At 70.0% G+C, this 112,442-nt stretch carries 104 protein-coding genes, 1 tRNA gene and 2 riboswitches (2 of these 107 only partly in view); of the genes, 43 read left to right on the top strand and 62 right to left on the bottom strand.

The genetic code is table 11. The features are described from left to right. Together J2S35_RS06700 and J2S35_RS06695 are read left to right on the top strand one after the other, a co-directional pair. Window positions 1-991, top strand: the 3' portion of a protein-coding gene (locus J2S35_RS06700; protein ID WP_309851296.1) for an AMP-binding protein. It extends 170 nt beyond the left edge of the window; 991 of the gene's 1,161 nt are visible here — the last part of the coding sequence; its start codon lies off the left edge, out of view; its stop codon occupies window positions 989-991. A gap of 95 nt (window positions 992-1,086) precedes the next feature. After that, on the top strand, window positions 1,087-2,013 hold the full coding sequence (locus J2S35_RS06695; protein WP_309851294.1) for a 1,4-dihydroxy-2-naphthoate polyprenyltransferase: 927 nt from the start codon (window positions 1,087-1,089) through the stop codon (window positions 2,011-2,013). 301 nt (window positions 2,014-2,314) lie between these two features. Here the strand turns inward: J2S35_RS06695 and J2S35_RS06690 are convergent, their stop codons facing one another. The 10 genes from J2S35_RS06690 to J2S35_RS06645 all read right to left on the bottom strand — a co-directional run bounded on the left by J2S35_RS06690 (window position 2,315) and on the right by J2S35_RS06645 (window position 10,337). Further along, window positions 2,315-2,566, bottom strand: a complete 252-nt coding sequence (locus J2S35_RS06690; protein WP_309851292.1) for a DUF4229 domain-containing protein — start codon at window positions 2,564-2,566, stop codon at window positions 2,315-2,317. 9 nt (window positions 2,567-2,575) lie between these two features. Beyond that, window positions 2,576-3,682 carry a c-type cytochrome biogenesis protein CcsB gene (ccsB, locus tag J2S35_RS06685; RefSeq protein WP_309851290.1) on the bottom strand — a complete coding sequence of 369 codons (1,107 nt, stop codon included), beginning with the start codon at window positions 3,680-3,682 and terminating at the stop codon, window positions 2,576-2,578. Further along, window positions 3,679-5,265, bottom strand: a complete 1,587-nt coding sequence (gene resB / locus J2S35_RS06680) for a cytochrome c biogenesis protein ResB (RefSeq protein WP_309851288.1) — start codon at window positions 5,263-5,265, stop codon at window positions 3,679-3,681. Before resB ends, ccsB begins: the two co-directional genes overlap by 4 nt. 12 nt (window positions 5,266-5,277) lie before the next feature. Further along, window positions 5,278-6,066, bottom strand: coding sequence for a cytochrome c biogenesis CcdA family protein (locus J2S35_RS06675; RefSeq protein ID WP_309851286.1), 789 nt, complete (start codon window positions 6,064-6,066; stop codon window positions 5,278-5,280). Window positions 6,067-6,072: 6 nt separating this feature from the next. Further along, window positions 6,073-6,681 carry a TlpA family protein disulfide reductase gene (locus J2S35_RS06670; protein ID WP_309851284.1) on the bottom strand — a complete coding sequence of 203 codons (609 nt, stop codon included), beginning with the start codon at window positions 6,679-6,681 and terminating at the stop codon, window positions 6,073-6,075. Window positions 6,682-6,831: 150 nt separating this feature from the next. Then, the gene (locus J2S35_RS06665) at window positions 6,832-7,518 is read right to left on the bottom strand and encodes a histidine phosphatase family protein (RefSeq protein WP_309851281.1); all 687 of its coding nucleotides are present in this window, start codon (window positions 7,516-7,518) and stop codon (window positions 6,832-6,834) included. A gap of 94 nt (window positions 7,519-7,612) precedes the next feature. Then, entirely contained in the window at window positions 7,613-7,906 is a 294-nt protein-coding gene (locus J2S35_RS06660; protein WP_309851278.1) for a glutaredoxin family protein, read from the bottom strand. An 87-nt stretch (window positions 7,907-7,993) separates the two neighbouring features. After that, window positions 7,994-8,092: a 30S ribosomal protein bS22 gene (locus J2S35_RS06655; RefSeq protein WP_003792170.1), complete on the bottom strand. Its 99-nt coding sequence runs from the start codon at window positions 8,090-8,092 to the stop codon at window positions 7,994-7,996. A gap of 281 nt (window positions 8,093-8,373) precedes the next feature. Further along, complete coding sequence (locus J2S35_RS06650) at window positions 8,374-9,111, bottom strand: ArsR/SmtB family transcription factor (protein ID WP_309851276.1); 738 nt, start codon at window positions 9,109-9,111, stop codon at window positions 8,374-8,376. Window positions 9,112-9,125: 14 nt separating this feature from the next. Further along, entirely contained in the window at window positions 9,126-10,337 is a 1,212-nt protein-coding gene (locus J2S35_RS06645) for an acetoin utilization protein AcuC (protein ID WP_309851273.1), read from the bottom strand. A gap of 209 nt (window positions 10,338-10,546) precedes the next feature. Here J2S35_RS06645 and J2S35_RS06640 point away from each other — a divergent pair, with 209 nt between their 5' ends. Both J2S35_RS06640 and J2S35_RS06635 read left to right on the top strand, forming a co-directional pair. After that, window positions 10,547-11,953 (top strand): TrkH family potassium uptake protein, encoded by a 1,407-nt coding sequence (locus tag J2S35_RS06640; RefSeq protein WP_380083854.1) that lies wholly within the window; start codon window positions 10,547-10,549, stop codon window positions 11,951-11,953. Beyond that, on the top strand, window positions 11,946-12,629 hold the full coding sequence (locus J2S35_RS06635) for a potassium channel family protein (RefSeq protein WP_309851268.1): 684 nt from the start codon (window positions 11,946-11,948) through the stop codon (window positions 12,627-12,629). The genes J2S35_RS06640 and J2S35_RS06635 overlap by 8 nt, the downstream gene beginning before the upstream one ends. Window positions 12,630-12,781: 152 nt before the next feature. Here the strand turns inward: J2S35_RS06635 and proC are convergent, their stop codons facing one another. The 7 genes from proC to trhO form a co-directional block, all read right to left on the bottom strand. Continuing rightward, window positions 12,782-13,624: a pyrroline-5-carboxylate reductase gene (gene proC, locus J2S35_RS06630; protein WP_309851265.1), complete on the bottom strand. Its 843-nt coding sequence runs from the start codon at window positions 13,622-13,624 to the stop codon at window positions 12,782-12,784. 497 nt (window positions 13,625-14,121) lie between these two features. After that, complete coding sequence (locus J2S35_RS06625; RefSeq protein WP_309851263.1) at window positions 14,122-14,904, bottom strand: sugar phosphate isomerase/epimerase family protein; 783 nt, start codon at window positions 14,902-14,904, stop codon at window positions 14,122-14,124. 97 nt (window positions 14,905-15,001) lie between these two features. Further along, window positions 15,002-15,979: a Ppx/GppA phosphatase family protein gene (locus J2S35_RS06620; protein WP_309851261.1), complete on the bottom strand. Its 978-nt coding sequence runs from the start codon at window positions 15,977-15,979 to the stop codon at window positions 15,002-15,004. Between the two features lie 84 nt (window positions 15,980-16,063). Then, window positions 16,064-18,907: a type I DNA topoisomerase gene (gene topA, locus J2S35_RS06615; RefSeq protein ID WP_309851258.1), complete on the bottom strand. Its 2,844-nt coding sequence runs from the start codon at window positions 18,905-18,907 to the stop codon at window positions 16,064-16,066. Between the two features lie 94 nt (window positions 18,908-19,001). After that, the gene (locus J2S35_RS06610) at window positions 19,002-19,820 is read right to left on the bottom strand and encodes a helix-turn-helix domain-containing protein (protein WP_309851255.1); all 819 of its coding nucleotides are present in this window, start codon (window positions 19,818-19,820) and stop codon (window positions 19,002-19,004) included. Between the two features lie 27 nt (window positions 19,821-19,847). Next, the gene (locus J2S35_RS06605; RefSeq protein WP_309851252.1) at window positions 19,848-21,641 is read right to left on the bottom strand and encodes a DUF7059 domain-containing protein; all 1,794 of its coding nucleotides are present in this window, start codon (window positions 21,639-21,641) and stop codon (window positions 19,848-19,850) included. Further along, entirely contained in the window at window positions 21,638-22,540 is a 903-nt protein-coding gene (gene trhO, locus J2S35_RS06600) for an oxygen-dependent tRNA uridine(34) hydroxylase TrhO (protein ID WP_309851249.1), read from the bottom strand. The genes J2S35_RS06605 and trhO overlap by 4 nt, the downstream gene beginning before the upstream one ends. Window positions 22,541-22,660: 120 nt before the next feature. Here trhO and J2S35_RS06595 point away from each other — a divergent pair, with 120 nt between their 5' ends. Next, window positions 22,661-23,317 carry a GNAT family N-acetyltransferase gene (locus J2S35_RS06595; RefSeq protein WP_309851246.1) on the top strand — a complete coding sequence of 219 codons (657 nt, stop codon included), beginning with the start codon at window positions 22,661-22,663 and terminating at the stop codon, window positions 23,315-23,317. 8 nt (window positions 23,318-23,325) lie between these two features. Continuing rightward, window positions 23,326-25,710 (top strand): DEAD/DEAH box helicase, encoded by a 2,385-nt coding sequence (locus J2S35_RS06590; protein WP_309851243.1) that lies wholly within the window; start codon window positions 23,326-23,328, stop codon window positions 25,708-25,710. On the opposite strand, the gene J2S35_RS06585 is transcribed toward J2S35_RS06590, so the two are convergent. From J2S35_RS06585 to J2S35_RS06555, 7 genes are all read right to left on the bottom strand, one after another. Further along, a complete protein-coding gene (locus tag J2S35_RS06585) occupies window positions 25,634-26,176 on the bottom strand; it encodes an Rv3654c family TadE-like protein (protein ID WP_309851240.1) in 543 nt (180 codons plus the stop codon). The two genes, J2S35_RS06590 and J2S35_RS06585, sit on opposite strands and share 77 nt — an antisense overlap. Next, on the bottom strand, window positions 26,145-26,594 hold the full coding sequence (locus J2S35_RS06580) for a TadE family type IV pilus minor pilin (protein ID WP_309851237.1): 450 nt from the start codon (window positions 26,592-26,594) through the stop codon (window positions 26,145-26,147). Before J2S35_RS06580 ends, J2S35_RS06585 begins: the two co-directional genes overlap by 32 nt. Beyond that, window positions 26,591-26,929, bottom strand: coding sequence for a DUF4244 domain-containing protein (locus J2S35_RS06575; protein WP_309851234.1), 339 nt, complete (start codon window positions 26,927-26,929; stop codon window positions 26,591-26,593). The genes J2S35_RS06580 and J2S35_RS06575 overlap by 4 nt, the downstream gene beginning before the upstream one ends. Window positions 26,930-27,004: 75 nt before the next feature. Then, window positions 27,005-27,469, bottom strand: a complete 465-nt coding sequence (locus tag J2S35_RS06570) for a type II secretion system F family protein (RefSeq protein ID WP_309851232.1) — start codon at window positions 27,467-27,469, stop codon at window positions 27,005-27,007. Next, window positions 27,466-28,194, bottom strand: a complete 729-nt coding sequence (locus J2S35_RS06565) for a type II secretion system F family protein (protein ID WP_309851230.1) — start codon at window positions 28,192-28,194, stop codon at window positions 27,466-27,468. Before J2S35_RS06565 ends, J2S35_RS06570 begins: the two co-directional genes overlap by 4 nt. After that, a complete protein-coding gene (locus J2S35_RS06560) occupies window positions 28,191-29,366 on the bottom strand; it encodes a TadA family conjugal transfer-associated ATPase (protein ID WP_309851227.1) in 1,176 nt (391 codons plus the stop codon). Before J2S35_RS06560 ends, J2S35_RS06565 begins: the two co-directional genes overlap by 4 nt. Further along, entirely contained in the window at window positions 29,350-30,456 is a 1,107-nt protein-coding gene (locus tag J2S35_RS06555) for a hypothetical protein (RefSeq protein WP_309851223.1), read from the bottom strand. Before J2S35_RS06555 ends, J2S35_RS06560 begins: the two co-directional genes overlap by 17 nt. 184 nt (window positions 30,457-30,640) lie before the next feature. Here J2S35_RS06555 and J2S35_RS06550 point away from each other — a divergent pair, with 184 nt between their 5' ends. Continuing rightward, window positions 30,641-32,395, top strand: a complete 1,755-nt coding sequence (locus J2S35_RS06550) for a bifunctional 3'-5' exonuclease/DNA polymerase (protein WP_309851221.1) — start codon at window positions 30,641-30,643, stop codon at window positions 32,393-32,395. An 879-nt stretch (window positions 32,396-33,274) separates the two neighbouring features. On the opposite strand, the gene J2S35_RS06545 is transcribed toward J2S35_RS06550, so the two are convergent. Both J2S35_RS06545 and nth read right to left on the bottom strand, forming a co-directional pair. Continuing rightward, window positions 33,275-34,090, bottom strand: a complete 816-nt coding sequence (locus J2S35_RS06545) for an NUDIX hydrolase (RefSeq protein ID WP_309851218.1) — start codon at window positions 34,088-34,090, stop codon at window positions 33,275-33,277. Continuing rightward, entirely contained in the window at window positions 34,083-34,868 is a 786-nt protein-coding gene (nth, locus tag J2S35_RS06540; RefSeq protein ID WP_309851216.1) for an endonuclease III, read from the bottom strand. Before nth ends, J2S35_RS06545 begins: the two co-directional genes overlap by 8 nt. Before the next feature lie 217 nt (window positions 34,869-35,085). On the opposite strand from nth, the gene acs reads away from it, so the two are divergent. Continuing rightward, window positions 35,086-37,035 (top strand): acetate--CoA ligase, encoded by a 1,950-nt coding sequence (acs, locus tag J2S35_RS06535; RefSeq protein ID WP_309851214.1) that lies wholly within the window; start codon window positions 35,086-35,088, stop codon window positions 37,033-37,035. 59 nt (window positions 37,036-37,094) lie between these two features. After that, the gene (gene aroQ, locus J2S35_RS06530) at window positions 37,095-37,529 is read left to right on the top strand and encodes a type II 3-dehydroquinate dehydratase (RefSeq protein WP_309851211.1); all 435 of its coding nucleotides are present in this window, start codon (window positions 37,095-37,097) and stop codon (window positions 37,527-37,529) included. On the opposite strand, the gene J2S35_RS06525 is transcribed toward aroQ, so the two are convergent. Beyond that, entirely contained in the window at window positions 37,526-38,710 is a 1,185-nt protein-coding gene (locus tag J2S35_RS06525; RefSeq protein WP_309851209.1) for a MarP family serine protease, read from the bottom strand. The two genes, aroQ and J2S35_RS06525, sit on opposite strands and share 4 nt — an antisense overlap. A gap of 252 nt (window positions 38,711-38,962) precedes the next feature. Between J2S35_RS06525 and J2S35_RS06520 the strand changes: the two genes are divergently transcribed. Continuing rightward, window positions 38,963-39,640: a Crp/Fnr family transcriptional regulator gene (locus J2S35_RS06520; protein ID WP_309851205.1), complete on the top strand. Its 678-nt coding sequence runs from the start codon at window positions 38,963-38,965 to the stop codon at window positions 39,638-39,640. Window positions 39,641-39,781: 141 nt separating this feature from the next. On the opposite strand, the gene J2S35_RS06515 is transcribed toward J2S35_RS06520, so the two are convergent. Beyond that, a complete protein-coding gene (locus J2S35_RS06515) occupies window positions 39,782-40,255 on the bottom strand; it encodes a RidA family protein (RefSeq protein WP_309851202.1) in 474 nt (157 codons plus the stop codon). Window positions 40,256-40,290: 35 nt separating this feature from the next. Then, a complete protein-coding gene (locus J2S35_RS06510) occupies window positions 40,291-40,446 on the bottom strand; it encodes a hypothetical protein (protein WP_309851198.1) in 156 nt (51 codons plus the stop codon). A 73-nt stretch (window positions 40,447-40,519) separates the two neighbouring features. On the opposite strand from J2S35_RS06510, the gene J2S35_RS06505 reads away from it, so the two are divergent. The 5 genes from J2S35_RS06505 to J2S35_RS06485 all read left to right on the top strand — a co-directional run bounded on the left by J2S35_RS06505 (window position 40,520) and on the right by J2S35_RS06485 (window position 48,012). Next, window positions 40,520-42,673 (top strand): transglycosylase domain-containing protein, encoded by a 2,154-nt coding sequence (locus J2S35_RS06505; protein WP_309851196.1) that lies wholly within the window; start codon window positions 40,520-40,522, stop codon window positions 42,671-42,673. Next, window positions 42,670-43,581, top strand: coding sequence for a metallophosphoesterase (locus J2S35_RS06500; RefSeq protein WP_309851193.1), 912 nt, complete (start codon window positions 42,670-42,672; stop codon window positions 43,579-43,581). Before J2S35_RS06505 ends, J2S35_RS06500 begins: the two co-directional genes overlap by 4 nt. Window positions 43,582-44,276: 695 nt before the next feature. Further along, window positions 44,277-46,070 (top strand): ABC transporter ATP-binding protein, encoded by a 1,794-nt coding sequence (locus tag J2S35_RS06495; protein ID WP_309851191.1) that lies wholly within the window; start codon window positions 44,277-44,279, stop codon window positions 46,068-46,070. Then, window positions 46,067-47,860, top strand: coding sequence for an ABC transporter ATP-binding protein (locus J2S35_RS06490; RefSeq protein ID WP_309851189.1), 1,794 nt, complete (start codon window positions 46,067-46,069; stop codon window positions 47,858-47,860). Before J2S35_RS06495 ends, J2S35_RS06490 begins: the two co-directional genes overlap by 4 nt. 75 nt (window positions 47,861-47,935) lie before the next feature. Continuing rightward, window positions 47,936-48,012 (top strand) — tRNA-Pro (locus J2S35_RS06485). A 199-nt stretch (window positions 48,013-48,211) separates the two neighbouring features. Here J2S35_RS06485 and J2S35_RS06480 read toward each other — a convergent pair. Together J2S35_RS06480 and J2S35_RS06475 are read right to left on the bottom strand one after the other, a co-directional pair. Further along, window positions 48,212-49,600: a 6-pyruvoyl tetrahydrobiopterin synthase gene (locus J2S35_RS06480; RefSeq protein WP_309851187.1), complete on the bottom strand. Its 1,389-nt coding sequence runs from the start codon at window positions 49,598-49,600 to the stop codon at window positions 48,212-48,214. Between the two features lie 12 nt (window positions 49,601-49,612). Then, on the bottom strand, window positions 49,613-50,611 hold the full coding sequence (locus J2S35_RS06475) for a hypothetical protein (RefSeq protein WP_309851185.1): 999 nt from the start codon (window positions 50,609-50,611) through the stop codon (window positions 49,613-49,615). Window positions 50,612-50,965: 354 nt separating this feature from the next. Here J2S35_RS06475 and J2S35_RS06470 point away from each other — a divergent pair, with 354 nt between their 5' ends. Continuing rightward, window positions 50,966-51,976: a DUF805 domain-containing protein gene (locus J2S35_RS06470; RefSeq protein ID WP_309851181.1), complete on the top strand. Its 1,011-nt coding sequence runs from the start codon at window positions 50,966-50,968 to the stop codon at window positions 51,974-51,976. A 77-nt stretch (window positions 51,977-52,053) separates the two neighbouring features. Here J2S35_RS06470 and J2S35_RS06465 read toward each other — a convergent pair whose 3' ends face one another. The 6 genes from J2S35_RS06465 to J2S35_RS06440 form a co-directional block, all read right to left on the bottom strand. Continuing rightward, entirely contained in the window at window positions 52,054-52,776 is a 723-nt protein-coding gene (locus J2S35_RS06465; protein WP_309851178.1) for a hypothetical protein, read from the bottom strand. Between the two features lie 35 nt (window positions 52,777-52,811). Further along, window positions 52,812-54,173 carry a 6-pyruvoyl tetrahydrobiopterin synthase gene (locus J2S35_RS06460; RefSeq protein WP_309851176.1) on the bottom strand — a complete coding sequence of 454 codons (1,362 nt, stop codon included), beginning with the start codon at window positions 54,171-54,173 and terminating at the stop codon, window positions 52,812-52,814. Window positions 54,174-54,381: 208 nt separating this feature from the next. Then, window positions 54,382-55,323 carry a phosphoribosylaminoimidazolesuccinocarboxamide synthase gene (locus J2S35_RS06455; protein ID WP_309851174.1) on the bottom strand — a complete coding sequence of 314 codons (942 nt, stop codon included), beginning with the start codon at window positions 55,321-55,323 and terminating at the stop codon, window positions 54,382-54,384. Continuing rightward, the gene (gene purD / locus J2S35_RS06450; RefSeq protein WP_309851171.1) at window positions 55,320-56,690 is read right to left on the bottom strand and encodes a phosphoribosylamine--glycine ligase; all 1,371 of its coding nucleotides are present in this window, start codon (window positions 56,688-56,690) and stop codon (window positions 55,320-55,322) included. Before purD ends, J2S35_RS06455 begins: the two co-directional genes overlap by 4 nt. 46 nt (window positions 56,691-56,736) lie before the next feature. Beyond that, window positions 56,737-57,273, bottom strand: a complete 537-nt coding sequence (locus tag J2S35_RS06445; RefSeq protein ID WP_309851169.1) for a hypothetical protein — start codon at window positions 57,271-57,273, stop codon at window positions 56,737-56,739. A 149-nt stretch (window positions 57,274-57,422) separates the two neighbouring features. Continuing rightward, window positions 57,423-58,637 (bottom strand): AAA family ATPase, encoded by a 1,215-nt coding sequence (locus tag J2S35_RS06440; RefSeq protein WP_309851166.1) that lies wholly within the window; start codon window positions 58,635-58,637, stop codon window positions 57,423-57,425. 209 nt (window positions 58,638-58,846) lie between these two features. Between J2S35_RS06440 and J2S35_RS06435 the strand changes: the two genes are divergently transcribed. The 5 genes from J2S35_RS06435 to purM are packed head-to-tail and all read left to right on the top strand — an operon-like array spanning window position 58,847 to window position 63,342. After that, window positions 58,847-59,851, top strand: a complete 1,005-nt coding sequence (locus tag J2S35_RS06435) for an asparaginase (RefSeq protein WP_309851160.1) — start codon at window positions 58,847-58,849, stop codon at window positions 59,849-59,851. A gap of 8 nt (window positions 59,852-59,859) precedes the next feature. After that, window positions 59,860-60,222: a sterol carrier family protein gene (locus J2S35_RS06430; protein WP_309851158.1), complete on the top strand. Its 363-nt coding sequence runs from the start codon at window positions 59,860-59,862 to the stop codon at window positions 60,220-60,222. Window positions 60,223-60,251: 29 nt separating this feature from the next. Beyond that, window positions 60,252-60,638, top strand: a complete 387-nt coding sequence (locus tag J2S35_RS06425; RefSeq protein WP_309851155.1) for a hypothetical protein — start codon at window positions 60,252-60,254, stop codon at window positions 60,636-60,638. A gap of 12 nt (window positions 60,639-60,650) precedes the next feature. Further along, window positions 60,651-62,231 (top strand): amidophosphoribosyltransferase, encoded by a 1,581-nt coding sequence (gene purF / locus J2S35_RS06420; RefSeq protein WP_309851152.1) that lies wholly within the window; start codon window positions 60,651-60,653, stop codon window positions 62,229-62,231. After that, window positions 62,224-63,342 (top strand): phosphoribosylformylglycinamidine cyclo-ligase, encoded by a 1,119-nt coding sequence (purM, locus tag J2S35_RS06415; protein ID WP_309851150.1) that lies wholly within the window; start codon window positions 62,224-62,226, stop codon window positions 63,340-63,342. The genes purF and purM overlap by 8 nt, the downstream gene beginning before the upstream one ends. Before the next feature lie 204 nt (window positions 63,343-63,546). Here the strand turns inward: purM and J2S35_RS06410 are convergent, their stop codons facing one another. Together J2S35_RS06410 and clpB are read right to left on the bottom strand one after the other, a co-directional pair. Then, window positions 63,547-63,771: a DUF3073 family protein gene (locus J2S35_RS06410; protein WP_309851147.1), complete on the bottom strand. Its 225-nt coding sequence runs from the start codon at window positions 63,769-63,771 to the stop codon at window positions 63,547-63,549. Window positions 63,772-63,961: 190 nt separating this feature from the next. Next, complete coding sequence (clpB, locus tag J2S35_RS06405) at window positions 63,962-66,553, bottom strand: ATP-dependent chaperone ClpB (RefSeq protein WP_309851144.1); 2,592 nt, start codon at window positions 66,551-66,553, stop codon at window positions 63,962-63,964. 334 nt (window positions 66,554-66,887) lie between these two features. Here clpB and J2S35_RS06400 point away from each other — a divergent pair, with 334 nt between their 5' ends. The 3 genes from J2S35_RS06400 to J2S35_RS06390 all read left to right on the top strand — a co-directional run bounded on the left by J2S35_RS06400 (window position 66,888) and on the right by J2S35_RS06390 (window position 69,994). Then, entirely contained in the window at window positions 66,888-68,402 is a 1,515-nt protein-coding gene (locus J2S35_RS06400; RefSeq protein ID WP_309851141.1) for a GMC oxidoreductase, read from the top strand. A gap of 14 nt (window positions 68,403-68,416) precedes the next feature. Continuing rightward, a complete protein-coding gene (locus J2S35_RS06395) occupies window positions 68,417-69,046 on the top strand; it encodes a hypothetical protein (protein WP_309851139.1) in 630 nt (209 codons plus the stop codon). Window positions 69,047-69,280: 234 nt separating this feature from the next. Beyond that, the gene (locus tag J2S35_RS06390; RefSeq protein ID WP_309851136.1) at window positions 69,281-69,994 is read left to right on the top strand and encodes a hypothetical protein; all 714 of its coding nucleotides are present in this window, start codon (window positions 69,281-69,283) and stop codon (window positions 69,992-69,994) included. Between the two features lie 179 nt (window positions 69,995-70,173). Here J2S35_RS06390 and J2S35_RS06385 read toward each other — a convergent pair whose 3' ends face one another. Beyond that, the gene (locus tag J2S35_RS06385) at window positions 70,174-70,497 is read right to left on the bottom strand and encodes a hypothetical protein (RefSeq protein ID WP_309851133.1); all 324 of its coding nucleotides are present in this window, start codon (window positions 70,495-70,497) and stop codon (window positions 70,174-70,176) included. Window positions 70,498-70,795: 298 nt separating this feature from the next. On the opposite strand from J2S35_RS06385, the gene J2S35_RS06380 reads away from it, so the two are divergent. From J2S35_RS06380 to J2S35_RS06365, 4 genes are all read left to right on the top strand, one after another. Beyond that, window positions 70,796-71,110, top strand: coding sequence for a HipA N-terminal domain-containing protein (locus J2S35_RS06380; RefSeq protein ID WP_309851130.1), 315 nt, complete (start codon window positions 70,796-70,798; stop codon window positions 71,108-71,110). Continuing rightward, window positions 71,091-71,318, top strand: a complete 228-nt coding sequence (locus tag J2S35_RS06375) for a hypothetical protein (protein WP_309851128.1) — start codon at window positions 71,091-71,093, stop codon at window positions 71,316-71,318. Before J2S35_RS06380 ends, J2S35_RS06375 begins: the two co-directional genes overlap by 20 nt. Window positions 71,319-71,635: 317 nt before the next feature. Further along, window positions 71,636-72,295 (top strand): DedA family protein, encoded by a 660-nt coding sequence (locus J2S35_RS06370; protein WP_309851125.1) that lies wholly within the window; start codon window positions 71,636-71,638, stop codon window positions 72,293-72,295. A 146-nt stretch (window positions 72,296-72,441) separates the two neighbouring features. After that, window positions 72,442-72,670: riboswitch (cyclic di-AMP (ydaO/yuaA leader) on the top strand. Next, window positions 72,670-75,165 (top strand): M23 family metallopeptidase, encoded by a 2,496-nt coding sequence (locus J2S35_RS06365; RefSeq protein WP_309851122.1) that lies wholly within the window; start codon window positions 72,670-72,672, stop codon window positions 75,163-75,165. It overlaps the preceding riboswitch by 1 nt. Before the next feature lie 173 nt (window positions 75,166-75,338). Here the strand turns inward: J2S35_RS06365 and J2S35_RS06360 are convergent, their stop codons facing one another. Then, on the bottom strand, window positions 75,339-75,731 hold the full coding sequence (locus J2S35_RS06360) for a YccF domain-containing protein (RefSeq protein WP_309851118.1): 393 nt from the start codon (window positions 75,729-75,731) through the stop codon (window positions 75,339-75,341). A 643-nt stretch (window positions 75,732-76,374) separates the two neighbouring features. Here J2S35_RS06360 and trmB point away from each other — a divergent pair. Beyond that, window positions 76,375-77,247 carry a tRNA (guanosine(46)-N7)-methyltransferase TrmB gene (gene trmB / locus J2S35_RS06355; protein WP_309853071.1) on the top strand — a complete coding sequence of 291 codons (873 nt, stop codon included), beginning with the start codon at window positions 76,375-76,377 and terminating at the stop codon, window positions 77,245-77,247. A 21-nt stretch (window positions 77,248-77,268) separates the two neighbouring features. Here the strand turns inward: trmB and J2S35_RS06350 are convergent, their stop codons facing one another. Then, window positions 77,269-78,294 (bottom strand): DMP19 family protein, encoded by a 1,026-nt coding sequence (locus tag J2S35_RS06350; protein ID WP_309851116.1) that lies wholly within the window; start codon window positions 78,292-78,294, stop codon window positions 77,269-77,271. A 278-nt stretch (window positions 78,295-78,572) separates the two neighbouring features. Here J2S35_RS06350 and J2S35_RS06345 point away from each other — a divergent pair, with 278 nt between their 5' ends. From J2S35_RS06345 to J2S35_RS06335, 3 genes are all read left to right on the top strand, one after another. After that, window positions 78,573-78,983, top strand: coding sequence for a hypothetical protein (locus J2S35_RS06345; RefSeq protein WP_309851112.1), 411 nt, complete (start codon window positions 78,573-78,575; stop codon window positions 78,981-78,983). A 193-nt stretch (window positions 78,984-79,176) separates the two neighbouring features. Next, window positions 79,177-80,136 (top strand): SDR family oxidoreductase, encoded by a 960-nt coding sequence (locus J2S35_RS06340; protein ID WP_309851109.1) that lies wholly within the window; start codon window positions 79,177-79,179, stop codon window positions 80,134-80,136. Next, window positions 80,133-80,753 carry a GNAT family N-acetyltransferase gene (locus J2S35_RS06335; protein ID WP_309851106.1) on the top strand — a complete coding sequence of 207 codons (621 nt, stop codon included), beginning with the start codon at window positions 80,133-80,135 and terminating at the stop codon, window positions 80,751-80,753. The genes J2S35_RS06340 and J2S35_RS06335 overlap by 4 nt, the downstream gene beginning before the upstream one ends. Window positions 80,754-80,821: 68 nt before the next feature. Here J2S35_RS06335 and J2S35_RS06330 read toward each other — a convergent pair whose 3' ends face one another. From J2S35_RS06330 to dnaK, 4 genes are all read right to left on the bottom strand, one after another. Next, window positions 80,822-81,247, bottom strand: a complete 426-nt coding sequence (locus J2S35_RS06330) for a heat shock protein transcriptional repressor HspR (protein ID WP_309851104.1) — start codon at window positions 81,245-81,247, stop codon at window positions 80,822-80,824. 51 nt (window positions 81,248-81,298) lie between these two features. Beyond that, complete coding sequence (locus J2S35_RS06325) at window positions 81,299-82,327, bottom strand: DnaJ C-terminal domain-containing protein (protein WP_309851101.1); 1,029 nt, start codon at window positions 82,325-82,327, stop codon at window positions 81,299-81,301. 92 nt (window positions 82,328-82,419) lie between these two features. Then, the gene (locus J2S35_RS06320; protein WP_309851098.1) at window positions 82,420-83,049 is read right to left on the bottom strand and encodes a nucleotide exchange factor GrpE; all 630 of its coding nucleotides are present in this window, start codon (window positions 83,047-83,049) and stop codon (window positions 82,420-82,422) included. 9 nt (window positions 83,050-83,058) lie between these two features. Next, complete coding sequence (gene dnaK / locus J2S35_RS06315) at window positions 83,059-84,909, bottom strand: molecular chaperone DnaK (RefSeq protein WP_309851095.1); 1,851 nt, start codon at window positions 84,907-84,909, stop codon at window positions 83,059-83,061. A 227-nt stretch (window positions 84,910-85,136) separates the two neighbouring features. Here dnaK and J2S35_RS06310 point away from each other — a divergent pair, with 227 nt between their 5' ends. The 3 genes from J2S35_RS06310 to J2S35_RS06300 are packed head-to-tail and all read left to right on the top strand — an operon-like array spanning window position 85,137 to window position 88,791. Beyond that, entirely contained in the window at window positions 85,137-85,766 is a 630-nt protein-coding gene (locus J2S35_RS06310) for a LysE family translocator (protein ID WP_309851092.1), read from the top strand. 59 nt (window positions 85,767-85,825) lie between these two features. Next, a complete protein-coding gene (locus J2S35_RS06305) occupies window positions 85,826-86,365 on the top strand; it encodes a low molecular weight protein-tyrosine-phosphatase (protein ID WP_309851090.1) in 540 nt (179 codons plus the stop codon). Further along, complete coding sequence (locus J2S35_RS06300) at window positions 86,362-88,791, top strand: chorismate-binding protein (RefSeq protein ID WP_309851088.1); 2,430 nt, start codon at window positions 86,362-86,364, stop codon at window positions 88,789-88,791. Before J2S35_RS06305 ends, J2S35_RS06300 begins: the two co-directional genes overlap by 4 nt. On the opposite strand, the gene J2S35_RS06295 is transcribed toward J2S35_RS06300, so the two are convergent. Continuing rightward, window positions 88,760-89,338 (bottom strand): TetR/AcrR family transcriptional regulator, encoded by a 579-nt coding sequence (locus J2S35_RS06295; RefSeq protein ID WP_309851085.1) that lies wholly within the window; start codon window positions 89,336-89,338, stop codon window positions 88,760-88,762. The two genes, J2S35_RS06300 and J2S35_RS06295, sit on opposite strands and share 32 nt — an antisense overlap. A 66-nt stretch (window positions 89,339-89,404) precedes the next feature. Between J2S35_RS06295 and J2S35_RS06290 the strand changes: the two genes are divergently transcribed. After that, entirely contained in the window at window positions 89,405-89,872 is a 468-nt protein-coding gene (locus tag J2S35_RS06290; protein WP_309851082.1) for a DUF4188 domain-containing protein, read from the top strand. Between the two features lie 15 nt (window positions 89,873-89,887). Here J2S35_RS06290 and J2S35_RS06285 read toward each other — a convergent pair whose 3' ends face one another. Then, window positions 89,888-90,832 carry a cation diffusion facilitator family transporter gene (locus tag J2S35_RS06285; protein WP_309851078.1) on the bottom strand — a complete coding sequence of 315 codons (945 nt, stop codon included), beginning with the start codon at window positions 90,830-90,832 and terminating at the stop codon, window positions 89,888-89,890. Beyond that, on the bottom strand, window positions 90,829-91,743 hold the full coding sequence (locus J2S35_RS06280; protein WP_309851075.1) for an aminodeoxychorismate lyase: 915 nt from the start codon (window positions 91,741-91,743) through the stop codon (window positions 90,829-90,831). The genes J2S35_RS06285 and J2S35_RS06280 overlap by 4 nt, the downstream gene beginning before the upstream one ends. A 144-nt stretch (window positions 91,744-91,887) precedes the next feature. Between J2S35_RS06280 and cls the strand changes: the two genes are divergently transcribed. Next, window positions 91,888-93,366, top strand: a complete 1,479-nt coding sequence (cls, locus tag J2S35_RS06275; protein ID WP_309851073.1) for a cardiolipin synthase — start codon at window positions 91,888-91,890, stop codon at window positions 93,364-93,366. A gap of 99 nt (window positions 93,367-93,465) precedes the next feature. Here the strand turns inward: cls and J2S35_RS06270 are convergent, their stop codons facing one another. From J2S35_RS06270 to J2S35_RS06260, 3 genes are read right to left on the bottom strand one after another with little or no spacing between them, the layout of a single operon-like run. Beyond that, window positions 93,466-94,293 (bottom strand): energy-coupling factor transporter transmembrane component T family protein, encoded by an 828-nt coding sequence (locus tag J2S35_RS06270; RefSeq protein ID WP_309851070.1) that lies wholly within the window; start codon window positions 94,291-94,293, stop codon window positions 93,466-93,468. After that, window positions 94,290-95,960: an ABC transporter ATP-binding protein gene (locus J2S35_RS06265; RefSeq protein WP_309851067.1), complete on the bottom strand. Its 1,671-nt coding sequence runs from the start codon at window positions 95,958-95,960 to the stop codon at window positions 94,290-94,292. Before J2S35_RS06265 ends, J2S35_RS06270 begins: the two co-directional genes overlap by 4 nt. A 1-nt stretch (window position 95,961) precedes the next feature. Beyond that, window positions 95,962-96,588 carry an ECF transporter S component gene (locus J2S35_RS06260; protein WP_309851066.1) on the bottom strand — a complete coding sequence of 209 codons (627 nt, stop codon included), beginning with the start codon at window positions 96,586-96,588 and terminating at the stop codon, window positions 95,962-95,964. Window positions 96,589-96,635: 47 nt separating this feature from the next. Next, a riboswitch (TPP riboswitch) is annotated at window positions 96,636-96,758 on the bottom strand. A 132-nt stretch (window positions 96,759-96,890) separates the two neighbouring features. On the opposite strand from J2S35_RS06260, the gene J2S35_RS06255 reads away from it, so the two are divergent. Beyond that, a complete protein-coding gene (locus J2S35_RS06255) occupies window positions 96,891-97,154 on the top strand; it encodes a DUF4235 domain-containing protein (RefSeq protein WP_309851063.1) in 264 nt (87 codons plus the stop codon). A gap of 75 nt (window positions 97,155-97,229) precedes the next feature. Here J2S35_RS06255 and mnhG read toward each other — a convergent pair whose 3' ends face one another. Genes mnhG through J2S35_RS06225 form a run of 6 tightly spaced genes read right to left on the bottom strand, consistent with a single transcriptional unit; the run spans window position 97,230 to window position 103,617 of the window. Beyond that, window positions 97,230-97,568 carry a monovalent cation/H(+) antiporter subunit G gene (mnhG, locus tag J2S35_RS06250; protein WP_309851060.1) on the bottom strand — a complete coding sequence of 113 codons (339 nt, stop codon included), beginning with the start codon at window positions 97,566-97,568 and terminating at the stop codon, window positions 97,230-97,232. After that, on the bottom strand, window positions 97,565-97,846 hold the full coding sequence (locus J2S35_RS06245; RefSeq protein WP_309851055.1) for a monovalent cation/H+ antiporter complex subunit F: 282 nt from the start codon (window positions 97,844-97,846) through the stop codon (window positions 97,565-97,567). Before J2S35_RS06245 ends, mnhG begins: the two co-directional genes overlap by 4 nt. Then, complete coding sequence (locus tag J2S35_RS06240; RefSeq protein ID WP_309851052.1) at window positions 97,843-98,589, bottom strand: Na+/H+ antiporter subunit E; 747 nt, start codon at window positions 98,587-98,589, stop codon at window positions 97,843-97,845. The genes J2S35_RS06245 and J2S35_RS06240 overlap by 4 nt, the downstream gene beginning before the upstream one ends. Next, window positions 98,589-100,190 (bottom strand): Na+/H+ antiporter subunit D, encoded by a 1,602-nt coding sequence (locus J2S35_RS06235; RefSeq protein ID WP_380083852.1) that lies wholly within the window; start codon window positions 100,188-100,190, stop codon window positions 98,589-98,591. Before J2S35_RS06235 ends, J2S35_RS06240 begins: the two co-directional genes overlap by 1 nt. Continuing rightward, window positions 100,190-100,618 carry an NADH-quinone oxidoreductase subunit K gene (locus J2S35_RS06230; RefSeq protein ID WP_309851047.1) on the bottom strand — a complete coding sequence of 143 codons (429 nt, stop codon included), beginning with the start codon at window positions 100,616-100,618 and terminating at the stop codon, window positions 100,190-100,192. Before J2S35_RS06230 ends, J2S35_RS06235 begins: the two co-directional genes overlap by 1 nt. Continuing rightward, the gene (locus J2S35_RS06225; RefSeq protein ID WP_309851044.1) at window positions 100,615-103,617 is read right to left on the bottom strand and encodes a Na+/H+ antiporter subunit A; all 3,003 of its coding nucleotides are present in this window, start codon (window positions 103,615-103,617) and stop codon (window positions 100,615-100,617) included. The genes J2S35_RS06230 and J2S35_RS06225 overlap by 4 nt, the downstream gene beginning before the upstream one ends. Window positions 103,618-103,870: 253 nt before the next feature. Here J2S35_RS06225 and J2S35_RS06220 point away from each other — a divergent pair, with 253 nt between their 5' ends. After that, window positions 103,871-105,226, top strand: coding sequence for an MFS transporter (locus tag J2S35_RS06220; RefSeq protein ID WP_309851040.1), 1,356 nt, complete (start codon window positions 103,871-103,873; stop codon window positions 105,224-105,226). 65 nt (window positions 105,227-105,291) lie between these two features. Here the strand turns inward: J2S35_RS06220 and dcd are convergent, their stop codons facing one another. Further along, complete coding sequence (gene dcd, locus J2S35_RS06215; RefSeq protein WP_309851037.1) at window positions 105,292-105,885, bottom strand: dCTP deaminase; 594 nt, start codon at window positions 105,883-105,885, stop codon at window positions 105,292-105,294. Between the two features lie 84 nt (window positions 105,886-105,969). Between dcd and J2S35_RS06210 the strand changes: the two genes are divergently transcribed. Both J2S35_RS06210 and J2S35_RS06205 read left to right on the top strand, forming a co-directional pair. Continuing rightward, the gene (locus J2S35_RS06210; RefSeq protein WP_309851035.1) at window positions 105,970-106,521 is read left to right on the top strand and encodes an SseB family protein; all 552 of its coding nucleotides are present in this window, start codon (window positions 105,970-105,972) and stop codon (window positions 106,519-106,521) included. Continuing rightward, window positions 106,521-106,922 (top strand): SseB family protein, encoded by a 402-nt coding sequence (locus tag J2S35_RS06205; RefSeq protein WP_309851032.1) that lies wholly within the window; start codon window positions 106,521-106,523, stop codon window positions 106,920-106,922. Before J2S35_RS06210 ends, J2S35_RS06205 begins: the two co-directional genes overlap by 1 nt. A 107-nt stretch (window positions 106,923-107,029) precedes the next feature. Here the strand turns inward: J2S35_RS06205 and J2S35_RS06200 are convergent, their stop codons facing one another. The 3 genes from J2S35_RS06200 to J2S35_RS06190 are packed head-to-tail and all read right to left on the bottom strand — an operon-like array spanning window position 107,030 to window position 110,033. After that, window positions 107,030-107,653, bottom strand: a complete 624-nt coding sequence (locus J2S35_RS06200) for a LutC/YkgG family protein (protein WP_309851029.1) — start codon at window positions 107,651-107,653, stop codon at window positions 107,030-107,032. Beyond that, window positions 107,650-109,254 carry a lactate utilization protein B gene (locus J2S35_RS06195; protein WP_380083781.1) on the bottom strand — a complete coding sequence of 535 codons (1,605 nt, stop codon included), beginning with the start codon at window positions 109,252-109,254 and terminating at the stop codon, window positions 107,650-107,652. Before J2S35_RS06195 ends, J2S35_RS06200 begins: the two co-directional genes overlap by 4 nt. After that, window positions 109,251-110,033: a (Fe-S)-binding protein gene (locus tag J2S35_RS06190; RefSeq protein ID WP_309853065.1), complete on the bottom strand. Its 783-nt coding sequence runs from the start codon at window positions 110,031-110,033 to the stop codon at window positions 109,251-109,253. Before J2S35_RS06190 ends, J2S35_RS06195 begins: the two co-directional genes overlap by 4 nt. A gap of 220 nt (window positions 110,034-110,253) precedes the next feature. Here J2S35_RS06190 and J2S35_RS06185 point away from each other — a divergent pair, with 220 nt between their 5' ends. Together J2S35_RS06185 and J2S35_RS06180 are read left to right on the top strand one after the other, a co-directional pair. Then, a complete protein-coding gene (locus J2S35_RS06185; protein WP_309851027.1) occupies window positions 110,254-111,942 on the top strand; it encodes an L-lactate permease in 1,689 nt (562 codons plus the stop codon). Between the two features lie 95 nt (window positions 111,943-112,037). Continuing rightward, window positions 112,038-112,442: the 5' portion of a FadR/GntR family transcriptional regulator gene (locus J2S35_RS06180; protein WP_309851025.1), read on the top strand. It continues 357 nt past the right edge of the window; only the first 405 of its 762 coding nucleotides appear in the window; its start codon is at window positions 112,038-112,040; the stop codon falls past the right edge of the window.

The following is a 112,442-nucleotide window of genomic DNA, read 5'->3' as shown; positions in this document are numbered from 1 at the left end:
GTCCGGCTCCACCGGAACGCCGAAGCAGACCATGCTGACCACGGAGGCACTCGGTGCCTCCTCCGCCGCCACGGCGGAGCGGCTCGGGTTCGAGGGGCAGTGGCTCCTCGCGCTGCCGGTCCATTTTGTGGCAGGCCTTCAGGTGCTCGTGCGCTCCCTCTACTCAGGGTTGCCGCCGGCCATTGACCCATCCCTGACGTCGGGGGGCTTCACCCCGCAGGGCTTCGCGGATGCGGCGAGCGAGCTGACTGACAGGCGACGGCTGACCTCTCTCGTTCCCACGCAGCTGGCCCGCCTCCTCGACGACCCCAAGCAGACCGCGCTGCCCGCCCTGCGCCGCTTCGACGCGATCCTCCTCGGCGGCGCCGCCACCCCGGCTCGCCTCCGGGCCCAGGCGGCGCGCGAGGGCCTCAACGTCATTCAGACGTACGGCTCCGCAGAGACGGCCGGCGGCTGCGTCTATGACGGGACCCCGCTGCCCGGGGTGGAGTTGGACTTCCACGAGGGGCGCATCATCCTCGGCGGCCCCACCATCGCAAGCGGCTACCTCGGGGATCCGGAGCTGACGGACCGCGCCTTCCGCTCGGACGGCACCACGCGCTGGTTCCGCACCGCAGACAACGGCTCTGTGGACGACGACGGCCGCTTGCGCGTCACGGGACGCATCGACGACGTGATCATCACCGGCGGGGTCAAAGTCTCCGCACTGGCGGTGCGCGAGGTCCTCGAGGAGATTCCGGGCGTCCACTCTGCCTTCGTGACGAGCCTGCCGGACCCGGAATGGGGCCAAGCCGTCGCGGCGTTCGTCGCGAGCCCCAGGCCCACCGCCGAGGTGCTCGCGGCGGCGCGCGAGAGGCTGAGCGGGGCCATGCGTCCCAAACTCGTCCTCACGGCGCCACACCTGCCGCTGCTGCCCAATGGCAAGGAGGACCGGGTCTCGATGATCCGGGCCCTCCACCTCGCCTCCGGGATCTCGGCGGAGACGGCGTAAAGTCTTCAGGGTCCAATCACGCCCGCTCCAGCCGACCCTCCGCGGCGGCTCCGGGTGCTGCACGCCCCACCTGAAGAACAAGGATCACCGCATTCATGGCCACTGCCGCCCAATGGCTCGAAGGGGCCAGGCCCCGCACTCTCCCCATGGCTGTCGCCCCCGTCGTCGCCGGCACGGCCGCCGCGTTTGAGGCGGACCAGGGCGCTTGGCTTGCTGCGGGCCCCGTCCCGGCGTGGGCCCGTGCGCTCCTCGCGCTCATTGTCTCGGTTCTGCTGCAGGTGGGCGTCAACTACGCCAATGACTATTCGGACGGGATCCGTGGGACCGACGACGTCCGCGTGGGCCCGCTCCGGCTGACCGGCTCCGGCGCTGCCGAGCCCGCGGCGGTCAAGCGCGCGGCGTTCGCGTGCTTCGGGGTCGCCGGCCTCGCGGGCACGGTGCTGGCTTTGAGCTCGGGCCTGTGGTGGCTGATTCTTGTGGGGATCGTCTGCGTGCTCGCGGCGTGGGGGTACACGGGCGGGTCGCGGCCTTATGGGTACATGGGCCTTGGCGACGTCATGGTGTTCGTGTTCTTCGGCCTCGTGGCCACGCTGGGAACGGCCGTGACCCAGGTGGGCTCGCTGTCGGGCCCCGCGTGGGTGGCAGCCGTGTCGATCGGCCTCTTCGCGATGGCGCTGCTCATGGCCAACAACGTCCGGGACATCCCGACGGACCGGGAGGTCGGCAAGAGGACCCTTGCCGTCCGCCTCGGCGACTCGCGGGCCCGCGCGGCCTTCGCCGCTCAGTGCGCCGTGGGCTGCCTGCTGCCGGTGCTGCTCGTGGGCCGTCTTGGGCTGTGGGCGCTGCTCCCCGTTCTGGCGGGCGCCCTGGCGGTGGGCCCCGTTCGGTCCATGCTGCGGGCCGGCACGTTGGAGCGGGCCCAGCTCATCCCCGTCCTCAAGACCACGGGCATCCTGACGCTCGTGTTCAGCCTGCTCTTCGCGGCCGCCGTCGTGGGCTCGGCCCTGACGCGCGCCTCCTAGCCCGGCCAGGGACCCCGCGCCCGCCCTCCATGCGGCCGCTCGCCCCCTGAACTGGCGTTCACCCCTCTCCCACCGCCCACGCCCACGCTCGCCCCCTGAACTGGCGTTCACCCCCCGCAATGTCAGTGGCAAACACCAAACACGGGGGCGAACGAGCTCCAGGTGCCAAACACGGGGGCGAACGAGCTCCAGGTGCCAAACACGGGGGCGAACCTGGTCGGGGCCACTGACGCAGGAGCGCCCCCTCCCCGCTGGTGCGGATGAGGGGGCGCCTGGAGAAGAAGCCGTGGCCGGGGTCTGCCTAGAGGCGGTCCTCCGCCGCGGCGTCCTCTTCCTCGGACTTCATGCGGTGCGGGGCCGAGGGAGAGTAGCGGCGCTGGAGGTAGCCGGCGGCCTGCTCGCGCAGCGCCGGGAAGAACAGGTACCCCACGGCCCAGGACACAATGAGTCCAACGATCGCGGCCATGACCAAACCCACGCGGAGGTAGGCGCACAGGGCGAACACCGCGAGGGCCACGCCGAAGCGCAAGAGGGTGAACTTGATGAACGGCACGACTGCCCCTTACTTGAGTCCGGAGTACGAGTGGATGCTGTTGAACACCACGTTGACCACGGCGAAGTTGAAGATGACACAGGCGTAGCCCGCGATGGACAGCCAGGCGGCGCGCGTGCCGGTCCAGCCTCGCGTGGCACGGGCGTGCAGGTAGGCCGCGTAGACCACCCAGATGATGAACGTCCAGACTTCCTTGGGGTCCCAGCCCCAGTAGCGGCCCCACGCCTCATTCGCCCAGATGGCCCCGGCGATGAGAGTGAAGGTCCAGAAGATGAACGCGATGATGTTGATCCGGTACGCGAAGTTCTCGAGGCTCGCGGCGGAGGGCACACGGCTCAGGACGGGCATGGGGTCCACCCCGGTGGCCTCGATGCGGGCCGTGCGCCGTGCCTGGAACAGCTGGAGGACGGCCATGGCGAACGTCAGCGTGAAGAGTGCGGAGGAGAGCACGGCGATGGAGACGTGGATGACGATCCAGTAGCTCTGGAGAGCCGGGACGAGGTTGCCCACGGGCGTGGGGAAGCCGATCGCGGCGGCGCAGAGCATGAGCGTCACGAGGCCCGTGACGAAGGCTCCGAGGAAGCGGAGGTCCCGCCGGACGAGGACGAGCAGGAACACGGCGGCGACGATGAACGCGCCCGTGGTGCAGAACTCATACATATTGCCCCACGGCACGCGGTGTGCGGCGACACCGCGCATGACCACGGCCGTGCCGTGGATGAGCGCGGCGATGACCATGATGGCCACCGCGGCGCGGCCCTGGGGGCGGACCCGCGAGGAGTCGTACTCCATCTCGGCGTCGGCGAAGAGCTCGTCATCGGCCCGGCCGCTGGCGCGCGCACCCGGGGTGGATGCCGCGTTCTCCCGGGCCTCGCCGTCCTCGAACCAGTCCTCGGACGAGCCCCCGGCGCCAGCCGAGGCCATCGCGGGGCGGCGGGCCCCGGAGACCGTCCGCTCCGACGCCGTGCCTGCCGCCTTGGCGGCTGCGGGCTTGGCCGCGGCCGCACGGGCGAAATCGAGCGTGAAAAGGATGAACGCCACCGCGTAGGTGGCAGCCGCGAAGTAGACGAGGTCGCCGGCCAACTGGCCGAGCTGCTCGTTAACCGGTGCGATCATGAGCGGTTCTCCGAATCTGAGGTGAGGTGCTTCTCGAGGAGCTCGCGGACGGCCTGCGCCTCCCGGGAGAGGCGCAGGTCCTCACCGCGGGCCAAGAGGCCATATCCAATGACAGTCCGTCCATTGTCGCCTGGCTCAAACGTGAGCCAAAGACGACGGCGAGCGATGAGCAGCGAGGCAATGAGCGAGAAGAAGGCGAGCCCGGCGAAGAGCGCCGCGAGGCCCTCTCCCGGGTCGTGGTGGACGTCCACGGCGATGTACCGCTTGAGCCCGCTGAAGGTGATGGAGCCGAGTCCGTTCGGCAGCTCGGCCGTCTGGTTCGGGGCGAGCACGATGCCGTTGCCCTTGGCCCGGCTGTTGAGCTCCGTGAGTGGCTTCGTGTCCAGAACGTACACGTTCTGCGGCTTGCCCGCGTCGAGGCCGAGGTCTCCCGTGTAGGAGTTCAGGGTCAGCGTGGGTGCGAACGGATCCGGGTCCGCGGAGTACGACACGTTCTGGGCGTTCCTCATCGTCGTCGGCAGAAGGAAGCCGGAGAAGGCGAGCTGACCGGGCTTGGCGTCCGGCACCTTGAGGACGAACAGGGACGTGTACATGCCGTCCTGCGGGACGGCCACCGCGGGACCCTGGTAGGCGACCTTGCCTTGGCCGTCGCGCACCGTGATGACGGGCGCGTAGCCGTTGCCGATGAGGTAGACCTTGTCCCCGCCGAGCGAGAGCGGGCTGTTGACCTGAAGGACCTGCTTCTGGGGTCCCTCGCCGGTGTCGGTGGTGACGTCCGCGTGGAAGGCGAGCGGCTGGCCGTAGTGGGACTTGGAGTCGCGGTCGAACTGGACCGAGAACTTGTCGAGCTTGACCGCGTAGGGCGTCAGCGAGTCCTCGGAGAAGCGGCTTCCCGGGTTGAACGTGTCGTAGGAGGCGAGGGTGTTGACGAAGGTCTCCCCCTCCACGATGATCCGCTGCCCCTTGTACCCGTAGAGCCCGCCGATGGCCACGGCGATGAGGACGCCGATGAGGCTCGCGTGGAAGACGAGGTTTCCGAGCTCCTTGACGAGGCCCCGCTCGGCGCCGATGGAGGGACCGCGCCCACCTGCCGCAGGCCGGACGTCCACACGGTAACCGCGCTTGCGCAGCAGGGCTGCGGCCGCGTCAGCCGCCCCGGCGGGCGTCCACCCGTCGCCGGCCTCGAGGGAGCCGTGCTCCGGCAGCCGCTCGAGGCGGGCCGGGGTCTTCGGCGGGGCGGAGCGCCAGTGCCGGTAGTGGACGCGGGCGCGCGGGATGACGCAGCCGATGAGCGAGATGAAGAGGAGGAGGTAGATCGCGGAGAACCACGCGCTGGAGAAGACGTCGAAGAACTGGAGCGCGTCGAGGACCGGGAAGAGGTCCGGGTGGTCCTTCTTGTATTGGGCCACCTTGACGGCGTCCACGGAGCGCTGCGGGAAGATTGAGCCGGGAACCGCGCCGACGGCGAGGAGCAGGAGCAAGAACAGCGCCGTCGACATGGACGTGAGCTGGGTCCAGACGAACCTGAGCCAGCCGAGCGGACCGAGCTTCGGCTGTGCGATGTCGTCAGATGCGTGGGCCATGAGTGAGGTGCCTTAGATCGGGGCCGAGTATTCGGTGCTGAACCAGTTCTGGAACGCGCTCATCCACTCGGTCCAGAGCCCGAGGGCCATGAGGAGGCCGAGGAGGACGAGCAGCGCGCCGCCCGCGAGGGAGATGGCGCGCCGGTGCTTGCGCAGGGCCGCGAGGCGTCCGAGCCCGCGCCGCACGCCGAAGGCGATGAGGACGAACGGGATGCCGAGCCCGAGGCAGTACACGAACGCGAGGAACGCGCCTCGCCAGGGATCGGGGCTCAGGGCGCTGGACATTGCGAGGACCGCGGCCAGCGTGGGCCCGATGCACGGCGCCCACCCGAGCGCGAAGACCGCGCCGAGCAGCGGCGCGCCCACGAGACCGCGCGGCGGCTGCCAGGCCAGCTTGGCCTGGCCCTGGAGCCAGGGGATGAGCCCCATGAAGCCCAGCCCCAGGACCATGACGACGACGCCCAGGACCCGGGTCAGCCACCGCCCGTCACCGTTGATCCAGTAGAACAGCTGGGCGGAGACCGCGCCGGCCAGGACGAACACCACGGAGAAGCCGAGGACGAAGAGGACGACGGCGGGGACCACGCGGGACTTGCGCCCGTTCTCCAGCTCCTCGCCGGACAGGCCGGTGACGTACCCCAAGTACCCGGGGACGAGCGGCAGGACGCACGGCGAGAGGAACGACACGAGCCCCGCAAGGGCCGCCACGGGGATGGCAAGCAGGAGGGGGCCGTCGGCGACCGTCTCAGCGAACGGGTTGGCGGCGGCCAGGGGGGCGAGGGCGCTCAGGGGTTCAGACATGGAGGCTCAGGCGATGTTGTCCTTGATGAGCGTGTCCAGCGTGGACTTGTCTGCGGCGCCGAGGATGCGGGCGGCCACGCGGCCCTCCGGGTCCACGACGACGGTCACGGGCACGGACTTGAGCGGCACGTACTTGGACAGCGCGAGGAGGACCTTGCCTTCGATGTCCCGCACGGACGGGTAGGCGATGCCGAACGCGCGCTCGAACGCCTCCGCCGTCTCCTTCTCGTCCCGAACGTTGGCGCCGAGGAACGCGGCGCCTTTGCCCTTGTACTTGGCGGAGAGCTCCTTGAGCACGGGGGCCTCGGTGCGGCACGGGGCACAGGAGGCGTACCAGAAGTTGATGACGAGGACCTGGCCTCGGTAGTCCTCCGCCTTGACCGTCTTGCCGCTGAAGAGCGGTGCCTCGAAGGAGATGGGCTCGCCGCGCTTGTCCTTGGCGAACTCCTCCACGGAGCCGTCCCCGGCGATGTAGTTCTTTCCGTCCCCGTCTGCGGCCTGCTTCGCAAGGTCAGACTTCTCGCCGCATGCGGCCAGCGGCAGGGTCATGGCGGCGGCCGCGAGACCGAGCACGGCACGGCGGTTCAGCGCACTGCGAGGCGGGAGGGCAGACATGCCTTCCAGTATGGCAAACGAGCCTGAGAGGTCGCTCTGTGGGGGCGCTCCTCCCCCGCCGCCCCGCTGCGGGCCCCGAAGCCTCCATCCGGCCTCCCCGGGGCCGGCGGCAGGACCGCGCCCCGGGGACACGCCCCGCGGCCTCCCCCGCTACGCGCCCGGGATGCTCGCGGCGCCGTGCGTGAGCTCGATGTTCGGCTCGTCGTACCGGACCCCTTCGAGCGCGCCGTCGCGGAAGTCGAAGCTCGTCACGGATGTGAGCGAGCACTCCCTGGATCGCGGGTCGTGCCAGAGGCGGCGGCGCTCGGCGGAGCGGCGGGCCACCCAGATCGGAAGCTGGTGGCTGACGACGACGGCCGCCACCCGGGTGCCCGGCGCCCGGACTCCGGCGTTGCGCTCCGCGCCTTCCCGGGCGGCGTCGATGGCGCGCGCCATGCGAGCAGCCTGCGCGGCGTAGGGCTCTCCCCACGAGGGTCGGAATGGGTTGTAGAGCAGCGGCCACGAGGCGGGGCTCTTGATCCGGGACGTCATGCCGCTCAGGCCCTCAAAGGCGTTGGCCGCCTCGATGAGGCGCTCGTCGATGTTCACGGGCAGACCGAGCGCGCGGGCCGTGGGCTCGGCGGTCTCGCGGGCGCGTTCGAGGGGGGATGAGACGAGGTGCGTGATCCGCTCGCCGCTTGCGGCGAGCATCATGAAGTGGTCCGCCGCCGCCTCGGCCATTTCCCGCCCCAGGTCGGAGAGGTGGTAGCCGGGCAGCCGGCCGTAGAGGACGCCCTCGGGGTTGTAGACCTCGCCGTGGCGCACGACATGGACAGTGGTGAGGAGCTCGTGGGTCATGTCCTCATGATGCCAGGTCGGGCCGGAAGACTCCTGGCCGGGCTCCGTGGTGTGCCGCTCGGCCTGCCTGCAACGCCCCGCGAGCGGCGGCGGGCTACGCGGCGCGCTCGGCCATGAGGCGGCGGAACCGTGCCGGGTCGATCACCCAGAAGTCCCGGGGAACGCCGTCGATGACGAGGACGGGGATCTCGGCGCCCATGCGCGGCCCCAGCTCGGGGTGATCCTCGATCCGGGCCTCGCGCGCCTCAACGCCGAACTCCGCGGCGACGTCCGCGACGAGCGGCTTGGCCGCCCGGCAGGCGGAGCACTCGCGGCTTGTCACGAGCACGACTGCGGCTGCGCGCAGTGGGTCCCCATGGCCGGCGGGGACGGGGCTCAGCTCAGTCATGCCCACCAGGCTATCGCGCGCGGCAGCCCGTCTCTGAACGCACTGCGGGCCGGACACCGTGAGGTGTCCGGCCCGCAGTTGTCACGCCTACTTCTTGTTGCGACGCTGGTGGCGAGTCTTGCGAAGAAGCTTGCGGTGCTTCTTCTTTGCCATACGCTTGCGGCGCTTCTTGATCACAGAGCCCATGCGGTTCCTCACAAAATGGTTGTGCCGCTCGACGCCCGCTCGGGGCGGGTGCGGCAGTCGTGGATTCGCTTGCGCGAAACGATCATCTGTCCTCGGCCGGGTTGACACGTGATGTCAACCCATTGGACACCCGACTTTCGAGCATACCGGTCATGCTGTGTCCTCGCGAAATCCACGCCTCGTGCTCGGGTGCCCGGCGGAGGCGACGGAACGTCCGCGCGGCGCGTCCCGGCCCCGGTTCGGCGGCCCCGGTTCGGCGGTCCCGGTTCGGCGGTCCCGGCTCAGCGCCCGTTGCGGCGGCGCGTCAGGCGGGACAGGCGGGGCAGGCCCGCGAGATTCTGGAGGAACGAGGCCGTGCCCTCGGCGTCTTTCTGGGCCTGGCGGGCCTGCGCGGCCTCGGTCTCGGCCAGCTCCGGCCGCGGGGAGGGCGCGGTTGAGGCTCCGGGGGCTGTGGCTGGCGCCTCGCCTTCCGCGGCGGGCCGGGGCTGCTGGACGCGCGACGACGCGGTGGCCCGGCGCGGCCCCGTTCCGACGGCCGGCCTCTCGACGCGAGAGGGACCCGCAGGAGGCTGGGTCGAGGCCTGTGCGTCTGCAGCCCGGGCGGCTTGGGGGCGGGGCTCGGCGGCGAGCTCGCTCGCGGCCGGGGCCGCCGCGGGGGGCTCGTCCGCGGCCGGGGCCTGTGGCTCCGCCGGAGCGGGGTCGGGCGCGGCGGCCGCGTCGTCGTCATGGGAGACCAGCCCGGCCGTCTCAAGAGCCCAGGCGGACAGGGCACGGAAGGCCGCCGGATCCACCCGGTAGAGGCGGCGCTGGGCGTCGGGGCGCATCTCAATGGCGCCCGCCTCGCGGAGCACCCGGAGGTGCTTGGACGCCGCCGGCTGCGAAATGCCGAGGCGCTCCACGATCTCCGTCACCGAAAGCTGCTCAGGCCCCAGGGCCCGCACGATCCGGCGCCGAGTGGGCTCCCCCAGGCTCGTGAGAAGTCGCTCCAGTCGCTCGTCCCCGCCGGTCTCCACAGTCATGGGGTCCAGCCTATCTAGTCGAACCAGGGATCGAGTCCGTGAAGGGGCAGCGCCTCCTTGCGTGTGGCCATGATCGCGCGGTCAACGGGGTCGTCCGGGTCGAACCCCACCTCCCAGGAGCGCCACCAGGTGTCCACGTCCTCGCCCATCGCCGCAGGCGCATCCTTCTCGCACCGCTCCTTGACGTACCGCCGCCAGGCGTCCGGCGTCGCCTCCGTGACGGAGATGGGCTTGCCTGCCGCGACAGCGCACAGGTGCGTCCAGGCGCGGGGGGTGGTGCCGACGACGTCGTAGCCGCCGCCGCCGGTCGCGATCCACCGGTCCTCGCACAGGTCGTGGGCGAGGCCCGCGATGGAGATCGCCGCCATCCTCTGCGCGTCCACGCTCACGCGCAGGTTGCTCAGCGGATCGTCCGAGTGCGAGTCGCACCCGTGCTGGGAGACGATGACCTCCGGCTTGAACGCGGCCGCCACCTGCGGAACCACGGCGTGGAAGGCGCGCAGCCAGCCGGCGTCGGACGTTCCCGGAGGGACCGCGATGTTCACCGCCGAACCGGGCGCGTCGGGCCCGCCCGTCTCGTACGGGAACCCCGTGCCCGGGAAGAGGGAGACCCCGGACTCGTGGAGGGACACCGTGAGGACGCGGGGGTCGTTCTCGAAGATCGCCTGCGTGCCGTCGCCGTGGTGGGCGTCGATGTCAATGGAGAGGACGCGGGTGAACCCCGCCTCGAGGAGGCGGGCAATGGCCCCCGCGACGTCGTTGTAGATGCAGAAGCCCGAGGCCGCGCCGCGAGCCGCGTGGTGCATCCCGCCGGCGAAGTTGACCACGTGCTTGGCCCGCCCGTCCGCGACGAGCTCAGCCGCGCGCACCGAGCCTCCGAAGATCATGGCCGCGGCGACGTGCATGTCCGCGAACGCCGGGTTGTCCTGCGTCCCGAGCCCACGGGCGGCATCCGTGACGGAGGGGTCCGCGCTCGTCGTCATGACGCGAGTGATGTAGTCCGGATCGTGGACGGTCTCGAGCTCCTCGCGCGAGGCCACGTGCGGACGGTGCATCTCGACGTTGGGCAGCTCGAACACGCCGAGCTCCTCCGCGAGCCGCTTCGTCAGGTCCAGCCGCACCGGGTCCATGGGGTGCTTGGGCGAGAACTTGTAGCGCAGCAGGCTGTCCGAGTAGATGAACGACGTCGGTACCGGAGGAAAGGAGAAACCGGAAGGACTGTACATGCCGAACAGGCTACGCTAAGGGCTGTGGGTTGAGGCCTTTCATGACGGCCCCCGCAGCTGGGGTGACAGCCCGCTCGGCCACTGAAGCTCATCCCGCAGCGGGCCGGGTCAGGCCCGTCCCCGATTCCCACGCCCGATGGAAGACCCGCCATGCCCTCCCCAGTGATCACGTGCTGACCGACCCCTCCCGGCACGAGGCCGCCACGTCGATGCGGCTCACCTCGGCCCGCCCCGCTCCGCAGCGGACGGTCCTCTCCTCGTTCGTCTCGAGCCGCAACCTCGTCGAGTCGGCCATCAACTCCTCCCCCGCGCGCCTTGCGATTCTGGCCTTCCTTCTCATCGTCACGCTGTTCACGGTGCTGCTCATGCTGCCGGCCGCGTCGAGCAACGGACAGTCCACCCCGCTCCATGACGCCCTCTTCACGGCCGTGTCGGCCGTGTGCGTGACGGGGCTGACGGTCGTCTCCACCGCGGACCACTGGTCCTTCTTCGGCCAGGCCGTCATCCTCCTCGGGATCTTCATCGGCGGCCTCGGGACGCTGACGCTCGCCTCGATCCTCGCCCTCGTCGTGTCCAAGAAGCTCGGGGTGCGCGGCAAGCTCATCGCCCAGGAGGCCATGAACTCGGGCAACCGGCTCGGCGAGGTGGGCTCGCTCCTGCGGATCGTCATCTCGGTGTCCCTCGTCGCCGAGGCCATCATCGCCCTGTGGCTGTTCGTACGCTTCCTCACCCTCGGGGAGACCCCGGCCCAGGCCGCCTGGCACGGCGTCTTCTACGCAATCTCCACGTTCAACAACGCGGGCTTCACGCCCCACTCGGACGGCCTCATCCCGTACGAGTTCGACCTCTGGATCCTCGTGCCGATCATGCTCGGCGGGTTCGTCGGATCCCTGGGCTTCCCGGTCATGCTCGTGCTCATCAAGAAGGGCCTCGTCTTCCGCACGTGGAACCTGCACGCCAAGCTCACGGTCCAGATGAGCCTGCTGCTGCTCGTCGTCGGCGCCATCCTCTGGGGGCTCATGGAGTGGGACAACGTCAAGACGATCGGCACGCTCAGCACCCCTGACAAGATCGTCCACGCCCTCTTCGCCTCGGTCATGTCCCGCTCGCTCGGCTTCAACCTCGTGGACATGAACGCCATGACCTCGGACACCATGCTCCTGACGGACATGCTCATGTTCGCCGGCGGCGGCTCGGCATCCACGGCCGGCGGCATCAAGGTCACGACCATCGCGGTCATGTTCCTCGCGATTCTCGCCGAGGCGCGGGGCGACGAGGATGTCAAGGTCTACGGCCGCACCATCCCGCCGGGAGCCATGCGCGTGGCCATCTCGGTCATCGTCATGGGCGGCACCATCGTCGCCGTGGGCACCCTGCTGCTCCTGCGCATCTCGCACGAGAGCCTGGACCGGGTCCTCTTCGAGGTCATCTCGGCCTTCGCCACGTGCGGCCTGTCCACGGGCCTGTCCGGCGAGCTGCCGGCCGAGGGCAAGTATGTCCTCACCATTCTCATGTTCTTCGGCCGCGTCGGCACCGTGACGCTCGCCGCCGCGCTCGCCCTGCGCGAGCGCCGAACCCTGTACCACTTCCCGGAAGAGAGGCCGATCATTGGCTAGGAACTCCAACCAGAAACAGCGGGAGTTCGACGGGCCCGTCCTCGTCGTCGGGCTCGGTCGCTTCGGCGCGGCCACCGCGGAGCAGCTCGTGCGCCAGGGCCGCGAGGTCCTCGCCATCGAGAAGTCCGCGAACCTCGTGCAGAAGTTCTCTGGGCTCCTGACGCACGTGGTCCAGGCGGACGCGACGAACATCGAGGCGCTCGAGCAGCTCGGTGCCCAGGAGTTCACGTCGGCCGTCGTCGGCGTGGGCACGTCCATCGAGTCGAGCGTGCTCATCACGGCGAACCTCGTCGACCTCGGGATCGACCAGATCTGGGTCAAGGCCATCACACCGTCCCACGGCAAGATCCTGACGCGCATCGGCGCGCACCATGTCGTGTACCCCGAGGCGGACGCGGGCACGCGAACCGCTCACCTCGTGGGTCGGCGCCTGCTCGACTTCATCGAGTTCGACGACGGCTTCGCGATCGTCAAGATGTACCCGCCGCAGGAGGTCCGCAGCAAGACGCTCACGGAGTCCCGCATCCGCGAGAAGTTCGGCGTGACCATCGTGGGCGTCAAGTCCCCCGGCCAGGACTTCACGTACGCGCAGGCGGACACGTTTGTCGCAGGCGATGACACCCTCATCGTCGCAGGCGAGGTCCCGCTCCTCGAGCGGTTCGCGGCCCAGCTCTAGGACCGCCTCTCGCGCCCCGCTCGCCTTCCGCGGCGTCCGGTTCATGACGACGACGGTGCCCGCCCGGGGCTGATCCGGGCGGGCACCGTCGTCGTCTTCTCACAGACGCGGGCGCCGCGGAGCCGCAGCCCCGCAGCGCATGGACGGGGCGGTCAGGCCTCGGCGCCGCCGAGCTCCCGCTCCATGTCCGAGGCTTTCTCGGCGCAGGCGCGCTGGCCGGCGGCGATGCCCTCGCGGACGCCCTTCTCGTCGAACGTCGTGATGGCTCGGTCCGTCGTGCCGCCGGGGCTCGTGACGGCCTTGCGGAGGGCCGCCGCATCGTGATTCTGGCCGAGCATGGCGCCCGCGCCGCGCACCGTGAGGGCGGCGAGCTTGCGGGCCAGGGCCGGGTCGAGCCCGAGCTGCGCGCCCGTGTCCGCCATGGCCTCCGCGAGGTAGAACGCGAATGCGGGCCCGGAGCCGGAGACGGCGATGAGCGCGTTGATCTGCTCCTCCGGGATGCGAACGACCTCGCCCGCGGCGCCGAGCACCGAGGCGACGGCCGCGATCTGCGCGTCGGTCGTGCGCGCGTTCGGGGAGATCGAGAGGACGCCCATCTGGAGGGTGCTCGGGGTGTTGGGCATGCAGCGGATGATCGCGGCGTCCGGCAGCGCCTTCTCCATCATGGCGAGCGTCACGCCGGCTGCCACGGACACCACCACGGTGTTCTCGCGGAGGGCCGGGGCGATCTCCCGGCACAGGTCCACGATCCCCTTGGGCTTCACGCCGAGGACGACGACGTCGGCCCATCCGGCGAGATCCCGATTCGCCTCGGGGTGCTCGCTCGCGGCGAGAACGTCGACGCCGGTCTCCTCCGCGAGGGCCGAGGCCGAGGACGCGGAGTTCGTCGTCGCCCGCACCGCGGACGAGGGGAAGCCCGCCGAGAGGACGCCGCGCAGGATCGCGCCGTTCATGTTCCCGGTGCCGAGGAAAGCGATGTTCTTGGAATCAGTCATGGTTCGATCCTCTCGCGCCGCGCCCGTGCCGCGCCACCCGCGGCAGCCGCGCCCGGCGCAGGGCCAGGCCTCGCCGCCCGCACGTGGCACGGGGCCACACCTCGCCGGGGCGCTGCCGTGAGGATCCCTGTGGAGAGGCTGTGCGAGCCGGAACAATTCCCTCCCAGCCGCACTGGCCCCTCCACCCCCTCCACGGGCGTTCTCCCGCGCTGTGACGGGCGTCCGGGGCGGGTCCCCTCCCATGCGACCCCCCGCCGGGCCGTCCGTCTCCCCGAGAGCGTTCAGGTCCCGCTTGGCTGAGGCTGAGCTGCCGTGTCTAGAGTCAGAGGCACCTCGTGAGAGGTGTGAGTGATGAGTCGCGGGGTTTGAGAGCCCCCGGCGTGGAGGCCGGACGGATCGGATTGAGAGCCCGATCAATCGTCCGGCCTCCGTCCTTTCCCCGGGCCCCAGCCGCGAGCCGCTCCGTGTCCGGCAGACAGGCGCCGCTCAGGAGGGGATCAAGACTGCCCGAGGTGACGCCGCGTGAACTCGAGGGAGCGCGCCAGCCACTCTTCGCGCTCGCCGGCAGCCGTGGCCTTGCGCGTGCCCACCTCGACCACGGCGATGCCGCTGAAGCCACTGGACGCCGCGAACTCGAGGGCCTCGGCCACGGGCTGGTCGCCGTCGCCCGGAAGCAGATGCGAGTCCGCCGTGCCGCCCGCGAAACCGTCCGTCACGTGGATGTGCCGCAGCCGCGGCCCCAGCTCCCGGAACGCCTCCAGCGAGTTGACGTGCGCGAGGGCCGCGTGGGAGAAGTCCCACGTGATGTGGTCGTACGCGTGCGGAATGGGGTCCCAATGCGGCAGGTACATCTCGACCTCTCGGCCGCGCACGCGCCACGGGTACATGTTCTCCACGCAGACCTCCACGCCGTGCCGCGCCTCCAGCGCGCGCACGCCCTCCACGAACTCTGAGGCGTACTGCTTCTGCCAGCGGAAGGGCGGGTGGGCGACGACGGAGGCCGCCCCCAGTTCCGCCGCGAGCTGCGCGCTGCGCTCCATCTTCTGCCACGGGGAGCCCCAGACCTGCTGCGTCCAGAACAGGGTCGGGGCGTGGATCGCGAGGATCGGCTGATTGTGCCTCGCGCTCAGGCGCTGCAGGCGGGCCACCTCCCGGGAGTCAAGCAGGTGAGTGACCATGACCTCCACGCCGTCATACCCGAGGTCCGCGGCGGTGGAGAACGTGTCCGCGACCCCCCTGGGGAAGAGGCACGACGTACTGAGTCCAACGGGGATGCTCACGGGCGGCCCTTTCGGCGACGGCGGAGGAACGTGGACAAGCCTACGCGCCGCGCCCGGGGGCTCGCTGCGGCGCCCGTCCCAACGGGGCGTATGCGCGCTAGAAGGCGACGTGCCCGACGCCGACGTAGGCGAGCGGCTCGTCTGACTCCATCATGAGGGCCTCGAAGCGACGGAGGATGATGCCCTCGCGCAGGGCCCACGGGCAGATGAGCATTGACTCGATCCCGAACGCGTCCATCGCCCCCAGCGCGACGAGCGCGCCCGCCAGGAGCTGAGGGGCCCTCACTTCGGAGACACCCGGCAGCTCGGCCCTCTCCTCGATGGGCATGGCCTCGATCCTTCGGGTCCACAACCGCAGGTCCTCTCGCCTGAGCTCGCGGCGCGCATAGAGTCCCGCCGACGACGGCGCCGCCCCCGTGATCCGGGCCAGGGACCTGAACGTCTTCGACGTGCCCGCCACCAGGTCGGCCCGTCCGAGCACCTCGAAGCGCCGAGCCACCGGCTCAATGAGGGACGCCACGTGCTCCCGGGCCTCCCGGACCGCGCGGGGCCGCGGAGGGTCGCCGGGAAGGTGGGAGCGGGTCAGGCGGCTCGCCCCGAGCGGGACGGACTCCGCGGCGGCGGGGAGGGCGTCGTCCCCCATGGCCATCTCGAAGGAGCCGCCGCCGATGTCGAGGTTGAGGATCTTGCCCACGGACCACCCGTACCAGCTGCGGACGGCCTGGAACGTGGCCGCAGCCTCCTGCGGGCCGGAGAGGACTTGAAGGCGGACGCCCGTCTCGGCCTCGATGCGGTCCAGGATGGCGGGGCCGTTGGCGGCGTCCCGGAGGGCGGACGTGCAGAAGGCCAGAAGGTCCTCGGCCCGGTGAAGCCGGGCGAAGTCACGGGCCTCGCGGACGAAGCCGATGAGCTCAGTCTGCCCGCGCTCCGTCACGGCCCCGGCCCCGTCGAGGTGCTGAATGAGGCTGAGCGGCTTCTTGTGGCTTCCGTACGCCACCGGCTGCGCGCCGGGGTGCGCGTCGACGAGGAGGAGGTGAACGGTGTTGGAGCCGATGTCGAGGACGCCGAGGCGCATGGTCCGAGGTCTTTCTCTGCAGGGCGGGCCGGACGAGGCGGGGCCTGGGGCGCGAGGCGGGTGTTGAGCCCGCGCCCCGGACCGCTACTCGGTCTTCTTCGCGGCCGCCTTCGCGGTGGACGTCTTGGCGGCGGTCGCCTTCTTCGCGGGGGCCTTCTTGGCCGCAGGCTTCGCCGTCGTCGTCTTCTTGGCCGCCGGCTTCTTGGCGGGCGCCTTCTTGGCCGCCCCGCGCTTGACTGGGCCGCGGGCGCGCTTCTCGGCGAGGAGCTCGATGGCCTGCTCCCGCGTCAGCTCCTCAATGGAGGAAGAGCGCGGGACCGTGATGTTCGTCTCGCCATCGGTGATGTACGGCCCGAACCGGCCCTCCTTGACGACGATCTTCTTGCCGCTCGTGGGGTCCTCGCCGAACTCCGCGAGCGGGGGCACGGCCTTGCGGGCGCCCCGCTGCTTGGGCTGCGAGTAGATCTCCAGCGCCTCGGGCAGCGTGATGGTGAAGATCTGCTCCTCGGTCTCGATGGAGCGCGAGTCCGAGCCCTTCTTCAGGTAGGGGCCGAAGCGGCCGTTCTGGACCGTGATCTCCTCGCCCGACTCGGGGTCCGCGCCCAGGACGCGCGGAAGGCTCATGAGCTTCAGCGCATCCTCGAGGGTGACGGTGGCGATGTCCATCGACTTGAAGAGGGAGCCTGTGCGCGGCTTGGGCTGGGCAGGCTTCTTCTTCGGCTTGGGCTTGCCGTTCTTGTAGTACTCGGTGGGCTGCTCGGCGAGGATTCGCTCGATGTCCTCATCCGTGAGCTCCGGGATCACCTCGGTCACGTAGGCGCCATAGCGCCCGTCCTTAACGACGACGTCGTAGCCGCTCTCCGGGTCCTGGCCCAGGACACGGTCCCCATGCGAAGCCTGCTCCAGCAGCTCCTCCGCCTTGGCCGCCGTGAGCTCGTCCGGTGCCAGGTCCTCGGGGATGTTGGCGCGCTCAGGCGCGCCCTCGGGGATCTCGCCGGTCTCGGTGTCCACCCCGCGCTCGAGGTACGGGCCGAACTTGCCGACGCGCACGACGATGTCCGAGGTGATCGGGATGGAGTTGATGGCCCGGGCGTCGATCTCCCCCAGGTTGCTCACGACCGGCTCCAGGCCCTGCTTGGAGTCCGACCCGAAGTAGAACTCGCGCAGCCACTCGGCGCGGCCGGCCTCGCCGCGCGCGATCGCGTCAAGGTCCCCCTCGAGGTCGGCGGTGAAGTCGTAGTCGACATAGGTCCCGAAGTGCTCCTCCAGGAGGCGCACCACGGAGAACGCGATCCAGCTGGGGACCAGGGCCGAGCCGCGCGTGCGCACGTACCCGCGGTCCATGATCGTGGAAATCGTCGCCGCATACGTCGAGGGGCGGCCAATGCCCTTCTCCTCGAGAGTCTTGACGAGCGAGGCCTCCGTGTAGCGGGCCGGCGGGCTCGTGACGTGCTCGCTCGCCTCGATCTCGCGGCCGGTGAGCTTGTCTCCCTGGACCACGTTGGGGAGGCGCGACTCCTGCTTGGCCTCATCCGCAGGCGCGTCCGTGCCCTCCTCGTAGGCCGCGAGGAAGCCGCGGAACGTGATCACCGTTCCGGATGCGGCGAACACGGCCTCGCGCGGGGTGGGCTCGTTGGTCGTGGCCGCGATGCGCAGCGAGGCGGTCTGGCCCGTGGCGTCCTCCATCTGCGAGGCGACCGTGCGCTTCCAGATGAGGTCATAGAGCCGCAGCTCGTCCCGGGACAGCTTGGACGCCACCTCGGACGGCGTGCGGAAGCGATCGCCAGCGGGGCGGATGGCCTCGTGCGCCTCCTGCGCGTTGGCGGACTTGGACGCATAGACGCGCGGCTTGGCCGGAACGGAGTCCTGGCCGTAGAGCTCGGCGGCCTGGGCGCGCGCGGCCGAGACAGCCTGCGAAGACAGCGCCGTCGAGTCCGTTCGCATGTACGTGATGTAGCCGTTCTCGTACAGACGCTGCGCCACCTGCATGGCGTTCCGCGAGGAGAGGCGGAGCTTCCGGGACGCCTCCTGCTGAAGCGTCGAAGTGGTGAAGGGCGCTGCGGGGCGACGACGGTACGGCTTGGACTCGACGCCCGCAACCGAGAAGCGGGCTCCGTCCAGGGCGTCCTTGAGGGCCGCGGCGGCCTGCCCGTCCAGGCAGACGGCCTTGGTCTTGAGCCTGCCGTTGTCGTCGAAGTCCCGGCCCGTGGCCACCTTGGCTCCGTCAAGGCTCGCGAGCTTGGCCTGGAACGCGGATCCCTTCGAGGCGTCCTCCGGCTCGAACTCCGCCGTGAGGTCCCAGTACTCGGCGGCAACGAACGCCATGCGCTCCCGCTCCCGCTCCACGACGAGGCGCGTCGCCACGGACTGCACGCGGCCCGCAGACAGGCCCCGGCCCACCTTGCGCCACAGGACCGGCGAGATCTCGTAGCCGTAGAGGCGGTCGAGGATGCGCCGCGTCTCCTGGGCGTCAACGAGGTCCTCGTCCAGCTCCCGGACGTTCTCGAGGGCCCGCGTGATGGCCTCGCGGGTGATCTCCGTGAAGACCATGCGGTGCACGGGAACCTTGGGCTTGAGGACCTGGAGGAGATGCCACGCGATGGCCTCGCCCTCGCGATCCCCATCAGTTGCGAGATAGAGCTCGTCCGCGCCCTTGAGCAGGCGCTTGAGCTCGGTGACGGTCTTCTTCTTGTCCGGGTTGACCACGTAGTACGGCTCGAAACCGTTCTCCACGTCCACCGCGAACTTGCCGAGGGGAGACTTCTTCAGCTCGGTCGGCAGCTCGGAGGGCTGGGGCAGGTCCCGGATATGGCCCACGGAGGCCGTGACGTCGAAGTCCGCACCGAGGTATCCCGCAATCGTCTTGCTCTTCGCGGGAGACTCGACGATGACGAGCTTCCTGCCAGTCGGTGCAGCCTTGGTGGGCACGGTTCTCCTTGAAATCGGCGTCGGGGCCTGAACGGCCTCCGCATCATGAAAGATTACCTGGGACTGCGGGCCGGTCATGCCCAGGCGGCGAGATTCACTCCGCCGGGAGCTCCCCAGGCGCGCCGCCACTGCCCGCGGCGCCGCGGAAACGTCCCGTGTCCTCGCGGCCCGCGCCGGTCTGCGCGGCGTCCTCCACAGCCTCGGCCGCCTGGCCGGAGGCGGAGGGCTCGCCCGCGGCGGATTCGCCGTACGGGCTCCGCTCGGCGTCGACCTCAGGAATAAAGGAGAAGAAGAAGCGGTAGAACTCCGTGGCCTCCCCCGCCTCCTGGGCGGCGAGGGCGGCCTGGCTGGGGCGACGGAACCGCCGCAGCAGCGCCCACAGCTCGTCCGCGAGCTCCTCCCGCTCCGCCGGCGTCAGCAGCACCGCCCCTTGCGTGACCGTCGGGAGGCGGCGCAGGTCCTCGAGGCTGCTGCCCTCCGGCACGGCCGGCCGCGGTGTGGCCAGGTACTTGGACACACGGTCCCGGAGCTGGGAGATCTGGGTGTCGAACATGCCGAACGAGCCGGAGCCCCCGTTGACCACGGACGTGTCGATCGTCAGGTGCGAGCCCGCAGACTTCCAGTGCCGCTCCCGGCCGTCGCCGTTGCCGCCGGCCCGGATGACGAGCCCCCACCGCTCCAGCGAGCGCAAGTGGTAGCTCATCGCGGACGGGGTCAGGCCGAACCTCGTGGCAAGCTCTGTGGCGGTGAAAGAGTCGTCAGAGTCGAAGAGCGCCTCGATCACTTGCAGGCGGACCCCATGCGCCAGCGCACGGATTGCTTTGGGGTCTGAGAGCACGACGGCACCCTGGCGGGCGGAGGGGGCCGCGCCGTCAGCGTCGTCGGCCGCGGGCGGCCGTTGTTCTGCGGTCATGACTCGTCATCATAGCCCGCTGACGTTTCAACGCGCGGACACCGCCGGCGCGGTGTCCGAGGCGGTCTGCTCACCTTCCGGGAGCAGGAGCCCGTGGTCCACGAGGTGGAGAGCCTCCTCGACGAGCCTCTCGGGCATCTCCGCGTCCTCGAGGATCGCGCCGAGCGCCTGGGCCAGCTGCCCCAAGGTCAGCTCGCCATCCGCGGCGGAGACGAGCCCGGCCATCTCGCTGGAGAGCAGCGCCGTCCGCCGCAGCCCCGCCCCCTGGCGGAGCAGGATGACGCCCGGGTGCTCTGCCCCCGGCCTCTGGTGCCTCTCCTCCGTCACGTCCTCTGCGGGGCTGAGCCTCCACTCGGACGACGACGCGCCTGCGGCAGCGATGGCCCTCTTGCGCTCCAGGGCCGCCGCGAGGTGTGGGCCCACGGGCTGCTCGATGGGATGCGTGATCTCCTCGAAGACCGAGCCCTGCCACCACCCGGACTCGGCCTCTGCGGGCCGCCGGAGCAGGATGAGGCCGAAGCCCACGCGGTCCGTTCCCCGGGCGGCGAAGTCGTCCCGGTACCGGGCCAGAGCGGCCGCCAGGGCGTCGTCGTCCCAGTCCTGGAAGGCGTCCGTGAGCCAGGTGAGTGCGTAGCGGAGCGTGTCCGTCTCCTCGCGCTGAATGAACCAGGCGTCGGCGGCCGGCGCGGCTGCCCCCAGTGCCTCGGTCCCCGGCTCGCGTGTCCCAGCTGCATCAGTTCCGGCCGGGTCCCCTGCGACCCAGGCGCGGGGGCGCGCATCCCACGGCTCGCCCGCCCGGATCTCCCAATTGCCGAGCATCTGGGCGAGCCCGCCCGGGGCCAGGACACCCGGAAGCTGGCGCACGAGCGTCTCGACGATCTGGTCGCCGGGCAGGCCGCCGTCGCGATACGTGTAAACGCCCTCCGCGTCGCCCGAGCGCGGTGTGATGACGAACGGAGGGTTGGACACAACGAGATCAAACTGCTCCCCCGCCACGGGCTCGAGCAGGCTTCCGGCGAGGAGGCGCACGCGCGGTGCGCCGTCCGGCCCGGTGAGGCTCAGCGTCTCGGCGTTGAGGAGGAGGTTGAAGGCGGTGACGTTGAGGGCGCGCTCGGAGATGTCGGTGGCCGTGACCTTGTCGCAGTGCGAAAGCATGTGCAACGTCTGGACGCCGCACCCCACCCCGAGGTCCAGGGCCCGGCGGGCCGGCGTGCGGATGACGGCCTGGGCCAGCGTGCGCGAGGCCTGCCCGATCCCCAGGACGTGCTCGTGCCCCAGGGCGCCCCGGCGCTGGTGCGAGCCGAGGTCCGACGCCACCCAGACGGCCCCGATGTCGTCGCTCTCGTACGGCCGCAGGTCCATGGCGGGGCGTTCCGGGGCGCCTTCAGCGTCCGCCTCTCTCCCGCCGACGACGGCGCTGGCGCGCTCCTCCCCCGCCGCGAGATCAGGGCCGCTTGAGCTCTCGGTGGAGCCCACACGGGTGCGGGAGTCGGCGAGGCCGAGGTCGCGGAGACCCTGCAGCCCAGTGCGGGGGAAGGCGGCCTCGAGCCGGGAGGCTGTCTGGGGCACGGCGAAGAGCCACCAGGCGGCCATCGTCACGAGGGCCTGGGCCGGGTCCGCAGGGTCGAGGCGGGCGCGGGCGTCGTCGAGATCCAGCCGCCCGGGGGCCAGCTGCTCCAGCCACAGCTGCTCCATGGCGGCTGGTCCGATCAGCTCCGAGACGCCGTCCACGGTGTACCCGGCGGCGAGGAGGTCCTCCCGGAGGCGGGTCATGAGACCCGTGTCCGCGAGGTTGAGCGGTCCGGGGAAAGACCAGCTCACGCGGCGGCCCGCTCGCGGCAGCCGGCGCAGGGTCCGGCCTCGGTGCGGTCCGTGTGGGCCTCGCAGTACGGCTTGAGGGTCCGGCAGCCGGGGTCGGCGCAGTTCCGGAGGGTTGACGTGGGCTCGCCGCAGTCCTCGCAGCGGCCGATCACGGCGGCGTCCTCGGAGAACGTCACGCTCATGCGGCGATCGAAGACGTAGAGCGAGCCCTCCCAGAGTCCCTTGTCCCCGAACGTCTCGCCGTAGCGCACGATCCCGCCCTCGATCTGATAGACGTCCGTGAAGCCGCGCTTGACCATGAGGGCCGAGAGCACCTCGCAGCGGACACCGCCTGTGCAGTAGGTGACCACGGACTCGTTCTTGAGGTGGTCATACTTGCCGGAGTCCAGCTCGGCGATGAAGTCGTGAGTCGTGGCCACGTCCGGGACGACAGCCCCTGTGAAACGGCCGATCTCCGCCTCGGAGGCGTTGCGCCCGTCGAAGAACACCACGTCCCGGCCCTCCGCGCGCCGGCGCTCGACGAGCTCGTGGACAGCCTCGGGGGCAAGGGGTGTGCCGCCGCCGACCACGCCGTTCTCGTCCACTTCGAGCTCCTCGGGCGCGCCGAAGGCCACGAGCTCGGGCCGTGCCTTGACCGAGAGGCGCGGGAAGTCCTCGGCCGAGCCGTCCGAGTACTTGACGTCCATCCCCCTGAATCCCGGGTAGGAGCGGGTCTCGCGGACGTAGGCCTTGACGTCCTCGAGACGGCCGCCGACAGTCCCGTTGATCCCGTGCGGGGAGACGAGGATGCGCCCAGTCAGGCGCAGCCTCTCGCAGAGGGCGCGCTGCCACAAGCGCACTGCCTCCGGGTCAGACAGGGGCGAAAAGGCATAATACAAAGCGATCTTCGAAAGGGCCACGCACCCAATTCTACGCGGCCCCCTTCTCCCGGGCGGCCCTGGCCTGCCGTGATCGGACTGTGATCTGGGAGTTTGGTGAATTCCGGGACTCGCCGCGCGACGGCGGGGTACATTCAAGCCATGGACGCACAGGAAGTCGCACAGCTGGCCACCGCGTGGACCCAAGGTTGGGCCCTCGCCCGCAACTACGAACCCGCCGAGGAGGGTGGCGCGATTGTCGTCACTCGACACGACCGCGACGGGCTGATCGAGCACATCCTCGTCTGCCCTGCCGCTGAAGACCTCGAGCGGCACGGTCCGGAGTTCGCCGGGCCGGATCGAGTCACCATCGTCTCCACCGATCTCCCCGCGGTGCTCGCCTGGGCCGGGGGGACGAACCTGTCCAAGGCCCCCTCGGTGGAGACCCTCATGTCCACTGACATGCACGGCCACGACGTCGAGGCTCCGACCCCTCCCGGGGACGGGATCCGTGTGCAGACCGAGTCTCCGCGCGAGAGGGTGACTTCTGTCAAGGTGTACCTCGGAGAGGACCTCGCGGCCTCGGGAAGCGTCGCGGTGGTCGGGAACACCGCGGTGTTCGATGCGATCTCCACGGAGCCGGAGTTCCGCCGCCGCGGCCTGGCCTCGTTCGTCATGCGCACGCTGGCCCACGAGGCGCTCAAGGACGACGTGGAGACCGGGCTTCTCCTCGCCTCGCCGGACGGCCTGCACTTGTACCGCCACCTGGGATGGGATGAGATCGCGAGCGTCCCCGTCTTCACGCCGGAGAGTGCTTGAATCGAGGGGTGTCATCCTCTCCCCTTTCCGCGCTCGGCCTGAGTGCCCACTCCCGGCCGGGCGAGCCCGAGTCTCTCCGCCACGTCCGGGCGATTCCCGCCCGCCCCGCCCGCGAGGCGGCCTGGCCGGACTGGGTAGAGCCCCGGGTCGTCGAGGCATTCGGACGCGTCGGGGCCTCGTCTTTGTGGAGCCACCAGGCTGAGGCCCTCAGCGCAATCCACGCCGGTCGGCACACGATCGTCGCCACCGGCACGGCCTCGGGCAAGTCCCTGGCCTACCAGGCTCCCGTGCTGGACGCGCTCGTCCGCGCGGAGGGCCTAGACCCGGTCAGCCTCGAGGCGCGGGGGGCCACGGCCCTGTACCTCTCTCCGACCAAGGCGCTCGCCGCTGACCAGGAGTCCTCCCTCGCGGGCCTGCGCCTGCCGGGCGTCCGGGCTGCGGTCTTCGACGGGGACAGCGAGACGAGCGAGCGGGCCTGGATCAAGGCCCACGCGAACCTCGTCCTGACCAACCCGGACATGCTCCACCATGGCATCCTGCCGAATCACGTCCAGTGGGCTCGCTTCTTGCGCCGGCTCTCCTTCGTCGTCGTCGATGAGGCGCACTCGTACCGCGGCGTCTTCGGCTCTCACGTGGCCAACCTCCTGCGGCGCCTCAAGCGCCTCTGCGCTCACTATGGGTCCCATCCGGTGTTCATCGGGGCCAGCGCGACGACGGCGGAGCCTGCGGCCTCGTTCGCCCGCCTCATCGGGGACCCCGCGGTGGCGGTCACGGAGGACGGCTCGCCGTCCGGGCAACGGCATGTCCTGCTGTGGGAGCCCGAGCTCACCGACTTCACCGGGGAAAACGGGGCGCCCGTGCGCCGCTCGTCCATCTCGGAGGTCTCGGACCTCATGGCGGACCTCGTGGCACGGGGGACGAGGACCATCGCCTTCATCAAGTCCCGCAAGGGCGCGGAGGCCATCTCGTCCGAGGTGTTCAGGCTGCTCGACGATGTCGACCCCGCCCTCAGCCTCCGCGTTGCCGCGTACCGCTCCGGGTACTTGCCGGAGGAGCGGCGGGAGCTGGAGCGGCGCTTGAGGACGGGGGAGCTGCTGGGCCTCGCGTCCACGCCCGCCCTTGAGATGGGGATCGACATCGCGGGCCTCGACGCAGTCCTCGTGGCCGGCTGGCCGGGCACCCGCGCGTCCTTCTTCCAGCAGATCGGGCGGGCGGGGCGCGGGACGGGGGACTCTCTCGCCGTCCTCGTGGCCTCGGATGATCCCCTGGACACCTACCTCGTCCACCACCCGGAGGCGATCTTCGGCGCAGGCGTCGAGGCCACGGTGATCGACGAGCAGAACCCCTACATCCTGGGGCCCCACCTCTGCGCGGCGGCGGCCGAGAGGCCGATCGCTCTCGACGAGGCGGACCTGTTCGGCCCCGCCGCCCCCTCTCTCTTGGACCAGCTCACGGCCCAGGGGTACTTGCGGCGCCGCCCAGCCGGCTGGTTCTGGACGCATCCGGAGTCGGCGGCGGCGATGGTGAGTCTGCGGGGCGACGGCGGCGGGCCCATGAACATCATCGACGCGGACACGGGCAGCCTCCTTGGCACGATGGACTCCCCCCAAAGCCATTACCAGGCCCACGAGGGCGCTGTGTACACCCACCAGGGCGCGACATACCTCGTGCTGGAGCTCAACGAGCGGGACCATCACGTTCTCGTGACGCGCGCCAACCCGGACTACACGACCACGGCCCGGGACGTGACGAGCATCGAGGTCATCGAGGCCCTCCGCGAGCGCCATTGGGACGGGGTCCGCGTGTGTTTCGGGGACCTCCAGGTGCAGACGCGCGTCGTGGGGTTCCAGCGCAAGGCCATCCCCGGCGGGGAGGTCCTGGGCGAAGAGCCGCTGGACCTGGGCGCCCGGGACCTGCGGACCAAGGGCATCTGGTTTGAGATCCAGCCCGGCATCCTCGCCGCGTCCGGGCTGGAGGAGCCGGACCTGCCGAGCGCGCTTCATGCGGCTGAGCACGCCATGATCGGCCTGCTGCCGCTCGTGGCCTCGAGCGACCGCTGGGACATCGGCGGCGTCTCGACGGCGCTGCACGCGGACACGGGCGTGCCCTCGATCTTCGTGTACGACGGCCACCCGGGCGGGGCCGGGTTCACCGAGCGCGCTTTCGAGACCGTGCTCGTCTGGCTCACCGCCACGGCGGAGGCCATCAAGGCGTGCGAGTGCGCGTCCGGGTGCCCGTCCTGCGTCCAGTCCCCCAAGTGCGGCAACCGCAACAATCCGCTCTCCAAGTCCGGCGCGCTGAGCCTGCTCAAGGCGCTCATCTCTGCGGCGGGCCGGCCTGAGCCCGGTGCTGGGCCGGCCACGCCAGCCCCTCCCCGCCGGCCTCAGCCGTGACCGCCATGTCCTCGCCCGTCTCGGCGCATCCTGCAAGCCGCGCGCCGTTGGCCTCGACGACCCGCCGCGCCACGGCGCAGGGCTCCCCGCCAGCCAGGCCCCTCTGGGCGTCTGCGGCCGCGAGCGCGCCGAGCTCCGCGGCGGTCTGAGCCTCCAGAGCGGCCACCCTCGCGGCGACGACCCCTGAGGCCCCGGTGATGAGTCCCACCGCGACGAGGAGGACGCCGATGACGGCCACCGTGCCCGACCCCTCGTCGGGGTCGCCGTCCTGACCGCAGGACAGCGCCAGGCCGGCGGCCCCTCTGGCTCGCGTGCCGCATCCGCGCCTCGCGTCCCCTCCCTCTCCCCGCTCCGGGGTCCCGTCCTCGAGCGGCTCGCGCCCTTGCTGTTGGCTCCTGCGCGAGCGGCGCGCCTGGTTGTCGTCACCTCGTACCTCATTGCCCTGCCTCGCCATTGACGTCGTCATCGTCGCCGCCCTCCTCTACGCGGGCTGTCGCCTCGCCGGTCAGGATCGGGAGGTCCCACCCCATGACCGCAGCGGGATGGGATCGGGCCCGGACCGTCACGAGGTCCCCTTCCCGGGCCACTGTGACCTCGGCCCCTGGGGCGGACCGTGACGCCGCGGCCTCGACATCCGCCGGTGCCGCCCCGCGGGCCGCCTCACGCGCGCCGGCGCGTGCGGCGTCCTCCAAAGCGAGTCTGTGAGAGCCTCCCACCCAGACCGCGACGACGATGGCCGCCACCGCGATCACCGACGGCATGCCGAGCGCGAACTCGGCCGTGACGCTGCCGTCGTCGTCCGCCGCGGCGGGGTCTGTCCCGCGCGCGTGCGGGAGCACAGACCTGTGGCGGGCCCGCGCTCCCACGATGATGGGCCAGCTCACGGGTTCAGGGCGCGCTCGATGACCCCCTGGAGGAGGGCCTGGACCGCCCCTGACTTGACCACAACCGCGAGCACACCCGCGAACGCCACTGCCGCGAGCGTCAGGATGGCGTATTCGGCCGTGGTCGCTCCGGCGTCCGGGTCCTCGCATTCCGGGCACGGCTCGGGACCGGCCCCGCACGCGTCCGTCCCCGGGCAGACTGCCGGCTGGGCCGCGAGGGCCGCGGCGCCCGCCTCAGTCCCGGGTTCTGCGGGGCTCCACGTCTCTGTCAGGGCCTGGGCATGGGCCGGCGTCAGTGTCTGGGCAGTCAGTTCGGTCTCCACAGCTGCGCTCATGGTGTCTCTCCTTCTGTGAGATGGGTTGGTGATGGGTTCAGCGGCTGAGCCGGTGTTCGGCGTCCCCGGCGGGGATCACGGTCCAAGGCCCGTCTGCCGGGCGAGCGCGAGCGCGAAGAGGCCCACGCCCACAAGGAGGAAGGCAGGCAGACCGCACAGGGCCAACGGCACGAGGAGGGCGACGCCGGCCTCGGCCGCCTGCCGCTGAGCCTGAGCGGCCCATGCACCGCGGTGCCACGCGGCCGTCCGCCGGATGACAGCAGCAGCCGGGACCCCGCTGTCCACCACACTCGCGAGACAACCCCGGATGAGGACGCAGGCAGGCGTGGGGTCCTCCCCGTCGAGACAGTCCCACGCCTCGTCCCATGTCAGTCCCAGTTCGAGGGCCTTGCCCACGCTTGTCAGCTGCGAATGCGTCGCCTCCGCGCAATGCGGTGCCAGATGGCGAAGGGCGGCCGGAACGCTGCAGCCCGTGTCGAGGAGGGAGCCAAGGAGAAGGAGGACGAGCCCCGGGTCCTCTGCCGCGCGAGTCCCGTTCATGCCCGCACCTCCACGAGCCTGGCCCGCTTCAAGATCCGTCCCGTCCACACGCGGGAGGCCACCATGAGCGCCGTGCCGGCCAGGAGCAGCACACGGCCCACGGGAGAGGCCGCGGCATCCACCCATTGCCCTCCCAGGAGCACGACGCTGAGCCCCGCGCCCACGGCGGGGAGGGCAACGAGCAGCCGGGCCGTCGCGGCGGGGCCTGCGAGCACCGCCTCAAGCGCCGCCTCGGCGTCCAGCCGCGCTTGGAGCGAGTCCGCAAGATGCGCGAGGAGCGACCCCAGAGGGACGCCGCGGGCCGACGAGAGCTCCAGGCACGCGGCGAGGTCTCTGAGGGCGCCGGCCAGGATTGGGTCCTCGGAGCCGCCGGCCGCCTCGACGAGCACTCTGGCGGGGTCCGCCCCGACGCGTTGGGCCAGATCGGCCTGGCGCAACGACAGTCCGAACCCTCTCACCACGGCTTTGTCCCCGCCAGCCTCAGAGCCCTGGCAGCGGGCCGCGACATGACGCATGGCGGCGAAGACCCCCTGACCGCTGTCAACATGGGCGGCCAGGACGGCCACGAGCGGGACGAGCGCCCCGGCATCCCCTCTCTTCCGGCGCGAGGCCCCGAGCAGCCCACGCCCTGGGACCCGCTCCCCCGTGACGCCGCTCGCCGCCGGCACGCCCGTCGCCGCCGCCGCGCCTGGTCCCGAGACAAGCGCGATTCGACGTCGGTTCATGAGCCGTTGCACAACGCCTCCACTCGGTCCACCCCAGCTTCCAGTCGCCAGGTTCCGCCGCGCAGGACGGCAGCCGGAATGACCACGAGCTCGCCGTCCTTCACCTCGAGGGTCGCGACCTCGCAGATCCTCCTGCTGGCCCCCTCCCGGCGAACGTGAATGAGGACATCGAGCGCCGAGCTGGCCTGGAGCGCCGTGGCCTCCATCCCCATGCCTGCGAGCGCCCCCATCGCGGTGAGGCGGGCAGGGACGGCCCTCGTCGAGTTCGCGTGGAGCGTCCCCCCGGAGCCCACGTGACCCGTGTTCATTGCAGCGAGGAGGTCCCGGACCTCCGCGCCCCGGCACTCGCCCACGACGAGACGGTCAGGCCGCATCCGCATGGCCTGCCGCACGAGGTCAGCCAGGGTGTACTCGCCGCGGCCGTCCGAGTTCGCCTGCCGCGCCTGGAGGGAGACCGTGTGGGGGTGCGTGGGCCTCAGCTCCGCCGAGTCCTCCACAATGATGATGCGCTCCCCCTCCCCTGCCAGCGAGAGGAGCACCCCGAGCAGCGTGGTCTTGCCTGAGCCCGTGGCCCCCGAGACGAGAAAGTTGCGCCGGCTCCGCACGAGCCCCTCGAGCAGCTCCCGAACATAGACGTCCTGGACGCCGTCCCCGAGGAAGTCTGCGAGCTGGGCCTCCTCGTGCCGGGCCACCCTGATGGACAAAAGCGTGCCCTCGCTCGCCAGGGGCGGCAACACGGCGTGGACCCGGCATCCCAGGACATGAACGTCCGCACAAGGCTGGGCATCATCCACGCGTCGCCCCCCGAGCGCAATGAGTCGCTGCGCGAGAGCCCGGACGTCGTCGTCTGATCCGAAGTGGGCAGGAACGCGGGTCAGTCCGTCCCCCGCGTCGATCCACACCCGGTTGGGCCCGTTGACGAGGACGTCCGTGACCCGGGGGTCCTCGACGAACGGCTGGAGGGGCCCCATCCCGAGGACGTGCGCGCTCACGCCGGGGGCCGCCTCGAACACCGCGTCCGACCCCATGAGCCGGGCCTTGCGCCCCAGCGCGCGGCTGACGTCGAGCGCGCCGACGCCCTCGGCCCCCGAGGCCACGAGATCCTGCCGAACCGAATCGACGAGCCGAGGCTTGGCAAAGAGCAGTCCCGCCATCTCAGACCACCGCCGCAAGGAGCCGCTTCACGGACCGAGTCCCCGCGAGGGCCGCGAGCACCCCCGCGTCCTCTGCGGCTGCCAGACGCCGGTCGTAGGCGAACCGGCCCGCATAAGGCGCGCCCACGAGATCCGCGACGAGCCGAGGATTCGGAGGCCTCACGCCGTGGCGGCGAGGCCCGACCACGCACCGGCAGCGGTCCACACCCAGAAGGGCCAGGAGGGCCCGGGCCCCCTCCACGCCGCGCTTGCTCGGCGAGACGAGGAGAAGGAAGTCGTCACACTCCTCCGCCAGCCCGGGGCCGGCAACGACGCCCCGGCCGATATCGACGAGCGCAAGGTCAAAGACGGCACGCACCGCATCCACAACACTTTCCCGAGCCTTCCGTCCAGGCAGGGGACCCGAGGGGTTTCGGCGCAGCAGCGCAGCGAACCCGTCCTTCTCTGGCAGACCCGCCGCGAGCTCGGCCGGGCTGACGATCCCCTTGATCCCTTCCAAGTCCTCCCATCGCACGCCCGGGGCATCTTCGCAGGCCAGGGCATCGTCCAATCCCGCGCCCAAGGGGTCACCATCCACGGCGACAGTCTTTCGGCCCGTCCTCGCCGCCGCCGCCGAGAGCAGCGCCGTGAGGCTCGTGGACCCGCACCCTCCCGAGGCCGAGACGACCCCCACCAGCCGGCCCTTCGCAGCGGTGTCCCCTCCGTGAAGGAGCCTGCGGACCAGCCACGGGCCCGCCTGGGGCAGGACGGCGACGGGCAGCCCGCCTGCCGCTTCCGCCGCCGCCCATGCCTCCGGCTCCGTGCCCTGGAGGCACACAACGCAGGCCGCGTCCCCGCGTGAGGATGACCCAGCCGAGGCCGGGTCACTCCACCACGCCGCGGGCGCCTCCGCCGCGCCCCATTCGGAACGGGCCCGCAGGACGACGAGCTCGAGCGACGCCGCCGCGCAGACCGTCGCCGCCAGTTCGATCAGCTGGGCGTCCCCGCTCACCAGCACCACGCACTCGCTCGGCGGCCGCGTGGCCCCATGCAGCTCACCGCCAGCGCCACCGGGCCCGGCCGGGCTCTCCTGTTCCGGCACTCGCAGCGCCGCTCGTCTCGTCGTCATGACCCCATGTCACCCGAACCTGCGCCGAGCCCGCCCCGCCTTCCGCGCGAACGTGGACAACTTTCCCCGCGGCCCCCGTCGTCGTCCCCTGTGGAGGACCAACCGCCAGCCGGGGCGCCCCGCCCCGACCCCGCGCGCGCCACCCGAAGACCCTTCCCCTGCCCCCGCCCGGCATACTGGGTTCATGCCCATCGCCGTCTTCCGCGCCGCCGAGGGCTTCGACGTGCAGCTCCTCCGCCCAGACGGCCAGCCCGCCTCGGAGCCGCGCCGCCTCACCCCCGAGCGGTTCGTCAGCATGGCCCGTCACCCCGACAACGCTGCCCAGACGTATGTCCTGGAGCGCTCGCGGTACCCCTGCATCGAGCTGCGCACGCTCGGCCTGCGGCTGCGCCGCGCGCATGACCTCTGGCTCATCCGCCGCATCCTCCGCAACTCCCCGTTCTCCCCGGACTCCCCCTACGTCCGCTCGCTCCGGGCCGCCGCTGAGCCCCGCCTCGCCGCGGACCCCGAGGACCGCCCCTGGCTGCGCGAGGCTCCCATGTCCCAGGACGCACTCTTCGAGGCGGCAACGCCCGGCCGCGGCCGCCCCGCCCCCGTCCCGGGCCTGCCCAACGCGAGCGCCCGTGGACACAACGCGCGGACGGCCACGAGCGTTCACGACGTCGCGCGCGAGTACCGCGCCCAGATCGAGGCCATCGCGGCGAGCGCCGATCCTCGCCGGCTCGGCCTCCTCGTCCGTGCCGAGTCCGCCGGCGCCCTCGTCGCGGCAGACCTCGAGTACGACGGGCTCCCGTGGGACCGCGCCGAGCACGAGCGCCTCCTCGTCGAGCGGGTCGGCCCCCGGGTTCCCGACGGCGTTCGGCCCCGCGAGCTGGAGCTCCGCGCCCAGGAGATCGAACGGCTGCTTGGCGTCGGCCCCGTCAACCCGGACTCCCCCGCTGACCTGCTCCGCGCCCTCAAGCGCGCGGGCTTCGGCGTATCCTCAACCCGGAAATGGGAGCTGCGCCCCCTCGCGGACCACGAGGCCATCGCCCGCATCCTCGACTACAAAAAGGTCTCACGCCTCGCCACGGCGAACGGCTGGGCCTGGCTGGACACCTGGGTGCACGGTGGGCGCCTGCGGAGCGAGTACGTCCCCGGCGGGGTCCCGAGCGGCCGCTGGGTCTCCCTCGGCGGTGGCCTCATGCAGTTGCCGCGGGAGCTGCGCGCCACGGTCCGGGCCGACCCCGGACGGCGGCTTGTCGTCGCCGACGTCTCCCAGCTGGAGCCCCGCGTCCTCGCCGCGATGAGCCGCGACTCCGCCCTCGCCGAGGCTGCTCGCGGCCACGACCTCTATCAGAACATCGCGGACGAGGCCTTCGAGGGGCAGCGCGGCCACGCGAAGATCGCGGTCCTCGGCGCCATCTACGGAGCGACGACGGGGGAGGCTGGCGCCTACATGCCCGTGCTCTCGCGGGCGTACCCGCAGGCGGTGGCCCTCGTTGCGAAGGCGGCGCATGACGGCGAACTCGGCCTACAGGTGCAGAGCCTTCTCGGCCGGGGCACGCCCGTTGACGGGGTGAGCCAGGCGCAGGCGGAGAGCCTCGACCCGGTCCCTCGGTCCGCGCCCGAGGGGGCCGGCGCCAAGGCCCGCGGCCGGTTCGCGCGGAACTTCGTCGTCCAGGGAACGGCCGCAGAGTGGGCGCTCTGCTGGCTTGGGACCATCAGGACCCGCCTCCTCGACGAGTTCGGCGGGGCGGGACCTCGACCCACGGCGGAGCTCGTCTACTTCCTCCATGACGAGGTCATCCTGCACGTGGACGAGGACGCCGTGGACGCGGCGGTCCGCCTCGTCTCCGAGGCCGCGGACCAGGCCACGCGCACCATGTTCGGCGAGATCCCCGTGGACTTCCCTCTGTCCACGGCGGCGGTCACGGTCTACGCGGAGACGAAGGAGTAGGCGGAGCGCCTAGGAGCTGGGCGCGTCCGTCTTTGAGGTGCCCTGAACAGTCAACGACCACGTCTGAGCGGGGCTGGCCCGGACTGACACGTCGGCCGCTGTCACGCCGTCCATTGGGAAAGAATGGCGGATCACGTGGTCTGCGGAGTCGCACCCTGATGAGAATCCCGCGTGCCCTTTGACCTCAACAGTCACCATTCCTCCCCCGGTGCATTTCAGCCAGAGAATGGCCCGTGCCTCCGGGAATCTCACGTGAGAAACGGTCAGGGAGCCCCGCTGGCTGTCCAGAAAGACAGTGATGGGGCCAGAGCTGTTCGCGCCGGCCTCTTTTCCGGGCACGTAGTGAAGCACCGCCGGAACCGCGTGCGGAGAGGACGACGACGTGCTGGCGCCACTCGGCGACGCGGCATCGGGGGCCGCGCTGGGGCCGGTTGCCGCATGCGAACTCACCGCGGAGGGAGCTGCGCTTGAGGAAGGCGTGGCCGCTGAAGGACCGGCGTCTCGGTCTGTGCCCGCACAGCCCGAGAGGCCTGCCCCGGCAGCCGCCACTGCCAGCGCAAGGACGGACGCTCGGACGGGCAGGCCTGATCGGGCGGGAAGATCCCCAACGATGTGGGCGCGCCTGTGACCTGCGAGGTACCGAGAGCGCGAAAATACCGTCTTGCCCATGTGACATCCCCTTGGAGGAATACGGCGCCAGGCGAACTATTCTCACATGGCAAAAGTGATCCGTAGCACACAGTAAGCCCGATGCGAGGCTTTCATGTCAATTCCGATCTCCGCACCTCTGGGCCCGGATGGGCGCTTGATTCACTCAGTCCTTCCAGACAATCACCGCGCCCAGCGGGAGCCCGGGATCACCCGCAGCCCAAACCCCACCTAATAGTCCAGGGGGTTGATCGTCCGCTCCGGCGCCGCCGGCCCGGCCCAGCCGAGCTCCTCCAGCACGGCCTCGAGGAGGAATCCCGTGAACCCCCACACAAGAGTCTCGGACACCTCAAAGCCCGGCCCCTTGAAGACGCTCGTCCCCCGCCGCAGCTCCGTGCGGACCCGGACCTCGGGCCTCAGCAGCTCGGACACCGGGACCGTGAAGACGCGCGCGGTCTCGGCCGCGTCCACAGGGTCAAGCACTCGGGGCGAGTCCCACCACCCGATGACCGGCGTCACGAGGTAGCCGGACACGGCTACGGGGACGGGGTCCAGTGCGCCGAGGACGGTGTAGTCGCCCGGAACGAGGCCGGTCTCCTCCTCGGCCTCGCGCACGGCGGCGGCCACGGCGTCGTCGTCCCCAGGATCCTGCCGGCCACCGGGGAAGGCGACCTGGCCCGCGTGGGTGCGCAGCGTGGCCGCGCGCTGCGTGAGGAGGACGCTCAACTCGCCGCCCACCATGCCGAAGAGGATGAGGACGCTGGCCTGACTGCCCTCGTCGCGGGCGCCACGGGAGCCCGTGTAGTCGCGGCGCATGCGGGCCAGGCGGGGCACGCCCCCATCGGAGGCTCGGGCCACGAGGCGCCGTAGATCCTCCCTGGGGTCCCCGGACAGGCCGCCCGGCCCGGCCTCGCCAAGCGGAGCGCCTTCACCAAGCGGCCCGCCAGCCCGGGCCCCCTCAACCGGCCCGGCCGGCCCCGAAGCGTCAGCCCCTCTGGCCGCTCCGGCCAGGCCTGCCTCCGCCTCGAGCGCCCCAGACTCACGCATTGAGCGCGTATCCCATGGCGCGCAGCTCGCGGCGGGTCTTGCCTGCCAGCATGTGCTCGCGCAGCTCCTCGCGGCCCGGCGCCAGCTCGTACTTGCCGAGCGCCGCCGCGGCCACGGGGTCCATCTCGCCGATCCCCCTGCTCGGACACAGGGCCGCAATGGGGCAGATCCCGCAGGCCGGCCGCCGAGCGTGGCAGATCCGCCGCCCGTGGAACACGAGGTTCTGGGACAGGACGGACCAGTCCTTGCGGGGGAACAGGGCGGCCACGGCGTGCTCCACCTTGACCGGGTCCTCCAGGTCGGTGAACCCGAGCCGCCGGGCCAGGCGTCCGAAGTGCGTGTCCACGGTGATGCCCGGGACCCCGAACGCGCCGTGCAGCACGACGTTCGCGGTCTTGCGCCCCACACCGGGCAGGAGCACGAGGTCTTTGAGCCGCGCTGGCACCTCTCCCCCGTGACGCTCCACGAGGGCGGCGGAGAGCCCCAGGATGCTCGCGGTCTTGGCGCGGAAGAAACCCGTGGGCCGGATGATGTTCTCGACATCCTCCACGCGGGCGTCCGCGAGCGCGTGCGCGTCCGGGTAGCGGGCGAAGAGCACAGGCGTGACCTCGTTGACCCGCACGTCGGTGGTCTGCGCAGACAGGACGGTGGCCACGAGCAGCTCGAACGCGTTCTCGAAGTCCAGCTCCGGCACCGCGTACGGGTAGAACTCGGCGAGGATGCGGTTGATCTTCCGAGCCCTGCGCGTGAGCCCCAGCGGGGTCTCCTCTCGCGTCATCCGTGCGTCCTCTCGGTTGGCGTGGGGTGTGCCGCGCCTCGCGCGGCAGGGTTCCTCCACTCTACGAGCCTGCGCGCTCTCATGGACGACGACGCTGTCCACGTTTTCGTCATCGACGGCTCGCCACGCAGTCGCATGCGCTAACGTGATTCTCATCACGACCACGGACTTGGGTCATCGCGGACTCGAGATCATCGCGGAAAGGACGCACAGCGCAATGAGTCACGACGCCGTTCAGAAGACATTCCCGCCGAGCGAGGAGTTCACGGCCAACGCCAGGTACGGCGCCGAGCTGCTTGAGGAGGGGCGGGACGCGGAGGCGTTCTGGGCCAAGACGGCCCGCGATGTCCTCACGTGGGACACGGACTTCACCCAGACCCTCGACTGGTCTGACGCCCCTTTCGCCCGCTGGTTCGTCGGCGGCAAGCTCAACGCCGCGTACAACGCCCTGGACCGCCACGTCGAGGCGGGCAACGGGGACCGGGTGGCCATCTACTTCGAGGGCGAGCCCGGGGACACCCGCACCTACACGTACGCGGACCTGACGCGGGAGGTGAAGAAGGCCGCCAACGCGTTCGCCTCTCTCGGCGTCTCCCAGGGTGACCGGGTGGCGGTGTACCTGCCGATGATCCCCGAGGCCGTCATCACGATGCTCGCCTGCGCTCGCCTGGGCGCGGTGCACAGCGTCGTCTTCGGCGGGTTCTCGCCTGACGCTCTGCGTCAGAGGGTGGACGACGCCGAGGCCAAGCTCGTCGTGACCGCCGACGGCTCCTATAGGCGCGGTCAGCCCACCCGCCTCAAGCCCACGGTGGACCAGGCTCTGGAGCGGGAGGGCCACACCGTGCAGAACGTGGTGGTGGTCAAGCGCAACGGCGAGCCGGTCGAGTTCGTCGAGGGACGAGACGTCTGGTGGGAGGACGTCGTCGGCTCCGCGAGCGAGGAGCACGAGGCGAAGGCGTTCGACGCCGAGAACCCCCTCTTCATCCTCTACACCTCTGGCACCACGGGGAAGCCGAAGGGCATCCTGCACACGACCGGCGGGTACCTGACGCAGGGCGCGCAGACGTTCCGGGCGACCTTCGACCTCAAGCCGGAGACCGATGTCTTCTGGTGCACGGCGGATGTCGGATGGGTGACGGGCCACAGCTACGTGGCCTACGCTCCGCTCGTCAACGGCGCCACCCAGGTCATGTACGAGGGCACGCCCAACACGCCTCACGAGGGCCGCTGGTGGGAGATTGTCGAGAAGTACAAGGTGTCGATCCTCTACACCGCGCCCACGGCCATCCGCACGTTCATGAAGTGGGGCGAGGACATCCCGGCGAAGTATGATCTCAGCTCGCTTCGCCTCCTCGGCTCCGTCGGCGAGTCCATCAACCCGGAGGCCTGGCTCTGGTACCACCGGGTCATCGGGGCTGGGCGCTGCCCCATCGTGGACACGTGGTGGCAGACGGAGACCGGGGCACAGATGCTCACGCCTCTCCCGAGCGTCCACGCCCTCAAGCCGGGCTCTGCCCAGCAGCCGGTCCCGGGCGTGGAGATCGACGTCGTTGACGAGCTCGGGGACCCCCTGCCCAACGGCCAGGCCGGCTTCCTCGTCATCCGCAAGCCGTGGCCGTCCATGCTGCGCGGCATCTGGGGCGACCCGGAGCGTTTCAAGAGCACCTACTGGTCCCGCTTCGAGGGCATGTACTTCGCCGGGGACGGGGCCAAGCGGGACGAAGACGGAGACATCTGGCTTCTGGGTCGCGTGGACGACGTCATGAACGTCTCCGGCCACCGCTTGTCGTCGACTGAGATCGAGTCCGCGCTCGTGGGCCACCCGTACGTGGCCGAGGCGGCCGTCATCGGCGCCTCGGACGAGACCACGGGTGAGGCTGTCGTCGCGTTCGTCATGCTCCAGGAGGCCGGGGAGCAGGCCGTCCGGGACGGCGAGGACGTTCAAGCGACACTGCGGGCCCACGTGGGCAAGGAGATCGGCCCGATCGCCAAGCCGCGCAACGTCCTCGTCACCCCGGAGCTGCCGAAGACCCGCTCCGGCAAGATCATGCGCCGCCTCCTCAAGGACGTGGCGGAGGGCCGCGAGGTCGGGGACACGATGACTCTCGCGGACCCCGGCGTCATGCGGCAGATCGCCGAGGACATGCGGAACTCGTCCACGAAGTAGCACCCACAATCCGGGGGAGCGGCGCCACGCGCTGCTCCCCCGGGCGCTACCCTGGTCCCATGAAGCGCATCGCCGTCCTCAACGGGCCCAACCTGAACCTCCTCGGCACTCGTGAGCCCGAGGTCTACGGTTCGCAGACCCTCGCCGACATTGAGGACCTGTGCCGCGAGGCCGGTGCCAAGGCGGGGGCCGAGATCACGTTCATGCAGTCCAACCACGAGGGCGACCTCGTCGATGCGATCCACGCCGCACGGGGCTTCACGGGGATCGTCATCAACGCCGGCGCCTACACCCACACGTCCGTGGCCCTGCGTGACGCCATCGCGGGCGTCTCGGTGCCCACGGTCGAGGTCCACTTGAGCAACACGCACGCCCGGGAAGAGTTCCGCCACCACTCCTACCTGTCCCCCGTGTGCCGGGCCGTCATTCTCGGCGCTGGCCCCGCGGGCTACGGGTATGCGATCGACCTCCTCGCCGCCCAGGCGGCGGACTAGCCCTGCGTGCAGGTGCCGTTCGCCACAGGCTCGGTGAGGGTGGGGGCTGCGTCAATGACGGGGCCGAGCTCGTCCATCGTCAGGGCGTAGCCGACCTTGGCCTGCGTGGTGGACTTGGCGAAGATCGCCCCGACGATCTCGCCGTCAAGGTTGAGAAGCGGCCCGCCGGAGTTGCCCTGCTCCACGTTGCCCGCCAGCGAGTAGACCTGAAGGCCGTGCGCGGTCGTGGAGCCTCCGCGGTCCACGTCGATCTTCGTCAGCCCCTGGACGGCGCCCGCTCGGACCGTCAGCGGGCCTCCTAGGGGGTAGCCCGCGAACGCCACGGACTCGCCCCGCGTCGCCCCCGTGCTCGTGGGCAGCGGCGCGGCCTGGAGCCCGTTCGTGGCGATGACGGCAAGGTCCTTCGCGGCGCTGTAGTACACCACATGCCCCGAGACGGCCTCTGAGCCGGGAACTTCCACGACGACGTCGGAGACGCCCGCCACAACGTGGGCATTGGTCACCACGCGGTCCTGAGCCACGACGAACCCTGACCCGTACTGGGACTGCGCGCACTGGGACGCCACGCCGCTCACGCGGACCACGGAGGCGCTGGCGGCCTTGACGGCGTCCGTCTGGGCGCTCTCGTCCGCACCCGCCTTGACTCCGCCCGGCAGGATGGCGCCGCTGATCTGCGGCAGGGTCTCGGCGAGGGCGGGCGACCGCAGCTGCGCGAACGCGCTCTGAACGCTGTCCGGCGTGTGGCGCTCGATGGCCTGGAGGACCGGGGACGTGGCGACCGCGCGTGACACGGCGCTGATGCCGAGCGAGTTGGCGCCGAACGACATGAGCGCGATGAGCAGGACCGCGATCCCCAGGTGGAGCGCACCCCCGCCGAGCCCGTCAACGGCCCTCGCCGGGCGCCACGAGATGGCGCTGCGAACGCCCTGGCCGGCACGGCGCCCCAGCCCAGCGAAGAGGCTGAGGAGGAGGACGACGACGGTGGCCACGGCCACAAAGCGGAGGCCCTGGGACGAGATCTTCGAGGCGACCCACGGAGCCGCGCTCATGGCCAGAACCGCGCCAACGACGAACCCGACGAGGGCGCCGCCAGCCGTGAGCAGGCCGCGGCGGAAGCCCGCGAGGACGTAGAGGCCGATGCCGAGGAGGAGGGCCGCGTCAAGGAGGGTGAAGTGGTTCATGCAGTCTGACCTGTGTGCCTTTCCTGGCGCCGGAGAGTCCTGATCGGCACCATGTTCCACTTTGACAGGCCCGCCCTTCGTTTCGCTGTGTGAACACGGGGACGGGGCTGTGGGCGGCGCCTCTTCGCTGTGACAGGTGCAACTGAGGCGCAATATCAGGCAGAATGTGAAGGAAGACCCGCCCGCCGGGGATGGTCTCGCCACGAACCCGCCGGCGGACCCCGCTCCACATCAGCTGTCCTAGGAGAAATCATGGAACTCGAGGTCCTGCGCCGCGCTCCTCTCTTCGCGTCTATCGGCGACGACGCCTTCGCCCTGCTTACGAAGGAGCTCACCGAGGTCAACCTCACGCGCGGCTCCTCGCTGTTCAAGGAGGGGGACCAGGGCGATCAGCTCTACTTCATCCTCTCCGGCAAGATCAAGCTGGGCCGCCGCGCCCCTGACGGCCGGGAGAACCTCCTCGCGATCCTCGGCCCGGGCGAGATCTTCGGCGAGATGGCTCTCTTCGACCCGAGCCCCCGCACCGCAACCGCCACGGCTGTCTCCGAGACGCGCCTCGTTGGGCTCAAGCACGAGAACCTCCGGGACGTCCTCCAGACCCGCCCCGAGGTCTCCACGCAGCTCCTCCAGGCGCTCGCCCGCCGCCTCCGCCGCACCAACGAGTCCCTCGCGGACCTCGTCTTCTCGGATGTGCCGGGCCGTGTGGCCAAGGCCCTCCTTGACCTGGCGGACCGCTTCGGCCGCCCCGCCCAGGACGGCGTCCTCGTGCCCCACGAGCTCACCCAGGAGGAGCTCGCGCAGCTCGTCGGCGCCTCACGCGAGACCGTCAACAAGGCCCTCGCCGAGTTCGTCCAGCGCGGCTGGCTGCGCCTCGAGGCCCGCGCGGTGGTCATCCTTGACCTCAACCGCCTCCGGGGCCGCTCGCGCTGACCCCCGCGGCCCCGTCGTCGCCCTCATGACGCTGGGAGCACGCGACGCGCGCCCGCCGCGCCGCCCCAACCGAAGACAGCTGGCATGACAGAAAGCCCCCGGCAGCAGTGCCGGGGGCTTTCTGTCGGGCCAGGCGGGAGGCTACTCGCCCGCAACCTCCACGATGAGCTCCACCTCGACGGGCGCGTCCAGGGGCAGGACGGCGACGCCGACAGCGCTGCGGGCGTGAACGCCGCGGTCACCGAGGATCTCGGTCAGCAGGTTGCTCGCGCCGTTGATGACGTGGGGCTGGAGGGTGAAGCTCGGGTCGGACGCAACGAAGCCGACGACCTTGACGACGCGCGTGATGCGGTCGAGGTCGCCGATGACGGACTTCACGGCGGCGAGAGCATTGAGGGCGCATGTGGCGGCAAGCCGCGCCGCGTCCTCGACCTCGACGTCGGAGCCGACCTTGCCCGTGGTCTCCAGGGCGCCGTCGACGAACGGCAGCTGGCCCGCCGTGTAGACGTAGGAACCGGTCTGGACGGCCGGGACGTAGCTTGCGACGGGCGCGGCGACGGCGGGCAGAGTCAGCCCGAGTTCTGCGATGCGCTCTTCAACGGTCTGTGTAGTCATGGACTCTCCTGTACTCGCTCTGAGATCCCCCGGCCTTAGGCCTTGGGGCGCTTGAAGTAAGCCACGAGGCCCTTGCCTTCAGGGCCGGGGACAACGGTGACGAGCTCCCAGCCCTCGGAGCCGAAGTTGTCAAGGATCTGCTTGGTCGTGTGGATGAGCAGGGGCGCGGTCAGGTATTCCCAAGTGGTCATATTCTCTAGCCTAGTGCGCGCTTGTAGACTGATGCGCATGGCATCTGGAAACCGGCGGGGCTCAGGCCCACTCTTGAACACCGCGACCACCCTGGGCAAGTTCATGGCTTTCCTGCTCGTGAGCGTGCTCTGCGGCGTGCTCACGGCCGGCCTCCTCGTGCCGCTGGCCGCCGCGACGGGCACGGGTGCCAGCAAGTCGATCGAGTTTTTCGACAACCTGCCGGCCGAGTTCTCCCCGCAGAAGCTGTCCCAGGCGTCCCAGATCCAGGCGAGCGACGGCACGGTCATCGCCGAGATGTACTCGGAGAACCGCGTCCCGGTGAAGCTGGACCAGGTCAGCAAGAACATGACCGGCGCCCTGTTGGCCATCGAGGATGACCGCTTCTACGACCACGGCGGCGTGGACCCCAAGGGCATCGCCGCGGCGCTCTTCTCGAACTCCACCTCCGGCACCTCCCGCGGCGCCTCGACCCTCACGCAGCAGTACGTGACGAACGTTCTCAACGACATCCGCATCTCCAACGGAGAAGCGCCCACGTACAACGGCTCGAAGACCGTCCTCGACAAGCTCCAGGAGATCCGCCTCGCGGTGTCCGTGGAGAAGAAGATGAGCAAGGACGAGATCCTCGAGGGCTACCTCAACGTGGTGCAGTTCAACGGCCGCGCCTACGGCATCGAGGCCGCCAGCCAGTACTTCTTCAACAAGAGCGCAAAGGACCTCTCCCTGACTGAGGGGGCCCTGCTCGCCGGTGTGGTCAACGGCCCGTCCGTGTATGACCCCGTGGCCCACCCGGAGGCTGCGACGAAGCGCCGGAACATCGTTCTCGGCCGCATGCTCACGACCAAGCGCATCACCAAGGCCCAGTACGACGCAGCCGTCAAGGAGCCCCTGAATCTGCGGATCACGCCGCGCTCCCAGGGCTGCTACGGCGCCAAGATGGCCCCCTACTTCTGCCAGTGGGTCACGTACCAGTTCCTCGCGGACCCCGCCTACGGCAAGACCCGCGCCGAGCGCCAGAAGCTGCTCAACCGCGGCGGCCTGGTCATCAAGACCACGCTGGACTCGCGCCTGCAGAAGTCCGCCCAGGAGGCCATCGAGGCCACCGCCAGCACCAAGCAGTCCGACCCGAACGTCGGGCACGCCGCCGTGACCGTCCAGCCCGGGACCGGTCGCGTCCTGGCCATGGCTCAGAACACCACGCTCGGCGCCGGCGCCGAGAACGAGACCGGCGTCTCCTCGCTCAACTTCAACGTGGACAAGTACATCGGCGGAGACCCGGGCAACCCGGGCGGCGGCGCCGGCGGCTTCCAGCCCGGCTCGACGTACAAGCCGTTCACCTTCTCGCAGTGGCTTGCCGAGGGGCACTCCATGAACGAGGTTGTCGACGCCTCCCGCAAGACCTACGAGGTCGGGGATCAGACGTTCAAGGGCTCCTGCTTCGCAGGCGGTGCCTACACGATCCTCGACCAGTGGTCGCCGCAGAACTACGGCAACCAGAACTACGGCAACTACTCGGCCCTCTACGGACTGGCCCTCTCTCTCAACACCGTCACGTTCGCCACGGCCGCCAAGCTGGACATCTGCAAGATCCAAGAGCTCGCCATGAAGATGGGCGTGCACCCGGGTGACAGCCAGTCCCTCAACAAGGACGACCTCACCCACTCCCCGCCCTCGGCCCTCCTCGGCACGGCGAACATCGCGCCGATCACCATGGCCAACGCGTTCGCGACGTGGAACAACGACGGCAAGCTCTGCAAGAACCTCGTCTTCGACTCCATCACGGGCCCGGACGGCACGAAGTACCCGGTCCCCTCGCAGCACTGCGAGCAGGCCATCCCCACGGACGTCGCCCACGGCACCCTGTACGCCCAGCAGCAGGTCATGAAGAACGGCTCCGGCCGCGGCCGCCAGCTGGACTACCCCTCCGCCGCCAAGACGGGAACCAACGACTTCCGTTCCCAGACCTGGTTCATCGGCTCCACCCAGGGCCTGACCACGGCCGTGTGGCTCGGCAACTTCAACGAGGCCTCGACCTCCCTTGCCGACCTCATCATCAACGGCAAGAAGGACCCGGAGCTGGACGGCTCCGGCCTCGCTGGCACCACCTGGCAGACCTACATGAAGCAGGCCGCCCCGCACTACCCGCACGGTGACTTCCCGTCCCCGCCGGAGAACATGGTCAACGACCCGCGGTGGCCCTCGCTCGGCAAGGACCGCATCCAGTGACGTCCTTCCCCCGGTCGGCCCCCTCGCGTCTCACGGCGGGGGCCGCCCTCGTCGGGGCAGCCGGCGTCGCCCTCTTGGCCGCAGCGGTTGCCGAGACCCGGAAGTTCGAGGTGCGCACCGAGGTGCTGCCGCTGCTGCCGCCCGGCGCGGAGCGGATCCGGATCCTTCAGCTGTCCGACATCCACTTTGTCCCCGGCCAGGACGGGAAGGCCGCCTGGCTTGAGGCCCTCGGCGAGCACCGGCCGGACCTCATCCTCAACACGGGGGACAACCTCTCCCACCCCGGCGCGGTTCCGCCCCTGCTGCGCACGTTGGGCGAGCTGCCCCGCACGGGCGGGTTCTACGTGCCCGGCTCCAACGACTACTACGAGCCCAAGCCGAAGAACCCCGCCGCATACCTGGTGGGACCGTCCAAGAACGCGCCCGCGCGGCCCGAGCTGCCGTGGCGGGAGCTCTTCGCCGGCTTCGAGTCCTTCGGCTGGCAGCCGCTGACCAATGCGCGCGCGTGCGTCGAGGTCAAGGGGACGCGCCTCGAGTTCTCCGGCGTGGATGACCCGCATCTGGACCGGCATGAGGTGCAGGGGTTCGGGGACGACGACGCGGCCGTCCGCATCGGCGTCACTCACGCTCCGTATGTCGCCGTCCTCAATGAGATGACGGAGGCGGGGGCGGACCTCCTTGTCGCGGGCCACACGCACGGGGGCCAGGTGTGTCTGCCGGGTGGCCGGGCGCTCGTGTCCAACTGCGACCTGCCGCCCGCCCAGGCGCGTGGACTCAGCACGTGGACGGCGGGTGGCCGCTCGGTGCCGCTGACCGTCTCGGCGGGGCTGGGCCAGTCGAGGTACGCGCCTGTTCGGGTGTTCTGCCGCCCTGAGGCCGTGATTCTCGACCTTGTGGCCCGCGCCTAGGGCCTCGCCCGCCGCGCGCGCACCGGGCTGTCCGTTTGCCCCCTCGTTTGGCATTGGCCCCGCTGCCCCACCCGTTTGCCCCCCTCGTTTGGCATTGACCCCGCTGCCCCACCCGTTTGCCCCCTCGTTTGGCATTGGCCCCCTGCAATGCGCGGGGCGAACGCCAGCACCGGGGGCGAACGCCAATCGGCGACACAGCGGGCGGCGGCGCACACAGCCCACGCCAAGGCCGCCCCGCCACGCCCCATTGACACATGTCGATCACCTCTCGTGCTGCACCCCTCAACCGGCGTAGAGTGATCTGAGTAACGTGCATGGCACCCCCTGCTGACCCCATGGACCCCACATGCCCGGGTGCTGGGGGCGGTGAGCCATGCCAACTGAGGCGGACGCGGCGAAACGAGGACACGGTGGCAAGCACGGCGGCAGGGCAACGAGATCTCGGCCAGCCAGAGCCGCAGCCCCTCCCCCATACCCGCCCGCCCGCTCAACCCGCTCAGCCAGTTCAACCCGCTCACCCCGGTCAGCCCGGGGCCCAGCTCCACGCCCAGACGCCGCCCCAGGCCCACCCGCGCACTCGGCGCGAGCCTCACTCTGCGCAGGCCCCGTCCCCGCTGGAGGCGCGCGCGGCGGCCCTGCCCGTCCCGGAGCCCGGCCACCCCATCCGCTACGCGTGGCAGGCGTATGCCCGGCCTGTGTGGCCGCGCTTGGCGTTCGGCGCACTGACGGCTGCGCTCGGCGGCATCGCGGGCCTGATCCTGCCGCAGCTGCTGCGCGTCCTCGTCGATGACCTCGCGGCACACCCCACCAAGGCCACCCTCATGGCCGGCATCGGGGTCATGGCGATCTTCGGCGTCCTCGAGGCCGCGATGTACGCCGCCCGCCGGCAGTTCACGGTCAAACCGGCTGTGGCGATTGAACGGCAGATGCGCGAGGACCTCTTCGTCCGCCTTCAGCGCCTCCCTGCGGGCTTCCACGACGCCTGGTCCAGCGGCCAGCTTCTCTCCCGCTCGATGTCCGACTTGGGCCTGGTCCGCCGGTATCTCGCGTTCGGCAGCGTCATGACGGTCTCGAGCGCTGTGGTCATCGCGGTGGGCCTCGTCATGATGTACATCCTCGACTGGCGGTTCTTCCTCCTGTACGCGGTGATCGTGGCCCCGATGTTCATCGCCGGCACGGTCTTCCGGACCCGCTTCCACCAGGCTTCCCGCAGGGTGATGGACCTCCAGGGCGAGCTCGCCACCACGGTGGAGGAGTCGGTCCAGGGCATCCGAATCCTCAAGGCGTTCGGCCGGGCGGACTTCAGCGCCCGCCAGCTCGTGGCCCGCCTGAGCGGCCTGAAGCAGGCGGAGCTCGGGAAGGCGTCGACGCTGGGCTGGTTTATCGGCGTCGTCACGGCCCTGCCTGGTCTGACGATGGCCGCGGCGCTGCTCATCGGCGTCCGCCTCGTCGTCGAGGGCCAGATGAGCCCCGGCACTCTGGTGGCGTTCTTCGCGACTGCGGGCCTGCTGAGCAACCCGCTCGCGGAGCTGGGCCAGTTCATCGGAATGTACGTGGCCACGAAGGCCGCGCTGGAGCGCCACGTGGAGATCATGCGGGAGCCGACGTCCATCGCGTCTCCCTCCCAGCCCGAGTCCCCCGCGCGGTCGGGCCGGCTCGAGCTCCGGGGCGTCGGGTTCCGGTACCCGGATGCGGCTCCGGACGCCGCCCCGATCCTCCACGACGTCAACCTCCGCCTGACGCCCGGCGAGACGATGGCTCTCGTCGGAGAGACGGGCTCCGGCAAGTCCACCCTCCTTCAGCTCATTCCTCGCATCTACGAGGCCACGGAGGGCACGGTCCTCGTGGACGGGGCGGACGTGCGCTCCCTCGCGCTGGCGGATCTCCGCACGCGCATCGCGGTGGCGTTCGAGGACGCCACGCTCTTCTCCGATTCGGTGCGGCGGAACGTCCTCTTGGGCGTTCCGGCGGCCGCGGACGACGACGAGCGGGAGGCCGCCCTCGCTGAGGCCCTTCGCGTGGCTCAGGCCGGGTTCGTGGCCAGCCTGCCGGAGGGCGCGGACACGCAGATCGGCGAGGAGGGGCTGAGCCTCTCCGGCGGTCAGCGTCAGCGCTTGGCCCTGGCCCGCGCGGTGGCGGCCCGTCCGGACATCATGCTGCTGGACGATCCCCTGTCCGCCCTGGACGTCTCCACGGAGGAGCGGGTCATCGCGGAGCTGGGCGACGCCCTGGCCGAGACCACGACGCTCATCGTGGCCCACCGCCCGTCCACGGTGGCCCTTGCGGACCGCGTGGCGCTGCTTGAGGGCGGCACGATCACGGCGGTGGGCCCGCACCAGCAGCTCCTCGAGGAGAACGCGCACTACCGCCACGTCATCTCGAGTCTCCACGAGGACGAGACCGTCGAGGAGCTCTTCGCCCCCGAGGACGAGCCAGTCCCTGCTGCTCCCGCCTCCGCCGACGAGACCCCGAAGGGAGGCGCCGCATGAGCGCCACCGAAGAGAACGACGACCTCACCGGCGCGGAGCTCAAGCAGGCGCGCTCCCGGGCCTACCGCCTCATGGGGCGCACGCTCAAGCCGCGCTGGCCCCTCGTCGTCGCGACCGCCGCGACGTCCATCCTGGCGTCCCTTCTCGAGGCCCTGACGCCGCTGTTCCTGGCCAAGGGGATCGACGTCGGCCTGCCGGCGCTTCGGGACGGCGACCCGGGTCCCCTGTGGCTCATCGTGGGCCTGTTCGCGGCGGCGAGCCTGGTCATGGGGTTCATGTTCTGGCTCTCGACCTGGCTCACGGCGTCTCTGTCTCAGTCGTCCCTCATGGAGATCCGGGAGAACCTGTTCCGGAAGGTGCAGCGCCTCCCGGTCTCGTTTCATGAGAAGTACACGTCTGGGCGCGCAATCTCCCGGCAGACCTCGGACATGGACGCCCTCCAGGAGTTCCTCGACGGCGGCGTGTCCGAGGTCCTGACCACGCTGCTCTATCTCGTGTTCTCGCTGGGCCTGATCCTTGCTCTGGACCCGCAGTCGGGGATTGTCATCGCGGTGTTCCTCGTCGTCGTCATCTGGCTCATGCGGTGGTTCATGAAGCGGGCGGAGAAGGCGTTCCGCGAGTCCCGCACGCACTCGGCCCGGCTGATTGTCACGTTTGTGGAGACGTTCACGGGCATCCGCGCCGTCCAGTCCTTCCGCAAGGAGGCCTCGAACGAGGGGGCGTACTCCTCGGTGGCGGCGGACTACCAGCGGGCGACGATGAACACGATCGGCCTGTTCGGCATCCTCCAGCCGCTCATGGTGGGCCTGGGGAATCTCTGCATGGTGGCGGTCCTCGCGTGGGGCGGCTGGCGCGCGATCGACGGCACCCTGAGCCTCGGCGCCCTCGTCGCGGTCACGCTCGCCACGAAGCGTCTCTTCGGGCCCATGCAGTCGCTCCTCATGTACATCTCCTCGCTTCAGTCCGCGCAGTCGGCGCTGGAGAAGGTCTCGGGGCTCTTGGAGGAGCCGGAGACTCTCACCGAGCCTGAGCGTCCCGCGGCTCTCGGGTCGCCTCACGGTGAGATTGTGTTCGACGACGTCGCCTTCGGCTACTCGCCCCAGTCCACCCTCGTGGAGCACCTCTCTCTGAGGATCCCCGCGGGGCAGACCGTGGCTGTGGTCGGGCAGACGGGCGCAGGCAAGTCCACCCTCGCGAAGCTCATCAGTCGGTTCTACGACGTGACGCAGGGGTCCATCCGCCTGGACGGGACGGACGTGCGCGAGATCGCGGACGCGGACCTGCGGCGGCGCGTGGTCATGGTGACACAGGAGGCGTACTTGTTCTCGGGGACGGTTGCCGAGAACATCGCCATCGGCAAGCCGGATGCGACTCGGGAAGAGGTGGAGGCGGCCGCAGCGGCGGTGGGCGCGGATGCGTTCATTCGCGCGCTGCCGGACGGGTATGACACGGACGTGACGAAGCGGGGCGGCCGCGTTTCGGCGGGCCAGCGTCAGCTGATCTCGTTTGCGCGGGCGTTCCTCGCGGACCCGGCGGTGCTCATCCTGGATGAGGCCACGAGTTCCCTTGATCTGCCGAGCGAGCGGCTCGTGCAGCAGGGTCTGGAGCGGCTCCTGGGTGAGCGGACGGCGCTGATCATCGCGCACCGCCTCTCGACGGTGGCGATCGCGGACCGGGTTCTCGTGGTGCGTGGGGGCCGGGTCGCGGAGGACGGCACGCCGGAGGAGCTCATCGCGCAGGGCGGCGAGTTCGCCGGGCTGGACGCCGCATGGCAGCGGTCCCTCGCGTGATTTGTCATTGACGCCCCTCGCCCCGTAAACTAGACAAGTTGGTTTCGCAGAGCTTGACTCGTGGAACCAACGGACCGGGGTGTGGCGCAGCTTGGTAGCGCGCTTCGTTCGGGACGAAGAGGCCGCAGGTTCAAATCCTGTCACCCCGACCAGTCCACAAAGGGCCCGCTTCATCACCATGATGAAGCGGGCCCTTTGTCGTGAACCGCCCCGGCCTCGGTGGAGGCCCGGAGCGGCACGGGGCAAGAGCAGCGCGGGGCCGGGCCCGGACGCCAGTCAGGCTCCCGGCTGGAGAGACGATCCTGACGACGCACACACGATGGCCGCGACCCCGGTAGCCCTGGTGGGCGCCTACTTTGACTTGATCATGTAGACGCCCATGATGGTGCCCTGCCACCACGTGCCGCGGCCGTCCATGGTGCCGACCATCTGGAGGGTGTCGCCGCCGCCGAGCACGGTCATCGTGGAGCGCGGCAGCCACTCCTCCTGTACCGTGCGTCCCGTGTCGATGTCGATGGCGACGGCACGGATGCGGTTGATCCGGAAGCTCGGCGAGCGGTCACACGTGTAGATGAGCCGGTCTGTCGTGGAGTACCGCGGCACGGCACACGAGTAGACGTCATTGCGGGTCCACCGATTGACCAGGCCCGTGGGCGTGATGTCCCAGCGCTCCATGCCGGCGGTGAATTCCGCGTTCTCGGGGTCGGACTTTCCGGCCCCGTCAGGGTACCGAGGGTACGGGTAGCCGTAGGTGTTGGCCCCGATGACGGTGTTGCCGATCCCGATCATCGAGTTCTCCGTCCCGGAGTTGCGCACCGCGAACATCGGCGCCACGCCCACCTGGGCCCCGTCCTTGGTCCTGTACACCATGACGTGTTCGCGCTCGAAGTGGTTGTCCGTGAGCATGAGGTAGTCATGCCCCGTGGGGCCGAAGAAGGTCGGCGTGGCCCCGGAGCCCCAGGCGAGCTTGCCGGGCTTGCGCGCGCGGTCCCGCTCGTAGACGTGCATCCACACCACCTCCGGCGTCCCATCCGCCGCCGCTCGGACGAGGTACACGGCGTGGGTCGTGACGATGCTGACGCCGTCAGGGCAGGCAGAGATGGAGTTGGTGACCCGCTCCACCTCGGTGTCCTTGAAGCACGTGGGCCGGTGCGCCTTGAGGTCAATCCCCCGCACGACGCCGCTCGACGGGTCCACGTAGGCCGCCCGCCCGGCCTGCGTGGCAAACCAGACACGCCCTTGCCAGTCCGGCACCAGGCTGACGGCCTGGTCTCCGCGAACCGCCCCAATGTACGATCCGAGGCTGATCCGGGAGTCCACCCTGAGGGACTTCCCGCCGCGGCCGTGGGCGATCCGCAGGAGGTTGTGGGCTCCGTCGATGAGGACCATGCGGTCCTGGTCGTCCAGGTAGGCGTACACGCCGCCCAGCAGGGCGCCTTTGGCGATGTTCATCTCGGAGAGGACCTGCCCTGTGTCCGGGTGAAGGATGGACACAACCGGTGAGAGTGCCTCGAGCTTGTTGTTGAGCACCTTCGTGGTCAGGACCTGGATGTAGCCGTCCTTGCCCGCGAGCACGGTGGGGCAGGCACCGCCCAGGTGAACGAACTTCACGGACCAGCGCCCCCGGCCCGGGCCACGGAACGGGGTGCAGTCCGACGACTGGGCGTCCCCGTGCATCGTGGCAATGCCATTCGTGCCGAGGAAGCGGTTGGCAACAGCGTTGTACTTCAGCGATGACATGGCGGGCTCCTGTCAGACGTGGTGGTGGACGTCGCCCCAGGGGGACGTGAGGGTGATCTCGTAGTCGGGGACCTGGGCGGGGTCCGCGGCCTCGAACTGAATGGAGAAGCAGGGGGCCTCCTGCGGGCGCGCGATGCGACGGAGAATGGTGAGCTCCCACGTCCAGGCCCGGCGCCCGTCAACCTCGGAAGGCTGGCCGTAGTACGCGGTGCGGAAGTGCGAGAGGGGCTCGCCTGCACGTGTGATGGAGTACCCCCGGCCGCGCTCCGAGGCGAACAGCTGGGGCGGCTGCCAGCCCTGGGTCTCGTCGAACCGCGTGCCCTTCGGGTTGTACTTCACCCTCCCTGAGCGTTCGACGACGGTGACCCGGATGACGTTTCCGCCGCCGGCGGCGCCGAAGCTCGGCGGGAACTCGGCCGCTGCGCCATCCCGAGGGTCCAGGAATTCCCCTTGGGGGCTGTTGCGGCTGACGTGCCAGTGCTCGTGGGGCGCCCTCCGCGTGGGGAAGACGGTGTAGACCTGGATGTCGGAGGGCGAGTCCCCGTTGATGTTGCGGGTCGCGGCCCCACGGAGCGGGCCGGCCACGAGGCGACGTTCGAACGTTGCGGCCGGCGGAGTCTTCTCGGGCACGACGCCACCGCACCCGGGGTTGGCCTTGAGCCAGGCCGCGTCCGCGCGGAGGTACTCCTCGTAGCGGCGGAGGCGCTCGGCATAGCTGCCTCCGTTGCGCTGTCCCTGATCCCAGGCGTGGGCGGCGGCGCGGAAGCCTTCACACTCGCCGCTGACGTTGGCGTGGTGGCAGGTCGCAGGCTTGATGGGCCGCGTGTCCGGGGCGTCGGCCGCCGTGGGCTTCTCCACTGCCTCGGGGCGCGGCCCCGTGATCTCGTCCTTGGAGCAGACGCGCTGGGATGCGGCCGATGCCGGGACGGCCGATGCGGCGGCCACAACGGGGACGGCCCACGCGCCCGCCGCGACAATGCGGCGCCGGCTGGGCCCGTCCGCAGGCGCCACGGCGCCCTGGTGTGAGTCTGAGGGGGTTGATAGATGCTGGTCGCTGGTTGAGCCCACAGTTGTCCTCCGCTCTGGGCCCCACGCGCGTCCAGATCCACCGCCCTGGCCCGTGGGACGAAGACCGGCACAGCCGGGGATCATGCGCGTTATTGATAACACTAATTCTACCTCAGCACTCCGGCCCGATCCACCCCTCCCCCAGCGCGCACCCACTCGGGGCGGAGGGCATGCAGGCGGTGGAACAACACACATCTCCGCCAAGTTTGAGAGACTGGGACACAGCACACACTCGACATGCCGCTGGAGGCGCTGACGCGGGATCCCTCGCCCGGAGGCGCCGCGAAAGGACCAACGATGCCCTCTGCTGACCAGCCCAACGGAGCGGGCGCGCCCCGCCGGGACGAGGAGTTCCACAACGAGCACCTCCCCGGCTTCGACCCGTACGGCTATCTGAAGAAGGACGGCGCCGGAGACGCCCAGTCCTCGAGCGCACAGGGCAGCCACGCCTACGGCACTGATGCCTCTGCACAGCCGGGCACGCAGTACGGCGGCGCCTCGGGGCATCAGCACCAGGGCCCCGCTGCGCAGGCTAGCTACGGCCCGGCCGGCCTCCCCTCGCAGCCCCAGGGCTCCGCTCCCCAGGACGCTGCTCCCCAGCCGATGCAGCGCCCCCACGCCGCGTACCGGCCGGGCTGGATGCGCCCCTCGGTCTCGTTCGGCGAGGCCATCCGCCTCTGGTGGAAGAACCTTCTCGTCTTCAACGGCCGCGCCACCCGCTCCGAGTACTGGTGGGTCATGCTGGCAACGGTGATCCTGAACTTCGTCGTCAGCATGCTGACCTCCCTCGTGGACCTCGCCGTCAATGGCGGCGCCGCCCCGGCGCAGGCCAACAGCATCCAGACGAGCGCCGCCTCCGGGCTCGGCCAGCTGCTGACGTTCCTCGTCGGCCTGTCCCTGATTCCGCTGGCCGTTCGGCGCTTCCATGACATCAACCGCTCCGGCTGGTGGTACCTGGCCTTCTACGTGCTTCAGATGGTCCTGAGCCTCGCCGTGGTCATCCCGATCGTTCTCCTGATCCTCCGCGCCGGGGACATCGAGACGATGAGCGACTCCGAGATCGTCACGAGTCTCGGGGCGAGCATCGGGATCATCATGATCCTCGCGATGCTCCTTTTTGCGGTCTACATCGTCCAGCTCGTGTGGACCATCCTTCCCTCCAAGCCGCAGGGCGCCCGATTCGACGACCCCTCGAAAAGGCTCCCTGCGGCCTACACCGGCAATTGGGTGCCGGGAAACCCTGAGTACGACGCCGCCCAGCGCCAGTACTCGGTCAACCCCAACCCGACGGATCCCCACACCCCGTAGGCCGCACCCCGCACGAAGGCCCCTCGCATCCACCCGGATGCGAGGGGCCTTCGGCGTTGTCCCGCTGGGTCAGCCCGTCAGCGAATCCGCCCCACTGCCTCGGGGGCGGCGGTCACGACGGCGCCGCCGTCTGCGGTCTGCGCCAGGGAGCTCGCCACGAAAGCCACGTCACCTGCCTGCGGGCGTGAGCCCAGGGCCCACTCGAGCTCAATCCTCGCGCTGCCTCCTGCGGCAACGGCGGCGGACAGCGTCACTGTGCTCCGCCTGCCCGCGCGCGCCACCGCCAGCGCCTCGCCGCCGACGACGGCCTTGCGGACCACGAGACCCCCTTCGGAGTCGACCAGGCCCGTGTCGTCGAGGGCACGGTGCCCCACGGTGATCTCCGTGCCGGCCGGGATCGCCCTGCCTGCGGCCGTGACCAGGAGCGCCGACGGGGCCAGGATCGTCCGCCCGCCGCCGGCCTCTGCCTCCACGAGACCCTCGAACGAGAGCCTGAACGGGGCCGCGCCCTCGTCGCCGAGCAGGGCCCGGAGCGGCGAGACAGCACCCCCTGGGGCCTGGGCCGCCGACCCGGCGGTGGGCGCCCCAGCGCCAGCCGCCGTCGTCGTCCCCGAGGCCCCCGTGGAGCCCTGGGCGCCGAGGCCGGCCTGGCCGAGGCCTGCCTGGCCGAGGCCGGCCTGGCCGAGGCCCGCCCCTGCGGAGTCCCCGCCGAGCACCTCAGCCGTGGCGCTGGAGGCCCAGAGGACCGCCGGGATGGCCAGCGCGGCGCCGGTGAGGACTGTGCGTCGTGTGATCGTCATGTCAAGAGTTCCTTTCTGTCCCGTTGGGCTCGGCGCTACGCGCGCTCAATCCGGTAGACGCCGCAGATGCTGCCCTGCCACCAGACGCCGCGGGAGTCGATCGTGCCGACCATCTGCAGCGTGTCCCCGCCGCCGAGGAGGATGCTCACGTGGTCCCCGAGCTTCTGGGAGTGAAGGGTGCGCCCCGTGGCCATGTCGATGGCCACGGCGCTGATGTACGCCCCGTTGGCCACGCCAGCCGGGCCCGGCTTGCGCTCGCAGGTGTAGATGATGCCGTCAGCCGCCGAGTACCGGGGCACGGCCGAGGAGTAGACGTCGGTGCGCTTCCAGACGTTCCGCAGGCCCTTCGGGGTGACATCCCACCGCTCGAGGCCGGGGCTGAAGCGGGCGCGGGCGGGCTTGGAGGGCCCGGCGCCCTCGGGAAGGGCCGGGTACGGGTAGCCGTAGGTGTTGGCGCCGATCACCGTGTTGCCGATGCCGATCATCGAGTTCTCCGTGCCCGATGCCCCGCGCGCGAAGAGGCCGGCGCGGCCCACCTCGCTGCCGTCCGCCGTCCGGTAGACGATGACGTTCTCCTGGGAGTCCGCGTTGTCCGTGAGCATGACATAGTCCGAGCCGTTGGGCCCGAAGAACGTGGGCGAGGCGCCCGATCCCCACGAGAGCTTGCCGGGCTTGCGCGCCGAGCCGCGGTCATAGGCCTGCCGCCACGCCACGGTGGGCATGCCGTCGGCACCGAGCGTCAGCTGGTAGATGGCGTGCGAGGTGACGACGCTGACGCCGGACGGGCAGGCGGCAATGGAGTTGTCCACGCGCTCGAGCCCGCCGCCGAGGATGATCCGGCGCATCGAGCGCCCGTCCTTCTCGACGACGACGACGCGCCCTTGGCGGGTGGCCAGCCACACGTTGCCAGCCCAGTCCGGGACGAGCCCCACGACCCCGTCCCCACGGTCGATGACCGAGGAGACGTCCACGCGCTGCTGGACGAAAATGCTCCGCCCGTTGCGCGTGTGGGCGAGCCGGACGAGGGTGTTCGAGCCGTCGACGAGAACCATCCGGTCCTCGTTGTCGAGGTACGCGTACACGCCGCCCAGCAGGGCGCCCTTGGGCAGGTTGAGGGATGAGAGCTCCCGGCCCCGCGCGTCGAGGATGGAGAGCTTGGGGGTCAGGAACTTGCCGTCGGCGAAGACCTGCGTGCAGAGCACCTGGATGAACCCGTCCGAGCCGGCGAGGATCGTGGGGCAGGCTCCCCCGAGCTTGGTCTTGGTGACCTTCCACCGCTTGGCCCCCGGCCCCGCGAGCGGGGTGGCGTCCGAGCCCTGGGCGTCTCCGTGCATGGTGGCCACGCCGGAGCCCCCAAGGTGGGGGTTGGCGGTGGCGTTGTAGCGAATCTGAGACATCACACCTCCTTGCATAACACTTGTGATGCACTCTCAGAATACGCAGATGTTCTACCTTTTGCCGCACAACAGAGTCATGTGACGCGCGGATGTCACACAACGGCCCGCGCCACACCCGGGCCCCTCACGGAGAACGCGCCCCGTCGCCCGCTCGGGGCGCGCGAGGCGCGTTCTCTGTGGCGGCCAGGCCGCCATGTAAACCTTGAATCTATGCGGCAGAGGCACCCGGGGTGAAGGTGCGGCCGGTGAGACGCTCGTAGGCCTCGATGTAGCGCGCCCGCGTCTTCTCCACGACATCCTCGGGCAGCCGCGGCGGCTCCTCACCCGAGTTTTTGTCCCACCCGGAGGCCGGGCTCGTCAGCCAGTCGCGGACGAACTGCTTGTCGAAGCTCGGCTGCGCGCGGCCCGGCTCGTACGCCTCGGCGTCCCAGAAGCGCGAGGAGTCGGGGGTGAGGACCTCGTCGCCGAGAATGATCTCCCCTGAGCCGTCCGGGGCGACGCCGAACTCCACCTTGGTGTCGGCAAGAATGATGCCCCGCTCTCGCGCGACGGCCTCCGCCCGCTCGTAGACGGACAGGGTCAGCTCGCGCAGCTGCTCGGCGCGCTCCTGGCCCACGCGAGCCACGGTCTCCTCGAACGTGATGTTCTCGTCGTGGTCCCCCACGGCGGCCTTGGCGCTCGGCGTGTAGATCGCCGGCTGGAGCCGGGACCCGTCCACGAGGCCCTCCGGCAGCGGAAGCCCCGTCACCGTGCCGGACTCGCGGTACTCCGCCAGGCCCGAGCCCGTGAGGTAGCCGCGTGCGATGCACTCGATCGGCAGCATGTCCAGGCGGCGGCACACCATGGCCCGGCCCGCCACGGCGTCAGGCACGTCCGTGGAGATGACGTGGTTGGCCACGGGGCGATCCCCCTCAGCGAGCTGCTCGAACCACCACAGGCTCAGGGCCGTCAGGACGGCGCCCTTGTCCGGGATCTCGCTGACGAGGACGTGGTCAAACGCCGAGATGCGGTCCGAGGCCACGACGAGCACCCGGTCCGTCACCTCCGCATCCTCCGGGACGTAGAGGTCCCGGACCTTGCCCGAATACGCGTGGCGCCAGCCCGGCAGCTCCTGCGCCTCAACTGTCAGTCCTGCTCCGAACTCGCTCACAGCCCTGCCTCCTTCGCCTGGTTGTCGTCGTGGCCGGCGGGGATCTGCGCCCCGCGGCCTGCGTCGTCGCCCGCTTCCGCGCGCCGGCCCACAGGCCCGGTGACGCGAATGGTGCCGGCGAGCGCCGCGCCCGCAATGTCCGCGCGGTTCTGCGCGCCCTCCCAGCGGATGGCCTTCACTCCGGCGTACGCGCGGTCCCGCGCCTCCTGGAGGGTGTCCCCCCGGCCGACGACGGCGAGCACGCGCCCGCCCGCCGCCACGACGTCCTGGCCCGCGAGCGCCGTGCCGGCGTGGAGGACGCTGACGCCCTCAAGCGCCTCGGCGTCCTCGATCCCCGTGATGACGTCGCCCTTGCGCGGGGTGTCGGGGTAGTTCTCGGCGGCCATGACCACGTCCACGGCGTAGCCGGGCGCCCACTCGAGGCGCTCGGACTCGGCGAGATCGCCCGCCGCGGCCCGGGAGAGGAGCTGGCCCAGCGGCGTCTCGAGGCGCGCCAGGACGGCCTGCGTCTCCGGGTCGCCGAAGCGCACGTTGAACTCGATGACGCGCAGGCCGCGCGAGGTGAGCGCGAGGCCGCAGAACAGGGTGCCGATGAACGGGGTGCCGCGCTCTCGCATCACCCGGAGGGTGGGGGCGACAACCCGGTCCATGATCTCCTCGACGAGGCCCTCCGGGGCCCATGGCAGCGGGGTGTATGCGCCCATGCCGCCAGTGTTGGGGCCGGCGTCCCCGTCGAAGATGCGCTTGAAGTCCTGTGCGGGCTCGAGGGCCACGGCCCGCTCGCCGTCGCAGACCGCGAAGAGGGAGACCTCGGGGCCGTCGAGGAACTCCTCAATGAGGACGCGCCCGCCGGCTGCGATGCACGCCTCCGCGTGGGCCTGGGCCTCCTCGATGCTGTCCGTGACGACGACGCCCTTGCCCGCCGCGAGGCCGTCGTCCTTGACCACGTGCGGCGCCCCGAACGCCTCGAGGGCCTCGCGGGCCTCCTCCGGGGTGGACGCGATCTTCGCCATGGCCGTGGGCACCTCGCCCGCGGCCATGATCTGCTTCGCGAACGCCTTCGAGGCCTCAAGCTCCGCGGCCTCGCGGCCCGGGCCGTAGACCAGGACTCCCGCGTCCCGCAGCGCATCCGCCACGCCAGCGGCGAGCGGGGCCTCGGGGCCGACGACGACAAGGTCCGCGCCGAGCTCCGCCGCGAGGGCCGTCACGGCCGCGGGGTCCTCCGCCTTGACGGGGTGACACGGGACATCCCGCGCAATCCCGGCATTGCCGGGGGCCGCGTGGACCTCCGTGACGAGAGGATCCCGCAGAAGCGCACGGACAAGGGCATGCTCACGGCCGCCTGGGCCAATCACCAAGATCTTCACGTGTTCAGCCTAGTTGGGATCGGGGCAGGGGCCACCCTGCGGACCGTTACGGGGACTCGGCCAGGGTCCGCAGATCACACGTCGGGCACGCGGCGGCATCCCGGAAGGCGTCAAAGCTCCTGCTCTGAGCGCGCCGCTGGTCAATCAACCCCTCGGTGCGGACCTTCTCCATGATCCCGGGGAGATCTGACTCCCGATATTTCGGGGTCCCGCGACCCGGCGAATTGCTGTCAAGATCCCGTGTCAGGGTTTCCTTAGCGTTGGCGATCATCCCGGTGGAGCGGCTGCGATAGGAGTTCGAGAGCTTCCACGAGGGCCGGTAGGCCGTCACAGCCTCTGGCCAGAGGAACACCCAGGATTCCATTTCCCAGGCGGGGGTAACGGCGTGGATATGGTGGCTCTTCGCGAGGGAGCTCTCCTCGATGGTCTTGGCAACCCTTTCGTGGGCAGGTTCCACCTCGTCGCAGTCCTCGTGGAGGAAGGTCGCCCTCACAGGCCGCCTTGCGTTCTCTGCACGGATGAGGGCCGCGATCTTTCCGGCACGAGAGGGGAAATTCGCAGGGCTGGAGTTCTTGACGAGCACGACCGGAACTTGACGGGCCTCGACTCTCTTTTCGAGCCCCGGGTGCATGGCGCCCAGGAGGGACCGAATAACACGCGCGTCGTTGACGTCCTCCCCGAGAGCGAGAATCCGCTCTGGCCCAGAGGCCCCGTGACCCCGGTTCTTGCGGCTCATCGCGGCACGCCCCCAAGCGAGCCCGAGAACCACAGCTCTCCGAGCCCCAGCTCGCCATCGGTCGCCTCGATCATGTCCACAAGGGCGCCGGTCTCGATGGCAGGCATCCGCGTCCACCCCTCGGGGTCTCGCTCGACGACGATGAGCTCCTCGGGCGTCAGGCGGTTGACGAGGGCGGGCGAATGGGTCACAACGAACAGCTGCGTCCGCTGTGACGCGAGACGGAGCAGCTCCACAAGGCGGTCGAAGACGTACGGGTGAAGGCCGTGGTCGATCTCCTCGATGCACGTGATGAGCGGCGGGTCCTGGTCGTAGAGCAGCGCCAGCAGCGCGAGGATGCGAACCGTGCCAAAGGAGGCGTCGGCCAGCTGCGTCGGCGTTGCCAGGCCCCGCTCTTCAAGCTCAATGACGGCAGACAAACCCGCGCCACCGCGCTCCGCAACCCTGATGTCGTCCAGCCCGGGGATCATCTCGCGAGCATCAGCAATGAAGTCTCCAGCGAGATCCTCATCCGCCAAGATGTGCATGACAACGGCCGCCAGGTTGGACGCGTCCGCCTTGAGGGACACGTGCCCCGTCTCCCCCGCGGAGATCGAGGATGACTGAACCGCTGCCCTGACGTCGATGTTGAACACCCTGAATGTGGAGAACGCCTCCGCCAGCTTGATGACCTCCGCACCGCCCTCGTCGTCGGGCAGATTCTGAAGAGTTGACAGGGCCAGAGAGTCCTCCCGGAGCGCGAAGTCCATGGGCGGCTGAAAGGACGGGCCCTGGACGTCGCCAGCGCCGTCGATGAACTGCCCTCGGGTCCCCTCGACAGTGATTCGTCGGCCCCGGCCTTTCGTCCGTTTGAAAACGAGGGACTCGGTGCGCATGAGTCCTCCCCCGGCCGAAGAGTCGAGGGCGTCGAACGTCAGCACGTACTCGTCCGGCGCATTCTCGCTCGCGTGAGCTGTCACGTTGGCGGTGACCCCGATCTTCACCGGCCCCTCAGCCTCACCTCGGAAGCGAACACGCTCAATGCCGCCGCGCTTCTCCAGCGCTCGGGACAAGTTGTCCCGCGCGGAGTCGCCTAGAAACTCGATGGCATCCAGGAAGTTGGACTTGCCCGCCTCGTTCGGCCCAACGAGGACGTTGAGCTTGCCCAGGGTCACAGTCGAGTCCTTGAAGGAGCGGAAGTTGGCCAGGGAGACCTTCATCAAGGGGCGCATGCGGATATCGTATTCCGCGTCTTCGCCGCATGAGAAGAGATGACAACGCTGCCGCCCCGCACGGGCTGAGCCCTTCCCGCAGGCTCCCCGCGCCGGAAACTGCACGCCTGCGGCTCGGAGCGGGGAGCCTGCCGCTGAGAGCCGCAAAACGGCGCCCGGGCCCCGGAGCCGGTGTCATCTCACGGCCACCCTGCGGGATAATGGATCCCATGCCTGAGACCTTCCGCGCGTCCGAAGCCGTTGAACTCGCCCATTACGTCCGCGGGGACTTCATCGAGTCCCGCCACGTGGGCTCGGCGGTGGTCCTGGACCCCAACGGGGAGACCCTCGTGCAGCTCGGCAATGTCACGGCGCCGGTCTACGCCCGGTCCACGGTCAAGCCGTTCCAGGCCATCGCCGCCATGGAGCTGCACGTGCCGTTGCGCGGCCCGCAGGTGGCGCTGGCGGCCGCGAGCCACTGCGGCTCCCAGGAGCACCAGGACGTGGTGCGCGGGATGCTCGCCCAGGCGGGCCTGAGCCCTGAGGACCTGCGCTGCCCGGTGGACTACCCAGAGGACGAGGCCACGCGGGACGAGGCCATCCGCTCCGGCCTGGGCCGCACCCGCCTCGCCTTCAACTGCTCCGGCAAGCACGCCGCGTTCCTGTGGGCGTGCACGGAGAACGGCTGGGACACGGAGACCTACCTTGACCCGTCCCACCCGGTCCAGCAGCGCGTGGCCCGCGTCATCGCGGAGTACACGCAGGAGACCCCCTCGACGTGGTCGGTGGACGGCTGCGGCGCCCCGGTCCCGGCGGTCTCGCTGCGGGGCCTCGCCACGGCCTTCAGCACCCTGGCGCAGAGCCGCCTGGACCTGTCCAAGAACGCGCGGGCCATGACGGTGGCCACGGCCATGCTGGACTACCCGTGGGCGGTTCACGGTCACGGCCTGCCGAACACGCTCGTCATGGAGGATCTCGAGGTCCTCGCCAAGCTGGGCGCAGAGGGCCTGCTGGTCCTCGCCGCCCCGGACGGCACCTCGGTGGCGCTCAAGATGCTGGACGGCTCCTCGCGGGCCACGACCCTCGTGGGCCTCAGCCTCCTCGCCTCGGTGGGTGCCATCACCCACGAGCAGGCCGGAGGCGTGCTGAGCCAGGTGCTCCGCCCCATCATGGGCGGGGACAAGCCCGTTGGCTCGCTGCGCCTCGCCGAGCCCGTCGCCGACCTCCTCGCGTAGGGGCCGCCGTGCCCCCCAAGCGCCGTATCGACCCCGCATCAGGCCGCGCCGCCCTGACCGAGTGGGCGGCGAACCCGGACGCCGCACCCCGCCCCGTCCTGGCCACGGCCGTCCGGTACCTCCTGGAGGAGCTCTCGATCGCCCACCCGGGCGGCTCCGTTGAGGTGCGCATCCCGCCGTTCGGCGTGGGCCAGCTCGTCGAGGGCCTTCGTCATACCCGGGGCACGCCGCCCAATGTCGTGGAGACGGACGCCCAGACGTTCTTGCGCCTCGCCTCGGGGGACCTGGGCTGGGACGAGGCCCTCGCGGCCGGGCGTGTCTCCGTCTCCGGGACCCGTGCGGACCTCTCCTCGTTCCTCCCTCTCTTCTGACGCGAGCCCCCTCTTCTAGACTGGACGATATGCCCACGGAACAGACCCAGCCCTTTGCTCTCGACGCCACCCGCCGCACGGCGCCCCGCATCCTCGCGTTTGTCGTCCTGGGGGCGGTGCTCGGCATCGTCGTCGCCCTTGTGTGCGCCGTGGTGGCGCCGGGGAGCGAGGAGTACACGCGGGTGTCCGCCTTCGGGTATCTCGCCATGCTCTTCGCCATGGTGGGCGCGGGGCTCGGAGGGATCGCGGGGCTCGTCATTGACCGTGTGAGCCGGACGCGCACGGAGGCCGTGCGCCTGCGTCCTGTGGAGGACTCGGAGGAGGCGGACGACGACGCGGCTGGCGCCGACGTCAACCCCGCCGAGCCCGCAGCCGAGGCGCCTCAGCCGCGCGAGCCGCACACCCCCGCCTCGTGAGATGATGAACCCATGCCACACGGAGACGGAATGCTGAACCACGATCTGCTTCCCGAGGACCAAGCGCCGCGCGACGAGTGCGGCGTCTTCGGTGTCTGGGCCCCTGGAGAAGAGGTCGCCAAGCTGACGTACTACGGCCTGTACGCGCTGCAGCACCGTGGTCAGGAGTCGGCGGGAATCGCGACGAGCGACGGCTCCCGGATCGCCGTCTACAAGGACATGGGCCTTGTCTCGCAGGTGTTCGACGAGACCACGCTCAACTCCCTGCCGGGCCACATTGCGATCGGCCACTGCCGGTACTCCACCACGGGGTCCTCGCACTGGGCCAACGCGCAGCCCACTCTGGGCGCCACGCCGCACGGCACCGTCGCCCTCGCGCACAACGGCAACCTGACCAACTCCGCGGATCTCCTCGACCGCATCCGCGAGACCACGGGCATCCCGGACCGGGGCGAGATCGCCAAGGGCAACACCACGGACACCGCCCTCGTCACGACCCTCCTCGGCCACGCCTCCGAGTCCCTTGAAGATGCGGCCATGAAGCTGCTCCCGGATGTGGAGGGCGCCTTCTGCTTCGTGTTCATGGACGAGAACACGCTCTACGCCGCGCGGGACCCGCACGGCGTGCGCCCGCTCGTGCTCGGCCGCCTGGAGCGCGGCTGGGTCGTCGCCTCGGAGCAGTCGGCCCTCGCCACCGTCGGCGCGAGCTTCATCCGGGAGGTGGAGCCGGGCGAGCTCCTGGCCATCGACTCGAACGGCCTCCGCAGCCGCACGTTCGCCACGGCAACGCCGGCCCACTGCGTCTTCGAGTACGTCTACCTGGCCCGCCCGGACGCCGCCATCAACGGCCGGTCCGTCTACGAGTCCCGAGTGGAGATGGGCCGCCAGCTCGCCCGCGAGAACTCGCACGAGGCGGACATCGTCATCCCCGTCCCCGAGTCCGGGACCCCGGCCGCCGTGGGCTACGCGGAGGAGTCCGGCATCCCGTTCGCCCACGGCTTCGTCAAGAACGCCTACGTGGGGCGGACGTTCATCCAGCCCTCGCAGACGCTCCGCCAGCTGGGCATCAAGCTCAAGCTCAACGCTCTCGAGTCGGTGATTCGCGGCAAGCGGGTCGTCGTCGTCGATGACTCGATTGTCCGCGGGAACACGCAGCGCGCCATTGTCCGGATGCTCCGGGAGGCCGGCGCGTCCGAGGTGCACGTGAAGATCTCCTCCCCGCCGGTGACGTGGCCCTGCTTCTACGGCATTGACTTCGCGTCGCGGGCCGAGCTCATCGCCTCCGGCGCCACCATTGAGGAGATTCGCAAGAGTGTCGCCGCGGACTCGCTCGCGTACATCAGCGAGGACGGCATGATCGGAGCCACGCAGCAGCCGCGGAAGACGCTCTGCACGGCCTGCTTCACTGGCGAGTACCCGATCGCCCTGCCGGACGACTCTCGCCGCGGCAAGAACCTCCTCGAGGCCCCCTCAGCCCCCGAGGGCGGCTGCGACCCGGGCCCGGATGCAGAGTTCGATGTCGTCCTGTCCCCATCCGAGTCGGAGCCCCTCGCGGCCTCTGGCAACGCCCCCACGAGAGGCTCCCATGACTGAGAACCAGAATGCCATCACGTACGCCGGCGCAGGCGTCGACGTCGAGGCCGGTGACCTGGCCGTCGAGCTCATGAAGAGCGCCGTCAAGGCCACGCACACGCCCAACGTGTTCGGCGGGGTGGGCGGCTTCGCGGGGATGATCGACGCCTCCGAGCTCCTCTCCTACTCGCGCCCTCTGCTCGCGACGAGCACGGACGGCGTCGGCACTAAGGTCGCCATTGCGCAGGCGCTCGACAAGCACGACACGATCGGCCAGGACCTCGTCGGCATGGTGGTCGACGACATCGCGGTCGTCGGTGCCAAGCCTCTCCTCATGACGGACTACATCGCCTGCGGCCGCGTGATTCCGGAGCGCATTGCGGACATCGTCCGCGGCATCGCTGAGGGCTGCAAGCTCGCGGAGACGCCCCTCGTCGGCGGCGAGACCGCCGAGCACCCGGGCCTCCTCGGCGTGGACGAGTACGACGTGGCGGGCGCGGCAACGGGCGTGGTCGAGGCCTCACGGGTCCTCGGTCCCGAGAAGGTGCAGGCGGGGGACGTCGTCATCGGCATGGCTTCCTCGGGCCTGCACTCGAACGGCTACTCGCTCGTGCGCAAGGTTGTGGAGCACTCCGGGCTTGCCCTGACGGACCGTGTGGACGAGTTCTCCTCGACCCTCGGCGAAGAGCTGCTTATCCCCACGCGCATCTACACGGCTGACTGCCTCGCCCTCGCTGGCGCTGACGCCGTGCACGCGCTCTCCCATGTGACGGGCGGCGGCCTCGCAGCCAATCTCGCGCGCGTCCTGCCGAAGGGCCTCACCGCCGTGGTGGACCGCACCACCTGGGCGCTCCCGCCCGTCTTCACGTGGGTCCAGGAGCAGGGCGGCGTGCCGCTCGCGGACCTTGAGCGGACGCTCAACCTCGGCGTCGGCATGGTGGCCGTGGTGCCAGCCGCGTCGGAGGCCGCCGCGCTCGCTCTCCTGGCCGAGCGCGGGGTTCCCGCATGGCGCATGGGCGAGATCACCGCTGACGTCCCCGCCGAGACGGCCCAGTCCGCCGGTGCCGACTACGTCCAGGGCGCCAAGGGCGTCGACGGCGGGGCCGTCCTCATGCAGGGCCGCTTCGCCTAACTGCACCCGGCTGGCCTTTGGCCCCCCCAGATTGGCCGCACCCCCTGAACTGGCGTTTGCCACCTGCAATGTCTATGGCAAACGCCAGTTCAGGGGGCGAACGAGGCTCGTCGGCCAGAGAGCGTACGGCAAAAGGCGCGGCCCCCAGGGAAATGCATCCCTAGGGGGCCGCGCCTTGATGTTCAAGCGCCGTGCACGGGGCGACTAGCGTCCCGCGGTTTCCTCGGCGTCTTCGTCATACCCGTCAACGTATGTGTCCACATACTCGGAGTACCCCTGGTCCTCCGACTCGAAGGACGAGCTGTGAGCGGACGACCTAGCGGACCCGGCGAGCTCGTTCTGCAAGGCAGACAAGTCCGTTGCCGGGCTGTAGTACTTCATCTCTCGAGCTTGGCGAGTTGCCTTTGCCTTCTGACGGCCGCGCCCCATGGCGTGACCCCCTTCGCATACGTTGATCCGGGAGTGGTCACACTAAGGCGAGGTCCCGGAGGTGTCTGATCAATGATTCTTCGTCCTCTAAGGATACAGATTCACCCACCATCTGGCACGTTTCGGGCGCCCTGCGGCCAGCATGTGGGGCAAGCGGCGGCCCGCTCGCCCCACATGGCAGCCCGCAGAGTCACTCGGCGCGCGTCAGGCTGAGCCCCGACGTGGGGTCCGCGGGGTCCGTCGTCACGATGACCCTGTCCCCGTCCGTCACAGCGCCGGAGAGGATCTCCCGCGCCAGGCGGTCGCCGATCTCACGCTGCACGAGGCGGCGCAGGGGCCGTGCACCGTAGGCCGGGTCGTACCCGTTGACGGCGAGCCACTCGCGGGCGGGCTCGGTGACGTCCAGGGTGAGTCGCCGGTCCGCGAGTCGCTTCTGCATCGAGGCGACGTGCAGTTCAACGATGCGGCCGAGGTCGTCGATCGACAGCGGGTCGAACATGATGACGTCGTCGAGCCGGTTGAGGAACTCCGGCTTGAACGCGGACTGGACCACGCTCATGACGGCGTCCTTCCGGGCGGCCTCGTCCAGGCTGGGATCCACGAGGAACTGCGAGCCGAGGTTGCTCGTGAGCACGAGGATCACGTTGCGGAAGTCCACCGTTCGCCCCTGGCCGTCGGTGAGCCGGCCGTCGTCGAGCACCTGAAGGAGGATGTCGAAGACTTCCGGGTGCGCCTTCTCCACCTCATCGAGGAGCACCACCGAGTAGGGCCGGCGACGGACAGCCTCGGTGAGCTGGCCGCCCGACTCGTAGCCGACGTATCCCGGAGGGGCGCCGACAAGGCGGGACACGGAGTGCTTCTCCGAGTACTCGCTCATGTCGATGCGAATCATGGCCCGCTCGTCGTCGAAGAGGAAGTCCGCGAGGGACTTGGCGAGCTCCGTCTTGCCCACGCCCGTCGGGCCCAGGAACAGGAAGGAGCCGGTGGGGCGGTCCGGGTCGGAGATTCCGGCCCGGGCGCGGCGCACCGCGTCGGAGACGGAGGCGACGGCGTTGCGCTGCCCAATGAGGCGCCGCCCGAGCTCGTCTTCCATGTGCAGCAGCTTCTCGGACTCGCCCTGGAGCATGCGTCCGGCGGGGATGCCTGTCCACGCGGAGATGACCTCGGCGATGTCGTCAGCCCCGACCTCCTCCGCGACCATGAGGTCCTCCTTGGCGGGGCCTTCCTCGGCCTCGGCGCGGCGGAGCTCGGCCTCAGCTGCGGGGATGTCGCCGTAGAGCAGCTTCGACGCGGCGGCGAGGTCCCCTTCTCGCTGGGCGCGCTCGGCGGCAACGCGGAGTTCGTCAAGCCGGACCTTGAGGTCACCGACGGCGTTGAGGCCCTCTCGTTCGGCCTCCCACCGGGCGTTGAGCGCGTCGAGCTCCTCCCGCTTGTCGGCGAGGTCCCGGCGCAGGGCGGCGAGGCGCTCCCGCGAGGCGTCGTCGTGCTCGCCTGAGAGCGCGAGCTCCTCCATGAGGAGGCGGTCGACGGCGCGCCGGAGCAGCTCGATCTCCTCGGGGGCCGAGTCGATCTCCATGCGAAGGCGACTTGCGGCCTCGTCGACGAGGTCGATCGCCTTGTCCGGGAGCTGGCGCCCGGAGATGTAGCGGTCGGAGAGCGCGGCGGCGGCCACGAGGGCGCCGTCCGAGATCTGCACCTTGTGGTGCGCCTCGTAGCGCTCCTTGAGGCCGCGGAGGATGCCGATGGTGTCCTCCACGCTGGGCTCGCCGACGTACACCTGCTGGAAGCGCCGCTCCAGGGCGGGGTCCTTCTCGATGTTCTCGCGGTACTCGTCGAGGGTGGTGGCGCCGATGAGCCGGAGCTCACCGCGGGCCAGCATGGGCTTGAGCATGTTGCCTGCATCCATGGCGGAGTCCCCGGAGGCGCCTGCGCCCACGACGGTGTGGATCTCGTCGATGAATGTGACGATCTGACCGTCCGAGGCCTTGATCTCCTCGAGGACAGCCTTGAGCCGCTCCTCGAACTCTCCCCGGTACTTGGCGCCGGCGACCATCGCGCCGAGGTCCAGGCTGATGAGGGTCTTGCCCTGGAGGGACTGTGGCACGTCTCCGGCGACCATGCGCTGGGCGAGGCCTTCGACGACGGCGGTCTTGCCGACACCGGGCTCACCGATGAGGACGGGGTTGTTCTTGGTTCGGCGGGAGAGGACCTGCACGACGCGGCGGATCTCCTGGTCCCGGCCGATGACCGGGTCAAGCTTGCCGGAGCGGGCGATCTCGGTGAGGTCGGTTCCGTATTGCGCGAGGGCCTCGAAGGTGGCCTCTGGGTCTTGCGTTGTCACTGTGCGTCCTCCTCGGACGGTCTCGACCGCGGCGGCGATGGCGGCCGGGTCTGCGTGGTTGTCTGTGAGGGCACGGGTGGCGGCGTCCGTGCCCGAGGCGATGCCGAAGAGCAGCGTCTCTGTGGAGATGTAGGTGTCCCCGAGGCGCTCGGCCTCAGCGCGGGCAGCCTCGAAGACTGAGCTGAGCGCACGGGAGGCCTGCGGCTGGCTGGCCGCGCCGGAGACCTTGGGCAGGGCGGCAATCGCGTTGCTCGCGGCTGTGGATACGGCGTCCGGCTCGGCGGGAATGGCTTTCAGAACGGCCACCGCCACGGACTGGCGGACGTCCATGAGCGCCTTGAGCAGGTGCGCGGGTTCGATGGCCGCGTTGTGCGCTGTGGCCGCGTTGCGGACTGCGGCTTCGACAGCCTGCTGGGATGAGCGGGTGAGTTGGGGCTCCATGTCAGTCCTCCTCGAAGGGGCCTAGAGGGGTGGCGGGCCGGAATTGCCGACGACGGCGACGCTGCGCCACTCGGCCGCACTGCGGCTCGGAGCAGCCACCTGACTGCTCAAACATGAGTCTACTCCACTCAAGTTTGTTTGGGAAGGGGTCCTGTGGAGAAAGTCTGGGCGGGATGGCCCTCTTGTGTGACGAGACGATATATCTAGGTTTGTTGACCAAACCATGGGGCAACACGGAGAATGTAAGCAAGAGAAGGCTCGCACTCGGCTGGTCCCTCCCCGCCCGGCCCAGCGAACCGCTCGCTGCACACCTCGAGATAAGGCTCCCTCACTCATGCCCACTGCTGCATCCACTCCACGCATCGCCATCATCGGCTCTGGCTACGGAGGCGCGGTCGCCGCCCTCCGCCTTGCCCAGGCTGGCAAGCAGGTCGACCTCATCGAGATGGGTCAGGACTGGGACAAGTCCGCCCCGGAGGGAGCTCGCTTCTCCCGCATGGACCGGCCCGACGCCCGATCCATGTGGTTCGAGAACCGAACTGACATGCCGTACACCTACCTCAGCGGTCTGGACTGGATCAACCGAGCCGTCCCGTATTCGGCAGGCGCCCTTGGGATCGAGCGCTTCGCCGCCATGAAGGTCTACGTCGGCAAGGGCCTCGGCGGCGGATCGCTCGTCAACGGCGGCATGGCGGTCACCCCGCGCCGCTCGTTCGTCGAAAAGGTCATGCCGCAGATCGACGTCAACGAGATGTACACGACCTACCTCCCCCGCGCGAACTCCGAGCTGGGAGTCGCCCAGCCCGCGGCTGACATGATCGGCAACTCGCCGTACTACCAGTTCACACGCACCGCCGCCGCGCAGAACGCCAAGGCCGGCTACCAGACCGTGACCGTCCCGAACGTGTACGACTGGAACTACATGCGCATGGAGTCCTTCGGCCGCGTCCCGAAGTCCGCCCTCGCGAGCGAGGTCATCTTCGGCAACAACTACGGCAAGAAGTCCCTCACCAAGACGTACCTCGCCAAGGCCCTCGCCACGGGACGCGTCAACGTCAAGGCGCTGACCGAGGTCACCCGCATCCGCCGCTCCGGCGCAGCATATGTGCTCTCCACCAAGACCATCTCCGCTCTCGGCGCAGTGCTGAACACCGCGGAGACCACGTATGACAAAGTCATCCTCGCCGCGGGCTCGGTGGGCACCACGCGCCTGCTCCTCAAGGCGCAGGCCAACGGGGACCTCACGGGACTCTCGGACAAGCTCGGCAAGGGCTGGGGCCCCAATGGCAACACCATGGTCGCGCGCTTGCTCAGCGGCGCGAACTCCACGACAGGCACCGTCCAGTCCGGCATTCCCGCCCAGGGCCTGATGGCCTGGGACGACTCGGAGGCGTCCGTCTTCGCGGAGATTGCCCCGTTCCCGGTTGGCCTTGAGACCCGCACCGCGGGCTACCTCGCCCTGACGAACAACCCCAACACGGGCACGTTCACCTTCAACACGACAACGGGCAAGATGGAACTCGACTGGGATGCTGCGAAGCACGCCCCCTCCGTCGCCGCGACCAAGGCTGTGATGGAACGTCTCAACGCAGCCAATGGCGGAGCGACGCGCACGGACATGCTGGAGAACGGCAAGGGCTACTCCGACTACTTCACCTACCACCCCCTGGGCGGCTGTGTCCTGGGCCAGGCCACGGATCTCAACGGTGAGCTGACGGGCGCCCCTGGCGTCTTCGTCATGGACAGCTCCCTCATCCCCGCCAAGCTCGGTGTCAACCCCTTCGTGTTCATCACTGCGCTGGCCGAGCGCAATATGGACAAGCTGCTCGCCGCCGGCCGCCTCGCCTGAAAGAGATGACTCACGTGAACCCTTTGAACTCCACCACGTCACGCCGTCGCGTTGTCGGCGCAGCCGCCTGGTCTGCCCCCATCATCGCCCTGTCCAGCGCCGCCCCCGCCATGGCGGCGTCCCAGCCGCCGCTCGGCGAGCCCGGTGACCTGGCCATCGCCATTGTCGACCCAGCCGCCGACGGCTCGCTCAACACCCCCATCTACTGGGGCAACACCACGCAGGTGGCGCAGATGGGCGACATGCCGCCGGGTCTTGTCGTCACCAACGTGGGCTCCACCCCCATCGCCTCCGCGACGGGCACCCTCGAGCTCCAGATGCAGAACCAGGATGCGACGAGCAACCTCGCGTACCGGACGCAGGCCCGCACGACGGACTCATTCTTCACCCTCGTGGACACGACGCCGGGCGTCCCGCCCACGGGCGCCGCGCGCACGTACCGCTGGACACTGACCCGCCCCCTCCAGCCGGGGGAGAGCGTGACCATCCCGTTCCAGTACTACACGCCGAAGACCTTCACCAACCCGGACTTCTCGGTGCTGGTTCTGGCCACGATCAACGACGCGGTGGAGTTCGACAGCAACGATCTCGACGCCCGCGTGGGCTTCGTCCCGGGTTACTCGACGACGATCTTCGGCCCGTAGCCCGAGCCGTCTCAGAGCAACCGTACGGCGCCGCACCCCTTGGGTGCGGCGCCGTTCTTCTTTCCCGGGGACGCCGTGGACGAGGGGTGCGCGCCGAAACATGACGGAACCAGGGCAAGGGTAGCCAGGCTCACTTTTGACGAACGATTGTGAAAACGGATAGCATGCTTACGTTCCGCAGTCAGCCCCCGGCCCACCACTGTCAGGCCGTCCCCCGGAAGGACAACCCCCTCCATGACCGAGATCAACCGCCGCCACCTGGCCCAAGGAGCAGCTTGGGCGCTACCAGCCGTGGCACTCGCCAACGCGGCCCCCGCCGCCGCCGCCAGCCGCCCCAAGCCCGTATGGCCCCGCCCGCGCCCCACAAGCAGGACCGCCATTGAGGACCTCCGCGAAGGCATCTGCAGCCCGGCCGTCGCAGCGGGCTGGATCCTCAAGGATGGACTCACGTACCGCAACACCCATGGGCGCATCGAAGACGCCCAGACGATGCAGCGCTTCGGACTCCAATGGGCGAACGGCCCGGGACAGCAAGGCCTCAAGGGGTCCATAACATTCAAGTTCGGCAACGCCTCCGGTGAGCGCTACCTCCCCAAGCCCAAGGTGACCCTGAACAATGGCCAGACGCTTTACGGATTCGTCCGTGCAGGAAACGTCATGTCTGGTGGCGCCCTGGTCGGCTTCAACACGCTCCACAGGATCGAGTGGCAGAACGCCAAGCATTACGCGGAAGGGAGCCGCAAGGGGCTCTGGAATGGAGCTCGAGTGGAGTTCCCTATGGAGTTCAGCTACACCCTGAACGGTAAGTGCCGCGTGTGCATGCTTCAGGTGAACTACACAATGGGCTCGGTTCGAGAAAAGGACCAGCCGATGCGCGACTACTCAGTTACGCCCTACACCGGCATGCCCTTCCGCGGCAAGCGCTACTGCACGGACCGCGTCTACTAAGCGCACCCCAGGCAGCACCGGGCCTGTATCACCGGAGCCCGGACACAGAAAGGCGCCGCCTGCGCATCATCGCAGGCGGCGCCTTCGTGCGTGCCCGCCAGCGCCTCGGCGCGGCCCTCACAGGAGCCTTGCCGAGGCGGCAGCGACGTCACCTGGCGGAGGTGAACCGCCAGGGCAAGTCAGCGGGCAGGAGCGCAGGCAACCCAAACGGCAGTGGGACGCGGATTGAGAGTCGCCCCAGCCATGATGGTGCAGCGCGGGTTCGTGGTCCACGCCCAGGCATAGGCCCAGCTGGAGCCGTTCTTCACGGACGCGTACACAACACGCTTGACCGGGGCCGCCGGGGCCTTCGTGCCGTAGCTCCACGAGACAGCAGTCGTGGCCTTCGGGGAGGAGACGCGGACCGACGCAGCGGAAGCCGAGGGTGCGACGCCAACGGCGGCAATGCCGACAAGCGCAGCAGCAGCAGCGCCAGAGGAAAGAGTCTTGGTGAAACGCGACATGGCAGTCATTCCATCTCTATGAGCATGTGATCGGCCCTATACACCGGGCCGGCTGGGCTCCATTCGACCCCGCACCCTCATCATACGACCAGAAAATGCACGTCAAAGCCCCCTGAAATAACAATTCGGCAACCTTTCATCACGGGTCCACCGGGAAGCCGCTCCTCCACGCACCTGTTGGCCAGACGGAACGGAGCTCGGCGACACCATCATCAGCCGACGCATTCGCCCTACGCCAGCGCTGTTCATCACTGACCGGCCCGTCACGGCTCTCACAAGCCCTCAAAGGTTCATCGTCATGAAGAGGCTCCACCTTCTCCTACAGGGGAATCACATCGGGACCCTGATCCAAGACGACTTCGGGGCCAAGAGGATCGAGTACCTGCCGGGCCTGGACAACAGCGCCTCCCTCTCGGTCGCTCTCCCGTATCGTGAATCCCCCTATAAGAACAAGCCAACGATGGCCTACATAGAAGGCCTCATTCCTGAAGGCGAGGCCGTGCGCCAATCGATGGCGGAAGAATTCTCCCTCAGCACACAGCATGTTGGGAACCGACTGCGCCAACTCATCAATGCGCCTGGAGGAAGCTGGATTGGACGCGCGGAACGCTGATCTTTGGCTGGCGCCCAGAGCAAGTTCGCCCTCCGCTTGGAACGAGGGCAGCGGCCCGGAAGATGTCGCCAACTTCGCTCAGGCGATCATTGCCAATGATCTCCTCGGCGCCCCGGACGCGCGTGCCGAGAACTACTCACCTTTGCATCTCGATGGCCAGGTTCACCTGGCGCCGATCTATGACATAGCCTCCGGTTTGGCCGCCTGAAGCGCAGGCACTGGCACTGCTTCGCACAAGAGATCCGAGGCAATCGGCGCGAGCGCCCTCCCCGACCTCCTCGCTCACGGGATCAGTGCCCTGTGCGGATCAGCCCTGGACGGTCTCGCCTCCCGCGAATGAACCGGCGATTCACCCACTGCCCAGGGAACGTGGTGGGAGCGCCCTGACGGACGTTCTACAATCTGATCCAGACTCCATGCTCGGCACCTGGGCCGGGACCGGCGTGCGCAGAGCATCTCCAGCACCGCTTCTCCTCGCGTCGGCCGCGTGGAGTCCCCGAGACAAACATCGCCAAGGAGACACGCGTGGACATCCCGTCCTTCCTGGGATCAATCCCTCCCTGGCTGGTCTATGCCCTCGTGGGTCTCGTCGTCGGCGTGGAGAGCATTGGCATCCCCTTGCCGGGCGAGACGATCCTCGTGGCCTCCACCCTCTTGTCCTTGCACCCGGACGCGAACATCAACCCGTGGATCATCGCCGCCTGCGCCACCACGGGCGCCGTCATTGGGGACTCCATCGGCTACACCGTCGGGCGCACGTACGGGACCCGGCTGCTCACCTGGCTCACTCGGCGGTTCCCCCGGCACATCTCCCCGGCGCACATCAAATACGCCGAGCACGTCTTTGACCGGTGGGGCACGTGGACGGTGTTCTTCGGCCGATTCGTGGCTGGCCTGCGCATTCTCGCGGGGCCGCTTGCCGGCACGCTGCGCATTGAGTACCGCCGCTTCCTCTTGGCCAACGTCACGGGCGGCATCTTCTGGGCGTTCGGCACGGTCGGATTCATCGTCCTGGTCGGGGACGCCGCCCACCACTACCTCAAGGAGTTCGCGTGGGTGGGCTTCCTGGCGGTCCTCGTCCTCGCCCTCGCGGCCGGCGGCCTGCTGCACAAGCGGGTCAAGGAGGGCGTAGCCCGCTTCGCGGCGGAAGAGCCCACGGAGGCCCAGGAGCCTGAGCGGGCCTAGGGACTGGGAGCCGGGGCCGCCGCCGAGACCCAAGGTTGAGCCTTGAGCCATAAGGTTCAACCTTTACTCGAAGTTGATGGGGTTCTTGATGGGCCTGTGATCGTTCCGTAACTTTATGGGTGTTGCCGAAGACCACGGAGGCAATGCCGGGCGAGACGCCGAATTCCACCGACGCCCGGGTGGCAGAACAGACAGGGTGGAAGCGGGGGAACCACATTCGCTGGCACGCAGCACGCGCGTGCCTTGGGGTGAAGTTCCGTCACCGTCTTCGGCCAGGCCTGCGGGCACTGGCAGGACGGCGGAACCGGGGCCAGGCTCGCAAGGAGCCGGTTTCCGAATCCGACAGCTAACCTCGCAGGCGCGGAGGAAGCCTTATGAACGCCACCCCCCTTGGGCAGGCCACACGCTCGCCGAAGCCCACGCACGTGAAGAGCCTCGCAACGCTGACCACCGGTGCAGCGGCCGCCGCTGCCCTCATCACCAGCTCCCTCCCCACGGCCGTGGCTGTCTCTGAGACTGCGCCCGCGAAGACCACGCTCTTCACCCCTAGCGTGACGCCTGAGCGCACGGCCACTCCCTCGTCCTCGGTGACGGAGTACGTCAGCTCCGCAGCCCCCGCCCAGTGGTGGCGCTGGTGGAACGCGGACAAGTCTCGCCAGGGCTTCTACTTCGGCACCGGTGCCGAGTTCAACGCGTTCATGGCTCAGGGCATGGTCACCCAGGAGAAGAGCCGCGTGGCCTCTGAGCTTCCGTGGGTTGATCCCGCGGCTGCACACCAGGTCTGGCGCTACTGGAACGCGGACAAGTCCGTGACGGGCCTCTTCACGGGAACGGGCAAGCAGCTCAACGCCTTCCTCAACGCGTGGTTCTCCGGCGCGAGCATCGAGAAGGCCGTCGCCAAGGCCCAGGTCCCGGCCGCCAACGTCCTGGTCAACGGCAAGACGCCCGCGGTGAAGGTCCCTGCCACCTCGCCGAAGGCCCCTGTCACGCCGGCGCCCTCCGCTCCGGCCGCCCCGCGCCCGGCGGCATCAGCCCCCGCGTCGTCCGCTCCTGCCGCGACGGCTCCCGCAGCCTCGGCTCCCGCTGCCACTGCGCCTGCGTCCTCCGCTCCCTCGGCTCCGCGCCCGACGACGAGCGTGCCCGCCACGAAGACCCCTGCCGCCACGGCGCCCAGCACGGCCAAGCCCGCGCCGGCCGTGACGAGCCCGGCGGCTCAGCCGTCGTCGGCCCCCAGCGCGCCGGCCGCCTCGGTGCCGTCCGCGCCCGTGACCAAGGTTCCCTCCGCCTCCGGCCCCACGGCGAGTGCCCCGGCCCCGTCCGCGCCCCAGACGCCGAGCATCCCGGCCGCCAAGGCCCCGACCGCCCCGGTGACGAAAGCCCCGGCAACCCCCACCCCCGCGCCTTCCGCCTCGAAGACGCCGGTGGCCACTGCTCCCAGCACAGCTGGGCCCACCGAGGCGCCGATTGTCGCCAACAAGCCCGCGACGCCGAGCGCCCCGGCCACGAAGCCCGCACCCGCGACCCAGCCCACGGCCCCGGCCGCGAAGGACTACGTCGACGCCAACGCCCCCGCCCAGTGGTGGAACTACTGGGACGGCAACGGCGCCAAGGGCGAGCTCTACGGCACCGGAAAACAGCTCAACGTCTTCCTCAACGCCTACCTCGCCAACGGAGACAAGGCCGCCGCCACCGCCCTCGCCGCCAAGCTCGGCCCCCTGACACCCGCCGCGACAGCACCGGCCACCACGCCCAGCGCCCCCGCAACGCCGAGCGCCCCGGCCACGAAGCCCGCACCCGCGACCCAGCCCACGGCCCCGGCCGCGAAGGACTACGTCGACGCCAACGCCCCCGCCCAATGGTGGAACTACTGGGACGGCAACGGCGCCAAGGGCGAGCTCTACGGCACCGGAAAACAGCTCAACGTCTTCCTCAACGCCTACCTCGCCAACGGAGACAAGGCCGCCGCCACCGCCCTCGCCGCCAAACTCGGCCCCCTGACACCCGCCGCGACCGCACCGGCCACCACGCCCAGCGCCCCCGCAACGCCGAGCGCCCCGGCCACCAAGCCTGCACCCACGACCCAGCCCACGGCCCCGGCCGCGAAGGACTACGTCGACGCCAACGCCCCCGCCCAATGGTGGAACTACTGGGACGGCAACGGCGCCAAGGGCGAGCTCTACGGCACAGGAAAACAGCTCAACGTCTTCCTCAACGCCTACCTCGCCAACGGAGACAAGGCCGCCGCCACCGCCCTCGCCGCCAAACTCGGCCCCCTGACACCCGCCGCGACCGCACCGGCCACCACGCCCAGCGCCCCCGCGACGCCGCCGAGCCTGCCCACGACGACACCGACGGTGCCTGTCAGCAACGGCGGCGACACGAACACGAACCGGGCGTACACCTACGCGCTCAACACCTCGGCGGCGACCGGCGCCTACGGAACGGCCCCGGCCTCCCTCATGCAGCAGATGCGCCTCGCCTCGCCTAGTGGCACGGCCGCCATCTCCTCGTGGTTCGGCTCGCGCTGCCTCGCCGGACTCCCTGCCTGCGACTTCCACACGGGCATCGACTTCCCCGACGCATACGGGGCGAGTGTGCGCGCGGCGCAGTCCGGCCGCGTGATCTTCGCCGGCTGGCACGCCTACGGCGGTGGCTACCGCGTCGAGATCGACCACGGCAACGGCGTCGTCACCACGTACAACCACCTCGCGCAGATCGACGTCTCCGTTGGTCAGCTCGTTGTCCAAGGCCAGCACATCGCGGCCGAGGGCAGCACCGGCAACTCGACGGGCCCCCACCTCCACTTCGAGGTGATCGTCAACGGAGCGTGGACCAATCCCGCCCCCTGGCTCGGCCTGGCTGGAGCCTGAGCCTCAGACCGCCCAACGAAGTAAGGCCCAGGCCACATCCGAGGATGTGGCCTGGGCCTTCGTCGTTGACGCATGACAAGACGGGACACGTCCTATCCCGTGCCGCCTCGCCGAGCTGGAGTGGCGCGGCGGGCAGTGGCCGCGGCGCCGCCAGGCGTCGTCGTCGTCCGAGACTAGAGCCAGGCACCCGCGCGAGCAGGAACGATCACCGTGCCGATGGGCATGAGCGAGACCGGAATGAGCTTGATGTTCGCGAGGGCCAGGGGAATGCCCACAATGGTCACCGCCTGGGCCGCCGCCGTGGTGACGTGCGCGATGACGATGGGCACGCCCGCCACCAGAATCCAGATCACGTTGCCGATCACAGAGAACGGGCCCATGACCGGCCGGCGGTTCACGATGGTCCGGCCAAAAGGCCACAGAGCGAACGAGCCGATCCTGAACGATGCGATGCCCCACGGGATGAGCACCACCGTCAAGCACATGAGCAAACCCAGCGCCCAGTAGCTGAGAGCCAGCCAGAGGCCGCCGAAGACGAACCAGATGATGTTGAGCAAGGTCTTCATACCCGTATTTTCGCCGTGACACCTGAGCGCTGGCCGCATGCCCGTTGGGCGATCCCGGGGCGGGATGGGCCGAGCGGGCCAGGGGGCGGCAGCCCGGGCGGAGACAGACCGGGCCAGTCTGCGATGGACGGGTGGGAGCGGGGGTCAGACAGCAGCCGCGCGGGGGCCGGCGAGGGCCCAGAAAAAAAGATTTCGATTGTCGCGTCACGATCCGCGGGGTGCGGTGTCTTAACAAGTGAACGGCGCGAAAGGCCCCCAGCCACTCGCGTCTCCTGGCCATCACCTTGCGGAGGCCAGGGACCAGGCTCAGCAACGCGTTCCTGGTACTCCCCCGAGCAGTCGCGGCCTTTGTACCGCGGCATGCGAGCGCCCCCCAACGCTCGTCTCAGCGGCCCCGCCCGTCCCCCGAAGCACCGCAGATCCCCAGCGGTCAGGCCGGGGCCGCTCCCCCACCCCCCCTCTCCCTGCCACGCGGCAGGCCCCCGATGCCCGGGTGCGTAGGCTTGTTCCTGTGAACCTCGATCCCGAAACGCCCCCCGAGACCCCAGCCCCGCAGCCTGAGACGGCGCAGCGAGACGCACCACGGTCAGACGCCCCGCGCGCAGAGACAGCCGACTCGGCTGAGGCGCACGCCAACGCTGAGCTGGACCCGCATGCCGCAGACGCCACGCCCGGCGCGGACCGACCGCGGCGCCCCGTGTCCTTCGTCCGCCGCGGCTCCCGCCTGCAGGGCCGGCGCAAGGACGCCTGGGCCGAGCTGTCAGGCGACTACCTCATCGACGTTCCTCGAACGGGGCCGGACACCTCCGTGGACCCGGGCTACGTCTTTGACGCTGAGGCGGCGTTCGGGCGCAAGGCAGAGCTCGTCGTCGAGATCGGATCGGGGCTCGGCGAGGCCATAGCCCACGCCGCCGCAGAGAACCCGGACCGCAACTTCCTGGCCCTCGAGGTCTACAAGCCGGGGCTCGCGAACACCATGCTCAAGATCCGCGCCCTGGGGCTGACCAATGTGCGCGTCGCCCAGGTCAACGCCCCGGAGGCCCTCGCCACGATGCTGCCCGAGGGGTCCGTCCAGGAGGTCTGGGTCTTCTTCCCGGACCCGTGGCACAAGACCAAACACCGGAAGCGGCGGCTCGTGCAGCCGGACCTCGTGCCCCTGGTCCGGCGCGTCCTCCCCACGGGCGGGCTGTGGCGCCTGGCCACGGACTGGTCAGACTACGCCCAGCAGATGCGGGACGTTCTCGACGGGGCCTCCGCGTTCGAGAACGTCCACGCGGGCGAACGCACCGGCTCCGCCTCGCCCCTCACGCGCGTCTGGCGCGAGGGGCTGGAGAATGTGGCCGGCGTCGAGGCCCGCGCGGGCAGCAAGGCGGTCAAGACGGAGACGGCCCGGGACGAGACGGATGAGCGCGGCGGCTGGGCACCCCGCTTCGAGGGCCGGACACTGACGAGCTTCGAGTCCAAGGCGCACTCGGCTGGCCGGGAGATCTTCGACCTCACCTACCGCGCGCTCTAGCGGGGGCCGCGGCGGGCCGGTCTAGTCTTCGTCGGCGAACTCGACCTCAACGACGATCTCGTCGGTGTCGAGGTCAACCATGAGCGCCCGCTCGCCGTCGTCGACCATGGCGAACTCCCCGTCCAGCGTGCGGAAGCGCCAGGCGCCGAGGGTCTCGCCCTCGAACTCGAAGTCCTCCTCGTAGCCGAGAATCGCCTCGACTTCCTGGTCCGCGACGTCCGCGAGCTCGAAGATGAGCGCCTCGTGCTCCTCAAGCTCGTCGTCCTCCTCGGAGCGGCGGTCCTCGATTCCCGGGACAGCGTCGGCGAGGGCGGCGACCTCGGCGGCGATGTCGTCCTCCCGCACCGTGCGCAGGTCCGGGTGGGCGGCGAGCCAGGCGGCGGTCATGGCCGCGAGGTCCTGGGACTCGCTGAGCTCCTCGTAGCGCTCGTCCAAGTCCTGGAAGACGTCGGCGTACAGGCCGTCCAGGTCTGACTCGTAGACGTCGGTCAGCCCCTCCTCGGCGAGGTCCGAGCCCTCAAGCTCGGCACCCATGTTCTCGTCCGTCTCGGCGTAGGTGACCTCGTCGTCGTGGTCCATGATGCGGCGCCCGGCCTCGAAGGTTCCCTCGAGCTCGGCGTCAGCGGCCTCGTCGTCGTCCGAGTAGTCATCCTCGACGTCCTCGTCGGTGATGTCCTCGTCGTCGCTGAGGAAGTGCTCCTGGGCGTCCTCGCCGAGTTCTTCGTAGCGGGCCAGGAACGCGCGGTAGAGGGACTCGTGCTCGTCGGCGCCGAGCGCCTGGAGGCCCTCGCCAATGTACGTGAGGACGTCCTCGTCCATCGCGGACGCGAAGACGAGGTGCCCGAAGCCGCCGGCGGCCAACTGGGTTGTGTAGAAATCGACGTAATACGCCCGCAAGGCGCCGTCGGAAATCTCATCAGCGGTGAGGTGCTCGTCGAACATCGCGTTGACGACGTTCATGTTGGACAGGAGGATCGCGTCTGCGTCGGCGTTGACGCTCTCTTCCGAAATGATGACGTGGCGGGCGCTGGCTGGAGTCTGGCTCATGGGAGGGCACCTCTCGGAACGGCTGGGGCGATCGATGTCACCTCTCACGCTACCCCGTTCCTTCGGCAGACGTGGCGGTCTCTCTCGGACGACGACGGGGCCGCCCGCCGCCACCCCGCGGGCCCGGCATCCCCGCCGTCTCACAGCTGTTGAGCAAAATTTCAGCTTCTATGGAATAAGCAGCCAGGGCCCCCGGTTATCCTCGGTGAAAGCACAGCTTCTCTGCGCCGGGCCACCATCGTCTGGCGCAGTATCCCCATCATGGAAAGGACGCCACAATGAACCTTGGCAACCTCGCTCTCCGCGCAATTCCCGGCGCATGGATCCTCAACTCGGGCATCGGCAAGCTCGGCATGGACAACGGCACGGCCGGCTACCTCAAGGGCATGGCCGCCTCCGGCATCCCTGCTCTTGGTGACCTCTCTGACGAGCAGTTCAAGAAGTTCATCGTCGGCGGCGAGATCGCCGTGGGCAGCGCCCTTCTGCTGCCGTTCGTCCCGAACCGCCTCGCGGGCCTGGCCCTCGGCGGCTTCGCGGCCGGCATGCTCTCCATGTACTTCAAGAACGACGAGATGACCGAGTCCGACGGCATCCGCCCCACCCAGGACGGCGTGCCGATGGCCAAGGACATGTGGCTGGCCGCCATTGCGCTCGGCCTCGTCTTCGGCCGCGGCAAGAAGAGCAACTAGTCGCCGTCGGCGTCGACTGACGCCAGCCAGGCACGCCGCCGCCTGAGCCCCCGCAGCCCTTCACTCTGCGGAGTCCATCAGCGCGGCTCCAGCTCCCGCGCCCCGGGGCCTCATGATTGAGGCCGCCGGGGCGCGGCGCATTCCGCCCGACCACGCCCCCGCCCTGCCCGGCCCATCCCGGTAGCCTGGTGCCATGCGTATCCTCGTCACCGGCGGCACCGGCGTCCTTGGCACCCACCTCCTGCCTCTCCTGCGGGCCCGCGGGCATGAGGTCCTGGCCCTGACGCGCCGCGAAGGGGTCTACGGCGGTGTGGCGGGCGACCTTGCGGCGGGCGCTGGGCTCGACGAGGCCGTCGCCGGCGTGGAACTCGTCATCAACATGGCGTCCTCGACGTCCAAGAAGGACTGGAACTCGGTGGACATCGGCGGGACCGCCCGCCTGGCCGCGGCCGCGCGCCGGGCCAGCGTCCCCCACTTCATGCACGTGTCCATCCTGGGAATCGACGCCATCCCGTTCCCGTATTACACGGCCAAGCTCGAGGCCGAGACCCAGGTCCGGCAGTCCGGGGTGCCGTTCACGATCGTTCGCATCTCCCAGTTCCACGAGCTCGTGGACTCCGTGTTCGCGGCCGTGCCCCGCGTGGGGTTCGGCCGCGTGGCACGCTTCCCCGTCCCGGGGGACATCCGCCTGCAGCCCATTGCCGCCGCCGACGCCGCCCGCGCCCTCGCCGAGCGCTCCGACTTCCCGGCCTCCCGGGGCATCGAGTCCCTCGCGGGCCCCGCAGTCCTGACGGGCAACGACCTCGCGTACCAGTGGCTGCACGCCTCCGGCCGCCGCGGCCGCCCCGTCAACATGCCCCTCGCCGGCGAGACCCTCCGGGCGTTCGCGGACGGCCACGCGACGGCCCCGGACCACGCCTGGCCCGGCCAGACCTTCGAGGAGTTCGTGGCCGAGCGCGTATCCACCGGCCGACCCGTCTCCTACCCGCTGGCCCCCTGGTCCGGCCTGGCCTCGCCGGCCGCGCCCAAGGAGCCCCGCGAGCGGCGCGGGGTCCGCACGCGCCGCTCTGCAGCCGTTGCCTCCGCCGAGCCCGCGGCCTCGGCGTCCTCCAGTGAGCCCGCGGCCCCGCCCAGCCCCAAGGACGCAGAATGACTGCCGTGAGCGCGGGGTTCCCGGAGCCTGCATCTCCCCTCGCGGGCGCACTCGTCCGGCTCGAGCCTCTGTCTCCGGCTCACCTGGGCGGTCTTCAGGACGCCGTCGACGACGGGCGCGTGTGGGACCGCTGGTACACGTCCGTCCCCCGCCCGGAGGACATGGCCGCGGAGATCGAGCGCCGCCTGGCCCTCAAGGCAGATGGGGAGATGGTCCCCTTCGTGGCAGTCCGTCAGGACACCGACGAGGTCCTCGGGATGACGGCGTTCGTCGACATCGATGCGAGCGTGCCCCGCCTCGAGATCGGCTACACGTGGAACCGGGCGAGCGCCCATGGCACGGGCACCAACGCGGAGTCCAAGCTCCTCCTGCTGGCCTACGCCTTCGAGACGTGGGGTGCGGAGTGCGTCACCCTGCGCACGAGCTGGGCCAACCAGCAGTCCCGGGAGGCCATCGCCCGGCTGGGTGCCCGCCAGGACGGTGTCCTGCGCGGCCAGCGGCGGCTGAAGTCCGGCGAGCTCGACGACGTCGTCGTCTTCTCCATCCTCAAGCACGAGTGGCCGTCCGTGAAGCACCGCCTGCAGTGGCGCCTGCGCGAGCGCACGCCCTCCGCCTGACCGGACGAGTCAGCCCGGTTCCGGCCCTACTGAACATTCACCGACGCGGATGCCGCCGCAGGCCCTGGCTACGAGCCCGGCCGCCACAGGACGACGGCCCGGCTGGCCCGCACGCGCGTGCCACGCCGGGCCGCCACGACCTCGCCCTGGCGGCCCGCGGCGAACACGCGCGTGTCGTCGGCCCGAAGCATGCGCTCCTGCTCAAGCTCGCGGCTCAGCTCCCGCACGCGGGACTGAAGGGCGGAGACCTGGTGCTCCAGCTCCATGACGCGCTTGATCCCAGCCAGGGACACACCCTCCTTGGAGAGTCGCTGCACCTCGCGCAGCAGCTCGACATCCCGGCGGGAGTACCGGCGGTGCCGGCCCCCTTGCCGCTGGGGCGTGACGATGCCCAGCCTGTCGTACTGCCGCAGGGTCTGCGGGTGCATCTCGGCGAGTTCCGCCGCAACTGAGATGACGAAGACGGGCTCGAAGTCCTCCTCCTGCACCGCCATCACCTGTCCTTCCTCGGCGCGAGGGCCGATTCTTTCGTTCGCTCGCGCGCTTTAGAGCGCGGCGTCTCGCGCCAGCGTGGCGCGCGGGTCGTCGCTCTTGGTTGCCTCTGCGAACTGCTCCACTGCGGCCTTCGCGTCCTCGCTCAGGTCCTTGGGGACGACGACGTCCAGCACCACGAGCAGATCCCCCGTGTGCTTGCGGGTCTTGACTCCACGGCCCTTGAGGCGCAGCGTCTTGCCGCTCGAGGAGCCCTCAGGCACCCTTACGGTCACGTGCCCGCCGTCCGGGGTCGGAACCTGGACCTTGCCTCCGAGCGCCGCCTCGGCGAACGTCACGGGGACGTGCATGCGCAAGTCATCGCCGTCGCGCTCATAGACCTTGTGAGGGCGGACGTTGACGGTGACCATGAGGTCTCCGGCGCCGCCAGCCCCCGGCTGGCCCTTGCCCTTGACGCGCACCTTCTGGCCGTCCTTGATGCCCGCGGGGATGCGGACCTCGATGGTCTCGCCGCTGGGCTCACGGAGGCCGATCTTGGTGCCGTTGAGGGCGGAGCCGAACCCGATGGTGGTGGAGGCCGTGCGGTCCGCGCCCTTGGCCGGCGCGCCGCCGTATCCGCCGCCCGGGAAGCCGCCGTAGCCGCCGGTTCCGTAGCCGGCCCCGGCGCCCGCGCTGTTGAAGAGGTCCTCGAAGTTGATGTTCTGACCGCCGAAGTTGCCGCCGCCGTACGAGCCCGGGTTGAACCCGCGGCCGCCGCCATTGAAGCTGCCGCCGTTGAACAGGCCCGAGAACACGTCCTCGAACCCGCCCGCGCCGCCGGGGCCGCCCGCCGTGAAGCGCGCGCCGGAGCCCATGGCCCGGATCGCGTCGTATTGCTTGCGCTCCTCGGGGTCGCTCAGAACACTGTGCGCCTCGGCGACCTCCTTGAACTTCTGCTCGGCGGCCTCGTCATTCGCGTTCAAGTCCGGATGGTATTTCCGGGACAGCTTTCGGTAGGCCTTCTTGATGTCGTCCGCAGAGGCGTCCTTGCTGAGCCCCAGCGTCGCGTAGAAATCTTTCTCCACCCAGTCCTGGCTGGCCATGGGCGCTCTCCTTCGTATCGGTTGACTTCTGACAAGTAGACGTGTGGCCCGCCTGCGGGTCTCGCAGGGCGGGCCACACGTTCACTGGGCGATTACTCGCCGGTTGAGACGATCACCTGGGCGGCGCGCAGGACGCGCTCCCCCTTGCGGTAGCCGACTCGCAGGATCTGCGCCACGTGGTCCTCGGGGACCTCGGGGTTGGGAACCTGCATGAGGGCCTCGTGCACGTTCGGGTCGAACGGCACGCCCGTCTCGTTGATGCTTTCCAGGCCGAGGCCCGCGAGCGCGGCGTCGAGCTTCTTCGAGATCGAGGCGAAGGGCCCCTCCTCGAGGTCGCCGTGCTGGCGCGCGGCCTCGATGTCGTCGAGCACGGGGAGCAGTGCCTGGAGCGCCGCAATCGTGGCGTTCTCTCCGGCAACGGCCCGGTCGCGCTCGACGCGCTTGCGGTAGTTGACGTACTCCGCCTGGAGGCGGAGGAGGTCACTCCTGAGCTCTGCAGCCTCGTCGTTGGCCGGGGCCTCGGACGCCGGGGCGTCCGTGGACTCGTCCTCGAGCGAAGCCGAGTTCAGGATGTCCTCAACCTGGTCGAGGGCATCTCCCTCAGTGTTCTCGCCCGCCGTGCCCTCCGGCGCGGAGTACTCCGCGCCGGACTCGGAGCCCGCGGCCGAGCCCTCCGGGGTCACCGGGTTCTCGTGCTCTGCCTCGTTTCCGTGATGCGGCATGGCGTGTCCTTACTTCTTCTCGTCGTCTTCGTCGACAACCTCTGCGTCGACGATGTCATCGTCCGCGTTCGGCGCGGACTCGGCCTGCTCGCCGGCCGGAGCTGCCTGCTCCTGGGCGTAGAGGGCCTCGCCGAGCTTCATCGAGGACGCCTGGAGCTTCTCGAAGGCGGCCTTGACGGCGTCCTCGTTGCCCTCCTGGGTCTCGAGCTCCTTCTTGAGCGCGTCGACGTCGGCCTGAACCTCGGTCTTCACGTCCTCGGGGAGCTTGTCCGCGTTGTCCTTGAGGAGCTTGTCCGTGGAGTACGCGGCGGACTCGGCCTGGTTGCGGACGTCCGCAGCCTCGCGGCGCTTCTTGTCCTCCGCAGCGTGCTCCTCGGCGTCCTTGACCATGCGGTCGATGTCTTCCTTGGAGAGGGAAGAGCCGCCCGTGATGGTCATCGACTGCTCCTTGCCCGTGCCCTTGTCCTTCGCGGACACGTGGACGATGCCGTTGGCGTCGATGTCGAACGTGACCTCGATCTGCGGCACGCCGCGCGGGGCCGGGGCGATGCCCGTGAGCTCGAACATTCCGAGGTTCTTGTTGTCCCGGGTGAACTCGCGCTCGCCCTGGAACACCTGGATGTGCACGGACGGCTGGTTGTCCTCGGCCGTCGTGAACGTCTCGGAGCGCTTGGTCGGGATGGCCGTGTTGCGCTCGATGAGCTTGGTCATCGTGCCGCCCTTGGTCTCGATGCCGAGGGAGAGCGGGGTGACGTCGATGAGGAGGACGTCCTTGCGCTCGCCCTTGAGGACACCGGCCTGGAGGGCTGCGCCAACGGCGACGACCTCATCCGGGTTGACGCCCTTGTTCGGCTCCTTGCCCGTGAGCTCCTTGACGAGCTCCGTGACGGCCGGCATGCGGGTCGAGCCACCGACGAGGATCACGTGGTCGATGTCCGCAACCTTGACGCCCGCCTCGGCGATGACGTCGTTGAACGGCTTCTTCGTGCGCTCCAGCAGGTCCGAGGTGAGGTCCTGGAACTTGGCGCGCGAGAGGTGCTCGTCCAGGTGGACCGGGCCCTCAGGCGTGACCGAGAGGTACTGAAGGGAGATGTTGGTGCTCGTGGCCGAGGAGAGCTCCTTCTTGGCCTGCTCCGCAGCCTCCTTCAGGCGCTGGAGGGCGATCTTGTCCTTGGAGAGGTCCGCACCCTTGGCCTTGGCCTGGGCGAGGAGCCACTCGACGATGCGCTCATCCCAGTCGTCGCCGCCGAGGCGGTTGTCGCCGGACGTGGCCTCAACCTGGATGGTGGAGAAGCCGTCGTCGTCCTTGCCGACCTCGAGGAGGGAGACGTCGAAGGTGCCGCCGCCGAGGTCGAAGACGAGGATGCGCTCGTCTTCCTTGCCCTTGTCGAGTCCGTAGGCCAGGGCGGCCGCGGTGGGCTCGTTGACGATGCGCAGGACGTTGAGGCCCGCGATCTCACCGGCTTCCTTGGTGGCCTGGCGCTCGGAGTCGTTGAAGTAGGCCGGAACGGTGATGACGGCGTCCGTGACCTTCTCGCCGAGGTAGGACTCAGCGTCGTGCTTCAGCTTCATGAGCGTGCGCGCCGAGATCTCCTGCGGCGTGTACTTCTTGCCGTCCACCTCAGTGGTCCAGTCCGTGCCCATGTGGCGCTTGACGGACGCGTAGGTGCGGTCGATGTTGTTGACGGCCTGGCGCTTGGCGATGTCGCCGACGAGGACGTCCCCGCCCTTGGAGAAGGCGACGATGGACGGGGTGGTCCGGTTGCCTTCCGCGTTCGCGATGACCGTGGGCTCGCCGCCCTCGAGAACCGAGACGACGGAGTTGGTGGTTCCGAGGTCGATGCCGACTGCTCGTGACATGTGATGGTTCCTTTCGATTGCTTTTGTCTTGTTGCCCGTTGGCCCGGCGGGATTCGCCGTGCCTTGAGCGTTCTGGACTCAACTCTACACTTGAGCGCGGTCATGTCAACCCTAAGTTGAGTCTTGCTCACTCAACTCTGGGTTTTTGTTCAGGTTCCTCACCGAATCGGCGTGTTCTGCGGACGGCCAGCGTCGTCGGCCACGCGAGACCTGGAAGGATGGCGGGCATGCCCGCCTCCGTCTACCTCGCCCTCCTCGCGTCGTGCGTGGCCATCGCCCTGACCCCCGGTGCGGGCGCCGTCAACACGATGTCCACCTCCCTCAAGGTCGGATGGGGGCGCGCCATCTGGACCATCCTGGGGCAGGAGATCGCCCTGGCGCTCCAGCTGCTCATCACGGCTCTCGGGCTCGGGTACGTCATCGCGTCCGCCCCCGGCGTCCTCCTGGCCATCCGCATTGCGGGCGTCCTCTACCTCGCCTGGCTCGGCGTGCGCCTCCTCCTTGAGCGCCCCCATCCTCCGGCGGACGACGACGTGGCGCCGCCGCCCGCCAAGGCCCGCGAGATGCTCCTGCGCGGGTTCGCAGTCAACATGACCAACCCCAAGGCGATCCTGTTCTTCCTCGCGTTTGTCCCGCAGTTCATCAACCCCGCCAGCGACCTCCTGCTCCAGTACTCGATCCTCATGGGGACGATCGTCGTCGTGGACGTCATCGTCATGTGGGGCATCTTCGCCACCGCCGCGAAGGGCCTGCGCCGCCTCACTCGCACACCGGCGGGGCAAGTCACGCTCAACCGGATCTTCGGCACGCTGTTCCTGGCCATGGCCGTGCTCGTCCTCCTCCTGCCGTCCCACTGACCCCCAGCAGGGATACGCTGGAACCGATCCGCCGCCCACGCACCCGAGGAAAGGCCTCCATGTACCGCGTCGCCGCCGTCTGCACCGGCAACATCTGCCGCTCCCCCATCGCCGAGTTCATGCTCGCGGAGGCAGTCGAGGAGGCCGGGCTCTCCGACCACGTCAGCGTCGAGTCCTTCGCGGTCTCCGCCTACGAGGAGGGCAACCCCATGGACCGGCGGGCGCGCTCGTGGCTTGTGGACAACGAGGTCGGCGAGCGGGAGGACATCGACGCCCACATCTCGCGGCCCATCACCGCACAGGCGCTCGAAGGGCTGAGCCTCGCGCTCGCGCTGGACGTGGAGCACCTCGCCGAGCTGCGCGCCCTCGCGGAAGGCTTCCCGGACGACCCGGCGAACAACCCCACCATCCGCCTCATCGGCTCCTTCAACCCAGAACTGGAGACCGCGAGCCCCGAGGAGCAGGGGATCTACGACCCCTGGTACGGCGGGCCCGAGGACTTCGACAAGGTCTCCGAGATGATCCGCGCCTGCGTCCCCGGCGTGATTGAGTTCATCCGGCACGAGCTCGCCGCCCGGGCCGTCCTCGACGTCGAATGACCCGCCCGCCCCTCGTTCTCCTCATCGACGGGCGCTCCGGCTCGGGCAAGACGACGCTTGCGGCCTCGGTGCGCGCCCAGCTGGAGACGCCGCGGGCGCCCGGTCTTCTCTGGGCCGCGCAGGCGGGAATCCCGCGGTGGGGAACCGTGGCCTCGCTCGACATGGAGGACCTCTACCAGGGGTGGGACGGGCTCGGCGCGGCCGTGACCTGGGCCGCCACCGAGGCCGTGCCCCGGCTGGCCCGCCGCGAGTGCGCCCCGCTTCGCGGGTGGGACTGGGCGTCCTCCACCCCGCGAGAGCTGCCGCCCGCGGACCCCGGGGACGTCCTCGTCGTGGAGGGCGTCGGCGCGAGCGCGCGGCCCATTGTGGACGCGGCGCGGGCCGCCGGGTGCGCCGTCATCACCGTCTGGATCGAGGGCACGGCCGAGGCGCGCAAGGCCCGCGCCCTCGCCCGTGACGGCGAGACCTTCCGCCCCCACTGGGACCGGTGGGCCCGCGCCGAGGACGCGTGGATCGCCTCCGACGACGGGCCCGTGGCCCCCGATCTCCGCGTGCCCGCCGGACGTCCGTCCGGGGCGGACGTCCTCCGCGCCGCCGCGGCCCTGTTCCCGGGCTCGCCGCTCGGCGCGCTCCTCCTGGAGCCGTGGGCACCGTGCGGGCATGGGGGCGCCGCCGGGCCGGGCTCACCGCGGGCCACAGGCGCTGACGAGGCAGCCGCCCCAGATGGGGCCGCGCAAGCACGCGGGACTCACGTCAGCGGGGCAGGCGGGGCGTCGCGTTTCGAGGCGGTGGCGCACGGGATGCCGCACGCGGTCTGGCTGGACTCATCCCTCCCCGGAGGCGGGCCTCGCAGCGCGCGGAGCATGACCGCGGCGGGGCGCCTCGGCGTGACGTTCGTCCGGGAGGGCTCCTCCTGCACGCCATCCGCCGCCGCCCAGCCGCGGCCCGAGCGCACCGCCGCTGCCTCCCCAGGGCCCCTCGCCTCGATCCCCACGGCCCCGGGCACACTGCGCGTGGACCTCAACGGGATCACGGGCTCGCGCCCGGCCCAGTTCTTCGACTGGATCGCCGCGGCCTGGCCGAACGGCGCCGACTCGAGCACACAGGCCGGTGGGTGTGCCGATGTCGCCCTCGGTGGGGAAGACGCGGGCGCACCCGGGTCCGGCGCTATGGGGCCGGGAGCACACGGCCCAGGAGCGGAGTGCCCGCCCGTGGGGTGGATCGCCCAGCTCGGCTACGAGCTCCGCGCGGAAACGGGCACGCCAGCCATCCCGCAGCCGGACGCCGGGGACTGCGACGCCCGGCTCTTCTGGCCCACCCGCCTTCACGTCCTCGACACGGGCACGGGCCGCACAACGGCGTTCTGCCGCGGAGAGTGCCCCGCACAGCCGGACTGGGCCGCTTCTCCGGCGGAGGCGCCCCCTGCGCCGGCCTCGTCCCAGGGGGCGGTGGCCGAGAGCGGCGGCCCCGTCGTCGCCCCCGCCCTCCCCGGGAGGCAAGCCGTCCGCGCGGCTGACGCGCGGGAGGAGTACCTCGCGAAGATCGAGGAGGCGCTCGACGAGATCAGGGCCGGCAACTCGTACGAGGTGTGCCTGACGACTGAGCTCACGGCCCCCGCACACCCGGACCCCCTCCGGCTGTTCGAGGAGCTGCGCCGCGTCTCCCCCGCCCCGTTCGGCGCGTTCCTGAGATTCGCCGCCGGAACCGACGACGAGTTCGCCCTTGTCTCCAGCAGCCCCGAGCGCTTCCTCTCCGTGGGCGCGGACGGCACGGTCACCGCCGAGCCCATCAAGGGCACGCGACCGCGAGGTAGCACCCCAGCCCAGGACGCCGCCCTGCGCGCCGAGCTCGAGGCGAGCTCCAAGGACCGGGCCGAGAACATCATGATCGTGGACCTGCTCCGCAACGACCTCGGCGCCACGGCCCGCACAGGGACGGTCCGCGTGGAGCGGCTCTGCGCCATCGAGGAGTACGCGACCGTCTTCCAGATGGTCTCCACCATCACCGCGGCGGCGGATCCCGCGCGGAGCCGGGGCGACCTGCTCCGGGCCGCGTTCCCGCCCGGCTCCATGACGGGCTGCCCCAAGATCAGCACGATGGAGATCCTCGCGCGCCTGGAGGGCCGCCGGCGCGGGGCCTACTCGGGGTCCGTGGGGTGGCTCGGGATGGACGGGTCCGGGGACCTCAACGTCGTCATCCGGAGCCTGGCCGTTCGCCGCGGGGCCATGACCCTCGGGGTGGGCGGGGCCGTGACCATCGACTCGGACCCGGGCGCCGAGTGGGACGAGATCCGGGCCAAGACCTCCGGGGTGCTGCTTGCCCTCGGCGCGGAGTTCCCCGAGCAGGGAGGGGCAGGGGAGCGCCAGCGGCGTCGTCGGCCTCAGACGGACGAGGTCAGCTCCGGTACTTCTCCGGCACGCCGATGACCCAGGCGCGCCCGAGAGAGCGCAAGAGCGCGGGGTACGTGTCCGCCCAGGGGCCGGGGCCGGACAGCTCAAGGCTCACGGCCCCGTGGACGCAGGCCCAGATGGAATAGGTGGCCTCGCCCACCGACCCCGCGAGGCGCCCCTGCGCGTCAAGGATCTCCAGCGTCTGCGTGAGGGGCACGAGCGCGCGCGGCCCCTCCGGGAGCACCTGGGACCGGCCCCCGAACATGACCCTGTACAGCGCCGGGTTGTCCAGGGCCCACTGCCGGTAGGAACGGCCCAGGTACGAGAGGTCGTCCACCGGGTCCTCACCGCGGCGGGCACTCTCCTGCGCGCGGGTGAAGGACTCGATGGCGGCGAGGCTCACCTCGCGCTCCAGCGCGCGCTTGTTGCCGACGAGGGAATACACGGCCGTCGTGGAGACGCCGACCTCGGCGGCGACGCCCCGGAGCGAGAGGCCGCCGGGCCCCTCGGCGGCCATGATGCGGGCAGCGGCGTCAAGGAGGAGACGGCGGTGATCCTCGCCGTATTGAACAGGTCTTGCCATGCGACAATCCTAGCATTACGCTGTTACGAAACAGAGTTACGTAACAGCGTTTCCCTAGGAGGCCCCATGCGACACCCCATCCCCGGCCGGTTCACCGCCGAAGCCCGCGACGTCACCGTGTTCCTCATCGGAATGCGCGCCAACCGCCTCCACCGCCCCGACCTCTACGTGCCCGTAGCCCGCGCGTTCATGCGGATGACCGATCATCTCGAGGGCCGGCCCGAGACGGGCTTCCTCGGACACGAGCTCTGGCTGGGGCGCACGACCATCTCCGTCCAGTACTGGCGCTCACCCGAGGACCTCCAGGCATTCGCAGCCGACGCCAACGCCCCGCACGTCGACCCGTGGCGCCGCTTCATGAAGACGGCCGGCTCCGGAGACGTCGGCGTTTGGCATGAGACATACACCGTCCCCGCCGGCAACCACGAGGCCGTGTACTCAGACATGCCGGAATTCGGGCTCGCCAAGGCGCTCGGCCGGGAGAAGATCGGAGCCACGACGACGACGGCCCGCCAGAGGCTGCGCCGCGCCTGACACCCGGGCGGCGGGTCAGTGGGCGTGCGGCTCGATCTCCGCGTGACCCACCGGCTCGAGCTGGAACGTCGAGTGCTCCACCGAGATCGCGAAGTGCCCCGCGACGCACTGCTGGAGCTCCAGGAGGATCTCCGCACTGTGCCCGTCCCGGAAACAGGACTCCTCAATGACAACGTGCGCGGTCAGCACCGGCAGGCCCGTGGTGATCCGCGAAACGTGCAGATCGTGGACGTCCCGCACGTGCTCCTGGGCCAGGATGTGGTCCCGCACGGCCTCGATATCCAGGCCCGGCGGGGCCGCCTCGAGGAGGACGTCCCCAGCCTCCCGCAGGATGAGCCAGGCGCGGGGCACGATAAGCAGCGCGATGAGCATGCCCGCCACAGCGTCCGCCGCAGCCCAGCCCGTCCACATGACCACGAGCGCGGAGACGATGACCGCCACGGACCCCAGCGCGTCAGCCGCAACCTCCGCCGCCGCGGCCCGCATGTTGAGCGAGGAGTCCCCGCCTCCGGCGAGAATCCGCATGGACACGAGGTTGCCCACGAGGCCGATAGCCCCAAAGACAAGAAGCTCCCGCGGCGGCACGTCTGCGGGCTCGCCGAGCCTGCGCGCACCCTCGACAAACGCATAGAGGCCGACGCCGAGAAGGATCGTTGCCTGAGCCCCCGCCGCGAGAACCTCGGCCCGCTGGAACCCCCACGTCCGCCGCCCGGAGGCCGGCCGAAGGGCCAGGCTCGCCGCCGTCAGCGCGAGGAGCAGGCCGCCTGCGTCCGTCAGCATGTGCGCCGCATCCACGAGGAGAGCCAAGGAGCCCGTGACCCACGCACCGACGACCTCCGCCACGAGGATGCCCACAGTGATGCCGAAGGCGGCCGCGAGCCGGGCCCGCGAGGCGCCCGCGCCATGGCTGTGCCCGTGCGCGTGCCCGTGGGAGTGCCCTGTGGCGTCCCCGCGCGTCACGTGATGCTCTCCGCCATCTCCCAGAGCTCGTCCGTCAGGCGCTCCGCGAGCGCGGGGTCCGCGCCGATGGGCCGCCCGTCCGCCGTCTCGATGCGGGCCAGAAGCCGCACGGAGGAGGCGAGCCAGGCGGCGTCCGACTCGAACAGGGCGCCGGACTCGAGGGGCCCGTAGCCGAGCTCCCAGCCCGCGGCCTTCGCCAGCTCGAAGATCGCCGCCTGCGTGGTGCCCGGCAGGATCCCCGTCCGGCGCTCGGGGGTGATGAGGGTCTTCGTCCCGTCCTCCGCGACGCGTGCCATGAGGAGGGTCGACGTGGGGCCCTCAAGGAGCTTGCCGTCGCTCGTGACGAAGACGACGTCGTCCGCCCCGTGTTTCTTCGCGTGACGCAGGGCGGCCATGTTCACGGCGTAGGAGAGGGTCTTGGCGCCCAAGAGAAGCCACGGGGCCCGCTCGGCGGCGCCGGAGTCATAGCCGCGGTCGAGGAGCAGGACGGAAATCGGCTCGGAGGCCTCGCGGGTGGGCAGGGTCGAGGGCGCGACCTGCACCCAGCAGGTCGGACGGGTTTCCGCTGCGGCGTCGTCGCCCCGAGTGGCCACGAGACGCACGGCGAGGCGCCCGCCCGGCTCAGCCCCGAAGCTCTCCGCGTGCGCGCGGAGGCCGTGCTCCACCGCCCGCTCCCACTCGGCCCGCTCCGGCAGGTCAAGGTCCATGACGCGGGCGCTCGCCGCAAGGCGATCCAAGTGGGCGCCGAGCTTGCGCGGGCGGCCGTCGACGGCGAGGAGGGTCTCGAAGACGCCGTCCCCACGGGCCACCCCCAGGTCCGTGACCGGCAGGGCGGGCGCCGCCGCATCAGCCCGCCGCCCCCCAGGGGTCTCCGGGTCCAGCATGATGAGGGTCAGGCGCGGCGAAGTCATGCGTCTAGGGTACGTCGAACGCCCGGAAAGTCACGGGGAAGCGCCCCGCCCCGCGCAGAGCTGAACCGGTCTGCGGCACACCTAGGATGGAGAGGAAGCAGGGCTGACATCGGCCCGCCTGGGACCAGGAGGACCGGACCGACCATGCAGTGGCTCATCCCCAACTTCGACGGCATGCCTGACGAGCTGCGGGTTGCACTCGTGGTTCTCGACTACACGATCCGCATCCTCGCGATCGGCATCATCCCGGGCCGCCGCCGCCCCGTCGCAGCCATGGCGTGGCTCCTGGCGATCTTCTTCATCCCGATCGTGGGCCTGGCCCTCTTCCTCCTGATCGGCACGAACAAGCTCAACGAGAAGCGGACCAAGGAGCAGGAGCGGATCACCCGGTACGTTATGGACCGATCCAAGGGCTTCGAGGTCCACTGGACCGAGTTCAACGTGGACGAGTGGGTCCAGCGGGCCGCAGAGCTCAACCGCAACCTCTCCGGCTTCCCCGCCGCGGACGGCAACGAGATCACGCTCTACCCGGACTACATCGAGGCCCTCGACGCGATGACTCAGGCCGTCGAGGAGGCAGAGGACAGCGTCAACGTCGAGTTCTACATCCTCTCCGTGGACTCCACCACGCAGCCGTTCTTCGACGCCCTCGTCCGAGCCTCGGAGCGGGGCGTCACCGTGCGGGTCCTCTACGATCACCTCGGCTCGGCGCGCGTGCACGGATACGGCCAGACCAAGAAGTTCCTCAAGAGCAACAAGATCCAGTTCCGGCGCATGCTGCCCATCAACCCGTTCCGCAACGAGTGGCGACGCCCTGACCTGCGCAACCACCGCAAAATCCTCGTCATCGACCAGGAGGTGGCGTTCTCCGGCAGCCTCAACCTCATTGAGCGGGAGTACCGGAAGAAGAAGAACCACCGCATCGGCCGGCAGTGGGTTGAGCTCCTCGCCCGGTTCGAGGGCCCCAACGCGGCTGAGCTCAAGATGGTCTTCGCCGCAGACTGGTACGCCGAGACCGGCGAGTCCCTTGCTGACGGCGTCAAGCTCCACGACGAGATGGACACGCCGGGCGACGTCACCTGCCAGGTCATCCCCTCCGGCCCGGGGTACGCCAACGAGAACAACCTGCGCTTCTTCAACATGCTGTTCTACAACGCTAAGGAGCGCATCAGCGTCACGAGCCCGTACTTCGTCCCCGACGAGTCCCTCCTCGTGGCCATGACCACGGCGGCCCAGCGCGGAGTGGACGTGGAGCTGTTCGTCTCGGAGAAGGGCGACCAGTTCATGGTGGACCATGCCCAGCGCTCGTACTACGAGGCCATCATGGAGGCCGGCGTGAAGATCTACCGCTACCCGGCCCCGTACGTCCTCCACGCCAAGCACATCACGGTGGACGACGACCTCGCGGTCATCGGCTCCTCCAACATGGACCAGCGCTCGTTCTCTCTCAACGCCGAAGTGAGCGTGCTCATGGTCGGCGGGGACATCGTCCCCCGCATGCGCAAGGTCGAGGACGGCTACCGGGCCGTGTCCACGCAGCTCGACCTCGAGGAGTGGCGCAAGCGCCCGCGGATCGGCCGCTTCATGGACAACGTCTGCCGCCTCACCTCCGGCCTCCAGTAGGGCGCGGACGACGACGCCTGCCGCGGGGCCGAGAGCACTTCTGCACGGTGATCAGCCGCCCGCAGGCCTTGGTGCGCTGAGCCGGGCCTCGGCCCGCCCCTATGCCCAGAGGATGTCGAGCTGCCCCGTCACCGTGGCCGCCGTCCACACGAGCGCCGCGAAGGCCACGCAGAATCCGAGCGCGGCCCAGTCCCGCGGGGCCAGGACGGAGGGGTAGGCCCACGTCCGAGGGGTGGCCGAGAACCCGCGGGCATCCATCGTCGTCGCCATCCGGGCCCCACGCCGCACCACCTGCACGAGGAGCGCGAAGGTGAGGCCAGCGTTGGCCCTCCAGCGCGCGAGCGGGGTGCCGAAGGAGCCCACGCCGCGGGCGCGGCGGGCGAGGCGGAGGGTCTGGACGTCGTCGTTGATGAGGCCGACGACGCGCAGCGCCGCCACGGCCCCCAGGACGAACCGCTGCGGCATCTTGAGGATCTGGGCCAGGCCGTCGCCGAGCTCGGACGAGTCGGTCGTGGCCATGACGACGATGGCCGGCAGCGCAAGCGCGAACGAGCGCAAGAGCATGGACACGCCAGACTCCAGCGACCCCTCCGAGACCGTCAGCCACCCGATGCTGAGCAGCGTGGCGCCGGAGTCCGCCGCGCCCACGGCCACGGCCCACACGGCCCCCAGGGCGCCGACGACGATCGGCCACACCCGCACGAGAATCCCCACCACGCTCACTCGGGCCAGCGGCGCGATGACCAGAACAGTCAGCGCGAGCATGGACAGGCTCGTCAGGCGGTCCATGCTGAGGGTGGGCGGGACTGCCAGCGCAATGAGCCCCAGGAGCTTGGCCACCGGGTTGAGCCCGACGACGAAGGGCACGCCCCGCGGGGAGCCGCCGGCCGGCGCGGCAGCACGTGCGGAAGACTGACGGGTGCTCATGGGCGGCCTCCCTGGGGGGCGTCTGCGGTGGCGGCGAGCCGGAGGACGCGGGCGCCGATGGCGTCGGCGAAGGCAGCGTCGTGTGTGACGGCGATGACGGCCACGCCCTCGTCCAGGAGGGCGTTGAACAGCCCAGCCAGCTCGGCCCACGTGCGGGCGTCCTGGCCGAACGTCGGCTCGTCCACGATGAGCAGGCCCGGCGCCGCTGCGAGGGCGGAGGCCACCGAGAGGCGGCGCTTCTGACCGCCGGAGAGCGTGAACGGCTGCTGCTCCGCCCGGTCCTCCAGCCCGAGCTGCGCCAGGAGGCGGTCCCGGATGCTCGCGACCTCCTCCTCCGGCATGCCCGCGAGTCGGGGGCCGTGCTCGAGCTCGCCTGCAACCGTGGACGTGACGAACTGGTGCTCCGGGTTCTGGAAGACCGTGCCGATGCGCCGGATGAGGTCCGAGGCGCGCCAGTGGAACGGCTCGCTCCGCGCGGTGCTCCCGGGGGTCTGCCGGTGCCCGGGGTTCCCGGCGGTGCCCGGGCGGCCTGGGCCCATGCCCGCCTCGACCCGGCCCGCGAGGGGCTCGAGGAGGCCGGCGAGAGTCAGGGCCAGCGTGGACTTGCCCGCGCCGTTCTCCCCCATGATCGCGAGGGCCTCGCCCCGCCTCACCTCGAGGTTCAGGCCTGCCTGGATGGCGCGCCGCCCGGACTCGCCCCGGCGGATGCTCCACCGCCGCTTGGGGTCCCGCGTGACAGAGAGGTCCACGGTGCGCAGGACGACGTCGGCCCCCTGCACCGCTGCCCCCGACCGCGGGCGCACGTCCGGGGTCTCCCCCGGCAGCCAGACGCCCGCCTTGCGGAGCACGGGCCGCATGGGCGAGTCCTCGGCGAGCACCTCAGCCACGGGGCCGTCCGCGAGGATGCCCCCGCCGGGCGCGAGGACGACGGCCCGCTCGGTCATGCGGGCCCAGTCCTCGAGCCTGTGCTCCACGACGACGAGCGCCGAGCCCCGCTCACGGCAGACCGCGTCCACGGCCGCAACCACGTCCCGGGCGCCCTCAGGGTCCAGGTTGGCGGTGGGCTCGTCAAGGAGGAGCAGCTCGGGCTCCATGGCGAGCAGCCCCGCCAGGCCCACGCGCTGCTTCTGCCCGCCCGAGAGGCGCCCCGTGGAGCGGTCCGGGTCCATCCCCGCGAGGCCCACGGCCTCGAGGCTCGCCGGGATGCGCCGCCTGATCTCGGCCGGGTCCACCCCGAGGTTCTCGGGGCCGAAGGCCACGTCCCGCCCGACGGTGGCCATGACCACCTGGGACTCAGGGTCCTGGTGCATGAGGCCGGCGGTGCCCCTCGCCTCGGACGGGTGCGCCCCGCGGAGGCGGATGATCCCGGACTCCTGGACGCCGTCGTCCGCCGACTCAGAGGTGAGCACCCCCGCGAGGGCGGCCAGGAGCGTGGACTTGCCGGACCCGGACGGGCCGAGCAGGAGGACCCGCTCGCCCGGGGCGATACGGAGGGTGACGGGCCCGAGGGAGGGCGCGGGAGCCCCTTCATGGAGAACGGAATAGTTCTCGACGACGACGAGGTGGCCGCCCGACTCACCCGCCGCGCCCCCGGAGGAAGCAGGGGGCGGGGCGGGGGCGGTGTGGCGGCCAGAGGTCCCCGGCTCGCCGCGGTGAGAGTCCGTCACGCTAGAGCGCAGGCTCGCGGTGCGCGTTGCGCGAGGCGAGGCCCGAGAGCGCGCCCGTGGCGGCCACGCCGCGCGTCATGAGCCAGGAGACCAGGCCAGCGACGAGGGCACCCGAGATGATGCCGAAGACCATGTAGATGAGCTTCCAGGCGATGACCCACTCGGCGTAGTAGCCGCTGATGAACGCGTCGTTGAACGTGCCGAAGAGGCCCGCCCCCGCGCCCGCGAGCATGGCGACGGGCAGGGTGAAGCGGCGGTAGCGGAAGGCCGCGAAGGCGAGCTCCGCGCCCAGGCCCTGGACGATGCCGGAGAGGAGGACGGCCATGCCCCACTGCGAGCCGACGAGGGCCTCCCCGACCGCCGCCACGACCTCGCAGAAAATGGCCGCGCCCGGCTTGCGGACGATGAGCGCGCCCAGGACACCCGGGAGGAGCCACGCGCCGATCACGAGGCCGCCCATCGGGGGAAAGGCCGCGAATGCCCCGCTGATGACGCCGTAGAACGCGTTCCACGCCCAGAAGAAGACGCCGCCGAACACGGCGACAAGGGCGGCGATGACGATGTCGATGGTGGTCCAGCCGCGACGGGCCGACGCGGCCTGCGAGGTGGTTCCGCGTGTGGTGGTCATGAACTTGTCCTTCCAACAAATGTGCATGGAAGGGGTCCAGGCATGCCTGGCGAGATGACTCGACTCCCTGCCGCCGGTACTAACCGGATCAGGTTCGAGGGTCTGCATGAATGCACTCTCAGCGCCCTGTGTCTCTGGCCATGACGGCCGGCGCTCCCCTGTCGTGTGACGCGCGCGGAAAACCCCGCGCTCACGCCTCCACCATACCGCAGACGCCACCCAGCCTGGCGGACTATGCTGAGGTCAGACACTTGACGCGGCACTGCACTGTGCCGCGCATCCCCACCTCGCAAGGAGTCAACGTGCAGCCCATCATCAAGCTTCTCGGCACGGCCGCCAGCATCGGAGCAGGCTTCGTGAGCGCCAAGGTCGTCGACATCATCTGGGAGAAGACCACCGGACACAAGGCTCCCAAGAAGGGCGAGGACGTGGACCAGTCCTTCGTCCAGGCCATCGTGTTCGCGGTCGTCTCCGCCACGGTGTCCGCCGTCATCACCCAGGCCGTCAAGAAGGGCCAGAACAAGGTCCTCAAGGGCTTCAACCGCTCCCGGACCGAGGTCGCGTAAGCACCCCGCTCCCCCGCTTGACGGTGCGGCCGGCTCCCCTCGGGGGCCGGCCGCACGTGTGTCTGGGGCAGGGCGTCAGCGGCCCTCATCCAGCTCGGCGGCCAGGTCGTCGCGGACGAGATCCTGGTACGGGGTGCTCGCCGTCCGGTGGGCCGTGCGGGCCGTGATGTGCGCGGAGATGGGCACGGTCACGAGCTGCAGCACCCAGACGAGGGCCAAGAAGGGCACGAGGCGCCAGTCGCCGATCGTGAGCCCCACGGCCACGAGCATCATGAGCAGGCCGATGACCTGCGGCTTGGAAGCGGCGTGCAGCCGGGCCATGTCAGACGGGAAGCGGAGGATTCCGACGGCGGCGGCCAGCGCCCAGAAGGCACCGCCGACAAGCAAGACGCCCGCGACAATGTCGACAATCATGAGCGCTCGTTCTCCTTTCGGGACGCGAGGAAGATCGAGAAGGACAGCGTCGCCACCCAGGCCACGACCGAGAGGACGAGGAGGAGCGTCAGGTGATCGGCGACCTTGGACGTCGTCATGTAGACGCAGAGCGCCCCGACGAACACCGTCACGAGGACGTCCACGGCGATGACCCGGTCCAGGAGGCGGGGCCCGCGCTGGATGCGCACGAGCGAGGCCAGCGCAGCGACGCTCAACAGAGCCCCGGCGAGGACGGTGCAGTAGTGGAGAAAGCTCATCGGGTGCCTCCCTGGGCGGCGCTCGCTCCAGACGAGCTCACCGTGTCGTGAGTGCGGGCGCGCTGGCGCCCGTGGGGGCCCCGTGCGGAGAGGCGGCGAGCCGCGGCGCGCTCCCGCTCGTCCTGCCTGCCGAGGATGTCGAGGATCCGGTACTCCGTCTCGTGGGCCTCGCGGATGAAGTCGTCCGCGGCCTCATCCGTGGAGACCCCCAGGACGTGGACATAGAGGATGGCCGCGTCGCGGTCCACTTCGCAGACGATCGAGCCCGGGACGATGGCCAGGGCATGGGAGACCGCTGTCAGCACCAGGTCGTCATGCGTGACCAGTTGGACCTTGATGATCGACGAGCGCGCGCGCGGCCCCTCCGTCACCGCCAGGTGGAACACCCGGATGCTCGCAATGAGAGACTGCCACGTCAGCGAGCCCACCATGACGAGGGCCTTGAACGGGTTGAACCGCCCCGCGAGCTCCACGGGGGGCAGACGGAAGACATGCGTGACCACCCAGACGATGAGCACCGAGAAGACGATGTTCATGACGCTGAGGTCCCGGGACAGGGCGAGCCACACGCCCACAAGCCAGATGAGCAGCGGCAGCTCCTTGCGGAGCGGGACCGGGCGCCGGCGCCGGGCCGTCGTCGGAACATCCGTGGACTCGGGGTCCAGGTGCGGCGCGTCGTCCGGGTGGATGCCGTTCTCATCCGGCTGGCCGATGTCGTTGATGCTCAGGTGGTCCTGCTTCATCACTGGCCTCCCTTCGGTGCGGGGCTGGGCGCGGTGCCGCCGTGGGTCGCGGGAACCTCGCTCAGGCGCTCTTCGCCCATGACCGCCTCAATGTACGGCGTGCGCTCGATGAGCTCATTCGCCGTGGCCCCCGACATACGGTAGAGCGGGCCTGCGACGACGGTCAGGGCGAGGCCGGCGAGGACGAGCGAGAGGGTGGCCGCGACCATCGAGCGGGTCAGGGGCTGCCCGGACTGGTCGTCCTCCCGCCCCACCTCCGCCTCGGCCGCAGTGGACTCGCCCTGCTCGCGCCAGAAGGCGCGGTTCCACACGCGGGCTATGGCCATGAGGGTCAGCAGGCTCGTCACGATGGAGGCAGCGACGGCAATCCAGGCCACGGGTGTGTCCAGCATGATGCCCGCCTGGATGAGTCCCACCTTGCCGAGGAAGCCGGACATGGGCGGGATGCCAGCGAGGTTCATGGCGGGGATGAAGAACAGGAGGGAGACGAACGGCAGGCTCTTCGCCAGGCCTCCAAGGCGCTCGATGTTGGTCACGCCGCGCACCCGCTCGATCAGGCCCGCCACGAGGAAGAGGGAGGTCTGGACGATGATGTGGTGCGCCACGTAGTACACGGAGGCCCCTAGCCCCACGATTGACCCCGTGCCGATGCCGAAGATCAGGTAGCCGATGTGGCTGACGAGGGTGAAGGACAAGAGGCGCTTGAGGTCGAACTGCGCGAGCGCGCCGAGGATGCCCACGATCATCGTCACCGCGCCGGCGACCATGAGGATCGTGTTGAAGTCGTCCCCGGGAAAGAGCAGGGTCTCGGTGCGGATGATCGCGTAGACGCCGACCTTGGTCAGCAGGCCCGCGAACACCGCCGTGACGGGCGCGGGCGCCGTGGGGTAGGAGTCCGGGAGCCAGAAGGACAGCGGGAACACAGCCGCCTTGATGCAGAACGCCACGAGCAGGAGGGCGTGAAGCGCCATCTGCGTGCCGTGCGGCAGGGCCGAGAGCTTCATCGCCACGTCCGCCATGTTCACGGTGCCGGTGGCCGCGTAAACGAGCCCGATGGCCAGGAGGAACAGCACGGAGGACACCACGGAGACGACGACGTAGGTGAGCGCCGCCCGGATTCTGGCATCGGTTGCCCCGAGGGTCATGAGCACGTAGCTCGCCGTCAGGAGGATCTCGAACCCGACATAGAGGTTGAACAGGTCCCCGGCGAGGAACGCGTTGGAGACGCCGCCAACGAGGATGAGATAGGTGGGGTGGAAGATCGAGACAGGCCCGTCCTGTTCCGACTCCTCCGCGTCCTGACCCGTGGCGAACACGAGGACGGCGAGGGACACGAGCGTGGAGACCACGAGCATGAAGCTCGCGAACGCGTCCACGACCATCGAGATGCCGAAGGGCGGCGCCCATCCGCCGAGATAGACCGCGGTGGGCCCGTGCAGAATCGTCGAGATGAGGAGCGAGGACTCGAGGATGAGCGTCAGGGTCAGCGAGACGATGGCGATGATGCGCTGAATGCCCGGGTGGCGGGCCACGAGGAACGCGGCGGCCGCCCCCAGGAAGGGGAGGCCGATGGCGAACGGCGCGGCGGCGGTCGTGTCGATCATCCCTCGTGCTCCTTGGTGAACTCGGTGTCTTCGTGGACGACGTCCGCGTCTTCCTCTGCGTCGTACGACTCCTTCGCTGCGACGACGGCGTCCTCCTCGTCTCGCTCGATCTCGTCCCGGCGGCGGATGACCCAGGTCCGGTAGATGATGCCGAGCATGAAGGCCGTGATGGCGAAGCTGATGACGATGGACGTCAGCACGAACACCTGGGGCAGCGGGTCGTTGTACTCGGACGGGTCCGCGCCCTTGACCACGAGCGGCGCGATTCCCGCCAGCCCGCCCGTCGTGATGAGCAGGAGGTTCGTGGCGTTCGTGATGAGCGTCAGGGCCAGGAGGATGCGCGTCAGGGACTTGTCCAGCAGCAGGTAGACCCCCGCCGCGTAGAGCACGCCCATCAGCACGAGGAGTGTGAGGTTGGCGCTCATGCCTGCGCTCCCTTCGTCTCGGCGGCCTCGGCCTCGGTGACCGCGTTGTCCGGGCCTCGGTCTGAGGAGATCTGCTGCCTGCCCGCGAGCCAGTCAAGCCTCGAGCCGAAGCTGCGGAGCACGTCAGAGACGAGGCCGACGACGATGAGGAACACACCGATGTCGAAGATCGTGCTCGTCGTGAACTTGTACCCGCCGAGCAGCGGCACGGTGCCCTGGACGATGGCCGCCTGCAGGACCTCGCCGCCGAAGAACAGCGGAACGATCGCCGACAGGGCGATGATCCCGAGCCCGCTGCCGAGCATGGTCCCGGCGGAGATCGGCATGGCCTCGTACAGCTCGTAGCGGCCCCCGGCAAAGTACCGGACAGCGAGCGCGAGACCCGCCATGAGGCCCGCAGCAAAGCCGCCGCCCGGCGCGTTGTGGCCGGCGACGAGAAGGTAGACGGAGACGATGATCAGCGTGTGGAACACAATCCGCACGACCACCTCGAGCATGATGGAGCGCGACCCCGAGTCCAGGGTGTGCCCCGCGGTGATCCAGGGGCTCCGCGGCGCCTCGCTGAAGCGGTCGGCGTCGTGCGCCCCTCCCCGCTGCACCGCGCCAGAGGCGACCTGAGAAGAGAAGCCCGCGTGGAGCTGCTGGTCCCCGCGGCCCGAGACGAAGATGAGGCTCGCCACCCCCGTGGCCGCGATGGCGAGGACGGAGACCTCACCGAACGTGTCCCACGCGCGGATGTCCACGAGGGTCACGTTGACGATGTTGGCGCCCCCGCCGCCGTCATAGGCCAGGCGAGGGAACTCGAGGGAGACCGGCAGGCTCTCGCGGGCGTTCATCGCCGCGGCAGCCAGGAAGACCATGCCCGTGCCGAACGCGACGCCCAGCACCGCCCGAATCAGCTTGTGCCGCGACTGCCACGCCGGCTCCATGCGGGCCGGCAGGACGCGCAGGGCGAGGACCATGGCCACAGTGACCACGGTCTCCACGAGGACCTGCGTGAGGGCGAGGTCCGGCGCCCCCTGCAGCGCGTAGATCACGGCCATGCCGTAGCCGACCACGGAGACGAGGAGAACGGCGAGGAAGCGCTTGTCCGCCTTGACGGCCGCGAGCGCTGCGATGCCGACGACGACGACGATGACGATCTGCGCCGCCGAGTCCGCAAGGTGAAGGCGCAGGCCGAAGGAGCCGCCGCCCGCCACGTAGGCCACCAGCGGCGCGGAGACGGCCACGGCGAGAATGATGGAGACGTAGAACCCCACGGAGCCCCGCTGGGTGCGGCCGGTCAGCCAGATCGCGAAGTCGTCGAGGGCGCCGACGCTCTGGCGGTACAGGCGCTCCGCGTCCAGCCGCCTGAGGGGCGGGTCCCCCTCGAGGCTGCCCCCGAGCGCGTCCTGGACGCGGCTCACACGGGCGCGGCCCAGGATGAGCGCGGCACCCACTCCGAGGCAGAGCGCGGACAGCAGCAGGGCAGTCGTGAACCCGTGCCAGATGGCCAAGTGCGGGAGCTTGCCGTGCTCCCCGAGGAGGGCCTGACCCGTCTCCCCGACCCCGTGGACGAGGGCCTCGATGGGGGCAGGGAACACGCCGAACACCACGGTGAGCACCGCGAGGACGATGGCCGGAGCCGCGAACGACGGCGCGATCCGCCTCACGACCCGGGCCTCCGTGACCTTGAAGAAGCGGCCGTCGCCGAAGGCGCCGAGGACGAACCGCCCGCTGTAGGCCACGGTGAGGATGGACCCCAGGACGGCGCCGATGAGGGCCACAACGCCGAGCGGGTCCGTGGCCCCATGCAGGAGCGCCTCGAGGACCGACTCCTTCGCCACGAAGCCCAGCGTGAACGGCACTCCGGCCATCGATGCGGCCGCCACGAGGGCCGTCGCGAACAGGATGGGAGCGCGCCGCGCGAGGCCGGCCAGCTGCCGGATGTCTCGCGTGCCGGTGCACTGGTCAATGATGCCGACGACGAGGAACAGCGTGGCCTTGAACAGGGCATGGCCCATGAGCAGCGCCGCCCCGGCGTGCAAGAACTCGGGCTTTCCCAGGCCCACAACGAGGGTCAGGAAGCCCAGTTGGCTGACGGTGCCGTAGGCGAGGATGAGCTTGAGATCGAACTGCCTCAGGGCGCGGTAGCCGCCGAGGAGCATCGTGGCGACGCCGCCGAGGACCACGAGCCACAGCCAGGCGTCAACGTGAAGGAACGCTGGGGCAAAGCGGGCCACGAGGTAGATGCCCGCCTTGACCATGGCGGCGGCGTGCAGGTAGGCCGAGACGGGGGTCGGGGCCGCCATGGCGCCCGGGAGCCAGAAGTGGCTCGGCACGAGCGCGGACTTGCTCGCGGCGCCCACGAACACGAGGACCGCCGCGGCCACGATGAACCCTTCAGGCGCGTCAACCGTCCCGGCCGCGAGCCTCTCCACGATGCTGGAGATCCGCATGGTCCCAGCCGCCGAGGCCAGGATGAGGAAGCCCACGAGCATGGACAGGCCGCCCGCCGTCGTGACAATGAGCGCCTGGAGAGCCGCACGCCGAGCGGTCAGGCGAGTCCTCGAGAAGCCGATCATCAGGTAGGAGAGGACCGTCGTGGCCTCCCACGCGATGAAGAGGATCATGAGGTCGTCAGCCGTGACGAGGAGGAACATGGCCGCGGCGAACGCCGTCAGCTGACCCGCGAACATGGCGTGGCCCACGGCTGTTCGGTTGGCCTTGAGGAAGTACTGGGCGCAATAGGCCAGGACCAGCGCGCCGATGCCCGTGACGAGCATCGAGAGCATGAGGGACAGCGGGTCCATGCGCAGGGCCAGCGAGACGCCGAGCTCCGGGATCCACGGGAAGGACAGCTCCATGCCCTCGGTTCCCCGGACCGCCACCGTCAACAGCCACACGAACACCCCGGCCGGGGCCACGGCGAGCGCGTAGAAGGACCGCCGGCCGAGCCACCGGAACAAGAAGGGGGCAAGGACGGCGTTGAGGGTGAGAACGGTCAAAGCTGGGAGCAACGCGCGGTCCTTCGTCGGGGAGCGGATCGTGGTGCAACCGCGCAGTCCACGCCCGGGTGAAGCAGGGGCGGCGCGCGCAGTATCGCTTCATTTTATCCGCCGTGCCTGGGAGCCCTTCCCAGTTGTCCACAGGGGAGCAGACGGACGCGGGAGCGACTCCCGCGAGCGTGCCACGACATCGGCCGGGCGCCGGGCGCCTGCGGCCCTCCGTCACATCGGCGGCAAGGCCGCGCGCGCAACGTATTCTCTGGGTATGAGCAGCCCCGCCGCCACCGCCCCGAGCAACCAGCCGCCCGCGCCACGACGCGGCGCCGTCCTGTCCTGGGCTCTCTGGGACTGGGGCTCCAGCGCCTTCAACGCCGTCATGACGACGTTCGTCTTCACGGTCTGGCTGACGTCTCCCGCCTTCGGGCCCACGGAGCACTCCTCGACGCTCCTCGCGTGGGGCCTCAGCCTGTCCGGGCTCGTCCTGGCCGTCATCGCCCCCGTCCTCGGCCAGCGCAGCGACGCCTCCAACCGCCGCAGGCTGTGGCTCGCCGTCAACACGGGCGTCGTCGTTCTCCTGTGCCTCTGCGGGGCGCTCGTGACCCCCGACCCCGGCCACCTGCTCCTGGGGATCGGCATCATCGCGGCGGCCACCCTGTTCTTCGAGCTCGCCAGCGTGGACTACAACGCCATGCTCTCAGACGTCTCGACGCCCGCGAGCGCTGGGCGAGTCTCCGGCTTCGGCTGGGCCATGGGCTACCTCGGCGGGATCGTGGCCCTCGTGATCGTCCTCTTCGGCTTCATCAAGCCGGCCTTCGGGCTCCCCGTGCCTCAGGAGGACGGGTGGCCGTTCCGCCTGACGGCCCTCTTCTCCGGCATCTGGTTCCTTGCCTTCGCGCTGCCGCTCTTGGTTCGCGGGACGGGGGCTGCCCCGCAGGCGCCGCGCTCGGCCCCGGCCGGGCTGCTGGAGTCCTACCGCATCCTGTGGCGCCGCCTCGCGTCGCTGTGGCGGACGGACCGCCACGCGATCTACTTCTTGGGGGCCTCAGCCGTGTTCCGCGACGGTCTCGCCGCGATCTTCACGCTCGGCGGCGTCATCGCCGTCGGCACGTTCGGGTTCACTCAGGCTCAGGTCATCGTCTTCGCCATCGCAGGCAACGTCGTCGCCGCGCTCGGCGCGCTCGTGGGCGGCCGCCTGGAGGACAGGCTCGGGCCCAAGCGGATCGTCATGGGCTCGCTGGTCGGCCTCCTCATCGCGGCTGCGGGCCTCCTCGCCTTGGGTGCGGGCACTCACCGGGTCGGCGGGCTGGAGTGGACGGCAACGACGACGTTCTGGGTGTTCGGGCTCTTCCTCTGCCTGTTCGTGGGACCCGCTCAGTCCTCGAGCCGCTCCTACCTGCTGCGGATTGCCCCCGCAGGGCACGAGTCGGAGTTCTTCGGCCTCTACGCCACGACGGGCCGGGCCGTGAGCTTCCTGGCCCCGACGCTGTTCGGCGCGTTCATCGTCCTCGGAGGGCAGCAGATTCACGGCGTGATCGGCATTGCTCTTGTCCTCGCCGCGGGGCTCGCACTCCTCGCGCCGATCCGCGAGCCTGCGGTCCGCAGGGACGAGGTGCGCGCGTAGCTCGTCGCAGGCCCGGCGGGACAGCTGCCGGACACGGCGTGGGGCTGGCCGGCCTCGTTGTGGCTCTAGCCGGCCTCCGGGCCGGGCACGCGCGTCCGGTGGAAGTTGAGGTGGGAGCGGGAGGGCGTCGGCCCGCGCTGGCCCTGGTAGCGGTTCCCGCGGCCGTCTGAGCCGTAGGGGCGCTCGGCAGGGCTCGTCAGCTGGAAGAAGCACAGCTGGCCGATCTTCGAGCCGGGCCACAGCTTGATCGGGAGCGTGGCGACATTGGAGAGCTCCAGCGTCACGTGGCCGGAGAAGCCCGGGTCGATGAACCCTGCGGTGGAGTGCGTCAGCAGGCCGAGGCGTCCGAGAGAGGACTTGCCCTCGAGGCGAGCGGCGATGTCGTCGCCGAGCGTGACGGTCTCGTAGGTCGAGCCCAGGACGAACTCCCCGGGATGGAGGACGAACGGCTCATCCGGGTCCACCTCGACGAGCCGAGTCAGGCCCTCCTGCTCCTCGGCTGGGTCGATGTTCGCGTACTTGTGGTTGTCGAACAGGCGGAAGAACCGGTCCAGGCGCACGTCAACGCTTGACGGCTGGATCATGTCCAGGTCAGCGGGCTCGAGGCCGATCCGGCCGTGGTCAAGGGCGGCGCGGATGTCGCGATCAGAGAGGAGCACGTGCCTAAAACTAGCAGGAATCCGCCGTCCGCTCCGAGCGGAGATGAGTTGCAGGGACCTACAATTCGTGATGTTCTCAGACACATGACTGAAAACATCGGCGACAACGCAGCCGACCAGCAGACGTCCCCCTCGACCTCCGACACCCCCGTGTCCCCCGCGAACCCCCTTGAAGAGGCGCTCGCCAAGGGCCAGGACGGGACCATGGAGCAGTCCGACGTCATCCTGACGTTCCTCAACTCCACCGTCATCCTCTTGAGCGTCGAAGACCCCGAGGCCAACCCGGATGCGAACCTCGATCCGGTGGCCCTGAGCGGCCCCAACGACGAGCCGATGGTCGCGGTCTTCTCCGATCCTTCGCGCGTCCCCGCCGAACTCGGTGAGCAGGCCCCGTACGGCATCGGCGTCCAGGGCGCCACGGTCGTCCAGTCCGTCGGCGAGGGCGTGGGCATCATGCTCAACCCGGGCTTCGAGCTGGGCTTCATGATCGAGCCCTCCGGCGTCCAGATGATCCGCACCGACTTCCGCCCCGCCTCCGAGGTCCAGGCCCTCCAGGCGGAGCAGCAGGGCACGGCCGCCGCGCAGACGAACGAGAACCACCCTGTTCGTCCGACGAGCGACCCCGCCGGCTTCTGATGTCGCTCGGGCTCGAGGCCGCCGTCGAGGCAGCCCGCTCCGGTGAGATCTCGGACGAGGAGCTCGTCACCGTCTTCGGCGACGCCTCGGTGATCTACATCGGGCGCCTCGAGGACGACGACCCGACCAGCTTCCAGCCCCTCGTCCTCAGCCCACCCGTGGCTGAGGGCGGGGAGGTCCAGCAGATGGTCGTCGTCTTCTCGGACGCCTCCCGCATTCCGCCGGAGGCGCCCACTCAGGCGACGATGATGCTGCAGGTCTCCGGGCGGCAGGTCATCGAGACGCTGCCCGAGGGGCTTGGCGTCGCGCTCAACCCGGGCTCCGAGGTCAGCATGGAGCTGCCGCCGGCCGCGATCCCCGCCGTGCGCGGCGTCCTCGGCTCAGACACCCCCAGCCCCTGACCGTTCCGAGGCGAGTTTCAACCACAAAACCGCGCCCCGGCGTGCGGAACCCGCCCCCGAACGGGGAATAACGGGGCCCGGAACTGGGAGCAACGGGCCCCGGCCCGTCAGCCGACGAGGAGGACGTCGAGGCGGCGCGGGCCGTGAACGCCCTCGACCCGCTCCAACTCGATGTCGCTCGTGGCGCTCGGCCCCGAGATCCACGTCAGGGGCCGGGTTGAGTCCAGCGTCGCAAGGGTCTCCGGCAGCAGGCCGCGGACATCGTCCATCGAGACGACGACGACGTGGTGGTCCGGGACAAGAGTGATCGCCCGGCGGCCCTGATCGGCCGAGGTGTCGAGGAAGATGGTCCCCGTCTCGGAGCACGCGGCGGCGGAGGCCGTGAGCACGGCGCTCGTGGCGTCCAGCTCCTCCACGCTCAGCGCCCGCTCGGGCCCGTCCACGACGATCTCCGCCTCGACCTCGTCAGTCCAGGCCATGTCCAGGCCTGCGGGAACGACGACGCGCTCCGCGCCCGCCAGGCGGGTCCTGACTGCTTCGGGGATCTCGCTCGCCGAGCCGAGAATGACGACGTTGGCCTTGTAGTCCACGAGCCGATCCACGAGCTGTTCCCGCAACTGGTCCCGGCTCAGCCCGGACGTGAAGCGGTAGTCCCGTGCCGGGGCGGGGGCCTCGGGCGCCCCGGCCATGGCTTCGCGGACGGCGGTCAGGATGTCCTCGCGTGAGCTCACTTCACGTCTCCTTCGCTCGTGGGGGCGGCAGACTCGGGGCGCTCGCCACCGGCGGCCGGCGTCGTCGTCCCCCGAGAGTACGGGGAGCGCCCGGCCGCGAAGTCCGCGCGGAAGCTGTGCGCGGGCACCTGCGGGAGGTCGCGCGAGACCGTCCACTTGCCGGCGATGCCGGGCAGCGCGGAGATCTTGCCGCCGGGACCGGGGAGGAAGCGGCCCGCGAGACGAGCGCCCACCAGGCCCTTCTGGAGGGCACCGAAGCGGCGTCCGTCCGCGAAGAGCCAGGTCGCGCCTGCGAGGCCAGCGTCCAGCTGCGTCATGCGGGACGCGCCCTGCTTGCCGTCCTCGGACCGCCCGCGCAGGTGCACGAGGATGTCCGGGATGTTGATCTTGACCGGGCAGGCGTCGTAGCACGCGCCGCAGAGGCTCGACGCGAACGGGAGGGAGTCATTGCCCTCGACGTCCGTGCCTGTGAGGAGCGGCGAGAGGATGGCGCCGATGGGCCCCGGGTACGTGGAGCCGTAGGCGTGGCCGCCCGTGCGCTCGTACACCGGGCACACGTTCATGCAGGCGGAGCAGCGGATGCAGTGCAGGGCCGAACGCCCGTACTCGTCAGCGAGTGCCCGGGTGCGCCCGTTGTCGAGGAGCACGATGTGCACCGTCTGCGGGCCGTCCCCCGGCGTGACGCCCGTCCACAGCGAGGTGTACGGGTTCATCCGCTCGCCGGTGGACGAGCGCGGGAGCAGCTGCCCCATGACGTGGATGTCCTCGAAGCTCGGCAGCACCTTCTCGATGCCGACGAGGGAGATGAGCGTCTCCGGGAGCGTGAGGCACATGCGGCCGTTGCCTTCGGATTCGACGACGCCGAGCGTGCCCGTGTCAGCGAGGGCGAAGTTCGCGCCGGAGATCGCGACCTTGGTGGAGAGGAACTTCCGGCGGAGGTGTGTGCGGGCGGCGGCGGCGAGCTCGGCGGGATTGTTCGTGAGCCCCTCGGGCGCGTCCTCCATCTCGCGGAGGAAGATGTCCCGGATCTGGTCTCGGTTCTTGTGGATGGCGGGAACGAGAATGTGCGAGGGGAGGTCATCGTCGAGCTGGACGATCAGCTCGGCGAGGTCGGTCTCGAACGCCTTGATGCCGTGCTCGGCCAGGTCCTCGTTGAGGCCGATCTCCTGCGTGGCCATCGACTTGACCTTGATGACCTCCTCGGCGCCCTCCTCGCGGAGGATGCCGCGGATGATCTCGTTGGCCTCGGTTGCGTCCTTGGCCCAGTGGACCGTGGCGCCGGCCGCGGTGGCGCTGGCCTCGAACTGCTCCAGGAGGTCCGCGAGGTTTTTCATCGCGTGGGCCTTGATCTGGCTGCCGGACTCGCGCAGCAGCTCCCAGTCGTCGAGCTCGGCAACGACCTTGAGCCGCTTGTCCCGGATGGTGTGGGTGGCGTGGCGCAGGTTGGAGCGGAGCTGGGCGTCGGCGAGGTGAACGGGCGCGGCGTCCGGGAAGTCCTCGTGGGCCACCACGCGCCCCATGCTCTCGGGGGCCTCCTGTCCGTGGGGGCGGTGGTAGCGGTGTCCCGGGCGCAGGCCGGGAAGTCCAAGGAACGTGCTCACGCGTTGACCTCCTCGTGGGGGTTGAGCGGGTTCTCGCGCGTGCTCGCGAGGATTTCGGCGACATGGAAGGTGTGGGTGCGCTCCCCCTGCCGGGAGAGGCCGCCGCCGATGTGCATGAGGCAGGAGGCGTCACCGCCTGAGCAGACGTCTGCGCCGGTCTCGGTGATCCGAGCGGTCTTGTCCGCGAGCATGGCCGAGGAGACGTCCGAGTTCTTGACGGAGAACGTGCCGCCGAACCCGCAGCACTGGTCGGACTCGCCCAGCGGGCGGTAGTCGATCCCCTCCACGGACTTGAGCAGGCTCTCCTGGCGGTCCCCCAGGCGCAGCAGGCGCATGCCGTGGCAGCTGGGGTGGTAGGTGAGGGAGTGGGGGAAGTACGAGCCGAGCTGGGCGGCCGCGTCCGTGATGCCGAGGACATCAACGAGGAGCTGGGACAGCTCGAGAGTCTTGGCCCCAATGCAGGTGGCCTTCTCCGCGAGGTCCGTGTCCCCGAAGCGCTCGGCGATCATGGGCTGCTGGTGCTTGACCGAGGCGACGCAGGAGCCCGACGGGGCCACGGCGACGTCGTACTCCTCGTCCGTGAAGGCGCGGACGTGGTTCTCGATGACGCGCTTGCCCTCCGCGAAGTGGCCGGAGTTGACGTGCATCTGCCCGCAGCACGCCTGACCTCCCGGGAACACGACCGTGTGGCCGAGGCGCTCGAGGATGGCGACGGTGGCGTGGGCGACGCGAGGGTACATGGCGTCCACAATGCAGGTCGCGAAGAGGGCGATGCGCAGGGGGCGGCGCGAGGCGACCGCCTTGAGCTCATCGATGGTGGGGGTCTCGTTCACGGTTTCTCGACTCTCATGATGCTGGTCAGAGGATGTGGTCTGACCTTATCAGACAAGCCCCCCTAAGTGTGTGCGAAGTCACGAAACATCGGGTACCCTTCAGTGGTCAGACCTTTGTGGTCTGACCATTGCTCCCACCATTCAGTCCCTCACCAGGAGCCGCGCAATGACGACGTTCACCCCGCATACCGACGCCCTGGGCGGCTCGGTCGCGCTCACCGCCCTTGTGGCGTTCATCCCCCTTGTCGCGTTCTTCATCCTCCTCGCGATCGTCAAGCTCAAAGCCCACGTGGCCGGCCTCATCAGCCTCGCCGTGGCGCTAGCCGTCGCCGTCGTCGTCATGAAGATGCCCGTGGGGCTGGCGCTCCTGTCCGCCAGCCAGGGCGCGGTCTTCGGCGCGTTCCCCGTGTTCTGGATTGTGGTCATGGCCGTGTGGCTGTACCAGGTCACGGTCCTCTCCGGCCGGTTCGAGGACCTGCGCCGGATCTTCGACTCGATCGGCGGAGGCGACATCCGCATCCAGGCCGTCCTCATCGCCTTCTGCTTCGGCGGCCTCCTCGAGGCCCTCGCCGGCTTCGGCGCGCCCGTGGCCATCACCGCCACGATGCTCATGGCCCTCGGCCTCAAGCCCCTCAAGGCCGCCACTTCGGTGCTCCTCGCCAACACGGCGCCCGTCGCCTTCGGCGCCATCGCCATTCCCATCACGACGGCGGGCAAGCTCACCGACCTCCCCGCGGACCACATCGGCGCCATCGTGGGCCGGCAGGCACCGCTGCTCGCGATCGTCGTCCCGCTCATCCTCCTCTTCATCATCGACGGGCGCCGCGGCGTCAAGGACGCGTGGGCCCCGGCCCTCGTCACCGGCGGCGCGTTCGCCCTGGCCCAGTTCCTCTGCGCCAACTACTTCTCGTACGAGCTGACCGACATCGTCGCCTCCCTCGCGGGCCTCGGCGCCGCCGTGCTGTTCCTCAAGGTGTGGCGCTCGCCAGCCCGGGACGCCCAGGCGCAGGCCGCCCGCGAGCGCCTCGGGATCGCCCCAGTCGAGGCCGGCTCCCGCGAGGACGCCCTCACCGGCTCCCGCACCGTCATGGCGCTCATGCCGTACCTGCTCGTCATCATCCTCTTCGGCGTGGCCAAGCTCTGGACGCTCGGCGTCAACGTCCCGAAGGCCCTCGCGTCCACGGACGTCAAGATCCCGTGGCCGGGCCTCGACGGCCACCTCATGACAACCTCCGGCAAGGTGTCCACCTCCACGGTCTACGCCTTCCAGTGGCTCTCCAACCCGGGCACGCTCCTGCTCATCACGGGCGTCCTCGTGGCGATCATCTACAGCGTCCGCTCCGAGGGCGGCCGATACAGCCTCTCGGTGCCGAACGCCCTCGCGGAGATCGGGCGCACCCTGTGGCGGATGCGCTTCGCCGGCCTGACGATCGTCTCCGTCCTGGCGCTGGCCTACGTCATGAACTTCTCCGGCCAGACGATCGCCATCGGCACGTGGCTCGCGGCGACGGGCGGCTTCTTCGCCTTCCTGTCCCCGATCCTCGGATGGATCGGAACGGCCGTCACAGGCTCTGACACCTCCGCCAACGCCCTCTTCGCCAAGCTCCAGCAGACGGCCGCAACGCAGGCGGGGATCGACCCGAACCTGCTCGTCGCCGCCAACACGACGGGCGGCGTGGTCGGCAAGCTCATCTCCCCGCAGAACCTCGCCATCGCGGCGACGAGCGTGGGGATGGAAGGCAAGGAGTCCGAGATCCTCAAGACCGTCATCGGATGGTCCGTGGGCATGCTCTTCTTCCTCTGCTGCCTCGTCTACCTTCAGTCCACTCCGGTCCTCGGCTGGATGCTTCCCTAGAATTGGCAGTATTCGCCGCTTCAGGGGACGCGCCCCGCACCTCGGTGCGGGGCGCGTCCCTGCTTCCACCCATCCAGGACGGACCTCAGCTGACCATGAACACCGCCGCCTCCGAGCCCCAAGGCCGCTCCTACGAGACCGTTCTCCGGGAGGTCGAGGAAGGGCTCCGCTCAGGCTCCCTCCGGCTCGGGGACCGGCTGCCCGGCGAGAGGGCGCTCGCCGCAGAGCACGGGATCTCGCGGGCGTCGGTCCGGGACGCCATCCGCATCCTCTCCGTCCTCGGCGTCGTCCGTTCGGCACCCGGCTCAGGCCCAGAGTCCGGCACGGTGATCATCGCCGAGCCCAGCGCGGGCCTGTCCGCCGCCCTGAGGCTCCACATGGCCTCGTCCTCCCTGCCCGCCGAGGACGTCATCGAGACGCGCGTGATCCTTGAGACCTGGGGAGCCAGGGAGGCCGCCCGGCGCGTGGCCCGCGGAGACGTCGAGCCGGAGCGGCTCGAG

Origin of the sequence: Falsarthrobacter nasiphocae, from assembly GCF_031456275.1 — a bacterium.
Classification (GTDB): Bacteria; Actinomycetota; Actinomycetes; order Actinomycetales; family Micrococcaceae; genus Falsarthrobacter; species Falsarthrobacter nasiphocae.
The sequence above is the reverse complement of the archived record's forward strand: the minus strand, read 5'-3'. Positions and strand labels throughout refer to the sequence as shown.

What these genes read in the sequence shown, in the direction of transcription:
- J2S35_RS06695 (WP_309851294.1), top strand. Translation starts at nt 1,087, where the DNA reads ATGGCCACTGCCGCCCAATGGCTCGAAGGGGCCAGGCCCCGCACTCTC.
- ccsB (WP_309851290.1), bottom strand. Translation starts at nt 3,682, where the DNA reads ATGATCGCACCGGTTAACGAGCAGCTCGGCCAGTTGGCCGGCGACCTC.
- resB (WP_309851288.1), bottom strand. Translation starts at nt 5,265, where the DNA reads ATGGCCCACGCATCTGACGACATCGCACAGCCGAAGCTCGGTCCGCTC.
- J2S35_RS06675 (WP_309851286.1), bottom strand. Translation starts at nt 6,066, where the DNA reads ATGTCTGAACCCCTGAGCGCCCTCGCCCCCCTGGCCGCCGCCAACCCG.
- J2S35_RS06670 (WP_309851284.1), bottom strand. Translation starts at nt 6,681, where the DNA reads ATGTCTGCCCTCCCGCCTCGCAGTGCGCTGAACCGCCGTGCCGTGCTC.
- J2S35_RS06665 (WP_309851281.1), bottom strand. Translation starts at nt 7,518, where the DNA reads ATGACCCACGAGCTCCTCACCACTGTCCATGTCGTGCGCCACGGCGAG.
- J2S35_RS06660 (WP_309851278.1), bottom strand. Translation starts at nt 7,906, where the DNA reads ATGACTGAGCTGAGCCCCGTCCCCGCCGGCCATGGGGACCCACTGCGC.
- J2S35_RS06655 (WP_003792170.1), bottom strand. Translation starts at nt 8,092, where the DNA reads ATGGGCTCTGTGATCAAGAAGCGCCGCAAGCGTATGGCAAAGAAGAAG.
- J2S35_RS06650 (WP_309851276.1), bottom strand. Translation starts at nt 9,111, where the DNA reads ATGACTGTGGAGACCGGCGGGGACGAGCGACTGGAGCGACTTCTCACG.
- J2S35_RS06645 (WP_309851273.1), bottom strand. Translation starts at nt 10,337, where the DNA reads ATGTACAGTCCTTCCGGTTTCTCCTTTCCTCCGGTACCGACGTCGTTC.
- J2S35_RS06640 (WP_380083854.1), top strand. Translation starts at nt 10,547, where the DNA reads ATGCGGCTCACCTCGGCCCGCCCCGCTCCGCAGCGGACGGTCCTCTCC.
- proC (WP_309851265.1), bottom strand. Translation starts at nt 13,624, where the DNA reads ATGACTGATTCCAAGAACATCGCTTTCCTCGGCACCGGGAACATGAAC.
- J2S35_RS06620 (WP_309851261.1), bottom strand. Translation starts at nt 15,979, where the DNA reads ATGCGCCTCGGCGTCCTCGACATCGGCTCCAACACCGTTCACCTCCTC.
- J2S35_RS06610 (WP_309851255.1), bottom strand. Translation starts at nt 19,820, where the DNA reads ATGACCGCAGAACAACGGCCGCCCGCGGCCGACGACGCTGACGGCGCG.
- J2S35_RS06595 (WP_309851246.1), top strand. Translation starts at nt 22,661, where the DNA reads ATGGACGCACAGGAAGTCGCACAGCTGGCCACCGCGTGGACCCAAGGT.
- J2S35_RS06585 (WP_309851240.1), bottom strand. Translation starts at nt 26,176, where the DNA reads ATGACGACGTCAATGGCGAGGCAGGGCAATGAGGTACGAGGTGACGAC.
- J2S35_RS06575 (WP_309851234.1), bottom strand. Translation starts at nt 26,929, where the DNA reads ATGAGCGCAGCTGTGGAGACCGAACTGACTGCCCAGACACTGACGCCG.
- J2S35_RS06570 (WP_309851232.1), bottom strand. Translation starts at nt 27,469, where the DNA reads ATGAACGGGACTCGCGCGGCAGAGGACCCGGGGCTCGTCCTCCTTCTC.
- J2S35_RS06565 (WP_309851230.1), bottom strand. Translation starts at nt 28,194, where the DNA reads ATGAACCGACGTCGAATCGCGCTTGTCTCGGGACCAGGCGCGGCGGCG.
- J2S35_RS06555 (WP_309851223.1), bottom strand. Translation starts at nt 30,456, where the DNA reads ATGACGACGAGACGAGCGGCGCTGCGAGTGCCGGAACAGGAGAGCCCG.
- J2S35_RS06550 (WP_309851221.1), top strand. Translation starts at nt 30,641, where the DNA reads ATGCCCATCGCCGTCTTCCGCGCCGCCGAGGGCTTCGACGTGCAGCTC.
- J2S35_RS06545 (WP_309851218.1), bottom strand. Translation starts at nt 34,090, where the DNA reads ATGCGTGAGTCTGGGGCGCTCGAGGCGGAGGCAGGCCTGGCCGGAGCG.
- nth (WP_309851216.1), bottom strand. Translation starts at nt 34,868, where the DNA reads ATGACGCGAGAGGAGACCCCGCTGGGGCTCACGCGCAGGGCTCGGAAG.
- acs (WP_309851214.1), top strand. Translation starts at nt 35,086, where the DNA reads ATGAGTCACGACGCCGTTCAGAAGACATTCCCGCCGAGCGAGGAGTTC.
- aroQ (WP_309851211.1), top strand. Translation starts at nt 37,095, where the DNA reads ATGAAGCGCATCGCCGTCCTCAACGGGCCCAACCTGAACCTCCTCGGC.
- J2S35_RS06525 (WP_309851209.1), bottom strand. Translation starts at nt 38,710, where the DNA reads ATGAACCACTTCACCCTCCTTGACGCGGCCCTCCTCCTCGGCATCGGC.
- J2S35_RS06520 (WP_309851205.1), top strand. Translation starts at nt 38,963, where the DNA reads ATGGAACTCGAGGTCCTGCGCCGCGCTCCTCTCTTCGCGTCTATCGGC.
- J2S35_RS06515 (WP_309851202.1), bottom strand. Translation starts at nt 40,255, where the DNA reads ATGACTACACAGACCGTTGAAGAGCGCATCGCAGAACTCGGGCTGACT.
- J2S35_RS06510 (WP_309851198.1), bottom strand. Translation starts at nt 40,446, where the DNA reads ATGACCACTTGGGAATACCTGACCGCGCCCCTGCTCATCCACACGACC.
- J2S35_RS06490 (WP_309851189.1), top strand. Translation starts at nt 46,067, where the DNA reads ATGAGCGCCACCGAAGAGAACGACGACCTCACCGGCGCGGAGCTCAAG.
- J2S35_RS06480 (WP_309851187.1), bottom strand. Translation starts at nt 49,600, where the DNA reads ATGTCATCGCTGAAGTACAACGCTGTTGCCAACCGCTTCCTCGGCACG.
- J2S35_RS06470 (WP_309851181.1), top strand. Translation starts at nt 50,966, where the DNA reads ATGCCCTCTGCTGACCAGCCCAACGGAGCGGGCGCGCCCCGCCGGGAC.
- J2S35_RS06465 (WP_309851178.1), bottom strand. Translation starts at nt 52,776, where the DNA reads ATGACGATCACACGACGCACAGTCCTCACCGGCGCCGCGCTGGCCATC.
- J2S35_RS06460 (WP_309851176.1), bottom strand. Translation starts at nt 54,173, where the DNA reads ATGTCTCAGATTCGCTACAACGCCACCGCCAACCCCCACCTTGGGGGC.
- J2S35_RS06440 (WP_309851166.1), bottom strand. Translation starts at nt 58,637, where the DNA reads ATGCGCCCCTTGATGAAGGTCTCCCTGGCCAACTTCCGCTCCTTCAAG.
- J2S35_RS06435 (WP_309851160.1), top strand. Translation starts at nt 58,847, where the DNA reads ATGCCTGAGACCTTCCGCGCGTCCGAAGCCGTTGAACTCGCCCATTAC.
- J2S35_RS06425 (WP_309851155.1), top strand. Translation starts at nt 60,252, where the DNA reads ATGCCCACGGAACAGACCCAGCCCTTTGCTCTCGACGCCACCCGCCGC.
- purF (WP_309851152.1), top strand. Translation starts at nt 60,651, where the DNA reads ATGCCACACGGAGACGGAATGCTGAACCACGATCTGCTTCCCGAGGAC.
- purM (WP_309851150.1), top strand. Translation starts at nt 62,224, where the DNA reads ATGACTGAGAACCAGAATGCCATCACGTACGCCGGCGCAGGCGTCGAC.
- J2S35_RS06410 (WP_309851147.1), bottom strand. Translation starts at nt 63,771, where the DNA reads ATGGGGCGCGGCCGTCAGAAGGCAAAGGCAACTCGCCAAGCTCGAGAG.
- clpB (WP_309851144.1), bottom strand. Translation starts at nt 66,553, where the DNA reads ATGGAGCCCCAACTCACCCGCTCATCCCAGCAGGCTGTCGAAGCCGCA.
- J2S35_RS06400 (WP_309851141.1), top strand. Translation starts at nt 66,888, where the DNA reads ATGCCCACTGCTGCATCCACTCCACGCATCGCCATCATCGGCTCTGGC.
- J2S35_RS06390 (WP_309851136.1), top strand. Translation starts at nt 69,281, where the DNA reads ATGACCGAGATCAACCGCCGCCACCTGGCCCAAGGAGCAGCTTGGGCG.
- J2S35_RS06385 (WP_309851133.1), bottom strand. Translation starts at nt 70,497, where the DNA reads ATGTCGCGTTTCACCAAGACTCTTTCCTCTGGCGCTGCTGCTGCTGCG.
- J2S35_RS06380 (WP_309851130.1), top strand. Translation starts at nt 70,796, where the DNA reads ATGAAGAGGCTCCACCTTCTCCTACAGGGGAATCACATCGGGACCCTG.
- J2S35_RS06365 (WP_309851122.1), top strand. Translation starts at nt 72,670, where the DNA reads ATGAACGCCACCCCCCTTGGGCAGGCCACACGCTCGCCGAAGCCCACG.
- J2S35_RS06360 (WP_309851118.1), bottom strand. Translation starts at nt 75,731, where the DNA reads ATGAAGACCTTGCTCAACATCATCTGGTTCGTCTTCGGCGGCCTCTGG.
- J2S35_RS06350 (WP_309851116.1), bottom strand. Translation starts at nt 78,294, where the DNA reads ATGAGCCAGACTCCAGCCAGCGCCCGCCACGTCATCATTTCGGAAGAG.
- J2S35_RS06345 (WP_309851112.1), top strand. Translation starts at nt 78,573, where the DNA reads ATGAACCTTGGCAACCTCGCTCTCCGCGCAATTCCCGGCGCATGGATC.
- J2S35_RS06340 (WP_309851109.1), top strand. Translation starts at nt 79,177, where the DNA reads ATGCGTATCCTCGTCACCGGCGGCACCGGCGTCCTTGGCACCCACCTC.
- J2S35_RS06335 (WP_309851106.1), top strand. Translation starts at nt 80,133, where the DNA reads ATGACTGCCGTGAGCGCGGGGTTCCCGGAGCCTGCATCTCCCCTCGCG.
- J2S35_RS06330 (WP_309851104.1), bottom strand. Translation starts at nt 81,247, where the DNA reads ATGGCGGTGCAGGAGGAGGACTTCGAGCCCGTCTTCGTCATCTCAGTT.
- J2S35_RS06325 (WP_309851101.1), bottom strand. Translation starts at nt 82,327, where the DNA reads ATGGCCAGCCAGGACTGGGTGGAGAAAGATTTCTACGCGACGCTGGGG.
- J2S35_RS06320 (WP_309851098.1), bottom strand. Translation starts at nt 83,049, where the DNA reads ATGCCGCATCACGGAAACGAGGCAGAGCACGAGAACCCGGTGACCCCG.
- dnaK (WP_309851095.1), bottom strand. Translation starts at nt 84,909, where the DNA reads ATGTCACGAGCAGTCGGCATCGACCTCGGAACCACCAACTCCGTCGTC.
- J2S35_RS06310 (WP_309851092.1), top strand. Translation starts at nt 85,137, where the DNA reads ATGCCCGCCTCCGTCTACCTCGCCCTCCTCGCGTCGTGCGTGGCCATC.
- J2S35_RS06305 (WP_309851090.1), top strand. Translation starts at nt 85,826, where the DNA reads ATGTACCGCGTCGCCGCCGTCTGCACCGGCAACATCTGCCGCTCCCCC.
- J2S35_RS06300 (WP_309851088.1), top strand. Translation starts at nt 86,362, where the DNA reads ATGACCCGCCCGCCCCTCGTTCTCCTCATCGACGGGCGCTCCGGCTCG.
- J2S35_RS06295 (WP_309851085.1), bottom strand. Translation starts at nt 89,338, where the DNA reads ATGGCAAGACCTGTTCAATACGGCGAGGATCACCGCCGTCTCCTCCTT.
- J2S35_RS06290 (WP_309851082.1), top strand. Translation starts at nt 89,405, where the DNA reads ATGCGACACCCCATCCCCGGCCGGTTCACCGCCGAAGCCCGCGACGTC.
- J2S35_RS06280 (WP_309851075.1), bottom strand. Translation starts at nt 91,743, where the DNA reads ATGACTTCGCCGCGCCTGACCCTCATCATGCTGGACCCGGAGACCCCT.
- cls (WP_309851073.1), top strand. Translation starts at nt 91,888, where the DNA reads ATGCAGTGGCTCATCCCCAACTTCGACGGCATGCCTGACGAGCTGCGG.
- J2S35_RS06270 (WP_309851070.1), bottom strand. Translation starts at nt 94,293, where the DNA reads ATGAGCACCCGTCAGTCTTCCGCACGTGCTGCCGCGCCGGCCGGCGGC.
- J2S35_RS06260 (WP_309851066.1), bottom strand. Translation starts at nt 96,588, where the DNA reads ATGACCACCACACGCGGAACCACCTCGCAGGCCGCGTCGGCCCGTCGC.
- mnhG (WP_309851060.1), bottom strand. Translation starts at nt 97,568, where the DNA reads ATGATTGTCGACATTGTCGCGGGCGTCTTGCTTGTCGGCGGTGCCTTC.
- J2S35_RS06245 (WP_309851055.1), bottom strand. Translation starts at nt 97,846, where the DNA reads ATGAGCTTTCTCCACTACTGCACCGTCCTCGCCGGGGCTCTGTTGAGC.
- J2S35_RS06240 (WP_309851052.1), bottom strand. Translation starts at nt 98,589, where the DNA reads ATGAAGCAGGACCACCTGAGCATCAACGACATCGGCCAGCCGGATGAG.
- J2S35_RS06230 (WP_309851047.1), bottom strand. Translation starts at nt 100,618, where the DNA reads ATGAGCGCCAACCTCACACTCCTCGTGCTGATGGGCGTGCTCTACGCG.
- J2S35_RS06220 (WP_309851040.1), top strand. Translation starts at nt 103,871, where the DNA reads ATGAGCAGCCCCGCCGCCACCGCCCCGAGCAACCAGCCGCCCGCGCCA.
- J2S35_RS06210 (WP_309851035.1), top strand. Translation starts at nt 105,970, where the DNA reads ATGACTGAAAACATCGGCGACAACGCAGCCGACCAGCAGACGTCCCCC.
- J2S35_RS06205 (WP_309851032.1), top strand. Translation starts at nt 106,521, where the DNA reads ATGTCGCTCGGGCTCGAGGCCGCCGTCGAGGCAGCCCGCTCCGGTGAG.
- J2S35_RS06185 (WP_309851027.1), top strand. Translation starts at nt 110,254, where the DNA reads ATGACGACGTTCACCCCGCATACCGACGCCCTGGGCGGCTCGGTCGCG.